90 protein-coding genes, 1 tRNA gene and 1 pseudogene (2 of these 92 cut by a window edge) are annotated in these 115,343 nt (G+C 52.6%); 36 read left to right on the top strand and 56 right to left on the bottom strand.

Features of this window, described 5'->3' with window-relative positions; genetic code table 11:
• Positions 1-5,186, top strand: partial view of a LamG-like jellyroll fold domain-containing protein gene (locus RIC19_RS24980; protein ID WP_350181120.1) — the 3' portion only. 2,047 nt of this gene lie to the left of the window's left edge; 5,186 of the gene's 7,233 nt are visible here — the last part of the coding sequence; its start codon lies off the left edge, out of view; its stop codon occupies positions 5,184-5,186.
• 71 nt (positions 5,187-5,257) lie between these two features.
• Positions 5,258-8,125 (top strand): T9SS type A sorting domain-containing protein, encoded by a 2,868-nt coding sequence (locus tag RIC19_RS24975; RefSeq protein WP_350181119.1) that lies wholly within the window; start codon positions 5,258-5,260, stop codon positions 8,123-8,125.
• 572 nt (positions 8,126-8,697) lie between these two features.
• On the opposite strand, the gene RIC19_RS24970 is transcribed toward RIC19_RS24975, so the two are convergent.
• Positions 8,698-9,387 carry an SDR family NAD(P)-dependent oxidoreductase gene (locus RIC19_RS24970; RefSeq protein ID WP_350181118.1) on the bottom strand — a complete coding sequence of 230 codons (690 nt, stop codon included), beginning with the start codon at positions 9,385-9,387 and terminating at the stop codon, positions 8,698-8,700.
• A gap of 12 nt (positions 9,388-9,399) precedes the next feature.
• Complete coding sequence (locus tag RIC19_RS24965; RefSeq protein WP_350181117.1) at positions 9,400-10,107, bottom strand: SDR family oxidoreductase; 708 nt, start codon at positions 10,105-10,107, stop codon at positions 9,400-9,402.
• Between the two features lie 148 nt (positions 10,108-10,255).
• Here RIC19_RS24965 and RIC19_RS24960 point away from each other — a divergent pair, with 148 nt between their 5' ends.
• The 3 genes from RIC19_RS24960 (at position 10,256) to RIC19_RS24950 (ending at position 14,076) form a co-directional block, all read left to right on the top strand.
• On the top strand, positions 10,256-11,005 hold the full coding sequence (locus RIC19_RS24960) for an MlaE family ABC transporter permease (protein WP_350181116.1): 750 nt from the start codon (positions 10,256-10,258) through the stop codon (positions 11,003-11,005).
• Positions 11,006-11,014: 9 nt separating this feature from the next.
• Positions 11,015-11,776 (top strand): ABC transporter ATP-binding protein, encoded by a 762-nt coding sequence (locus tag RIC19_RS24955; protein ID WP_350181115.1) that lies wholly within the window; start codon positions 11,015-11,017, stop codon positions 11,774-11,776.
• Between the two features lie 272 nt (positions 11,777-12,048).
• A complete protein-coding gene (locus RIC19_RS24950) occupies positions 12,049-14,076 on the top strand; it encodes a caspase family protein (RefSeq protein ID WP_350181114.1) in 2,028 nt (675 codons plus the stop codon).
• A gap of 134 nt (positions 14,077-14,210) precedes the next feature.
• Here RIC19_RS24950 and RIC19_RS24945 read toward each other — a convergent pair whose 3' ends face one another.
• From RIC19_RS24945 to RIC19_RS24910, 8 genes are all read right to left on the bottom strand, one after another.
• Positions 14,211-14,387, bottom strand: coding sequence for a hypothetical protein (locus RIC19_RS24945; protein WP_350181113.1), 177 nt, complete (start codon positions 14,385-14,387; stop codon positions 14,211-14,213).
• Complete coding sequence (locus RIC19_RS24940) at positions 14,384-15,790, bottom strand: purine-cytosine permease family protein (RefSeq protein ID WP_350181112.1); 1,407 nt, start codon at positions 15,788-15,790, stop codon at positions 14,384-14,386. Before RIC19_RS24940 ends, RIC19_RS24945 begins: the two co-directional genes overlap by 4 nt.
• Positions 15,791-15,795: 5 nt before the next feature.
• Positions 15,796-16,368: a LutC/YkgG family protein gene (locus RIC19_RS24935; RefSeq protein WP_350181111.1), complete on the bottom strand. Its 573-nt coding sequence runs from the start codon at positions 16,366-16,368 to the stop codon at positions 15,796-15,798.
• Positions 16,365-17,735, bottom strand: coding sequence for a lactate utilization protein B (locus RIC19_RS24930; protein ID WP_350181110.1), 1,371 nt, complete (start codon positions 17,733-17,735; stop codon positions 16,365-16,367). The genes RIC19_RS24935 and RIC19_RS24930 overlap by 4 nt, the downstream gene beginning before the upstream one ends.
• Positions 17,732-18,469, bottom strand: coding sequence for a (Fe-S)-binding protein (locus RIC19_RS24925; RefSeq protein WP_350181109.1), 738 nt, complete (start codon positions 18,467-18,469; stop codon positions 17,732-17,734). Before RIC19_RS24925 ends, RIC19_RS24930 begins: the two co-directional genes overlap by 4 nt.
• Positions 18,466-19,845 carry an FGGY-family carbohydrate kinase gene (locus RIC19_RS24920; protein WP_350181108.1) on the bottom strand — a complete coding sequence of 460 codons (1,380 nt, stop codon included), beginning with the start codon at positions 19,843-19,845 and terminating at the stop codon, positions 18,466-18,468. The genes RIC19_RS24925 and RIC19_RS24920 overlap by 4 nt, the downstream gene beginning before the upstream one ends.
• A 9-nt stretch (positions 19,846-19,854) precedes the next feature.
• Positions 19,855-21,138, bottom strand: a complete 1,284-nt coding sequence (locus RIC19_RS24915; RefSeq protein ID WP_350181107.1) for a sugar isomerase — start codon at positions 21,136-21,138, stop codon at positions 19,855-19,857.
• Positions 21,139-21,230: 92 nt separating this feature from the next.
• Entirely contained in the window at positions 21,231-23,333 is a 2,103-nt protein-coding gene (locus tag RIC19_RS24910) for a bifunctional aldolase/short-chain dehydrogenase (protein WP_350181106.1), read from the bottom strand.
• 123 nt (positions 23,334-23,456) lie between these two features.
• On the opposite strand from RIC19_RS24910, the gene RIC19_RS24905 reads away from it, so the two are divergent.
• The 3 genes from RIC19_RS24905 (at position 23,457) to RIC19_RS24895 (ending at position 26,417) form a co-directional block, all read left to right on the top strand.
• Positions 23,457-24,725, top strand: coding sequence for an MgtC/SapB family protein (locus tag RIC19_RS24905; RefSeq protein ID WP_350181105.1), 1,269 nt, complete (start codon positions 23,457-23,459; stop codon positions 24,723-24,725).
• Between the two features lie 256 nt (positions 24,726-24,981).
• On the top strand, positions 24,982-25,374 hold the full coding sequence (locus RIC19_RS24900) for a hypothetical protein (protein ID WP_350181104.1): 393 nt from the start codon (positions 24,982-24,984) through the stop codon (positions 25,372-25,374).
• A 140-nt stretch (positions 25,375-25,514) separates the two neighbouring features.
• Positions 25,515-26,417 (top strand): HAEPLYID family protein, encoded by a 903-nt coding sequence (locus RIC19_RS24895; RefSeq protein WP_350181103.1) that lies wholly within the window; start codon positions 25,515-25,517, stop codon positions 26,415-26,417.
• A gap of 90 nt (positions 26,418-26,507) precedes the next feature.
• Here the strand turns inward: RIC19_RS24895 and RIC19_RS24890 are convergent, their stop codons facing one another.
• The 6 genes from RIC19_RS24890 to RIC19_RS24865 all read right to left on the bottom strand — a co-directional run bounded on the left by RIC19_RS24890 (position 26,508) and on the right by RIC19_RS24865 (position 35,753).
• The gene (locus RIC19_RS24890) at positions 26,508-27,572 is read right to left on the bottom strand and encodes a mandelate racemase/muconate lactonizing enzyme family protein (RefSeq protein ID WP_350181102.1); all 1,065 of its coding nucleotides are present in this window, start codon (positions 27,570-27,572) and stop codon (positions 26,508-26,510) included.
• A gap of 139 nt (positions 27,573-27,711) precedes the next feature.
• Positions 27,712-28,509, bottom strand: coding sequence for a creatininase family protein (locus tag RIC19_RS24885; RefSeq protein WP_350181101.1), 798 nt, complete (start codon positions 28,507-28,509; stop codon positions 27,712-27,714).
• On the bottom strand, positions 28,502-30,010 hold the full coding sequence (locus RIC19_RS24880; protein WP_350181100.1) for a hypothetical protein: 1,509 nt from the start codon (positions 30,008-30,010) through the stop codon (positions 28,502-28,504). The genes RIC19_RS24885 and RIC19_RS24880 overlap by 8 nt, the downstream gene beginning before the upstream one ends.
• Positions 30,007-31,065, bottom strand: coding sequence for an N-acetyltransferase DgcN family protein (locus tag RIC19_RS24875; RefSeq protein ID WP_350181099.1), 1,059 nt, complete (start codon positions 31,063-31,065; stop codon positions 30,007-30,009). The genes RIC19_RS24880 and RIC19_RS24875 overlap by 4 nt, the downstream gene beginning before the upstream one ends.
• 10 nt (positions 31,066-31,075) lie before the next feature.
• Positions 31,076-32,149 (bottom strand): pyridoxal-phosphate dependent enzyme, encoded by a 1,074-nt coding sequence (locus RIC19_RS24870; protein WP_350181098.1) that lies wholly within the window; start codon positions 32,147-32,149, stop codon positions 31,076-31,078.
• A 205-nt stretch (positions 32,150-32,354) separates the two neighbouring features.
• Positions 32,355-35,753 (bottom strand): DEAD/DEAH box helicase family protein, encoded by a 3,399-nt coding sequence (locus RIC19_RS24865; RefSeq protein ID WP_350181097.1) that lies wholly within the window; start codon positions 35,751-35,753, stop codon positions 32,355-32,357.
• Positions 35,754-35,797: 44 nt separating this feature from the next.
• On the opposite strand from RIC19_RS24865, the gene RIC19_RS24860 reads away from it, so the two are divergent.
• Positions 35,798-35,938, top strand: coding sequence for a hypothetical protein (locus RIC19_RS24860; RefSeq protein ID WP_350181096.1), 141 nt, complete (start codon positions 35,798-35,800; stop codon positions 35,936-35,938).
• A gap of 51 nt (positions 35,939-35,989) precedes the next feature.
• Here RIC19_RS24860 and RIC19_RS24855 read toward each other — a convergent pair whose 3' ends face one another.
• The 7 genes from RIC19_RS24855 to RIC19_RS24825 form a co-directional block, all read right to left on the bottom strand.
• Positions 35,990-36,478, bottom strand: coding sequence for a hypothetical protein (locus tag RIC19_RS24855; protein ID WP_350181095.1), 489 nt, complete (start codon positions 36,476-36,478; stop codon positions 35,990-35,992).
• The gene (locus RIC19_RS24850; RefSeq protein WP_350181094.1) at positions 36,475-37,719 is read right to left on the bottom strand and encodes an AAA family ATPase; all 1,245 of its coding nucleotides are present in this window, start codon (positions 37,717-37,719) and stop codon (positions 36,475-36,477) included. Before RIC19_RS24850 ends, RIC19_RS24855 begins: the two co-directional genes overlap by 4 nt.
• Before the next feature lie 25 nt (positions 37,720-37,744).
• Complete coding sequence (locus tag RIC19_RS24845; protein ID WP_350181093.1) at positions 37,745-37,951, bottom strand: DUF433 domain-containing protein; 207 nt, start codon at positions 37,949-37,951, stop codon at positions 37,745-37,747.
• Between the two features lie 166 nt (positions 37,952-38,117).
• A complete protein-coding gene (locus tag RIC19_RS24840; protein ID WP_350181092.1) occupies positions 38,118-39,281 on the bottom strand; it encodes a restriction endonuclease subunit S in 1,164 nt (387 codons plus the stop codon).
• 202 nt (positions 39,282-39,483) lie between these two features.
• A complete protein-coding gene (locus RIC19_RS24835) occupies positions 39,484-41,073 on the bottom strand; it encodes a type I restriction-modification system subunit M (protein ID WP_350181091.1) in 1,590 nt (529 codons plus the stop codon).
• Positions 41,074-41,216: 143 nt separating this feature from the next.
• The gene (locus RIC19_RS24830; RefSeq protein WP_350181090.1) at positions 41,217-42,458 is read right to left on the bottom strand and encodes a hypothetical protein; all 1,242 of its coding nucleotides are present in this window, start codon (positions 42,456-42,458) and stop codon (positions 41,217-41,219) included.
• Between the two features lie 93 nt (positions 42,459-42,551).
• On the bottom strand, positions 42,552-42,764 hold the full coding sequence (locus RIC19_RS24825) for a hypothetical protein (RefSeq protein WP_350181089.1): 213 nt from the start codon (positions 42,762-42,764) through the stop codon (positions 42,552-42,554).
• A 311-nt stretch (positions 42,765-43,075) separates the two neighbouring features.
• Here RIC19_RS24825 and RIC19_RS24820 point away from each other — a divergent pair, with 311 nt between their 5' ends.
• Positions 43,076-44,104 (top strand): helix-turn-helix transcriptional regulator, encoded by a 1,029-nt coding sequence (locus RIC19_RS24820; RefSeq protein ID WP_350181088.1) that lies wholly within the window; start codon positions 43,076-43,078, stop codon positions 44,102-44,104.
• A gap of 51 nt (positions 44,105-44,155) precedes the next feature.
• Here the strand turns inward: RIC19_RS24820 and RIC19_RS24815 are convergent, their stop codons facing one another.
• The 4 genes and pseudogenes from RIC19_RS24815 to RIC19_RS24800 form a co-directional block, all read right to left on the bottom strand.
• Positions 44,156-44,515, bottom strand: coding sequence for a lipocalin-like domain-containing protein (locus RIC19_RS24815; protein ID WP_350181087.1), 360 nt, complete (start codon positions 44,513-44,515; stop codon positions 44,156-44,158).
• A 184-nt stretch (positions 44,516-44,699) separates the two neighbouring features.
• On the bottom strand, positions 44,700-44,831 hold the full coding sequence (locus RIC19_RS24810; RefSeq protein ID WP_350181086.1) for a hypothetical protein: 132 nt from the start codon (positions 44,829-44,831) through the stop codon (positions 44,700-44,702).
• Between the two features lie 31 nt (positions 44,832-44,862).
• Positions 44,863-48,261, bottom strand: coding sequence for a T9SS type A sorting domain-containing protein (locus tag RIC19_RS24805; RefSeq protein WP_350181085.1), 3,399 nt, complete (start codon positions 48,259-48,261; stop codon positions 44,863-44,865).
• A 517-nt stretch (positions 48,262-48,778) separates the two neighbouring features.
• A pseudogene (locus tag RIC19_RS24800) lies at positions 48,779-48,868 on the bottom strand (tail fiber protein); the annotation flags it as partial.
• A gap of 160 nt (positions 48,869-49,028) precedes the next feature.
• On the opposite strand from RIC19_RS24800, the gene RIC19_RS24795 reads away from it, so the two are divergent.
• From RIC19_RS24795 to RIC19_RS24780, 4 genes are all read left to right on the top strand, one after another.
• Positions 49,029-49,373: a hypothetical protein gene (locus tag RIC19_RS24795; protein WP_350181084.1), complete on the top strand. Its 345-nt coding sequence runs from the start codon at positions 49,029-49,031 to the stop codon at positions 49,371-49,373.
• A gap of 536 nt (positions 49,374-49,909) precedes the next feature.
• Positions 49,910-50,149, top strand: a complete 240-nt coding sequence (locus tag RIC19_RS24790; protein WP_350181083.1) for a FeoA family protein — start codon at positions 49,910-49,912, stop codon at positions 50,147-50,149.
• Between the two features lie 17 nt (positions 50,150-50,166).
• Complete coding sequence (gene feoB / locus RIC19_RS24785) at positions 50,167-52,287, top strand: ferrous iron transport protein B (RefSeq protein WP_350181082.1); 2,121 nt, start codon at positions 50,167-50,169, stop codon at positions 52,285-52,287.
• 84 nt (positions 52,288-52,371) lie between these two features.
• Positions 52,372-53,121, top strand: a complete 750-nt coding sequence (locus RIC19_RS24780) for a hypothetical protein (protein WP_350181081.1) — start codon at positions 52,372-52,374, stop codon at positions 53,119-53,121.
• Positions 53,122-53,144: 23 nt separating this feature from the next.
• Here the strand turns inward: RIC19_RS24780 and RIC19_RS24775 are convergent, their stop codons facing one another.
• Positions 53,145-53,528 carry a hypothetical protein gene (locus RIC19_RS24775; RefSeq protein ID WP_350181080.1) on the bottom strand — a complete coding sequence of 128 codons (384 nt, stop codon included), beginning with the start codon at positions 53,526-53,528 and terminating at the stop codon, positions 53,145-53,147.
• 119 nt (positions 53,529-53,647) lie between these two features.
• On the opposite strand from RIC19_RS24775, the gene RIC19_RS24770 reads away from it, so the two are divergent.
• Positions 53,648-54,862, top strand: coding sequence for a dipeptidase (locus RIC19_RS24770; protein ID WP_350181079.1), 1,215 nt, complete (start codon positions 53,648-53,650; stop codon positions 54,860-54,862).
• A 265-nt stretch (positions 54,863-55,127) separates the two neighbouring features.
• Here RIC19_RS24770 and RIC19_RS24765 read toward each other — a convergent pair whose 3' ends face one another.
• Both RIC19_RS24765 and RIC19_RS24760 read right to left on the bottom strand, forming a co-directional pair.
• Positions 55,128-55,712, bottom strand: a complete 585-nt coding sequence (locus RIC19_RS24765; RefSeq protein WP_350181078.1) for a DJ-1/PfpI family protein — start codon at positions 55,710-55,712, stop codon at positions 55,128-55,130.
• A 31-nt stretch (positions 55,713-55,743) separates the two neighbouring features.
• Positions 55,744-56,493, bottom strand: coding sequence for a DUF5995 family protein (locus RIC19_RS24760; RefSeq protein WP_350181077.1), 750 nt, complete (start codon positions 56,491-56,493; stop codon positions 55,744-55,746).
• 263 nt (positions 56,494-56,756) lie between these two features.
• Here RIC19_RS24760 and RIC19_RS24755 point away from each other — a divergent pair, with 263 nt between their 5' ends.
• The 3 genes from RIC19_RS24755 to RIC19_RS24745 are packed head-to-tail and all read left to right on the top strand — an operon-like array spanning position 56,757 to position 60,058.
• Positions 56,757-58,040 carry a S28 family serine protease gene (locus tag RIC19_RS24755; RefSeq protein WP_350181076.1) on the top strand — a complete coding sequence of 428 codons (1,284 nt, stop codon included), beginning with the start codon at positions 56,757-56,759 and terminating at the stop codon, positions 58,038-58,040.
• Positions 58,041-58,054: 14 nt separating this feature from the next.
• Positions 58,055-59,137: an energy transducer TonB gene (locus tag RIC19_RS24750; RefSeq protein WP_350181075.1), complete on the top strand. Its 1,083-nt coding sequence runs from the start codon at positions 58,055-58,057 to the stop codon at positions 59,135-59,137.
• Positions 59,138-59,146: 9 nt separating this feature from the next.
• The gene (locus RIC19_RS24745; protein ID WP_350181074.1) at positions 59,147-60,058 is read left to right on the top strand and encodes an alpha/beta fold hydrolase; all 912 of its coding nucleotides are present in this window, start codon (positions 59,147-59,149) and stop codon (positions 60,056-60,058) included.
• A gap of 10 nt (positions 60,059-60,068) precedes the next feature.
• Here the strand turns inward: RIC19_RS24745 and RIC19_RS24740 are convergent, their stop codons facing one another.
• Both RIC19_RS24740 and RIC19_RS24735 read right to left on the bottom strand, forming a co-directional pair.
• Positions 60,069-61,316 carry a hypothetical protein gene (locus RIC19_RS24740; protein ID WP_350181073.1) on the bottom strand — a complete coding sequence of 416 codons (1,248 nt, stop codon included), beginning with the start codon at positions 61,314-61,316 and terminating at the stop codon, positions 60,069-60,071.
• 60 nt (positions 61,317-61,376) lie between these two features.
• Positions 61,377-62,264 (bottom strand): DUF5694 domain-containing protein, encoded by an 888-nt coding sequence (locus RIC19_RS24735; RefSeq protein WP_350181072.1) that lies wholly within the window; start codon positions 62,262-62,264, stop codon positions 61,377-61,379.
• 248 nt (positions 62,265-62,512) lie between these two features.
• Here RIC19_RS24735 and RIC19_RS24730 point away from each other — a divergent pair, with 248 nt between their 5' ends.
• Both RIC19_RS24730 and RIC19_RS24725 read left to right on the top strand, forming a co-directional pair.
• Positions 62,513-63,556, top strand: coding sequence for a sensor histidine kinase (locus tag RIC19_RS24730; RefSeq protein ID WP_350181071.1), 1,044 nt, complete (start codon positions 62,513-62,515; stop codon positions 63,554-63,556).
• Positions 63,541-64,239, top strand: a complete 699-nt coding sequence (locus RIC19_RS24725; RefSeq protein WP_350181070.1) for a LytR/AlgR family response regulator transcription factor — start codon at positions 63,541-63,543, stop codon at positions 64,237-64,239. Before RIC19_RS24730 ends, RIC19_RS24725 begins: the two co-directional genes overlap by 16 nt.
• Before the next feature lie 35 nt (positions 64,240-64,274).
• Here RIC19_RS24725 and RIC19_RS24720 read toward each other — a convergent pair whose 3' ends face one another.
• A complete protein-coding gene (locus tag RIC19_RS24720) occupies positions 64,275-65,528 on the bottom strand; it encodes a tetratricopeptide repeat protein (RefSeq protein ID WP_350181069.1) in 1,254 nt (417 codons plus the stop codon).
• On the bottom strand, positions 65,525-66,862 hold the full coding sequence (locus tag RIC19_RS24715) for an AAA family ATPase (RefSeq protein ID WP_350181068.1): 1,338 nt from the start codon (positions 66,860-66,862) through the stop codon (positions 65,525-65,527). The genes RIC19_RS24720 and RIC19_RS24715 overlap by 4 nt, the downstream gene beginning before the upstream one ends.
• A gap of 390 nt (positions 66,863-67,252) precedes the next feature.
• On the opposite strand from RIC19_RS24715, the gene RIC19_RS24710 reads away from it, so the two are divergent.
• Positions 67,253-67,984 (top strand): hypothetical protein, encoded by a 732-nt coding sequence (locus RIC19_RS24710; RefSeq protein WP_350181067.1) that lies wholly within the window; start codon positions 67,253-67,255, stop codon positions 67,982-67,984.
• A gap of 200 nt (positions 67,985-68,184) precedes the next feature.
• The gene (locus tag RIC19_RS24705; protein ID WP_350181066.1) at positions 68,185-71,370 is read left to right on the top strand and encodes a WD40/YVTN/BNR-like repeat-containing protein; all 3,186 of its coding nucleotides are present in this window, start codon (positions 68,185-68,187) and stop codon (positions 71,368-71,370) included.
• A gap of 88 nt (positions 71,371-71,458) precedes the next feature.
• Here the strand turns inward: RIC19_RS24705 and RIC19_RS24700 are convergent, their stop codons facing one another.
• Complete coding sequence (locus RIC19_RS24700; RefSeq protein ID WP_350181065.1) at positions 71,459-72,571, bottom strand: PLP-dependent cysteine synthase family protein; 1,113 nt, start codon at positions 72,569-72,571, stop codon at positions 71,459-71,461.
• Between the two features lie 490 nt (positions 72,572-73,061).
• Here RIC19_RS24700 and RIC19_RS24695 point away from each other — a divergent pair, with 490 nt between their 5' ends.
• Positions 73,062-73,490 (top strand): NUDIX domain-containing protein, encoded by a 429-nt coding sequence (locus RIC19_RS24695; protein WP_350181064.1) that lies wholly within the window; start codon positions 73,062-73,064, stop codon positions 73,488-73,490.
• Between the two features lie 149 nt (positions 73,491-73,639).
• On the opposite strand, the gene RIC19_RS24690 is transcribed toward RIC19_RS24695, so the two are convergent.
• The 10 genes from RIC19_RS24690 to RIC19_RS24645 all read right to left on the bottom strand — a co-directional run bounded on the left by RIC19_RS24690 (position 73,640) and on the right by RIC19_RS24645 (position 87,487).
• Positions 73,640-74,431 carry an OmpA/MotB family protein gene (locus RIC19_RS24690; protein WP_350181063.1) on the bottom strand — a complete coding sequence of 264 codons (792 nt, stop codon included), beginning with the start codon at positions 74,429-74,431 and terminating at the stop codon, positions 73,640-73,642.
• 122 nt (positions 74,432-74,553) lie between these two features.
• On the bottom strand, positions 74,554-75,042 hold the full coding sequence (locus RIC19_RS24685; protein ID WP_350181062.1) for a hypothetical protein: 489 nt from the start codon (positions 75,040-75,042) through the stop codon (positions 74,554-74,556).
• A 42-nt stretch (positions 75,043-75,084) separates the two neighbouring features.
• Positions 75,085-76,053 (bottom strand): Gfo/Idh/MocA family protein, encoded by a 969-nt coding sequence (locus tag RIC19_RS24680; protein ID WP_350181061.1) that lies wholly within the window; start codon positions 76,051-76,053, stop codon positions 75,085-75,087.
• Between the two features lie 18 nt (positions 76,054-76,071).
• The gene (locus RIC19_RS24675) at positions 76,072-76,653 is read right to left on the bottom strand and encodes an acyltransferase (RefSeq protein WP_350181060.1); all 582 of its coding nucleotides are present in this window, start codon (positions 76,651-76,653) and stop codon (positions 76,072-76,074) included.
• A gap of 47 nt (positions 76,654-76,700) precedes the next feature.
• Complete coding sequence (locus RIC19_RS24670) at positions 76,701-77,750, bottom strand: PorP/SprF family type IX secretion system membrane protein (RefSeq protein WP_350181059.1); 1,050 nt, start codon at positions 77,748-77,750, stop codon at positions 76,701-76,703.
• Between the two features lie 43 nt (positions 77,751-77,793).
• A complete protein-coding gene (locus RIC19_RS24665) occupies positions 77,794-83,322 on the bottom strand; it encodes a proprotein convertase P-domain-containing protein (RefSeq protein WP_350181058.1) in 5,529 nt (1,842 codons plus the stop codon).
• A 723-nt stretch (positions 83,323-84,045) separates the two neighbouring features.
• Positions 84,046-84,549 (bottom strand): hypothetical protein, encoded by a 504-nt coding sequence (locus RIC19_RS24660; protein ID WP_350181057.1) that lies wholly within the window; start codon positions 84,547-84,549, stop codon positions 84,046-84,048.
• Positions 84,524-84,733, bottom strand: a complete 210-nt coding sequence (locus RIC19_RS24655) for a hypothetical protein (protein WP_350181056.1) — start codon at positions 84,731-84,733, stop codon at positions 84,524-84,526. Before RIC19_RS24655 ends, RIC19_RS24660 begins: the two co-directional genes overlap by 26 nt.
• Positions 84,715-85,452: an RluA family pseudouridine synthase gene (locus tag RIC19_RS24650; protein WP_350181055.1), complete on the bottom strand. Its 738-nt coding sequence runs from the start codon at positions 85,450-85,452 to the stop codon at positions 84,715-84,717. The genes RIC19_RS24655 and RIC19_RS24650 overlap by 19 nt, the downstream gene beginning before the upstream one ends.
• Before the next feature lie 40 nt (positions 85,453-85,492).
• Complete coding sequence (locus tag RIC19_RS24645) at positions 85,493-87,487, bottom strand: bifunctional riboflavin kinase/FAD synthetase (RefSeq protein ID WP_350181054.1); 1,995 nt, start codon at positions 87,485-87,487, stop codon at positions 85,493-85,495.
• A gap of 110 nt (positions 87,488-87,597) precedes the next feature.
• Here RIC19_RS24645 and RIC19_RS24640 point away from each other — a divergent pair, with 110 nt between their 5' ends.
• Together RIC19_RS24640 and RIC19_RS24635 are read left to right on the top strand one after the other, a co-directional pair.
• A complete protein-coding gene (locus RIC19_RS24640) occupies positions 87,598-88,695 on the top strand; it encodes an Mrp/NBP35 family ATP-binding protein (RefSeq protein WP_350181053.1) in 1,098 nt (365 codons plus the stop codon).
• A gap of 5 nt (positions 88,696-88,700) precedes the next feature.
• Positions 88,701-88,964: a NifU family protein gene (locus RIC19_RS24635; RefSeq protein WP_350181052.1), complete on the top strand. Its 264-nt coding sequence runs from the start codon at positions 88,701-88,703 to the stop codon at positions 88,962-88,964.
• A gap of 11 nt (positions 88,965-88,975) precedes the next feature.
• Here the strand turns inward: RIC19_RS24635 and glgX are convergent, their stop codons facing one another.
• The 4 genes from glgX to RIC19_RS24615 all read right to left on the bottom strand — a co-directional run bounded on the left by glgX (position 88,976) and on the right by RIC19_RS24615 (position 92,844).
• Positions 88,976-91,030 carry a glycogen debranching protein GlgX gene (glgX, locus tag RIC19_RS24630; protein ID WP_350181051.1) on the bottom strand — a complete coding sequence of 685 codons (2,055 nt, stop codon included), beginning with the start codon at positions 91,028-91,030 and terminating at the stop codon, positions 88,976-88,978.
• A 94-nt stretch (positions 91,031-91,124) separates the two neighbouring features.
• Positions 91,125-91,406, bottom strand: coding sequence for a hypothetical protein (locus tag RIC19_RS24625; protein WP_350181050.1), 282 nt, complete (start codon positions 91,404-91,406; stop codon positions 91,125-91,127).
• Positions 91,407-91,409: 3 nt separating this feature from the next.
• On the bottom strand, positions 91,410-92,177 hold the full coding sequence (locus RIC19_RS24620; RefSeq protein WP_350181049.1) for a Rossmann-like and DUF2520 domain-containing protein: 768 nt from the start codon (positions 92,175-92,177) through the stop codon (positions 91,410-91,412).
• 10 nt (positions 92,178-92,187) lie between these two features.
• Positions 92,188-92,844, bottom strand: a complete 657-nt coding sequence (locus RIC19_RS24615; protein WP_350181048.1) for a YggS family pyridoxal phosphate-dependent enzyme — start codon at positions 92,842-92,844, stop codon at positions 92,188-92,190.
• Positions 92,845-93,049: 205 nt separating this feature from the next.
• On the opposite strand from RIC19_RS24615, the gene RIC19_RS24610 reads away from it, so the two are divergent.
• The 6 genes from RIC19_RS24610 (at position 93,050) to RIC19_RS24585 (ending at position 101,440) form a co-directional block, all read left to right on the top strand.
• Entirely contained in the window at positions 93,050-93,928 is an 879-nt protein-coding gene (locus RIC19_RS24610) for a bifunctional 5,10-methylenetetrahydrofolate dehydrogenase/5,10-methenyltetrahydrofolate cyclohydrolase (RefSeq protein ID WP_350181047.1), read from the top strand.
• A gap of 93 nt (positions 93,929-94,021) precedes the next feature.
• On the top strand, positions 94,022-94,849 hold the full coding sequence (gene prmA, locus RIC19_RS24605) for a 50S ribosomal protein L11 methyltransferase (RefSeq protein WP_350181046.1): 828 nt from the start codon (positions 94,022-94,024) through the stop codon (positions 94,847-94,849).
• 9 nt (positions 94,850-94,858) lie between these two features.
• Positions 94,859-99,430, top strand: coding sequence for a hypothetical protein (locus RIC19_RS24600; RefSeq protein WP_350181045.1), 4,572 nt, complete (start codon positions 94,859-94,861; stop codon positions 99,428-99,430).
• 96 nt (positions 99,431-99,526) lie between these two features.
• Complete coding sequence (locus RIC19_RS24595) at positions 99,527-99,682, top strand: hypothetical protein (RefSeq protein ID WP_350181044.1); 156 nt, start codon at positions 99,527-99,529, stop codon at positions 99,680-99,682.
• Positions 99,683-99,801: 119 nt separating this feature from the next.
• On the top strand, positions 99,802-99,975 hold the full coding sequence (locus tag RIC19_RS24590; RefSeq protein ID WP_350181043.1) for a hypothetical protein: 174 nt from the start codon (positions 99,802-99,804) through the stop codon (positions 99,973-99,975).
• A gap of 346 nt (positions 99,976-100,321) precedes the next feature.
• Positions 100,322-101,440, top strand: coding sequence for a fatty acid desaturase family protein (locus tag RIC19_RS24585; protein WP_350181042.1), 1,119 nt, complete (start codon positions 100,322-100,324; stop codon positions 101,438-101,440).
• Between the two features lie 344 nt (positions 101,441-101,784).
• Here the strand turns inward: RIC19_RS24585 and RIC19_RS24580 are convergent, their stop codons facing one another.
• Entirely contained in the window at positions 101,785-102,276 is a 492-nt protein-coding gene (locus tag RIC19_RS24580; protein WP_350181041.1) for a CBS domain-containing protein, read from the bottom strand.
• Between the two features lie 61 nt (positions 102,277-102,337).
• On the opposite strand from RIC19_RS24580, the gene RIC19_RS24575 reads away from it, so the two are divergent.
• Positions 102,338-103,072, top strand: coding sequence for a DUF92 domain-containing protein (locus RIC19_RS24575; protein WP_350181040.1), 735 nt, complete (start codon positions 102,338-102,340; stop codon positions 103,070-103,072).
• Here the strand turns inward: RIC19_RS24575 and RIC19_RS24570 are convergent.
• Both RIC19_RS24570 and RIC19_RS24565 read right to left on the bottom strand, forming a co-directional pair.
• Positions 103,060-103,452: a DUF2177 family protein gene (locus RIC19_RS24570; protein WP_350181039.1), complete on the bottom strand. Its 393-nt coding sequence runs from the start codon at positions 103,450-103,452 to the stop codon at positions 103,060-103,062. The two genes, RIC19_RS24575 and RIC19_RS24570, sit on opposite strands and share 13 nt — an antisense overlap.
• Before the next feature lie 61 nt (positions 103,453-103,513).
• Positions 103,514-104,092, bottom strand: coding sequence for a DUF2911 domain-containing protein (locus tag RIC19_RS24565; RefSeq protein WP_350181038.1), 579 nt, complete (start codon positions 104,090-104,092; stop codon positions 103,514-103,516).
• 342 nt (positions 104,093-104,434) lie between these two features.
• On the opposite strand from RIC19_RS24565, the gene RIC19_RS24560 reads away from it, so the two are divergent.
• Positions 104,435-104,509, top strand: a tRNA-Pro gene (locus RIC19_RS24560).
• 503 nt (positions 104,510-105,012) lie between these two features.
• Here RIC19_RS24560 and RIC19_RS24555 read toward each other — a convergent pair.
• The 3 genes from RIC19_RS24555 to RIC19_RS24545 form a co-directional block, all read right to left on the bottom strand.
• Positions 105,013-105,723 (bottom strand): hypothetical protein, encoded by a 711-nt coding sequence (locus RIC19_RS24555; RefSeq protein ID WP_350181037.1) that lies wholly within the window; start codon positions 105,721-105,723, stop codon positions 105,013-105,015.
• Between the two features lie 620 nt (positions 105,724-106,343).
• Entirely contained in the window at positions 106,344-107,456 is a 1,113-nt protein-coding gene (gene ald / locus RIC19_RS24550) for an alanine dehydrogenase (RefSeq protein WP_350181036.1), read from the bottom strand.
• A gap of 239 nt (positions 107,457-107,695) precedes the next feature.
• Positions 107,696-108,523, bottom strand: coding sequence for a menaquinone biosynthesis family protein (locus RIC19_RS24545; protein ID WP_350181035.1), 828 nt, complete (start codon positions 108,521-108,523; stop codon positions 107,696-107,698).
• Positions 108,524-109,033: 510 nt separating this feature from the next.
• On the opposite strand from RIC19_RS24545, the gene clpB reads away from it, so the two are divergent.
• Positions 109,034-111,652 (top strand): ATP-dependent chaperone ClpB, encoded by a 2,619-nt coding sequence (gene clpB / locus RIC19_RS24540; protein WP_350181034.1) that lies wholly within the window; start codon positions 109,034-109,036, stop codon positions 111,650-111,652.
• Between the two features lie 62 nt (positions 111,653-111,714).
• Here clpB and RIC19_RS24535 read toward each other — a convergent pair whose 3' ends face one another.
• Positions 111,715-113,640, bottom strand: a complete 1,926-nt coding sequence (locus RIC19_RS24535; RefSeq protein WP_350181033.1) for an ABC-F family ATP-binding cassette domain-containing protein — start codon at positions 113,638-113,640, stop codon at positions 111,715-111,717.
• A gap of 161 nt (positions 113,641-113,801) precedes the next feature.
• Between RIC19_RS24535 and RIC19_RS24530 the strand changes: the two genes are divergently transcribed.
• The gene (locus RIC19_RS24530) at positions 113,802-113,948 is read left to right on the top strand and encodes a hypothetical protein (protein WP_350181032.1); all 147 of its coding nucleotides are present in this window, start codon (positions 113,802-113,804) and stop codon (positions 113,946-113,948) included.
• 54 nt (positions 113,949-114,002) lie between these two features.
• On the top strand, positions 114,003-115,343 hold the beginning of the coding sequence (locus tag RIC19_RS24525; protein WP_350181031.1) for a T9SS type A sorting domain-containing protein. Its footprint extends 4,629 nt past the window's final position; only the first 1,341 of its 5,970 coding nucleotides appear in the window; it begins with the start codon at positions 114,003-114,005; its stop codon lies beyond the right edge, outside the window.

Genomic DNA, 115,343 nt, shown 5'->3' with positions numbered 1-115,343 from the left:
ACTTCACAGATGAGTCTACGGTGCCCATTTCCGGGGTCGTCCGTTTTGAGAACACCTTCTGCTATCAGGACAGTGTGGAGATTCTGGTGAATGGGGCTTCTTATGTCCCGCCTATTTTCACCAATGAGGAAGGGCGTTTTGTGGCGGATTTTGAGCCGGGTGCTAATGTGAAGCTGACGCCCAAATTTGGAGCAGACTCTACTGCCCATGATTACTTCCCGGGTTTCTTCGAAGCCCGCAAGCTGAACTCGCCAGTCGCTAATGTACTCTTCCAAAACCTGACCAAGCGGGAAATTGAAGGGCAGGTCTACGGCGGGCTTTGCCGGCGCTCTGTCATCCCCCCGGATGACAATGGAGACCCGGCGGCCATCGTAAAGGTCAAGCTCTCTGCACTGAATGGCTGCTACGAGGAAGAATTACAGCTACAGACGCTCGACGGTAAATTCAAGTTCGACAATATCCCGCCTATTCCGGTGGCAGTATCCGTGACGGAGCACTCCAATAGCGTGATTTACGATTACTTTCAGGTGCAGGGTGGTACAGAAGTCGACCTGCGTAACATTCTGAAAGACACAGTTGACTTTATGTACATCAGTCCGCCCAATGTGGAGATTGCGGAAATCAGGAGTGGGCTTTTGGGCAACGAGTGTGACCTGCCTCTGATTAAAGACTCACAAGAGTTCTCCAATCCAAAATTATACTCCAATGATATTCGGGTCTTTCAAACCTACGATGGTGGGGTATGCTACCTCGACACCTTTGCACTGTCTATCAACAACGGTATTCAGGAAAGCGATCAGGAGCAAATCTTCAGTGATTCCAGCACCTACGTTTACGAATGGTTTGCCAATAACCCCAATATGCTACCGCCTCACACCAAAAACATGCAGGTAACTGCTGAGGTAGAAGGGCTACAGGCTACGGAGACTTATGGGGTCATCGTTCTGGGTGAGCGCCAATTACCCGGTACAATATCGACTTCCGGGCCTTCAGAGGTCTTTGGGATTGTGTACGATCCTCCGGGAGATGGCTCCTTTGCTACTCTGGCTCAAGGCACCGAGACTTGTGTGACCTGGGAAGATGTGAACGTCAATTCTGAAAATGCAAGTACGGATATTGCACTTAAGAAAGGGAAAAAGCTAGAGTTATTCAAAGGGCTAGGAGGAGGAATCATTACTACCTTCGAAGCCTCAAACACAACTACAATTTCTGGTTCCTTTGAGGCGAGTCAATCCAACTCCAATGAAGCAGAGTTTTGTTTCACAACCACTAAGGAAATCAGTACTTCAGACGGTGATGATATTTGGGGTACTTACGCTGATGTTTACTTTGGGGCGGCTACTAACTTTGAAATTGGTGCCAGAGATATTTTGGATTATGATTTCGATAATTGCAATTTCACCTTCGATCAGGTTTTGACGATTGCACCCATTGGGTTTGCAACGGACTTCGTGTTTTCCGAATGGCAAATCATAACGGAAGTCATCCCTCAGTTGGAGGAAATTATTGCCAACCCTACTGTTTCCGAGGTGCAACGAGAACAGGCACAAATTTCAAGGGACAAGTGGGTAACCGAAGTCGCTAATAAACGCGCTCGTCAGAGAGCTGCGGAATATTCGAGGAACATCACGTTTGATGCGGCTACCACATATACCGAGACGACCTCAAGTACGATGACGGGCACCAATACGTGGACTACCACAATTGGTGGCGGTGGGGGTATTCAGAATGAGCATGGATGGGAATATAGTGGCTTTGGTGTAGACTGGACAATACAGGCAAGCTATAACCACACCAACGAAACTACAGAAGGGATATCTAGTAGCAATACTGTTGAAACTTCCTTCACACTTGCAGACGATGACCTGAACGACTTCTATTCTATAGATATTGCCACTGGCCCACAACCCAATATAGGGTTTGATGACCTGGAAGACTTGGAAGATGAGGTCGATGCCCTGGAAGACCAGATTTCTTCCCTGTACGAGTTTGATAATTCCATTACCAATACCAATTACCAGGTATCAAGCCTTAGCAAAGCTCCTTTTGCTACCGCCCCCATGTTCAAACTGGTAGGCGGAGAATCTATGTGCCCCTGGATACCCGGTACCCGCAACCGGGAGGAGGTGTCCGTTCAAGTCGCTGAAAATGTAGCCATTAATGTACCGGACAATACCCCGGCCGTCTTTCAGGTCACGCTGGGCAGCATTGGTCCCAATGGTGTGGACGGGCTGATTTATGAGCTTGGAGTTGACGAAGGCGGTAACCCTGATGGGGCATTGATTAAGCTGGACGGTGAGCCTCTGATCAACCCTGTAGAGTTCCAGTTCATTGGCAATCAATCCTTCAACAAAACGGTTACGGTGGAGTACCCTAATACCGGGCAATTCACATTCGAAGACCTGGGGCTGTATTTTGCCTCTACCTGCCAAATTGAGCACTCAGAATCTGTAGGTTTCGACGCCGGAGATGGCGGCTTCCTGATTTACGATGAGTACCAGCCTGTCGCACTGCAGAATGGCGAAAAGGAGGTCTACAGTCGTTTCTATCAGCCCCTGGAGCTCGATGTGTTTTTCATAGAGCCTTGTACGCCGATCGACATTGCCTTCCCGCTGCAGAATCATGTGGTGACGCCGGGTAACGAAAACCTCTTTGTCACCCTCAGTGAGTATGACAACGAGGACGCGGATTTAGACATAGTCCGTTTGCAGTATCGCCCTATTCCGGGCGATGGCTCCTGGATCAACATCCTGGAGTTGCCCGCGGACAGCTTCGCCAACGATCCCGTTTTCAAGATCGTGCAGTGGGACATGATGGAGCTGAAAGATGGAGCGTACGAACTAAGGGCTATTGCCGATTGTGCAGGCACGATCGGTGGTGACCTCTCACCTGGTATTTCAGAAGTCATCAGGGTGGTCAAGGAGACGGAGGCACCCGAACTGTTCGGTGCACCGCAGCCCGCCGATGGTATCCTGGGCCGGGGCGATGAGATCTCCATCACCTTCAATGAGGCAATCAATTGCAATAAAGTCTTTGATGCCGACGGAATCGGGACCAACATCAACCTGAATAACATTGCTTTGATTGATACAGAAACAGGAGCACTCGTACCCTTCAGCAGCCAATGTGTGGGCGATAAGATCATCATTACGCCTGAAATACAGACGAAGTTTATCAATGGCAAAACGCTCCGGGCAATAGCCACAGATATTGAAGACCTTGCCGGTAATCCGATGGAAGTACCTATTGGCGCTCCCGGTAGCCCAACCGTCAACTTCAGAGCGTGGGAATTCCTGGTTGACCTGAACCCGCTACGCTGGACTGCCGGCTCAGACATCGACGAAGTCGTAAACGAAGGCAATAGCTTAGTCGTTACCCGGGATATCGTCAACCAAAGTGGTACCCCTATGAATTTCTCCATCACGGGGCCACGCATTAACAACCCGGACGGCTCGGTTGCCTATGGTAGCATCCCCTCTTGGGTGACGGTAGCCCCCACAGATGGCACCCTCGATCCGGGTGAGCAGGAAGAGGTTACTTTTGTCTTTGCGGACAACCTGCCGCAAAATGAATACACCACTCAAATCAATGTAGTGGGAACGGACGGTAACAAGACGATTGATGTTGACCTCCGGGTAGCCTGTGAAGGGCCCGGCTGGGAAGTCAATCCTGCCGGCTTCGCCTACTCTATGACGATGACCGCAGAGCTCGACATTGAGGGCACCATGTCTACCGACAACCTCGACCTCATCGGTGCCTTTGTTGGTAGTGAACTGCGCGGAGTAGCAGCCGTAGAGTACGTGCCGGAAATCCAGAAATACCTGGCGTTCCTGACCATCTACAGCAACAACCTGGTAGGCGAGACGGTCACCTTCCAGATTTGGGATGCCCGCGAGTGTACGCTCTACGGCAGCACGGACGAAAGCTTCGACTTCGTAGCCGATGACCTGATCGGGTCTCCTATTGCGCCTCAGGTTATCCATACCAATAACCTGCTGCTGCGTAAAATCCCGATCTTCCCGGGCTGGAACTGGATATCCTACAACCTGGAGCTGCCGGACCCGGGCATTAATGCTGCACTGGCAAGCCTGACCCGCCCGGAGGATGCGACCATCAAGGGTCAGACGAGCTTCAGCCAGTACTTCAACGGCGGCAGCGTCTGGGCCGGCTCCCTCACCGAGCTGTCCCACCTGACGATGTACCAGTACAACGGCACCGCTTTCGATAGCCTGGTGATCTTAGGCAATCCGATAGACCCTGCTACGCCCATGAGCTTGTCCGCGGGCTGGAACTGGATCGGCTACCTGCCACAGGCGGGCATGCCGGTCAATCAGGCCCTGGCATCGCTCAGCCCGCTCAACGGCGATATCATCAAAAGCCAGGCTGGTTTTGCGCAGTACGTTGCCGGCGTTGGCTGGGTGGGTAACCTCAATTTTATGAGCTCGCCCAATGGCTACCTCCTCAACCTGGGCGCGCCGGGCACATTGATGTACCCGGAGAGCTTCAACGGGCCTAATGTGGAAGCCTTCCGTAAGCAGAACGGTGTCGAAACCCGCAGTGCTTCACAGTGGGAGGTAGATCCGCATCAGTATGAGCACAGCATGAACCTGATCGCCGTAGTCACGGATGCTGAAATGGGCAACCTGCTGCACGAAGAGGACGAAGTGGGGGCCTTCATCAACGGTGAAGTGCGCGGCAGCGCGCAGCCCATCTACGTAGAAGCGATAGATGCCTACCTGCTCTTCCTGACGGTTTATGGCAATGCTGAAGGCGGTGACGTGGAGTTCAAATACTACGACGGTGCAGACGGGGAAGTCAAAACCATCGAAGAGTCCTTTGTTTTCATCGCCAACGACATCCTTGGTACGGTCAACCTGCCGGAGCCGCTGACGCTGCAAAGCGTGACGGGCACCGAAAGCCTTGCCAGCGCTGCGCCCCGCTTCGAGCTCTACCCCAATCCTGCAACGGACCGGGTGTACCTGAGCTTTGACGCACCGGCAGCTGCTGAGATCATGGTGGTGGTCATGGATGCCACTGGACGGGAAGTCGCCCGCATTGAGACAGAGGCGACTGCCGGCAGCAACCTGCTGGAATGGCGCCCCAATAGCCTCGCTGCCGGGTTGTACTTTGTCACTCTGCACGGTAACGGGCAGGTACAGTCAGCGAAATTGAACTTACAACCTTAATCAGCCTGTTGCACGGAGCAGGGCCCCGCAAGCCGGGGCCCTGCGCAGGCAACGACTCAAAAGCATAATCTATGCGATATATATTTATCATGCTGCTGACCGCCATGGCTTTCAGGGCATCGGCAGGCCCACCGGACTGGGCGGCGCCAGAGCCCGGAGGCTACGACTATTCAGCAAGCATCAACGCCGCCCTTGTGGTCAATGAGGCGCTGACGGCCAATGCGAATGACCTCATCGCTTTCTTTGCCGATGGCGAGCTGCGTGGCGTGAGCGCGCCGGTAACTATCAACAATCAGGTCTTCCACCTGACCACCGTCTTCTCCAATACCGCTATCGGGGAGGAACTGGAAGTCCGGATTTACCTCGCGGCCACCGATGCCATTTATACGGCGCAGGAGCCTTACGCTTTCGTCCATCAGGGTGTCAGCGGCAGCTTTGATGCGCCCTATGAAGTTGAAGTGTTCACGGACGGGGACGCGCCCATCGCCCTTCAGGCCTTACCGGCGCAGCAGACCCTTCAGGGCGTGCCCTTCGCGCCCCTAAACCTGCAGCCCTTCCTGGAGCGGCAGGACAACGACGGCATCGTCTGGTCGGCAGATTTCAACCCATACCTCCTGGCATTTTTTGACGGGGCGGAGCTTACGCTTATCCCTACAGACCCGAACTGGTTTGGGCCAACAACGATCACGGTGCGCGCTACCGAGCAGACTACCAATGCCTACTTTGCCACAGCGGAGCTTAGTGCCACCATTCAGGCAGCCTACGCCGGCCCGCAGTGGGAGGAGATCCCTGTGCAGAGCGCGGAGCCACAGTTTGGCTTTGGGCTGCTGGACCTGCCCGGTTTTGAAGATGCCTACGCCGGGCCCTGCCTGGATTACAGCCTGACACCTGTATTAGCCACGGCAGGCAGCCAAACGGAGCCGCCAGCCAGCTGGAGCATGCCGCTTTTGCAGCAGTCGTTCACGATGAACATCTCTGCCCGCGCACAGTATACGCACTGGCTGCCTTTGGGCAGTGAAGCGGACCGTCTGGCCTTCTTCATCGATGGGCAGTTGAGCGGTACGGCCGCTCCGGAGCTGATCAACGGGCAGACGTACTACTTTGCCACTGTCCACCACGCGATGCCGGCAGGCGAAGTGGAAGTGCGCTACTTCAGCGCGGTCCACAAAGCCTTGTTCACTTTGCCTGTAACGCTCGATTTTGGAGGCAGCGGGCAGTTGGGCAGCCCGGATGAGCCGCTGGTGCTTGATTTTTCGCCTTTTTTCTTTGAGCTGGACGAAGCCGGGCAACTGGGCATTCTGCCACAGGACACCTCCTTCCGGGGCGCCCACCCGTACACTTTCCTGGCAGAAGACTGTGATTACCCGGAAGCTTTGCAGGATACGGTATCTACGCAGTTGTGCTACGACATCGACAGCGATCAGGACGGGCTTTGCAATATCCTCGACCCGGCACCTTTCGACCCCTGTTTTCCGGACAGTACACCGCCGCCCCTAAAGGTGCTGGACAGTAATGGGGACACGCTCGTCCACAAAGGCTTGCTGGAAGTAGCCACTGACCCCGGCGATTGCCACTATTCTACCATCTGGCGGGCCTTCTCCATCGAAGACTGCTCGGGCGTGACGGTCACCGCCACACTGGAAAACATGAGCGGGCAGCCTGTGGGGCAATTGGAACTAGTGCTCCTCGACGCTGCCACCGGGCAGTACGCCCTTTACCTCACTGTGCCACAGGGCGAGTGCGAGCTGGAGGTTATTGCCACCGACGATTATGGCAATGCAGAAGATTTTACCTACACCTTTATCGTAGAAGATGAAGAAGCGCCACAGCTCTCCTGCCTGGACGTATTCGTACCCCTGAGCTACGACGGCACCGGTGAGCTGCTGGCCGATGAGGTGCTCGACTTTGCCAACAGCAGCGACAACTGTGGGCTGGATTACGGTACGCTGATGATCAGCCAAACGGCTTTTGATTGCAGTAACCTGGGCGTACAAAGTGTGGAACTGACCGCTTCGGACATCCACGGCAACAGCAGCAGCTGCACGGCTCAGGTGGAAGTTTTTATCGACGAGAGCATCCCGCCGCCCTGGGGCACAGCCGATATTAGTATGGTGCCGGGCAGCAGTACCTATGCTTACGACCCCTGCGCCACGGACAATCCGGATGAAGGGCACTTCAGGATTGAAACTACGGCTTACAACCCCGCTTCCGGCGGGGCTGACGAACTAGCTACCGTGGTGCAAGAGCTCTGCGGAGAATCAAGCATCCGTGCGGAAGTGCAGTCCGTTGGACAAGGCACCTACGCCGGCATCTTCATGCGCAACAGCAGTGCCCCCGGCTCGCCTATGGCCGGTCTCTTTACCAATTTGTCCCCGGTATTGCGCTGGGAGAACCGTTTGCAGGCCGGTGGCGACAAGTCATTTACGCCATTTCAGGCAGTGGGCACCCCCGTGATACTGGGCATGCGGCGAAAAAACGGGCTAATACAAGCCTACTACCGCCACATTAGTGGTAATAGCTGGCAGCTAATAACACAGATGGAGGACCACCTTGAGGAGTGCGTAGAGGTAGGCTTTGGCGCCTTTACGAATGTCCCGAATGGGGCCGCCACCGCCATTATTGGGCCGGTGAATACCAGTGGGGCCTCCAACACTACGGAGTTTGGCGGGCCGGTTTATGAGCTGGCCTGGGCTTCTGGCAACAGCATGGAGCTTTGGCCCAACCCGGCTTCACGCAGCATCAACTTATCGCTGGGCGCTCCATTGGAAGCCCAGGTGCAAGCCCGCCTGATCGACGGTATGGGGCGTCAGGCGCGGTTGTGGGCACTGCCAGCCGGCGCAGCGCAGCACCAACTGAGCATTGATGGGCTGCCTAATGGCTTGTACTGGTTGCAGGTTGGGCATGAGTCCGGCGGGCAGCGGCTGGTTGTACAACATTAGGGATAGAGGTAGTCTTACAACTTTAGGTTTTCACAAACCTAAAGTTGTAAGACTATAAACAGCGGGTATTCCCGGAGTTGAACAACTGATATCCCCGTAATGCTACAACATTCACTTGTGTTGTACCCGTTTTCGACCCATGATTCCATTACCTCTAGCAGCCTGGCTTACATTGTATTCAGCCACAGACCGATTATTTAAAGCTAATTTTTATGGGAACCTTTTCAGAGCTGCAGTAATTCACTGCAGCGCTTTTTCCTGTAAAATCATGAATTGTGTTGGGAGTTTTCTGAGGGCTGTCTTGCTGTCGCGAGGTTACAGCCCACTTTTTTTTTGATGCCCGACCATTTCACTACTCGCCTTAGCGCTGCGCATTCCTCACTGCGATACCCCATAAGATAAGTGCCCTAAAGCAATGGGAAGAGTTGTACGCGCGGGCACGGTGGGGAGCGTATTTGGAGACGGTAGGGGAGATGGTCGATGGCTTCCTTGTCATGCTCAGGGAAAGTACCCCGGGGGAAAGGACCGCCTCCGTCAGGACTATGGCGGACAGAGAGAGCCCCCGGCGTATATCACGGCGTAGACACCGACACCGGCAACACCTTCCCATTAAAAAAGTGGTGCCCCTGTAGGGCAAAGTAGCTCAGGAAGCCACCCATCTGCGAGCTGCTTACCGGCGCCTGCATGCCAGGGAAAGCAGCGGCCAACATTTCCGTCTGTACGGCGCCGAGCGCCAGGCAGTTGACGCATACGCCGGAGTCTTTCCACTCTTCGGCCAGGCACTCCGTGAGGGTGGCGATGGCGGCTTTGCTGACGCTGTAGGCCAGCAGGCCCGGGAATTTAGAGCTACCCTGATAGCCGCCCATGCTGCCGATATTCAGCACGTGGGCTTTTTCGGCGGCCTGCAGGAAGGGGCGCAGCATTTGCAGCAGGTGGACGGCCCCGTGGAAGTTGACGCCCATGACGTTTTCCCAGTCGGTGCCGGTGGTCTCGTGGAAGGGCTTGTTGAGCAGGTAGCCGGCGTTGTTGATCAGCGCGTCTACGGTGCCCCAGGGCTCTACGATTTCGAGCAGGGGGCGGGCATCCGGGGAGGTGATGTCGTAGGCGAGGTAGTGGAGGTTATCTCCGGCTTCCTGTTGGAGTGCCTTTAGGGCGGCTTCGTTGCGGGACAGGGCGAGGACGCGGTGGCCATCTTTGGCGAGTTGCAGGGCGGTGTCGCGCCCGATGCCCCGGCTGGCACCGGTGATGATGATGTTTTTCATATTGTCAGTATTTTACAAATCGCCCAGTTGGGGGCGGATGGTGATTTCTTCAATGACGGCATTCGGAGGCATTTGCCAGGCGTTCCACAGAGCCTCTGCTACTTCTGCAGCTTGCAGGAGGCGGCTTTCCGGCAAATCTGCACCCGCCCAGGAGTCAGACCAGGTCGGGCCGGGTAGTACAGCGGTCACCCGTATGCCTTTAGTGGTAAGCTCGTGCCTCAGACTGTGGTGCAAGGACAATAGGGCGGCTTTGGTAATCCCGTAAGAGCCCTTCCCGATGTAGCCTTCCCGGCTGGCCACGGAAGCGATATTGAACATATGGCTGCCCACCGGCATATTGGGCCAAAGCGCCCGGCTGAGGTGGTAGGGTGCGAACAGATTGACGGCCATCATGGTTTCCAGTGCACCGGCTGCTTCCTCCAATATTGTGCCGGGTAGGAAAGCGCCGGCGTTGTTGATCAGGATATCCACGCTTGGGTATTGGGCCTGCAGTGCCGCGCAAAGGCCCTGTACGGCTTCCGGGTCAGACAGGTTGCAGGGGAACACCTCAAAGGTACAGCCTGGAGCGATAGCCTTTAGTGCCTGCTGCGTTTCTTTAAGGTCAGTAGCGGTGCGCGCCACGAGCGCTATATGGGCACAAACCGGAGCGAATCGCCCGGCAATCGCCCGTCCGATGCCCTTGGTGGCGCCGGTCAGCACAAGCGTAGGTTGTTTATCCATAATTGGGTCAACGGTTGGGAGGATTGGATTGTTTGAGTGGGCAATCAAAAAGCGCCGTTTGCCCAATTAAAGCCAGGATGCTGCTAATTTTTGGGATAAAGCTTCTACATTTGCGCGGTGAAGTTGCGCACAACTTATAACAAGGCTCATGTTTTTAAAAAATATACTCTACCATTTTGGCCGCTATGTGATGATGCTGGGCACAGCAATCTCGCGGCCCGAGAAAGTCTCCATGTATTACAGGGAGACGATGCGGCAGATGAATGACATTGGCATCGGCTCCTTGTTTATCGTAGGGCTCATCGCTATCTTTATCGGGGCAGTGACGGCCGTGCAGTTTTCCTATCAGCTGGATGGCACCCTGGTACCGGTCTATTATATTGGTTATGTGGTGCGGGATATGACCATCATTGAACTGGCACCGACTTTCACCTGCCTGGTACTGGCGGGCAAGGTAGGATCGAATATCGCTTCGGAAATCGGGGGCATGCGGCAAAAAGAGCACATCGACGCTATGGAAATCATGGGCGTCAATACGGCAGCATACCTGATCCTGCCAAAGGTGATCGCCGCTTTAGTGGTGATCCCTATGCTGGTGGCGGTCGGCGCTTTCATCAGCATTATTGGTGGGTATCTGGCTTCGGTCCCTACGGGCGTAATGGCAGATGCAGATTACATCAAAGGGCTGCGGTCTTTCTTCGACCCGTTCAACGTGACCATGATGTTTATCAAAGCAGTAGTCTTTGCTTTCATCCTTACCACGGTGTCCTGTTATCAGGGGTATCACGTGCGCGGGGGTAGCATCGAGTTGGGGCAGGCCAGTACCAATGCCGTGGTGTTCAGTGATATATTAATTTTGGTGGCCGACTATCTCCTGGCTGTCATCCTGACGAGTTAAGCAAGGCTTATGATCCGAACGAAAGATATCTTCAAATCCTTTGACGAAAAGGAAGTGCTCAAAGGCATTTCCACGGAGTTTTACCAGGGCAAGACTAACCTGATCATCGGGCGTAGCGGTGCGGGTAAGACGGTACTGCTCAAACTGCTGGTTGGCCTGCTGAAGCCTACCTCCGGTGAGGTCTGGTACGGAGATACCAACTTCTTCAAACTGAATAAAAAAGAAATACGTACCATTCGGATGCAGGTGGGTATGTTGTTTCAGGCTTCTGCGCTCTTTGACTCGATGACGGTAGAGGAAAACATCCGTTTCCCCCTCGATATGTTCACCAACATGACGTACAAGGAAAAGCGCAAACAGGTGGATTCCTGCCTGGAGCGGGTCAACCTGCCGGGGGTCAACGACAGCTTCCCTTCTGAAGTCAGTGGTGGTATGCAAAAGCGGGTCGGTATTGCCCGGGCGATCGTGCTCAACCCCCGCTACCTGTTCTGTGATGAGCCCAACTCCGGGCTGGACCCCAAGACCTCTATCGTGATTGATGAACTGATCCTGGATATCACCAAAGAAAAGAACATCACCACGGTCATCAATACTCACGATATGAACTCTGTGATGGAGATCGGTGAGAATATTATCCTCTTGTACGATGGCGAAATTGCCTGGCGGGGCCACCGGGGCGAAGTCCTGGAAAGCGACAACGAGATCCTGCAGGACTTCATCTTTGCATCGCCCTTCCTGCAGCGGCTACGGGAGTCGGCACTACGGAAATAGCCGCTACAGCAAAAGTAAGGCGGTGGTATTTGGCTAACTTTCCCTCGAAAACCTTATCTTTCAGAGCTTAAGACCAAGAGCGTGTTGGGGCTTTCGTAATCGGTCTGCACCGGGACACTTTCTTGCTTATACTTCGTCCCGGCAATCCTTCCCGCTTCCTGAATTCAAAAGCGGGACTAAGGCACTCCGGTTTTCGTGCCCCGTCTAACCAAAAAATTGCTAGTTTTCGAATAGAAGACAAAAGCCCCAACACACTCTAAAACCCAAAGACCATGGCTAACAGAGGGCTAGACCTGGAATCCGCTATTCCCGCTTTTGACCCTACTCAGGGCAAAAATCATTTGCTAGTAGTTGGGATTGATCACTACGAGCACTGGCCGGTGCTGCATAATGCCGTGCGCGATGCCCAAACGTTTGCCCGTGTGCTTTGCCAGCAGTATCAGTTTGAAGCCGCAGATGTGGTGGAACTGTTTAACGAGGCGGCTTCGGAGGGCGGCATTTACCGGGCGCTCCGCGATTTGAAACGGGGAATGGGCCCTCACGACAGCCTGATCATCTATTATTCCGGCCATGGCTACTTCGATCAAGACTTCGATGAAGGGTACTGGGTGCCACAGGATGCCCGAAAGGGAGCGGAAGAGACCTACATTTCCAACGCCAATATCCTCAAACGGATCAATGCCCTCGACGGGCAGCACATCCTAATGATTGTGGATTCCTGTTTTTCCGGTGCGCTGCTCAGCAGTACGCGCAATGCTTCCGTTGATGAGCACTTCCCTTCGCGGCGGGTGATTTGCTCGGGCCGTCTGGAGGTGGTATCGGATGGTGCGCCGGGCAAGCACAGCCCCTTCGCAGACCTGCTCATCAGCCGGCTCCGGGACAACACCAACCCTTCCCTCAATACCACGACTTTGGTACAGTATGTTAAGGAACACATCCCGAAGCTTTCTCAACAGGCTCCGGTAGACGGGCGCTTGCAAAATTCGAGCGACCGGGGTGGAGAGTTTATTTTCCACCTCAAGGTCAGTGAAGAAGACCTGTGGTCGCGGGTGGAAAACGAGGGCACCGTGCAGGCTTTCGAAAGCTACCTCAATGATTACCCGGGCGGGAAGTTTGCCAACCGGGCTAGCCAGCAACTGCTGCTTTTACGCGAAGACGCCATTTGGGAAAATGCCCAGCAGAAAGACAATGAGCTGGCTTACCGCAATTACCTCAGGCAGTACGCCGGGCACGGCAAATATCTGGAAGCTGCTCAGCGGCAGTTGGATGCCCTGGAGGCCCGGCAGGAAGATCGGCGGAAAGTACTGGAGCAGCTGGCGAATAGAGACGCCGAGCGTGAGGGCATTCGGGAGCAGTACCAGGCCCTGGTCAACGAAGCAGAAAACCGCTTCCAAAAGGAAGAAATGGAAGCCGCCCGCGAAAAATACCGCGAAAGCCTGCAGTTCTTTATGGCTGGTTTTGCACCGGATTACCATTACATAGAGGAACAGATCAATCTTTGTACCAATGGGATGGCTTTCGTCCGCAGCCTCCATAACGGTAAAGCCGCGATGAACCGCAGCAACTACCGCCTGGCCCTGCAATACTTCAACGAGGCGGCACAGCATGGAGACGACCCCAAACTGGAGGACCTGATCCGGGTTTGCCGGCAACGGCTCAACCCTGCTGCTCCGAAAAAGCAGCCGGAAGCGGCCTACGCTGCTGCCCCCAACCGGGGCGGTACGGTGACTACTCCGCCCCGAAAGCAAAAGCAGAGCTACGGGGGCACACTGCTGAAATGGCTCGGGGGCTTCGCCTTGGTATTTATCATCCTGGCGATTATTGGCAATCTGCTGCCGGAGGAAGAGGCGTATACGGACCAATCCTATACGACCCCTGTGGAAACCCAGCCACAAAATACAGCCGATCCGGGTCCCGGTAGTACTGCTTCAGCCCCGAAAACCAATACCACTAAAGCTGCGCCTACTTTCCAGGACCTTATCCTTGGGGACTGGGCCGTGGAGGATATCGTCATGAATGGGCAGTCGCTGTCTGACCTTGCCGGGCAGTACAATACGGACTTCTCCCAGTATATCTACACTTTCTACAATAACGGGCAGGTATCGGTCTACAGCCCAACGGGCACAGAGCAGCAAACCTATGCCATCGACGGGCAAAACATCTACCTCTACTCCAGCGTATGGGGCGGGAGCCCGGGCGCCATCAACTACATCCGCTCTTCGGAGATGCAGCTTACGTTTTATGTAGCGGATGGCTTTGGCGGGTCTACGCCTATGGTGGTCACCTTTTTCCGTGATTAGAGCGGAGTAGGTCAAAAAAGAATAATGATATGGGAAAAGACCGCGGTAATGTCTGGGATTACCGTGCTATGCTCCGCGACTCCGGCGTGCTATCCTGGCGGCCACCCTTCTTCAGAGGCCGGGCTGTTGGAGGATTAACCCCGCCGCGTCCGCATCCACAACGGCCCTGCCACAAACCAAAGCACCATACCAAGTGCCATCAGTTGCTTCTGCAGGCTGGCTTCCATCTGATTGGAAAATACGAGCAGGGCGGGGACGAGGGTCAGCCCCAGCCCGGCAATAGCGACAATGGGGATCAAAATATGCTTCATGACAGCTTGGGTTTTAGTTGGGGTACAGGCTTGATAAGGTAGCTTAGGCCAATGTACAGCAGGACCGCGATAAACCAGCCCGGCAGCCCCAGGAAAAAGATTTCCACACCAAAATACTGATTGATGCCCAGGCAGGCCGTGAGGGTAATCCCCCAGGTGCCGGCAGCCGCCCAATTGATGGGCTTACCAGTGGCCAGAGCCCGCTCGCTCGTCAGCTTCAGGCGGGGGAAGAGGTGGTAGTCGATGAAAATAATAGCGCCCATAGGCATCAGGATCAGCCCATAGAGCGCGACAAAATCGAGCAGCTTCATCACCAAAGCCGGGAAACAAGCTGCGGTGGTGGTGACCAGCCCAACGATAATCGTCACTTTCCAGGTCTGTGATTTGGGGATGACGGCCTGCACCGCCAGTCCGGCCCGGTAAATCGTAGGGTTGGCTGTGGTCCAGCCAGCGATAATTACACAAATGGCTCCGGTGATGCCCACCGCGTAGTAGGCTACTGGCCCGGGCGCAAATTCCAGGCTGTTCTGATTTTGTTGCAGGAAAACGGCATAGAGGATACCGGAGGCAAGCCAGGCAATATAGTGCCCCACATACATACCCGCTGCCGAAGTGAAACCCGCTTTCCAGCTGCGCGCATACCGGAAGATGGACATATCCGCCATGCCAATATGCATAGCCATATTGCAAAACCAGGCAAAGAACAAAATATGCCAAAACGTAAACTTGGATTGTCCTTCCAGGGGCACGCCAGTCCAGATCTTGCTTTCCGCTACGGGCCAGAAATCAGCAGCGCTGTTGACGCCCAGCTCAGGAAGGACAGCCAGTGCTGCGGCCAGAAAAACCAGGATCATCCACGGGGCAGCGATGTTGGCGAAGCGGCTGACCTGTTCGTAGCCGAGGGTGGCGACCAGAGTGGTAACTATGCCTACGGCGACCACCGTGAGTACCCAGGAAACACTCCCTGGCATCCAATCGGTGAGCTGCGGCATGGGGATGTCAAAAGGAATGCCTACGGCAGTAGCAGCCACTGCAATCATAGAACCTGCCAGGAAGCAGAACATCAGCGCATTGACCAGGTTGTAGACAGTGGTCAGGCCTTTGCCACAGATTTTTTCCAGTTTGTAATAGAGGGTAATGCGTTCTTTGACCGCGATGGGGGCGCAGAGGAACGCCCAACTAAGGACGGCCAGCAAATTACCCAGCAAAAGCCCCCAGATCAGGTCGCCGGCACTCGCCCCGTGGGCCACAAATAGAGGGCCGATTACAAACTCCGTACCTGCCGTATGCTCACCGGCGTACATGCCAAGGAAACTCCGTGTGGACTTTAACCTAGAGGCGGGGATGGGCTCCCGTTCGTACTCCTGAACACTCTTTAGTCTGGCTGTAAATCGTTTTAGCATAAGTCTCAGGTTAGGATGATGGTCAGGCTGCGGGCACCCTGTGCACCGATCACCAGCGATTGTTCAATATCAGCAGTTTTGGAAGGGCCGGCGATGAAGACGCCAAAACCCGTATCGTCAATTTTTATTTGAGCATAGGCCTCGTGCATATTGCGGACGATGCGGTCTTCCGGCAGCACCAATACCAGGTGTTGGGCTATAAAAGGTAGTACCCGGTGCACACAGTCAGCTTCAGTGACCCATACTGCCCCGTTCTCGGCCACTCCGACCTGACCGCCAATGACCGCAATATCCACATCCACAAGGGCATCAGGCGCACTGTTTTGCAGATTTACTTCACTTGTCAGGTCAGGTAGGGTAGAGGCAATCTTACCCTTGTCTGGAAACAAGGTTCGCAAGGCACTTTCCAAATCAGCAAAATCAGCTGCATTGACGACGCGGGTCCCATTCTGAGCAGAGGTAGAACCGAAAGCTTGCACAATATCCATGCTCGAGGATTCAAATCCTGGGATATCCGGTAAAGGCCGGGGCTCAGGTTTATTGTGCTGTATCGCTTTGAGAATATGGGCTTTGCTCATGATGCAGATCGGTTTTTGCGGTACCACTCCTGAAAACTTTCTTTAGGCGCTTTGGGCAGCTCCCGGGCCTTGCCCCAGGTATTCAGTGAGTTGTAAATCAGGGGGCGGGGCAGCCACCGGGTCACCCAGCGGGCAGACTTCCCGGCGGCTTTGTACCAGCCGGGTCGGGAGAGGACTTTGCCTGCCATGATCATGCTCTGCTTTTTAGCTGCTGGCAGGTGGCCTTCTTCGGCTATGATTTGTCGCCATTTGTACAGCTGTTCGTGTATGTCAATCTTGACCGGGCAGACATCGGAGCAGGAGCCGCAGAGTGTAGAGGCAAACGGCAGCCCGCTGTATTTCTTCAGGTCTATACCGGGCGTGAGAATAGAACCAATCGGCCCGGGCACGGTGGAGTCGTAGCTGTGCCCGCCGCTGCGCCGGTAGATGGGGCAGGTATTCATGCAGGCCCCGCAGCGGATGCACTTCAGGGAATTGCGGAAGTCGGGGCGGCCCAACTGCGTGGTACGGCCATTGTCCACGATGACGATATGCATAGCGCCACCTTCTTTAGCCTTATGGTGGTGGGAGGTGAAAATCGTCGATGGCTGCCCCGTGGCACTGCGCGCCAGCAATCGCGTGAAGACCCCCAGGTGCTCCGCTTTAGGCAGGATTTTCTCAATGCCCATACAGTGAATTTGCAGGGGGGCAAGGTGAGTGCCCATGTCGGCGTTGCCTTCATTGGTACAAACTACTACGCCACCAGTTTCGGCAATCGCAAAGTTGACGCCTGTGATGGCGGCATCGGCTTGCAGAAAAGATTGCCGCAGGTGTTGCCGGGCCGCTTCGGTCAGGTATTGAGGGTCGGTGGCGCCCTTTTTAGTTTGTAATTTCTGATGGAAAAGCTCGCCTACTTCCTCCTTTTTCAGGTGAATGGCGGGCATCACAATATGGCTGGGAGGCTCTTCCTTCAGTTGGATGATCCGCTCGCCCAGGTCAGTATCGATGACCTCAATATCCTGTTCCTCCAGATATTCATTCAGCCCGCACTCTTCCGTCAGCATGGACTTACTTTTGACGATGCGGCGGGCGTTATGTTCCTGCAAAATGGAGTGCACGATTCGATTGTGCTCCGCAGCATCGGCTGCCCAATGCACCGTCACGCCATTTTCCTTTGCTTTGGCTTCAAACGCCTCCAGGTATTCATCCAGGTGGGACAGGGTGTGGTCTTTGATTTGAGAAGCCAGCTCCCGCAGTTGTTCCCATTCCGGTATGTCGTGGGCCGCTTTGTCCCGCTTGGAACGCACAAACCACAGCGATTCATCGTGCCAGTCGGTACGGGCTTCGTCTTTGATAAAGGCGGCGGCTTTGGTCGCGTGTTCTTTCATGCTTTGGTGTTCAAAATTTCTGCAATGTGCTTCACTTGTATGGGGCTGCCCTGTCGCCTCAGGATGCCTTCGAGGTGCATCAGGCAGGACATATCGCCGGCGGTGATCACCTCCACGCCTGCCCGGGCATGATCGGCAATGCGGTCTTTGCCCATCTTAGCGGAGATGTCGGGCTCATTGATGGCAAAGGTGCCGCCAAAGCCACAGCACTCGTCTGCACGTTCCAGTTCGGCGATTTCCACGCCTTCCACCATGCTTAGCAAAGTGTGCAGAGCGGAAGGGGCATTGAGGTTTCTTTCACTGCCCGGCCCCAGCCGTAGCCCCCGCAGCCCATGGCAACTTTGGTGCAGCCCTACTTTGGCCGGGAAGCGGGCATTGAGTTGCTCCACTTTCAGCACATCGAGCAGGAATTCCGACAGGTCCAGGGTACGCTTTCGCAAATGCTGAACCGCGTCAGTTTGCTCAATGATGTCGTAATGCTTGCGCACATGATAGGCGCAGCTGCCCGAGGGCGTTACCACGTAGTCGTACCCGCTGAAGGTCTCTACATAGTGTTCGTAAGTGGGAATGGCATCTTGTTCGCAACCGGTATTCGCCATCGGTTGCCCGCAGCAGGTCTGCCCTTCCGGGAAATGTACGGTACAGCCCAGGCTTTCCAGCAGCTCAAGGGTGGCTATGCCCACCTGAGGGTAGAACTGATCGATGTAGCAGGGTATGAATAAAGCGATCTTCACGTCGTTATCGGCTTTTGTAGCTGTGGCGAAAAATGGTCAAGGATAAATTCCGGATCTACTACCCGGTTGTGTATGGCCATGGCGGCGCCCAGGGCAGAGCCCAAAGGCGACTCGGTTGTTGTTATGGAATACCCCGGCAGCGCTTCTGCGAGATACCTCAGGAAAATAGCATTATCCACAAACCCTCCGTCAATATACAACTTTCGGATATCCGATTGGCCCTGTGCCCGCTTCAGGCTTTGGCATTGGGCTTGCGCCAGCTCCCGCATCAGCTGATGATAGGCGGCCTCGTAGGAGCCGAAGCGGGAGAGGCGTGTTTCCGCTGCACCTTGGGCTGTCTCTCCGGGCCGCCTGATGCTTTCCCATTGAAAAACCGGCTCAGTAATGCTTTGCAGCTGTTGGTGAATTCCTGTGTCAAATGCCACATTCCGGTGCGTTTCGTAGGGCTTGCCGTAATACTCCGCCAGCTTACGGGCCCAGATTTTGTACTCATTGCCCAGGAACAGGCGCGCTGCCCGTACCGGCATGCCATCCACCCGGAGAAAGTTCAGGCAGTCGTTGGCGAGGTCTGTTTTGGTAAGGGGCGCTGCACTAAAGGGGTTGAGCGCTATGCTCCATGTACCCGTCGACAGCAGCAGAAAGGGCTCCTTATTGGCTAAAATGTAAGGCAAAAGTGCTGCCGAACTATCGTGTATGCCTACACCGACCATCACCTCCTGCTCGCCAAAGTGTACGGGCGTAGCGGTAGTGGTTGGACAAAGAGCGGGCATTTTCCTGTCCAGGTCTTCGGCGTACACCCAGGGGTGGTAATCTCCCTCTTTGTAATGCCAAAGCCCGGTATGGCAACCGATGCTTGTGTACTCCGTTTGTACTTTACCTGTGAAGAGGTAGGCACAGAACTGCGGGAAATGTAGTGACCGGTGCACTTTGGCAAACTGCTCAGGCTTGTGGTGCTTCAGCCAGTAGAGCTGTAGCCCGGAGTTGAGCATCCCCATCAGGGGCGAAGCGGTTTGTGCCTGCCAGTTTTCGGAAGGGCCGTATTGTTCCATAAAACGCTCCATGAGGTCTTCCGGCAGTCGTTTGAGGTAATTGTACAAAGGGGTGACCGGCTGCCCGTTCCGGTCGATGTGTACCAAAGAAGCCCCGTAAGTGGAAAAATTGAGCCAACGGATATTGAAGCGTTGGTCGGCAAGCGCCTCCGCGAAAGTCGCTTTCATCCAGGCCGTGAGCTGCTGAAGGTCGTCGCAGGCGTCCCCATCGTCATCTTTGGTTTCCTCAAAGCGGGTATAGGCCCGGTGCACTTCCCGGAACTGCGCATCAAAAAGGAAGAATTTTTTATTGGTTTTGCCGATGTCGAAAATTGCAGTGACGTCCATAGCAGTGGGTTAAAGTCCGGTAGCTACGGTGTGCATGCCGCGCTGCTCAATCAGTTGCTCCCGTATGCCCAGCTTGCGGTAAGCCTGAATAGGGTAGAGGGCGCCTCCATCCTGCCAGCGGGCCTCGCGTACCAATGGGCGGACATCCGTACGGAAGGCATCCTGCAGGATTTCCTGGGCTTCCGTCACATCTTGCCGGGCCTGCGCATCTGCCAGCGCCTCCTGATCGACCAAAAGTGCTTGTGCGTAGGCGATCCGGATCGCCTCCAGGCTTTGCAGGAGGTCTTCCAGTGGGTCCTTTAGGTTGTGGCTGGCATCGATCATCCAGGCCAGGCGCGGATTATTGGCAGTATTGTTGGCCATGCCATAGACCAGTTCGTTGAAAATCAGGAACAGCTGATAAGGCTTGATGCTGCCCACTGTCAGGTCATCGTCCCCGTATTTGCTGTCGTTGAAGTGAAAGCCGCCGAGCTTGCCCTTCATCATCAAGGTGGCGACGATCTGCTCGATATTGGTATTGGGCAGGTGGTGCCCGAGGTCGACCAGGGAATAGGCGTTTGGGCCGCAGCCTTCGGCCAGCATCAGGGAAGTGCCCCAGTCGGCAATCACCGTGCTGTAAAAGTTGGGCTCGTAGGGTTTGTATTCGATAAACATGCGCCAGTCCTCCGGCATGCCCTGGTAAATGGCCTGCAGGCTGTCCTGCGTGCGTTGGAGGGCACTGCGCAGGTTGTGCTGCCCCGGGAAAGAAGCGCCATCAGCCAGCCATACGGTAATGCTTTTGGAGCCCAGGGCTTCGCCTATGCGAATGACCTCCCGGTTGTGCTCAATGGCTTGTGCCCGGACCTCCGCGCTGTGGTGGCAAAGGGAGCCAAATTTATAACTTTGCCCTTGCCCCGGCTGATCCTGAAAGGTATTGGAGTTTACTGCATCGAATGTCAATTCATGAATAGCAGCTTGTTCGCGTATGGCGGCGGGGTCTTCCGGGATATCCCAGGGGATGTGGAGGGAGATGGACCCGGCGGACCGGCTTAGCGCATGCAAAAGCCCCACGTCTGCTATTTTTTGCTCAAGGTTTGCCGGCTCCCCACCGTAGGAAAAACGGCCAAACCGAGTCCCACCGGCACCCAGCGCCCAGCTCGGTATGGCGATTTGCAGTGCACTCAGCTGCCTGAGCAGCAGGTCGGTATCCAGGCCTTTGCTTTCCAGATTTTGCCGCAAGGCACCCCAGGCTTGCTCATGTGCGCTGAGGTAAGGGGTATTCTGTGCGGTCAGTTGTGTCGCTTCCAATTTCATCTTCCCTGTTTTTACGTTTCGGAAAAGTGGGGAATGCACCCTGTTATGCGATGCATTCCCACAGCCCTAACCAAATAAAACCAAATTGTACGTTATCGGGTAAATGCTGCCGGCATACCGCCGTCCACATTTATGATATTCCCGGTGCTTTTGTCCAGAATGGCCACGAGTGCGAACACCCCGTTGGCGATATCTTCCGGACGGATAATCTGCTTGAGTAAGTTGCGGTTGGCATAGTGGGCGGGCAAGTCTTCCACCTTAATACCGTAGGCTTTGGCGCGGCCCTCTGCCCAGTCGCCTTCCCATATTTTACTACCGACGATGACGCCATCGGGGTTGACCGTATTGACGCGGATGCCATCGGCGGCGAGTTCGGCAGCCGCGAGGCGGCTCATGTGCTGCTGTGCGGCCTTGGCCGTGCCGTAGGCGATGTTCTTAGGCCCGGATACCAGCCCGTTCTTGCTGGCGATGTTGACGATATCGCCGCCAAAACCCTGCGTTTTCATGACCCGGGCTCCCGCTTTGGTGAGCATAAACTGCCCTTTGACCAAGACATTCTGAAGGAGGTCCCAGTCGGCGAGTTCGGTTTCTGCAATAGTTTTGGAGATGGCCAGCCCGGCGCTGTGCACTACGATATCCACCCCACCAAAGGCCCGGCAGGCTGCGTCAAACGCTGCTGCAACTGAATCGGCATCAGCTACATCACAGGTTGCAATAGCGGAAATGTCTCGCCCGAATACCTGATTGGCTTCTTCCAGGCGGTCTGCCTTGAGGTCGGTCAATACGACATTAGCACCCTCTGCAGCCAGCTTCTCTGCAATGGCACGCCCGATGCCACCACCGCCGCCGGTAATGAGGGCTACCCGGCGGGAAAGCGGTTTTTCAGGTGGCTGACGCTTTAGTTTAGCCTCTTCAAGCAGCCAGTATTCGATGTTGAAGGCTTCCTGACGAGGCAGGGCGGTGTAGGAAGAAATGGCCTCTGCCCCCCGCATCACATTGATGGCGTTGATATAGAATTCGCTGGCCACCCGTGCGGTCTGTTTGTTTTTGGCAAAAGTAAACATACCCACGCCCGGATAAAGGATGACGACCGGGTTGGGGTCGCGCATCGCAGGGCTGTCGGGGTGTTTGCAGCTTTCGTAGTATTCGGCGTAATCTTTTCGGTATTGTTCAAAGGCGGGCTCCAGTTGCTTTTTTATGGCTTCCGGGCTACTCAGGTCTGCATCTGCAGGCAGTTCCAGCACCAGCGGCTTGATTTTGGTGCGCAGGAAGTGGTCGGGGCAGGAGGTGCCCAATGGCGCCAGCTTGCTGAGGTCGTGGCTATTGATGAACTGCAACACCCGCTCATCGTCCGTGAAGTGCCCGATCATGTGCTTGTAGCTGGAGCACAGGCCCCGGAGAATCGGCGCCATTTTGGCGGCTTGCTGCTTGCGGTCGGTATCGGTCAGGCTTTCCATCCGTGGCCCACCAAATACCGGGCGGTCTTTACCTTCGCGCTCTGTAATGTAGCGGGACGCCTGCTCAATGACTTCCAGGCTATTCATATAGCACTCGTAGGAGGTGTCTCCCCAGGTGAACAAGCCGTGGCTGCCCAGTACAATACCCCGGATGCCCGGGTTGTCATTCAGGCATTTTTCTAACTGCAGCCCAAGGTCAAAGCCAGGGCGCTGCCAGGGGACCCAGCCCATCTTGTCGCCCCAGATCTCCTTCGTAACGGCTTCACTATCTTCAGCGGCCGCCACAGCGATCAGCGCATCGGGGTGCAGGTGGTCAATATGTTTGAACGGTAGTAATCCATGCAATGGCGTATCAATAGAAGGTGCCCGGCTGTCGAGGTCGTACAGGCAGTGGTAGAGCAGCCCGACCATCTCGTCTTCGTGCTCAAGGCCCCGGTAGACGTTCTTCAGGTCGCGCATGCGGCTCGTGTACAAACCGGCAATGCCCGAGCGGGTCAGGGTGCCAATATCACCACCGGATCCTTTTACCCACATCACCTCTACCTCTTCACCGGTCAGCGGGTCTTGTTCGATGGTTTTGCAGCTCGTATTGCCCCCTCCGAAGTTGGTGATCCGGAGATCGGCACCAAGAATATTAGAGCGGTAGAGGAATAGGCCTACTTCGTCTCCTTCCAGCGCTGCGGCTTTTTGTTCGTCCCATAGGTAATCCACATAAGAAAATTGATCCGTAGCTGTCATGTTCTGGTTTTTTGCTATGTTCGGAAAATGGATGATCTGAAAGTACAGATGTAACGCCATTGGAGTGTCCTGTGCTTTCCGGTAAGTGTGGCACGGGCAACCCGGCTAACCAAATATAAACAAATGGAAACACTGGAAATCGACATTAACCTGCTTCAGCAATTTCAATCGCTCCTCATTGTGTTGGGCATTGGCTTACTGCTGGGGCTTGAGCGCGAGCAGGCCTACCACCTCAAGGAAGGAAAGGTACTGTTTGCGGGTATTCGTACTTTTCCCATCGTAGCAATATTGGGTTACCTGGCGGTTTTTCTCGGGGAGGTATTTTCCGGCTGGGCTTTCTTTGGGGTATTACTTGGTGTTTTCAGTATCATTGGGATTGCTTTTTTGCGGGCGCAGTCTTCGATCGGGGGCACGACTACTGAGTTTTCACTGATGTTGGTGTTCCTGCTGGGTGGAATGGTAAAGTTGGGGTACAACCAATTGAGTGTTGCCATTGCCATTGGTGTGACGGTACTGTTGGCGTTCAAGTTTCGGCTGCACAAACTTGCGGGGGCTTTGTCCCAGGCAGAACTGATGTCCATCCTGCAATTTCTGCTCGTTACGGCTTTACTATTGCCTTTGCTGCCTGATCAGGATATTGGGCCCTACGGCTTTTTCAATGCGTATAAAACGGGCCTCATTCTATCCATATTCCTCGCGTTAAACTTTGTGGGTTACTTTTTGGCCCGCTTTTTTCAGGACCGCTCTACCATGCTTACCGGCATACTGGGAGGGCTGGCCTCGAGCACAGCCACGGCCTGGTACTTCTCCCGCAGAGTAGGCAAAGGGAAAGGCAATGGGAGTCAGGAGGCAGCAGCAGTCGTCCTGGCGTCTTCCATTATGTTTCCCCGCTTACTGGTATGGCCAGCTTTGTTAAATTGGGAACTATTCAAGGCGCTGGCGCTTCCGATTATGGTGCTGGGGTTGCTTGGTGCTCTGGTCAGCTGGTATTTGTTCCGTTCTGCGCCACACGATGAGCTCTCCGCCTCCCCCGAGCCTGGCAACCCGCTCAATTTTCGGGAAGCCCTTGTTTTTACGCTGATCTACACAGGCATCCAACTCGGTGTGGGCTACGCCTCCGAACAGCTGGGGGAAACAGGCGTCTATTGGGCTGCTGCGATCTCGGGTTTTGCGGATGTGGATGCCATCACGGTCTCTATGTCGGAGTATGGCTATGCATCGCGCCGCCTGGAGGTAGCTGCTGTGGCAACGGTCCTGGCAGCTTTTTCGAACACTATGGTCAAATACGGCTTTTGCCTGGCCTTCGGCAACCGCACAATGCGCAGGAAGTCGACCCTGGGTTTTGCGGTTATCCTGCTGGCTGCAATGGGGTATGCCGGGTGGATGATGTGATACATTGGGCGTCCCGGGGTACAGGTCGTTATACTCCCCTCGGGCACAATAAGTGATTTTTGACTTTTTCTTTTTGCGCCCTGCGGCGTTAAAAATGCTCGCCGTAGCTACGCTATGCCTGCGCTTTTTACCTTGCAGGCCACAAAAATAAAGTCGTCAAAATTTCACCTCTCGTGACCGAGGGGAGTATAATATCAACCGATTTTGACGTGGGCTGCATCCCATTGCTTACCTTTGGTGCAGCAAAGTAACATCTATGATCATTAGTCAATGGCGAAACCGACTGTTTTTCAGGCTACTGACCGCTTTTTTGGGGCTGGTCTTCCTGGACGGTATCGTGGACCCACCGGATATGTATTCGGATGTTGTAGCTGAAGACCTTTCCTATAATGAAATGGAAAGTGTACTCGAACTATTCGTTGAGTGTGTGCTTCAGTATGAAGACTTCTTTCAGGAGTACGATGACGATGATGCAGGCAAGACGTTACTGAAAAAACGCTCCAGCCTCGACGTATTCCTGTTTCCAGCGCTGATGCCAGTGTCGCCCGGGCCCCGCTCCGGACTGCATCGTTGCGCGCAAACGCAGTTGGAAGATCCCAAAGACATCTGGCTCACGCCCCAAACCCCTCCACCGGACTTTCCTGCCTGAACTCTGCTGTAATGTGCAGCGAAGTCTACTTATTCCCATCACCTCGGTTCTGCTTTGCAGCAACTGAAGACTTTTCAATTATTGCTCCATTTGGTATAGCATGAGCTGCACAGCCTGTGCTATGCCCCAACTATACAATCATGAAACATTTGATCACTCAGGCGCTGCTTAGGGCTTCCCGAAAAACAAAATCAGTTGTGCATTTTGTTTTTGCCCCACTACTTAGTGCATGCTGCCTGCCCGTATTACTTTTTGCACAAACCCCTGCTGAACAGGACAGCCTCTACGTTCTCGAAGTGGAAAGCGGCGGCTTGCGCCCCAAAGTCCTGCACGCTGAGCCCCTCTACATCGATCTGATCAGAGACCTGGGCGCGCGCAAGGGCGAAAAGGAATGGAATGTAGGCTTAGGCCTGACCGATAATCAGGTTTTTGATACCTACGAAGCATTGGTGGAGTACGAATGGGCCCCGGTTGACCGGCTTGGGCTGGAAGTAGAATTGCCCTTCACCTTTCATTTTCCGATAGAGGAGGGGATGTCTGCGCCCGGCAGCCGCCTGAATAGCCTGAAAATGGCTGCCCAGTACACCTTTTTGGTCAGTGAGGAGAAAAGTACCTCTATGGCCCTGGGCTACATCCATGAATTCGAATTGCCGGAATTTTCAATGTACGGAAGCACGTCCATGCTCAAAGGGCACATTTTCAACCCCTTTTTGGTGATGGCTAAGCGGTGGGGGACGCACTACCACACCCTGCTTTATACCGGCCCGGTCCTGGAGGCGATCCATGGTATGGATATGCGTCAATCCTGGCAAGCCAACTTCAACTTCCATTACATGATTACCGGCACCCGGAATTTCATTGGTGTGGAGTTCAATCAGGAATTTAAGCGGGGCGATTTCGATATGGTCATCCGCCCGCAGATGCGGGTCGGGCTGGCCGACAACTTGCTGGTTGGTATTGTGGCCGGCATCCCTGTGGAGCGGGAAAACCAGCGCCTGAGTACCTTTATCCGGCTGATTTATGAGCCGGGGCACAGGCATTAAAGGACATGCCGGGGGTAAGCCGATTCATAGCTTTTCACAGCCTGATAACACTATCCGGTCAGGCTTACCCCCGCGCATTTCTCAACGCTACTACAAGTTAACTTTTCCCAAACCCGTTTCTTCCGTTGGAGCAATCCAGCCGTTCTCTATCGTAAACAAGCCGGAAAAGGGGTCATTGGTGAAATCCAAATGCCCATCCAGGTCGGCATACTCTACATTAGGGCGCGAGAGTGCGAAATGAAGCCCTGCAGCGATGCCTAATGCGCATTCATCCAGACAACCGACCATGACTTCCATGCCTGCAGCCTTAGCTACTGAGTTGATATGCTGGGCTTCGGTGAGGCCGCCTACTTTCATGATCTTAATGTTGATCATATCAGAGCTATCGTGTTTAGAAAGCCTGTAAACGTCGTTGAGTGACCGGATACTCTCATCTGCCATGACCGGTACTTCCACACTGTTGACCACCTTGCGCATAGCCTCGTCCTGTCCGTAAGGGGTGGGCTGCTCCAGTATTTCTATTTTCGCTGCTTTGGTTTGTTCAACAAACTGTATCGATTGCGCGATACTGTAACCCTGATTGGCATCAAAGCGGAGGGTCAGTTCCTGCCCCAGTTTCTCTCTGAGCCTGAATACTTTTTCGATGTCTTCCTCCACATTCAGCCCTCCTTTCAGCTTGAGGATACGGAAGCCTTGCTGCCAATACTCCCTTGCCAGCCTGAGCGTTTCGTCCAATGGTTCGATGCCAATAGTGATGCTGGTTTGAATCTTTTTGCGATAGCCGCCCAGCAATTGGTACAGAGGCAGCCGGGCCTTGCGCGCCATTAAGTCATACAAGGCTATATTCACCATAGCCAAGCTGGAACGCATGAGGGGGTTTTGCGCCTTGAGCTCCTCGTGGAATCGCACAATCTGGAAAGGGTCTTGTCCTTTTAGTTTCGGTATGATTAATTGCTCAATATTGGCGATTACATCATCGGCCGATTCATGGGTGATCTTTTCGTCAGGTGCTGCACAGCCCCAGCCCGTCAGGCCATCCGAGGTGGTGATTTTAAGGATCACATTGTCGGCCTGGTCGATAGACTCGTAAGCGATGGTGTAGCCCGACTTCATTTTCAGGTCAAGGCGGATGAATTCTATCTTGTCGATGGTCATGATTTAGTAGTTTGACGGAAATAAGCTGCTCCATTTTTTCTTGAAGCTTTTGTGATATTTCAACGCAACTTTCCGGTTGTCAGTTGCTTATGGAATATCACAAAACCAAAAATGGATCAACTTATTTTGTTTCCGTTTCTTAGTACCGGTTTTGATAGAGCTTCTCTAAAGGGGTGTTTTTGATGCTTTCCACGAATTCGACCATTTTTTCTATAGAGATGTCCCACATCTTTTTGCCCTTTTCTGCTGTAGCTTTTTTGGCGTTGCCCATGACACCGGATTCCGAAATACGCTGGGTGTGTACGTACCAGTTTACGCCACGTTCGGATGTAAAATCAAGGTATTCATTGTTTAAGTCCAGCGTTTCATCCACCGCTAAGTCCATGTTGACCAATTCAGGTCTTACCGCAAGCGTGGTGCTGGTTTCTATCTCACCCGCGTGGATGTCGTTAGGCGTGTCAATGAGGCCATACAGGTCAACATCGCTACTCTCTCCGGTATCTACGCACACAAAGATTTTCGCGTCGCGGTTGATCATCTGAGCTGCGAATGATAAGGTGGGCTTATTGTCGCCGTGACCGTTCAGGATAACAATTTTCTTGATGCCGTTATGCGCCAGGCTCATACCAATGTCATAGACAAAGGCGGCGAGTGCATTATTGCTAACGCTCAGCGTACCTTTGAACGCGCTGTGATGGTAAGAAACGCCAAAGGGGATAGGCGGCAACACAAACGGTTTGGGTTCGGCACAGCGTTCTGCCACTTTCTCAGCCATATAGACCGCATCGAAGTAATCTACATCTACGGGCAAGTGAGGCCCGTGTTGTTCGATGGCACCGCAGGGCAGGATAGCCGTATCCACCAATTTAAGCCGTTCTTCAATTTCTTTCCAGGTAAGCGTTTCCCAAAGGAAGTCTCTCTTGTATTTATTAGACATTGTATTTGTATGGTTTAGAGCTTAAGAAGGAGTGATTGAGCTCCAGTTCCTGCCATCCGTTTTCTTTTTTTTGGATGGCGCCATTGCTGTAGGGGCTCAAAATGGAGAATAGGGGGGCACGGATATGATCAGGCAGGTCTGCCAGGTCGCTTCTTTCGTTGTCAAATCGCAATTGCATGACCCTGGGATGTTCCCGGGCCAGTTTTTTGGTGAACGCATTTGCCTGAATATGGCCTTTGGATAGCAGCAAGTGATAAAGGTGGGCAGCATCAGAGCCAACCTGCTTTACGCTGGCGTTGGAAAGTTGCGCCAGGGCTACTTTGATTTGATCAGGGGTATACCCACAGTTTCCGGGGTGCTCCCCGAGTGCCGTAATCATGCCGGTAATACGCCGGCACTTTTCGCATTTGCCGCAAGGATACATGCGCTTATCTCTTTCATGGGCGGCATGACAGCTGATTTGTTGCTTTTGCAAATCGGGATAGCGCTTTAAAAGCACCTTCATGATCAGGAGCTCCGACATACTCCGCAGCATGGAATACTGGAGCAGGTTCCAGCCTTTTTTTTGGTAATACCGGGTAAGCGCATTGTCGAAATACTTGCTTTGGTCGTAAAGGGCCGAATAATGCGAAATGCCATTGGTGGTTTTCCGCTCGGTGGTGTCATACTCATCGCCTACAATAACGTTGCCCAAGCCTTTTTTCAAAGCTGCTGGCAGCACACCAAACAGAAAAACGGCAACGGTCCATAGCCGGACCGGATAGATGTCTGCACGGATAGAGGCGTAGTTGGGCTTGATGAATGAGAGGTTCTTCACCATCCAATTGAAGATACGGTCACTATTGCACCAAACCTTACCGGTGTTAGGCTCCGTTTCCCGAAAATAGCGATAGGAATTCACCGCCGTAAACCAGTGCCTGCCGGCCTCATTCACAAAGATGGGATAAGGTTCTCCAAATTCTTTGATCAGACCGTAGGAAACCAAACTGTCTTTCCCGCCGCTGCTCAGTATGGCATATTTGTCTAAATCGGGCTTCACCTCATTGAAATAGCCCGGGCTGGAAGGTAATGTATCCTGGGCAAAAACAATTCTGGCTTGCGTGTACCGGTCTTGCCTTGTGGCTTGTAATCCCCGATAATCTTCTATTAAAAACGGGTTGTCGATCAGTAGTTTATTGGTCAGGATTTCGCGGCTGGTATTCTCAACCATGCTTTTGATAAAGTCCTGATCTGTTTTGTCATAGAACCCGTCAAAAATCAACTCCTGACAAAACAGGCCATAGTTCAGCGCTACCTGAGCGACCATCATGCTGGCCAGGTTCAGGTCTTTTTTCCGCTTTTTGTCAAAGGTGGACCTATTGTAGGTGTAAAACAGCACGTTAGTAGCCGTGCTACCATCCCGGTGAAGGATTTCATAAGTAGCAGACACCCGTCCGGGCTTCACCTCCAGCTTATGCACCCGCAGGGACTTCAGGACCACGAAATCTTTCAGTTGTTTCACTTCAACATGGTTTTGAGTACATCCACCAAGCCTTCGGGGCCATGCGCCAAAACGTCAAATGCCGGTAGCCCGGTTTCTTTCGTGATTTTTTCGCAGGCGGGGATAATCTCATCGTCCTCCATGCCTTCGTGGTTGACCGTGATGGCAATGACCTTTTTCCCGGAAATCACTTCAATCGCCCTGATCTGTTCAGGCAGTGGGTGCAGCGTATAACCGGGGAAACCATCGTACTCCAGTCGTTTTGGTGCATGCTGCAGGACCACATAGTCGGGCCTTCCTGCCGCCAGGATTTCAAATCCTCCGGGATAAGCCGGGTTCATCAAACTGCCTTGCCCCTCAATTACAATAAGGTCGGGCTGTTCATTTTTCCAGGCTTCATGAGTAGCATGCTCAATTTCGCCCGATACAAAATCGTTGATGCAGCTGTCCATGATCATGGAATACTTAGCGCCTTGCATCCAGGCCGTTTGCCCGGTGCCTACCATGGCCGCTTTCAGGCCAGCCTTTCGGAAGCCATGCACGATGATCCATGCGCTCGTACGTTTTCCAATCGCTGAATCGGTGCCCAGTACGGCAATTTTCAGGCAATCCACTTCCTCTATTTTTCCGGTGAAGAAGTGCAGCTCATCCCGGTCGGGCGTCTTGCGGACGTCTTTTATCGTGCAGTCATGCTTTTTGGCCAATCTGACCAGCTTTTCATCTCTTGTCAGTATGTCGTGCAAACCGGAAGTGATATTCATGCCTTTCCGGATGGCCTTTCTGACGACTTCTTTATCCTCAGCGGGCAGGCGGCCGCCATCCGGCGCAAGCCCGACCACGAAGTTCTTGGCGCTTACCTTTTTGATCGCTGCCTCAAAGGATTTGAAAATGGGGATACCATTGGGTTTGTTATCCAGCACTTCACCTGCATCTTTACCGGCGTGGATTTCATCGATAATGCCTAAGACATCAAAGCGCTCGGTAAAACGTACCAGGCCATGGGCGGTTTTGCCTTCCAGCGTGTTGAACATCTTGTTGCAATAAACCAAGGCGGTTCCATCAATTGTGTCTTTCATTGGCTGTATGTTAATATTTTGCTGTAATTACGGCTACGAAACGGTCGTTGATCAGACGCTGTTGCTTATGGACATCTAGTAGTGCGATCAAGCCGGCGCAGGAGGAAGGCAGTATGCGCATGCCTTCTTTTTTATAGAGGTAATTGCTCATTTCCTTCAACTGCCTGTCGGTAACATGTGAAGCAAAACCTTTGGTCTCGCGCAGTGCGTGCAGGGCTTCATCCCCGTCAAAACTATGCCAATTTATCAACGCTTCGTTGATGACCGTCTCTTTTATTTTTTTAGGGTCGATATCTTCACAAACCTCCAAGCCCTTTAGGTGTGAAGAAATGATTGGATTCTTGTTTGCCGAGGAGCCCGCAACGAAAATAGGGATACGGGAAGTTTTTCCCCGTTTGTACAGCGAGGCAAAACCTCTGTATATGCCTGCCAAAACGGTACCGTTGGATACAGGGCAGGACAAGTACTTAGGGGCATCGCGCAACTGATCATAAATTTCCCGGGCAATTTCCGCATAAGCCGATATCTGCATCGGCGTATTCGCGCCACCGGGGTTGGCATCATACCACTCATACGTCTTGGCCATTTCACTCGAAAATACCACCACGTCCTCATAGCTCCCTTTGGTACGAATCAGTTCTGCGCCAAAGCTTTCAATCTCTGCGGTACGCACAGAATGATAGCTTTCCGGCATAAATACCTTGCACTTTATCCCTGCCAGGTGCGCCGCATAGGCACAAGCCACACCGTAGTTGCCGCAGGTGGCAAGCGCCACGGTATCGAAACCCCTTCTCAGGGCATCGAGTACCTGGGCAAAGGCAATGCGGTCTTTCTGGGTGCCGGAGGGATTGTTGCCTTCAAATTTGATGAAAAGCTGCCTCAGGTCGTAGTCCCGCTCAAGCGTCCGTGCCCGGGTCAGGTTGGTGTCGCCTACTTCGAGGTCTATGATGTCTTCAAAGGCCTCGGTGCGCTCCAAAATGCCAAGAGTTTGGTCTTTGACTATAGCACTGAGCGTTTTGACCTCAGTCGTATCTTTGATAACCGGAGAAGTGACGCCATCGAGCAGGTTGTTTTTTGATTTCATGGACCATTGGTAAAAGCCAGGAAGCTCAACTAGCTTCAAAAATAAGGGTAGAGGTAGAGATTCGGATCATATTTTAGTGCTGCTTTCGGTGCTCATGTGCAACGAGCAATTTCCCTTTTCTCTAGTCAATATACAAGATAGCAGGCAATAAAAAAATTCTAGAACGCTGGAATAGGTTTTATTCGCAGAGCGCTTGATTTAATTTCTAGCCTACCTCCGCATTCCGGTTGATTGTATCGATGATTCTGATGATTTTTGCTCTCTGTCGCTCATCGTCAAAAATACCGAAGATCCCCATGTCGTGCAGGTCGGTAAAGGGGGGGTGCGCCAGCGTGCGCTTTTGGATAGTGCCGTTGACCGCCAGGTAGTCGATCAGGCGGTTGAGGAAGGTCATTTGATCGGCGCGCAGGCTGCTTTGGTTGAGCAAATCCGCGAAAGCTTCCTTGGCAGCCTTGGTGTCGAGCCCCACGAGGCTGCGGATGAAAGTACCGAGTGGTTGGTCGCCCAGCTCCTTTTCGAGGGCTTCCCGGGCTACGGCGTCTTCTTCAAACAAAAGGCGTTCCAGCTCTTGCAGCTCAGCGGCTGTGATCGGCTGATTGGTGCGGAGTTTTTGGATGGCGATGTGCTCCCGGTTTTCCCGCACGTAGCGTTCCACACGCTGCCGGTAGTTGTCCATCGGCTCGATACCCCGCAGCACTTCTGCCGCCTCCGTCCCGTCGATTCTGTCTTTAAAATTAGTTTCGTACACTTTTCTTTCCCGCCGGGGGATGATGTGCAGCAGCCCGCGCAGGGCTTTGCGTATGCTTTCCAGCTCCGGCAGCGTGGCTTCCTGCAAAAAAGCAGCATCCTGCGCCCGCTGAATGTGGGGCATAGCCTTTTGTATGGCAGGGATATTGTGCATGCCGGCCAACTGACCGGCCAGGCGCTGTATTTTGCGCAGGTAGGGTTCCTGTGCCTCATCGCCACTAATGCGCAGGGCATAAAGCTCATGCATCAGCAGGTCAAAGCGCTTGGCGGCTTCGTCCGGATCGTCCAGCTCGATCAACGGGCCAAGAGAGTCGGTAATCTGCTCAATCTCGCTGTTGCCCAGTTCATTCCATTGGGCGCGGTCACGCAGTGGGTCGATTTCGCCCAGCTTCATCTGTATGCGGAAGTGGTCCCGTTGCGCAAAGAGGGCACTGACGGCACTATGGCAAAAGTCAAGTTGTTCCTGCCGGAAAGTGTCGGCAGGGTCCTGCTGTTTGATCAGCTGTGCCAGTTGCAAGCGGGCCTGGAAAATGCGGTGGGAGAGGCGCAGCGGCACTTTGGTTTGCAGCCCGTCCGGATTGTGCTCAAAGAACTCCAGGTTGCCACAAAAGTCGAAAATGTAGAAAAACGCCTTGTCCTCGCCGGGCGCAAACAGGTCGGGGCAAAGACGGGTACCGCGGCCCACCATCTGCCAGTACTTGGCGCGGGAGTAGACTGGCTTGAAAAAGACCAGGTTGAGCAGCTCGGGGATGTCGATGCCGGTATCGAGCATATCCACCGAAACGGCAATTTGCGGGTACTTGTTGATGTCCGAGAGGTCTTCGATAAGCTGCTGCGCAAAGCGGTCGTAATTGTCGATCACCCGGCAAAATTTGCTGCCGTACTGTGGGTACAGTTTGTCAAACCGCTGCTCGATGAGCTTGGCGTGTTTGTGGTTCTTGGCGAAAATGATACTCTTGCCCATCTTGTCCCCACCGGCTACCCGCTGCCCCTTCTGCATGAGGTGGTCAATGACTTTATCAATGGTATCATGGTTGTACAGCCAGCTGTTGATGGCGGAAGCGTCGATGTGCTCCGGGACTTCCCCTGCCTCATCCCGGAAAGTGGATTCGTATTCGGCCTGCTCTTCTTCGGAAAGATCATTGTAGTGGATGCCCCGGCGGACAAATCCGAGGTTGACCTTTTCGCCCCGGGGCGGCACCAGATAGCCATCGCGGACGGCTTCCTCTATATCGTAGGAGAAGGTGGGGTTGCGCAGCTCGCAGTCGAACAGCTCATAGGTGTCTTTATCTGACTGATCTTTGGGCGTGGCGGTCAGGCCCAGCAGCAGAGCGTCGAAGTATTCAAAGATGGCATTGTATTTCTGGTAGACCGAGCGGTGTGCCTCGTCCACGATAATCAGGTCGAAGTGGCCGGGCGTAAACAGGCGGGTATCTCCACTGCGGGTACCATCTATACGGTTCATCATCGTAGGGTAGGTGGAGAAAACAAGACGGGTGTCCGTTTCTTCCTTTTCCTGCGTAAGGTCGATGGCGCTGAGATGAGGCGTGTGCTGTTTGAAGGCTTTCTTCGCCTGTTTGACCAGCGCACTGCGGTCAGCCAGGAAGAGTACCCGTTTGACCCAGTTGGCTTTGGAAAGTAGCTCCACAATAGCGGCGGCCGTCCGGGTTTTGCCCGCTCCGGTCGCCATTACGATCAGGGCAGAGCGTTTGCCGCCACGTAATTGTCCATCGGCTTCCTTCGCATAGGTTTCCATGACGCGCTGAATGCCTTCCATCTGATAGTGGCGCCCGGCAATTTCAGTATTGGGCCTGAGCTTGCGGATATCCTGCCGGCTTTGCCGCCGGTCAATGAGCAGTTGCAATTCGTCCCGGCTCAGAAAACCGGAAACTTCACGGGCACTGTAGAAGGTGTCATCCCAAATCCAGTTTTCGTAGCCATTGGTGAAAAAGATGATGGGGCGCTGCCCGTGCATGCGCTCCAGGCAGTCTGCATAAAGCTCCGCCTGATGCTGCCCCTGATAGGCCTCCTTGCTCGTGCGCTTGGCTTCGATAACTGCCAGGGGTTTGCCATTTTGCCCCCAGAGGACATAGTCGGCATTGCCCCGCCCGGTTTTGTTGGCCGCCACGGGCAGGCCCTCTACCGGGTACTCCCGCACATTCGGTGCATCAATATCCCAGCCGGCTTCCCGGAGCAACACATCGATGAAGATTTCCCGGGTTTCCTTTTCGCTCATTGGCGGTGGAGGTAGTACGTTGCCCGCAGCTTTATTCTGGGATTTGATGGCCTGCAGGGCTTCCAGCTGCGCTTTCAGGCGGGCGGCTTCCTCTTCGGCCTGCAGGCGGCGGCGGCGTTCCTTTTGCAGCTCTTCCACCCGTTCCTCCACCTGCTGTTGCATGCGCTCCAACTGTGCCTTACTTTTCTCTGCCGTACCTTTGGCGGGGATAAAGTGGTCTTCGAATGTCGGTACCTCCGGCCGCTCTTCACTGTACAGGCGTGCGCACCAGCCCAGGAAGCGGTGCAGGTACTTAAGCATCGCCAGCGCTTTGTACTGAGAGGTTTTGCCGGTATGCACGGCATTATTACCCTCTTTGCGAATGATGTGCAGCTCTTTGTACATGCTCGGTGGCAAAATCTCCCGGAAGGTCCGCTCGTACATACGGGAAGACAGGGCCGTATCATAAGGCGCTTCCAGCTCCCCGTCATTTTCGTACAGCCAGTTGACCATCAGCTCCAGGGTCAGGCGGCTGTAGAAGACAGAGGTGACGGGCGCGGTGATGCCGTGGGCTTCGGCCTGCTGTGCGTTTTGGAATACTTCGGGCCAGCCCTCACGGAGGAATTGGAAGTTGGAGTCCATAGATGTCCTGCTGTTGAACTGGGAATATAAGTAAATTTAATGGGTTGCAGAATAAAAGCCGGGAAAATGAAAGCTACGAGCGCAATTACATCAAGGGGAAGTATGGCGCTATACCATTCCTGGGCAATTTTGAGGACCTTTTTCCTAAACCTTTAGCGTTGTCTGGTTATGAAGATGAAGGATAAAAAGGCAGCGCAGAAAAAGAAAAAAGAAGCGCATAAAAAACAGATATGAGGCTATACATTAATTTTATTGACAATGCTCAAGCGAAAACCTGTTTCGTTGAAAAATGACTGCATCTCTTGTTTGTGAGAATACTTAAATTGAGGGTATTTACTATTGGTCAGAAAGGCTCTTTTACGAGAAAAATCAGCCCCATCATCATTATTCGCTTTGAAGTGGGCGATGGTTGTCTTCAATTGTTCAATACCATCCTTTACCCAGTTTTTTCGGATGCGCTTCAGTTCGACAAAAACAAGGTTTTGTTCGTATACCAGTAAGCCATCACAGCGTTTTGCCATATCACCGTTTTCTTCAAGTACTTCGATACAGTTATCTACCGCGACGAATTCAACCGTTTTCTTCTCTTTATTGATAACTTCAGCTATCCAGGTGTCTTGATTTTTAGTGTCAATATAAGCTGGTCTGCCACTTTCTTCATCACACAAACCAAAAAGGGAGGCTGCGGTCTCTTCGGTACAATCTTCATCAAAAAAGTTGATCATACCAGTGCTTCTTCTATCTCCAGCAGCTCATCAAAAAGCTGGTTCGTATCAAACAGGAACTGGTTGAGGTAATTCTCATCTGAGGGCAGCCCCTCAAAATCAGGCAATCGGCGGATGCTCCCATCTTCAAGAAATTCATACACAATTGCTTCTCCGGGCTTTATGCAGGATTCTACCGGAACGATTACAGCTATTTTTTCTTTAATTGACGGGGCATCTCCCATTTCATAAGATTTATGCAAAAGCTGGCCGCCCTTAATAGCAATGGTAAGATAATTTAAAATGTAGGGGCTATGCGTAGTAAGCAAAAGCTGATTGCAAGAAGTCAGATTATTGAACTGAAGCAGCTCATTCAGCAAACTGCGCTGTGAGGTTGGAAACAGGTTCTGTTCAATTTCTTCAACAATGTTTACAAAGCAGGTATTGCGATAGCTCATAGATAATCGCTCCAATGCTGCTGAGCGTACCTCTTCCGTCAAATTGGGGTTGTTGAGGATTTTGTCGATTTCCTCTTTGAGTTGATGTGTTTGTTCCAGACTCATTCCGTGTGCTCCGCTATTAGAGTCCACCCGTTCTATGGCTACTGAGTAAGCCAGGTTTCGAGATACCAGATAAAGGGGGAGTAAAGATTGGATTCCACTCGATGCCTCATGTAGTTTTAGCCTGAACCCCTCTCCTTTGATAAAAGACTCCCGACCCTGTGTACGAAATTCAAAAGTGACATCATTTACTGGCAATTCCAGGGTTCCACCTAGTGCGGTTTTAGCCCGCTCAAATTCATCCAGAAAGGTATAGATTGGCGAAGGAAGATCCTGTATTCTCTCCGGGCGCTCCACCACACTCAGGAAGTTGCGCTCAGCGGGTACGTACATAATTTTGGGAGGCTGATAATCCGCCCCATCCGATACCGCTTCTGCTTTAAGTTGCCCGTTCGCATAATGGAACCGAAAGTAGGCTCCAATGAACTCTACTTCTGTCTCCGCCCGGAAATAGTTTTTTATCCCCTGGTAGGCGCAGTGCTTATTGACGAAATGCCCGGGCTTTTCCAGTTCATTGACCTTTAACTGCCCCCGGAACAGGCTCTTTTCAACCCAAGTACAGGTAGAAATTAGCTTGGCTACGCTGCTCTTGCCAGTAGCCTGATTGCCCAAAAATAAGCTTATCTTGCCAATGTCAAGGTACTCCTCCTCCGTTAAGCCTTCTTTTATCGGGCCAAAAGCCCTGATCTTTATCTTGCTCATTTTTTTGGTTGGTGCCTCTACAAATTTATAAAAAAGCAAGCAACTCCACCACCTGTTCTTTTTTCACGGAAGGGGAATCATGTAAAAACTCCTCCAGCGTATCGCCTGCCTTCAGATAGTCAAACAGATTTTTGACCGGCACCCGGGTGTGCGTAAATACCGGCTCCCCACTTTGGATGTCCGGTGCAATCGTAATGATCTGTGAGATATTCATGCTTTTCTGATTGACCATTTCAATATATAGCTTTATCGGTAATAATGCCAGCAGTAGCCTCTTTTTCAACCTGCTGCCCATACGCTTGGTTCCCCGCCCCACTTTTACCTTGAAAGCTTTACCCTTTAACCTTGCCCACTTTACCCTTTAACCTTGCCCACTTTAACCTTTCCCACTTTAACCTTTACCCTTCAAAAGTCCCCTGCAACACCCCACCAAACACCGCCTCCGCCGCCTCCAACTGCCGCTCCGCCAACCGCCGCTGTGCCTCGATGTTCGCCACCATGGCCGCAAAACGGGTTTGGAGGGGGAGGGGCGGGAGAATAGTTGGGAAATTTCGCAGCTGCGTCAAGTTGATCGTAGCTATACCAGTGGTTTGTTTTGCCGCGCGTAGAAAATACTTTTTCCCATATTTACTGCCTACGTAAGCGCTAAAAAATATGGGCAAGAGTTTGGTCTGGTTTAGCCTAACTCTGTAAATATGGTTTTGGTGAATGCATGGAGATACTTCTTGGTTCCAGACGTGCCCTCTTCCAAGTTTGTCCGGGTCGCCACCCTCTGTAAGCAGGACATCGCCCTTTTCAAGTAAATACCTATCGATTTCCTTTTGTGGAACTTTCAAATTTTTTATTTCTTCCAGATCAAGGTATCCATCTTGAACATTAGCAACTCGCATATAGGGTATTTCAATCAGGTCAGTTTCTTTGTATTTTTTTCCTTTGGCTACTCCAGAAACCACATCAGCAACTTCGCTAAGTTTAGTCTTTTTGAATTGTACTAACTTGTCATCCCCAAACACCTCCAAAAACACCGACCGCCCCAGCTCCGCATACGTCTCCACCACCGCCCGGCTCTTTTGCCGCAGCGCATCGGCCTTGTCGAGGCGGGCGGCCAGGCGGCGCTGCTCGGGGAGGGGGGGTAGGGGGATTTGAGCTTGACTAATATCGCCTTTGTTGAATCCAGCTTGAGCAGCTCTTGTACCTACTCCATTTATAAAAGATTGGAAAAATGGACTTACAAGATAGTAGTATAGAAAATCTTTGTTTAGCTCTTTCTCATTTGGTATCGTTTTGATCATGGCAACATTATATGCACCGCTCAGTCCTTTAAGTATTTTCCCTATTGACGCACCATACCTGCCAATCAAGATATCGTCATTATTACATTTTTTTAGCCGATCAGAGTCTCGAACAAAGGCAATATGATCCTCTTTTCCTTGAGTAAAGTCTCGTATTTGGAGCATTCTGATATAACCGTTCTGAGGAGTAGCTACCCATTCCTTTTTTGGTGGTTGGCTTCCTCCTTGGAAATCACAAACCTCTCCCAATTCCACCCTTTCCCATTTCATGTTGCTGTTGTTTTGGTCCACAGATGTTCACGAATTTTTGGCACAAATGGGCGCGGATGAGGGGGGATGCGGTTTTAGTCGAGCGTAGCCTTCTGTTATCTTACCAGCCTCTCTCGGTTCCACGCTTTCCCATTTCATATCGTTGTTGTTTTGGTCCACAGATGTTCACAAATTTTTGGCACTAATGGGCGCGGATGCTGGCCTAATCCAGCATGTCCTCCAGTTCCTGCATCAGTTGTGCGCGCTCGACCTCCATTGTACGGATGCGGGCCAGCAGTTCCTGCGGCGGGTCGTATTCCACGGCTTCGTACTCGATCTCCTTGTAGCGGTTGATGCTGAGGTCGTAGGCGTTGTCGCGGATCTCCTGCACGGGCACGTAGAAGGATTGGGCGGTGCGGGGGCGCTCCGTTTCACCTTCGGGCTGATGCCAGCGGTGCAGGATGTCGGGGATGTTGTTCTCACTGTGCTTTTGCACCCGGTACTCCAATACCTGCCCGTGGGGGTCGGTGAGGGTACTGAGGTGCTCGTCACCGGCCAGTTTTTCGGGCTGCTCGGGCAGGCGGCGGCCCAGTTCGCTGCGCTTGTCGTCCAGGCTGTAGCCGTCGGCCTGCATATCGTAAAACCAGACCTGGTCCGTGCCCCCGGAGTTGGTCTTGGTGAAGAATAGAATAGCGGTGCTGACCCCGGCGTAGGGCTTGAAGACGCCGGAGGGCATGCTGATCACGCCCTGTAGTTGGTGCTCCTCCACAATGGCTTCCCGTATGGCTTTGTGGGCGCGGCTCGAGCCAAAGAGCACCCCGTCGGGCACAATCACGGCGGCGCGCCCGCCCGGCCGGAGCATCCGCAGCATGAGGGCCAGGAAGAGCAGCTCGGTCTTTTTGGTCTTGGCCACCTTCAGCAGGCTGGGCTCCACAAAGTCGTAGTCGAGGCTGCCCTTGAAGGGCGGATTGGCGAGCATCAGGCTGTAGCGGTCGGTAATGCCGGCATTCTCCTCGCTCAGGGCGTCCACGTGCAGCAGATTGGGGCGCTCTATGCCGTGCAGCATCAGGTTCATCGCGCCTATGCGCATCATGCTGCTGTCGAATTCCAGCCCGTTGAACATGGCGCTGTTGTAGTGGGCGCGGAATTCCTTTTTGTAAAATTCGTCTTTGTGCGCCCGCCGCAGGTACTCATCGGATGCCACGAGGAAGCCGCAGGTGCCCGCCGAGGGGTCACAGATGGTATCGGTAGGCGTGGGCAGGGTCATGTCCACCATCAGCTGTATGATGTGGCGGGGCGTGCGGAACTGACCGTTTTGCCCGGCTGAAGCGATCTTAGACAGCAGGTACTCGTACAGGTCGCCCTTGGTATCGCGGTCGTCCATATCGAGCTTGTCGATGAGCTGCACCGCCCGGTCGAGCAGGCGGGGCGTGGAGATCATAAAGGTGGCGCCCTTCATGTGGTTGGCGAAAGCCGTATCCTCCGGGGCCAGGCGCTTCATGTAGTCAAAGACATTGGTCTGCTCCCCGTTGAGCGTAATGCCTCGGGTAAAGCGGTCGATCATAGCCTCCGGGTCCAGGTTTTTGAAGCTACTCCAGCGCAGGGGCGTGGCGGCTTCCGGGTAGATGGGGTCGGTGACGGGCATATCGAGTTCGCTCGCCTGTTTTTCCTTGAGCAGCTGCTGTTGGTCGAGCCGGCGCAGGAAGAGCAGGTAGGTGATCTGCTCGATGACGGTGAGCGGGTTGGTGATGCCTCCGGTCCAGAAGGTTTCCCAGAGTTTGTCGACTTCGTTGCGGAGTTGTCCGGTGAGCATGCGCGGTGTTTTGGTTTGGGAGGGAAGATAGGGAATTTTGGGAAATGGGGGGAGATTGAGGTTGAGGTTGAGGTTCAGGTCAAGGTTTAGGCTGCCCGAGTTACTTTCCAGGGAGCAACAGCAAGCTGTCGGCGCTGGGTATGCTAGTGCAATAGAATAATCTTTGGTGGCTGACGGTAAGCACCGGCGCGGCTCAGATTTTTTACGTGGTAATCCAATTGCCTCCTGGCTTCCGATTTGTCATGGACAGGCGAACCGATCTGAACCGTCCATATTGATGCTTCCGCACCAGTACAAGGTAGCCATAGTGGTCGGCATTCAGCCAGTCGGAGGCTTTCAAGGTCAGTAGCGCGTTGGCTGGCTTCAGCACCGGATTGAAACTGACCTTCAATGATCAGGTATCCTTGTGTGGGCAGGTTGCAGGTGGTATCGGCTGTTATTGTGGGTGGCGTAGGAGCGGGCTCCCCTGAATTACCTTTGGGTGTGGGTGCGTTTTGTAGGGTTTCAGTAGATGCAATTTCGGGGATGACTGCACTGGAATGATTATATCGGCTTCCTTTCTGGGCACCGAGTACAAATAAGAAAAGCAGGAAAACCAGGGTGACGGATAGCATTATTCTGGAATAGTATTTTTTCTGAGCAGGTGTTTTACGGAACCACCATATTGGCCGGTGCTTTTTGGATTGGATATGCTGAGCAATGCTGCTCTCTTCCAGGTATTTTTTTAGGATTTGTTTTCCGGGGCTGTTGTTGTACCGGGGTTCGACCTCCTTTTCGATCCGCCAGTTTTTATCAGGGCGCATCACGATTAAGCCTGCACCTTCCTGCCTACAGGCAAGGATAACCTGCTTTAGTTTATCCCTCGAGTGAATCCGGCTATCATAGGCAAACGCAAGCCAGCGCTCATTGGCAGGATAATTAGCCAGCTGTTGCAGGGCTCTGATTCGTTGAGTGAAGAAGAGTTTCTTTTGCTTTAGTATTTGGTAGAAAATGTAAGCAAGAGTGGCAGTTGTTAGCACGTGGGCTATATACCACAGTGGTTCCAGGAGCAGAGGCCTCCACAATTTGAAGAGCAATATGGAGGCGAATAATCCGATCAGGCAAGAAACTATATAAGCAGTGGTACGGGCCTGGCCATAGTCAATGGACTTATTGAGGTCCCCTTTGCCCAGGTCGCGTTTGACTTCCAGAGAGGCCGTAACTATTTTGGAGGGTCGCTGATGGAAAACGATCAGACCATCGGCCCGGAAGGCTTTATTTTGAGTAAAGGCTTCTGATCCGGCATAAACTATTCCATTACTGCTTCGGCTTTCGTAATACTGTTTTAGGTAATTGATGACCTGTTCCTGCACGAAAGCCTCTGAGAAACTCAATTGTGGGGTCATAGGTTTGGATCGTGTTTGAACCGTTAAGATAATAAAGTAGCTGCCAGCACAATGCCGGCAGCCGTAGGAAATTGCGTGTTACATACGCAAAGATTACTGTTGAAATTCGGGGTAGTTTTCCAGAAGGGTATGGAGCCGTTCCGTCTCTTCTGCTCCGAACTCCAGGGTTGAATAGAGGGCTTCCCCGTCTGGCCCATCTATTCGGAGGACTTCCGGTTTTTCCTCGCTGGAGCCATCAATAGAAGGGGCACAGGAAGCCATCAGCAGCAGAGAAAGCAGCATAAAAGCAGAGTAAATGATACGCATATCTCTTTGTTTTCGGCAAACCTACCACCGGCCTGCGTACTCTACCTACGCGGGGTGCAATGGTCTGTAGAAAAAGTGTTATGTTAGAGCGTGTTGGGACTTTTGTCTTCTAGTCGAGAACTAACAATTTTTTGGTTATACTAGGTGCGAAAACTGGAGTTTAGCCTGAGTTAGATAGCGTGTCCCGCAGTTTCCGGGAAGGATTTTCGGGACGAAGTATAAGCAAAAAAGTGTCCCGGTGCACCGGGACAGGCCGATTACTAAAGCCCCAACACGCTCTTAATGACCGAAACGAGAACCAAAGCATCAACATGGCAACGAATCGGCACGCTATGATCCGCTACCGGACAATTGACCGGTGCCTGACCCGGCGCAACAAACGCTACTGGACCTGGAAGGAGCTGGCAGCAGCTTGCGGGGAGGAGCTGCGTGAATACGAAGGTGGGGACCGGGCTGCTCCTGCCCGGGATACCATCAAGATGGATATTCAGAATATGAGGAGTGGCGTACTGGGGTACCGGGCGCCTATCCAATGGTATCCCAGAATAGGAGGCTACGCTTACAGCGACCTGGGCTTTTCCATTACCAAAATGCCATTGGGCACAGCGGATGTGGAAGCCCTGCGTGAAGCCATGAGTTTACTCCGGCAGTTTCGGGGTTTCCCTCAGGTACAGGGCGTAGAGCGGGTGGTCGCCAAAGTATCAGAGGCATTGAGGGTACGGCCATCCTCGGAGCCCGAAGTGCTGCAACTGGAAGACAATATGATCAGCAAGGGGCGGGAGTGGCTCGATTTGCTATACCGGGCCTGTCGCGATCAGCGTTGTTTGTTGCTGGAGTACCACCCTTTTAAAGTGCCGGAGGGTTACCGTTCCCGTCGTATCGTAAGCCCACATTTGGTTAAGGAGTACAACAACCGGTGGTTTTTATTTGCCTATGACCATCAGGAGTACCGCATCAGGACGTATGCCTTTGACCGCATCCAACAGGCTGAGGTTTATTTATTGGACGAGTTCAGAGGAGACCCGGCTTTCCATCCTGAACAGTTTTTTGCCGCTGTAATCGGTGTGTCAGTACCGGAAGGAGCGCACCCTATTCAGGTGCTGCTGAGCGCCACTCCGCAGCAGGCACGTTATATCGAAACCAAGCCTTTGCACCATTCTCAGCGCATTCATGCCCGGGCAGACGATGGCAGCCTGACTTTTGCCTACCAGCTCGTTCACAATATCGAGTTAGAAAACCAGCTATTGTCCTTTGGGGAATCAGTGGAAGTACTGGCACCAACAAGCCTGCGTGAGGCTATTGCCAAACGGGTAAGCCTGCTGTACAAGCGTTATCTTTAAATTATGCCCAACGCATCAAGTCCATTCAAGCTTCAAAACTCACTGGCGCCACTAACGTTTCACCAACACCAATACCTCCGGCGTACCCGCCCGGTTCATGTCCATGCGCAACGTGTCGGTGCCCGATAAGGCAACCTCCACCATCTTTTCGGCCTGCCCTTCAGCATGCGTGTAGAGTTTATCGGCCTCTACCCGGTAGCTGCCGGCTTCGGCCTGCGTACCGAAGGAAGCGCTGTAGGTCCCATCGGGCTGAAACTCAAAAGTTACCTGACTGGCATCCCGGTTGGAGGGCTGCTCGTTGACCATCCAGCTTACGCCCTGCCATTCGCCGGTGAGCTGGGTGTCGCCGCTGGTGTCTGTACTGCAAGAGGTCAGGAGCAGGATTGGGAAGAGCAAGAGAAGGTATTTCATAAGTGGTGCAAATGTGGAGGTGAATAATGGCTGTTAATAGTGGCAAGTTAAGGAAGAAATCCCAACAAGTTCTTAAAAACGGGCAGGCACTTAGCATCACTAGTGGATGGATGCGTAAGTGCCTGATCGTAAAAGCTCGGGAAAGCCATGGGCCTTAAGCGTAAAACACGCCGTGTTTTTCGGACTAGCGTTTGTCAAGTATCAAATGACGGGTAAGCTGGTAAGCCCGGTAAAGGTTGAGGTCAAGGTTGAGCGCCTGCGCGATGGCTTCCTGGTGGGAATAGCAAGCTATTGCTCCCGCCAGCAGGCCCCGCATGGGCTCAACCTTAACCTTGTCCCCGACCACCCTACTGCCGCACGATCTTAAGCACCTCCCGGTAGCCCTGCGCACCGCGAAATTCCAGGAAATACAAGCCTCTGGGCAGATTACTGCTGTCCCAGTTGTGGTTGATCGTGCCGGCGGGCAGCTGTAGCTGTTGTATCGCCTGCCCGAGCTCGTTGCGCAGTACCGCAGTGGCTTCTACCTGCAGGGGGCGTTCAAAATCGAGAGTGAAAGCACCACTTGTAGGGTTAGGAGATACTTTGGCACGCTGTAATGCCGACAGGGCGGCAGGTGTGGTATCTCCCCCGGTCGTCGGTATCACTAAGTTCGACGTCGAATTGACGTTGCCAAAAGTAGCTGTAGCCTGGCCGTTGGGGTCAATCGTGAAGACCGCGAGGCCCATTTCCACGCACTGCTCCATAGGCAGGTACACCTGATGGAAGAGAATCCACTGACTGCTATTTTTGTAGAACCCCCGGATCCAGTTGCCCTGCCGCACCAGGCGGAGCATAGTCGGGAAAGCCGCAAAGCTGTTGCCAGAGCTGCGGGCACCGTTCGTCGTGTAGCGGGTCTCGCGCCGCAGTAAGTTGGTCAGGTTGGTATAGATTGCGGTCATCTTGGCACCGGGGGCGCTGCTCTCCCGGATCATCAGCCCGGCATAGCCACCACTTACGCTTTCGATCCGGGCTTGTATGCCGCCGTTGCCGCAGAGGGGCAGGGCAGCGAAAGCCATTTCGTCAGCAGTATTCGGGAGGAGGTTGTAGCCCCCGGAAGTGATCGTAAACCCGCCCCCGTTGGCTGCGCAGGGGTCGAAACTATAGTCGCTGCCGCTGCCCGGATTGCCGATATCGTTAGCCGACCACTCCGCGGGCAGGGTATTGCCGACTGACACGGTTACGTCAGCGATGCAGTTACCGGTTCTTCCACTCTGATCGCTTACCGTTACCTCCACAGGGAAAACCATCCCAACATCCTGGCAATCGTAGATTGTAGCGGGGAAGTCTACGGAAATAATACCGCAGTTGTCGCTGCTGTTGGCCGCATCGTAGACATCGCCCTCCTGCAGGGTGTAAGTGCCGTCAGCCTGTATTTGGACTGTAGGGCTGAGGCATAGAGCGGTAGGGTCGATATCATCCTCCACGGTGACGGTAGCCGTACAAGTGGCCGAATTGCCGTTGTTGTCGGTCACGGTGAGCGTTACGGGATTGGGGCCTGTCTCAGTGCAGTCAAAGCTGGTTTGGGATAAGGAAGTGGAGGCGATCCCGCAGGCATCGTTAGACCCATTGTCTACCGCCGCGGCGGTGGTCGAGCCGTTACCGTCTGCATCGAGTTGTACGGTCACATTTTGGCACAGGGCCGTGGGTACGACGTTGTCTTCAATCGTAACGGAGGACGTACAAGTGGCCGGATTATCGTTATTATCGGTCACGGTGAGGGTCACGGCAATGGGGCCTACGTCCGCGCAGCCAAAGCTGGATTGGGACAAAGAAGTACTCGCGATCCCACAGGCGTCGCTGGATCCAGAGTCGACGTCCGCCACGGTGATGGTGCTGTTCCCGGCCGCATTCAGTTGTACGGTCAAATTCGTGCACAGGGCCATGGGTGCTACGTTGTCCTCCACGGTGATCTTAGCATTACATGGGCTACTCGCTTGACCATCACTGACGGTGAGCACGACATCCGTTGTCCCTAACTCATAAGGCCCCGAAGGAGCCACGCTAAAGGTAAGCATATCCAGATCCGGATCACTGGAACCATTATTGAAATCGGCAGCTACCGCAATGCCCTGGCAATCGGTATTGGTGTTCACGGTGACATTTTTGCAAACGGCTGTGGGCGGTTGGTTGGGAACGCAGCTATCCGCTGGATCGACCACCGTCACGTCCACCGTACACTCCGCGGTCAGGGTCGCCTGGTCCGTTACCGTCAGCGTGACCGGTACAGGGGCACCGATATCGCTACAGCTAAAGGCGGTAGTGCTGAGTTCGAGCGTCACCCCGCCGCAGGCATCGGAGCTGCCCCCGTCCAGGTCGGCGGTGGTCAGGCTGGCGTTGCCGCCGACGTCCAGGGCCAGGTGCCGGCTCGTGGCACCGGGGCTCAGGATGTAGGTGGTGAAATTAAGATCGTTGATCGGCGTCTCCCAATTGTTAACAGCCCCGAACTTATAGTAGAGCGTGCCACCGGCATAGGGGCCGCCGACGCCAAGGGCCGCCGTTTGGATGCGATGGTTTCCCGTGGAGGACAGGAATAGGGCATAGGAGGTTCCGGCATCGATCGCGACCGGGGCGTCGAATATAAAGGGAACGGCCGCTCCATTCACATCTACATTGGCAAAAGTGGCCGTTGCCTGCAATGTTTCCGGGGCGCTGGGATCGAAGGTGCCGGTCGGCTTGTAGAGATTAAGGGTAATCGTTCCGGGTGTAGTCGTGCTGAAGATCTCCACATCGATCCGGGAAAGGAGCCCCGTCGCGGTCGCCTGAAAGGTTTGCGCCGCGAAAATACTACCGCCTAGATCGAATGGTGAATCAGTAGATCCCGGGAACAGGGCTGTCTCGACCTGTACGTCCACGGCTTCGCCCAGGCAGATGGCGGTTGGGGCTTCGCTATCGCCGTCGCAAGGATCGGCCGGAGAAATGGTGATCATCGACTGGAAATCGGAAAACGTAAGCTCACTGAAGGTATAATCAACCGTTAGTGCATCATTAGGTGCCATGATGTTGAACACGGACATCCCTAAACCCATTTGGGCCCCGGAGGCGCTAGTGGCGAAGTTGGTAGTGGAGCTTACGGGGGTGAGACTGGAACTGGCGATGGTAATTTCACCGGCTGCGTTTTCAAATGCGGCCCAAACGGGATTGACTACCACCGAACCATCAGCGACGTTATCGATAGCGGACGTAAATGGAAATGAATCAAATATATTAAAGAAGTCAAAGGCAGGTGTAAAAACAGGCGGAGTAATCAGTGGGCTGGACTGATCAACTCCCGAAAAAATCAATATTCGGACCACCTCCCGCGGAGCGATTAAATTCCGGGAGTAATCGATATTGATCGGGAAAGTTTGGGCAGCACCGACATCACCAAGTGGAAAGCCGACGTAAGCGGACCCCCAAGAACCTTGCGATTCTCCATACGAAGTCATCGCAGCAGTATTAGCTCCATAAGATGCTGTACCAGTAAGCGATGGAGGGGGGGCGCTATTTACATCATAAGCCAGGAAAACGAATACATAGGCATCATCCGTGTTCGCAGGAACGGTGACGGAGGGGAGGACCAGCGTGCCATCCTCATCAACGAATTCCGCCCCGATTGAATTGACGAGTTGAACTTGTCCGTAGGCGGGTACCGTCACAGCGGCCAGCAATAAAGCGACATAAAAAAGCAGCGCTGAGCAGCGAGCGTGAAAGGGAGTAGCGTGAGGCATAGTCGTTTGTTTTTAGGAATACGGATTAAGGCTACCGCGGGTACGTATTGCGGTAGCGAAAAAATGAGTTTAACAAATCGGTTTCGCCAACAGCGGCGATGGTAAAAAGAGGAAGTAAACCAAGTGGGGGAAGTTTAAATCAATAGTAAGTGCTTGGACACATTTAACTTACACTTTTTATGACGGCATCTTTTTTGTCCATACTTCGTTAAAAAGCCTCGCCGACACTACGGTGTCGTCTACTTTTTTCGCCTCGTCTGGAGCAAAAAATCTGCTCGGTCAAAAAAGGAACTTAATTATGTCCAAGCACTTAGCGCTAAACCAAATAAATTACTCCGTTAGACGGCACGATGCGGTTAACAGGGTCATTAGTTAGGATAAATAGCACGCTTCAAAAAATAAAAGTATTAATATCCGGAAGAAAAAGGCAGAAACTAGCCCAGAATGTTCTGAACGGCAGCAAATTTGTTCTGAATGGTAATCTCCGGAGTGGTTTCCAGCGATTTTTCAGACTGCAGCCCCCGTAGGTGGTCCCCAGGATGGAAAATAAGGCTTGGTGCTCCGCGATAGACAGTAACTGCCCGTTGCACAAAGCCCAACCCGGGGGGCGAAGACGCCGGCATCAAGTCTATTAGGTATTTTTTGGTTAAAATCTATTATCTGGACGTAGTCTAAATAAAACTTTTGCCATTTTCGCGTTGTCAGTAAGGAAAGCATGATTGCGATAGCAGGCGAATACTTGCTGCCAATAAAACTTATGAAAGGCTATGGACAAAGAAAAAGGAATAGGGTACAGTGCACTGATCAATGACTTCATTGAGGCGCAATACGAGGAGGAACGGCTCGCAGCGCTACCGGACCGCCCGGAAGACCTGATGCCTGAATTCACCACCGTTCATACCGAAGTGGTGGAACGGGATGGGTTGTTTATCGTGAATCTGGTCTATGTGAGCATTGAGGACCCCGCTGTGCTCCTGCGTGTGCCGGCGCGGGTGTGCCGAAATCAGAAGATTGCCGAGATCATTGCTTCTTACAAATGCCGGTTGTGCGCTTGCGATCAGTGCATCCCGTTGAAGATTGGGGTGGAAGACTTCCGGTTTTCGGATAACTAGTGGCTCAAGTCCTAGATCCAAGCCTTGCCCTTTTGCCCGCTGATGTAACCTGAAAGCCTCGCCGTAGCTTCGGCTACGCCTACGTTTCCAGGCTTCTTCAGCGAACAAAATTCCGGCGGCTTAATTATCAGAGACTTAGAACTTGAGCCACTAGTGCTTTGTCAAGTTTGAAAAGCTGGGTGTTTATAGATGAGCAGAAAGGGCATATCCTGTGGCTGGGGATAACATGCGACTTCTCCGAAGTCGACCTCCTGTGGTGTTGCTAAGGTTTAAAAGGTATAACTTCTCCGAAGTCTTACAATGCTTACTGGCTTGGCTCCACGCTTTATTTCATATTTCACAAAGCGCTACACCGGGCCAAAGCTCCTGAAAACTACAAGGCTGAGGCTGTTTGTACCTAGCGTTAGGTATAAAGCCCACCGCTATTAGGTATTTTTGGTGCTGAAGTGATAATTATCACTACACTCGCTGATCTGACCTTTTAATTTGGTGTTACTTTTGTGTTCTATTATTTGGATTAAATAAAAAGAAAGGGCGTGGTAGCAACAGTAGGGCAGCAAAACGAACTCAACCAAGCCAAACCGGGCTTGAAAGGCGAAGTCTCCCATTTTTCCAATGAGCGCATTGGCAGTAAGCTAATGGCGATGGGGGTATTGCCAGGTAGCAAAATTGAGTATATCCGGAAGGCCCCATTCGGTGGCGGTTGCTATGTGAAGGTGGACAACTTTTTGCTGGGGCTACGCAAAGCAGAGGCAGCGAGTATTGTGTTGAAGTAATCAGGCATCCTTTCCCAATGACAAAGACTTTTACAGTAGCCCTGTTGGGGAATCCCAACTGCGGCAAATCATCGCTTTTCAATCAGCTGACAGGTTTACGGCAGAAGGTGGGCAACTTCCCGGGCATTACTGTTGATAAGAAAATAGGCAAGTTCGCGCTGCAGAGCGGGCAGGAGGTCAGTATCATTGACTTTCCAGGGACGTACAGCTTTTACCCTACTTCTATCGACGAGCGCATCGTCGTGCAGTCGCTTTCCAATCCCAATGATGAGAATTACCCGGATGCGGTAGTCTATGTGGCTGACGTGACCAAACTGGAAAAGCACCTGTTGCTGCTAACGCAGTTGCGGGATCTCGGGCTGCCGCTCATCCTGGCCCTTAACATGGCGGATGTTGCGGAGCAGCAGGGGCTGGAGGTTTCATTGGGGCTTTTGAGTAAGCGCCTCGGCGTACCGGTGGTCATGCTGAGTGGCCGCACGGGGGCAGGTATTAATGACCTGAAAGTGCTCCTTGAAGCCGTGATTGCCCAGCCGGGGGCGTACGCCACAACGCAACCATTTTTTACGATGAGCGAGCAGGAAATGGCTGTGGCTCATGCTGCCAGAGCGATTGTGCCGGGGGCCAATACCTATCAGGGGCTGCTGGTTGCTCATCATTATGAGTGGCTGCCTTTTTTGTCAGATGCACAGCGTGGCCTCGTGAAAGATATTGCCGAGCAGCACGAATTCGTATCGCTACGTTCGCAGGTCGACGAGACGATGCAGCGCTTTGACCGGTTTACGCCCGTCGTGAAAAAGGCGCTTAAAGCCCCGGAGAGTCAGGGTAGAGGGATGACCGAGCGGCTCGATGCTGTGCTCACGCACCGTGTTTTTGGGCCACTGATCTTTTTTGGGCTGATGCTGCTGGTTTTTCAGGCCATTTTTGCCTGGGCGGGTACGCCTATGGACTGGATTGAGGCCTTCTTTACCTTTGTGGGCGATCAAGTCCGCAGTACGCTTCCTGCCGGTTGGTTTACCGACTTGCTCACCGATGGCATTATTGCCGGGCTGGGAGGTGTGCTGGTGTTTATCCCACAAATCGCCATACTTTTTTTGCTGATTGCCATTCTGGAAGAGGTGGGTTATATGGCCCGCGCAGCGTTCATGTTTGATCAGGTGATGCAGTCCTTCGGGCTGAACGGGCGCAGTATTGTCGCCCTGGTTTCCGGTGGTGCCTGTGCCATTCCGGCCATTATGAGCACCCGTACAATTGGCAACTGGAAAGAGCGGCTGATCACCATTTTGGTTACGCCATTTATCAGTTGCTCGGCCCGTATTCCGGTGTATACCGTGCTGGTGGGCTTTGTCGTGCCGCCGAAGGTGGTGCTGGGCATTTTCAATCTGCAGGGACTGGCTTTCATGGGCTTGTATTTGTTAGGTATTGTGAGTGCGCTCGGCGCGGCTTATGTGTTTAAGCTCATCCTCAAAACCCGCGAACGCAGCTTCCTGATGCTCGAAATGCCGGAATACAGAGTGCCGGTTGCCCGCAACGTGGTGCTTACCGTTTGGGAAAAAGTGCAGTCGTTTGTGGTAGAAGCCGGTAAGGTTATTTTGGGCGTTTCTATCGTGCTCTGGTTTCTGGCCAGCTACGGCCCGCCGGGCGAGATGGCTGCAGCAGAAGCCAGCGCCCGGTCATCGGCCGAACAGCTCCAAATGGAGGCGGCCGAGCGGGATGATCTTATTGCCTCCCGAAAAATCGAAGCTTCCTTTGCCGGGCATATCGGTAAAGCCGTGGAGCCGGTCATCCGTCCGCTCGGCTATGACTGGAAAATTGGCATTGCGCTGATTACTTCCTTTGCGGCCCGCGAAGTGTTTGTGGGCACGATGGCAACGATCTATAGCATCGGCTCGGCGAGTGATGAATTCACGGTGCGGGAGCGCATGGCACAGGAGCGCAACCCACTGACCGGAGCACCGGTCTACAATACCGCGACAGCTTTGTCCTTATTGCTGTTTTACGTGTTTGCCATGCAGTGCATGAGTACCGTCGCGGTGGTCAAACGGGAAACCAAAAGCTGGAAGTGGCCGGCTATTCAGTTTGCTTTCATGACGGGGCTGGCTTACCTGAGCGGCTTGCTGGCCTATCAGTTGTTGAGTTAGAGCCAAAATCTGGCATACCTGGAAGGCCGGCAGTTGTCCCGTCCGTTCCTAATGCTTAACTTGGTGGTCTAAAATTCACTACGCATGAAATACTTGTTTGCTCTTGCCCTTTTGCTCATCACACTTAAGGGTTTTTCCCAGGATTCTACTGCACAATCTGTAGAGATTTACTCCACCAACGGAGGCGAATTTATTTTTTCTTTCGCTAATGTTGATGTAGATGGTGCAGATGCCTCTGGCATTCTTCGCTTCTCGGGCTTTTTCCATGTAGGCCAGAAATGGCATTTTGATTTCGGCAATAACTTTGGGCTGTATACCGGCTATGGTATCCGGAATATTGGGTTTATCACAGAAGACGATGGAATATCTATTGAAGAGTTTGCCGATCAGATCGAGGCAGGGGACGATGTGAAGATCAAGCGCCGGGCTTACACACTGGGGATACCTGCAGCTTTTAAGATCGGCAACTTTGACCGCAACGCTTTTGTGTACGCCGGAGCAGAACTGGAACTGTTGTTCAACTACAAAGAGAAACTCTTCATTGATGACGACAAAGAAGACAAATACAATGAATGGTTTAGTGACCGTACCAACCTGCTGATGCCTTCGGTATTTGGAGGGCTGCAGTTTCCGGGCGGTATCAACCTTCAGTTTAAGTATTACTTGCTCGACTTCCTGAATCAGGACTACACGGAGCGGGTAAACGGTGTGAATGTGATGCCCTACGAAAACGTCGACAGCCGCCTGTTTTACCTGTCGGTTTCTTTTAATATCGGCGGGGGAGACAACTTGTTTTCCAGTGAGCCACCGGTACAACGGCGTACCTCATTTTAGAAGGCTGTAATCTCAACACCCTCTTAGTCATAAGCGAGCACCTCCACAAGATAGGCCCCGCTATAGCCCAGGTCTTTGAGCTCGCTGCGCATATCTTCGGCTTCCTGCCGGGTACGGAAGCATTCCTTGGTTTCCACTACCCAAACCTGCTCGCAAGGCCGGTATCGGGCCACGAGATACTTGTGGAAAGGATAATCTCTGGGGTGGGTGAATTTTAGGATCGCCACCTGCACTTTGTACTGGGTCACGGGGGTGGTTTCGAACCTGGGCAAAGCTGGTTTGGAAGACGCCCCTTTATCGTACATCACCGGGATTTCATCGCAGTAGGAAGGGCGATTTTGTGCCTGGCTCAGGGCAGGGAACAGAAAAAAGCTTATCAGAATTGTAATAAGTTTGGCTACATTCATGAGGACCTGATTGTGGTGTCACGGCTTCTTGTCTATGCATTGACGAAGGCAAAATAACGATTTTATTATAAATAATAGTGCAGGCCTTTTATCTTCCTGCTACAATTAATCCATCATTTATGAACCGATTTCTGTTGCTACTGTCTTTTTGGGGGTTTAGCCTGACGCTGATTCCTGCCCAAACGGGCGATGCGCTGCGCAAAAAAGCGGATAAACTGGCCCACCAATTTATCATCACAGATGGGCACGTCGATTTGCCTTATCGTTTGCGGGTACAAAACTTCCGCCTGGAGCGTGAATATCTTGGAATCCCGGTAGAAACGGACAAAGGGGATTTCGACTACGTACGTGCCAAGGCCGGCGGTCTTGATGCCCCGTTTATGTCGATTTTTATCCCGGCTTCCCGGGAGGATAATGGGGCCAAAGCCCTGGCTGACTCCCTCATTGATATGGTCACAGGCATCACAGAAGCCCATCCTGACAAGTTTGCGCTGGCCCATTCTCCCGCCGCCGCTGAAGCGAACTTTAAAAAAGGCCTCATTTCCCTGCCTATGGGCATGGAAAATGGCTCGCCGATTGAGCGTAAGCTGGAGAATGTGCAGTACTGGCACGACCGCGGTATCCGCTATATTACCCTTACCCATAGCAAAGACAACCACATCTGCGACTCCTCCTACGATACCACCGGTACCTGGAATGGGCTGAGCCCCTTTGGGGAACAGGTAGTCCGGGAAATGAACCGGGTGGGTATCATGGTCGATATCTCCCACGTCTCCGACAGCACCTTCTGGCAGGTGATGGCCCTTACTGAGGTGCCCTGTATTGCCTCTCACTCCTCCTGCCGGAAGTTCACCCCGGGCTTTGAGCGCAATATGAACGACGATATGATCCGCCGCCTGGCAGAAAACAGAGGGGTGATACAAATCAACTTCGGCTCCACTTTCCTCGATGGGGAGGTGCAAAAACGAATGGATGAAAAGCGGGCGGAACTGACGAAGCTGCTGGAGGAGAAAGGCCTGAGCTACGAAGATGAAGCTGCTAAGCCCGTGATTGACCAATTCCAGGAAGATAATGAAGTCCTCATGGCGGATGTGAAAACAGTGGCCGACCATATCGATCATGTGGTGAGCCTTGCAGGCGTAGACTATGTGGGCTTTGGGTCCGATTACGATGGAGTAGGGGATACCCTGCCCACCGGCCTTAAAGACGTATCCCAGTACCCTAATCTGATTTACGAACTTCTGAAGCGCGGTTATTCCGAATCTGACATCGAAAAGATTTGCTACAAGAACGTATGGCGGGTTTGGAATGCGGTAGAAGCGGCGGCGGAGTAGGCAGGGGCTGAATCAGGCTTCGCCTTCCAGCTGGTAACTTTTGGGTACTAGACTTGATACCTTTTTTCAGCCACTTGGCTCGGGCTAAGCTCCTAAAATACCGGTAATTACCGGGACGCGTGGTTGAAAATAGCTCATTTTCCTCACTACACTGACCCGACGCATCAAGTCTACTTAGCGCGTGTCGTGATTTTGGTCTTCGAGTCGAAAACCAGCAATTTTTTGATTAGACGTCGCTCAGCTTTTTTAGATCAAAAGAGCGCTTTTACCCTGCTCTATTTGAGGAATGCCACTGGCCATATTCAATATACCGGGCAATCTTGTCGGCTGCCGCCTTGCCCTGTAGCCGTCCTACCAGGTAAAGCGCTCCATCAATGCCGGAAGACACGCCTGCAGCACTGACGATTTTGCCGGAGTCCACGTACTTGACGCCGGTCAGGACCTCCGTCTGAGGGGCTTCGCGACGCAGCCGGTCTGTTTCACCGTGGAAGGTGGTCGCTTTATGCCCCGCCAAAAGCCCGGCAGCAGCGTAGTAAAAAACGCCGGTGCATACGCTGAATAACACCTGGCACTCCTGCGCCCTGCGTTGTATCCAATGAAGGACATCGGTTTGTTGTACAGCTGCTTCAGAGTTGCCACCAAAAGTGGCGAGTATGTCCACCGTCGGGCAGTCGGTAATATCGTACTGCGGCAAGATTTGTACGACCCCCTGACTGACTACCGGGCTTTTATCTCGAGCTACGATGAATACCTCCCACCCGGCATTTGTGAATACCTCAATGGGCCCTGCAAAGTCGAGGATTTCCATACCCTGATGGATGAGCGCAGCAATACGTAATGGCTTTGACATAAACATTCGGATTGTTAAAAGCAATTCGAGCCTACCGGCGCAGGGCTTCGATGATATCACCAACATTCGGAGACTCAAAGGTCTGTACGAGCCGCAGCCCATTGCGCAGTACCCACCCGGGCGGCTGTGCAACCCAGGCACCCAGCTGATGAACAACCTGGTCTGCTTGCTGAAGGCGGGCATCGTAGGCTGCACCCTCAAGCCGCCAAAGCTCACAAGACAGCTCCCAGGAAAAGGCACGGGCTTTGGACATGCTAAAGTTGATGACTGACTCATCCTGGTCTTTGCCCAGCCAGTCGAGGAGGAAAAACAAAGGAGAGACCCGGCTTAGCCGGTCCTGTAATTCGTTTACAAGGCTGGCCAGGATATCGTTGACCTTTGTGAAATCACTTTTTAATGGGAGCAGCGGCTGGCCTTTCATCAAACTGCTGGCTGCGATCGCCAGGTCATAGTTGATGTGGGCATTCATACCCAGCAAAATATGTTGAATGATAGCCAGGGGTGCATGGGTGCCTTCAAAAGCGGTAGCCCAGCACTGGGCTGTTGGCGCACCTTGCCGCCAGTTTTCGTAGGCATCGAGGTAGAGATTGGCAAAGGCTACATCAAACCGCTCCATGCGCAGCCCATCTTCAAAGGATTTGTGGGCAATGGCGCGTTGCACCTGATCGGTGGTCCGCCGGTAAATAAAAGCGAAAAGCCCTGCGGGGTCGTTATTGGCAATAGAGGTATTGATAATGCGGTCCAGCGCATTAAGGACCTCTGTAATGGTTGTTGGGCGCATGCTGCTGGGGTTATTTACCGAAAAAATACAAAAAAGCTTTGATATATGTGTGAGGATTGCCTTGAGCATGAACAATCATTTGCCGACGGGTACAAAACCAGCCCACCTGTCACGCTCACTCCGTGCATTATGCCGGGTTACAGATACCTGCAGCCGGATTTCATCCGGAGCCAGGGCGGTTTCCCAAATGTAGGCCCGCGCCTGTCGCACCGATGTCCGCCAAAAATTCTATTTTTGCCCGACAAGTCCAAAACCAAATCACCATGCGGAATACGATTTTTTTTGTTTTCCTACTTTTCCTGCCTTTTATTGGCCACACCCAATTCAGCACCTTGGAGCAACGGTTGTACGAGCTGCCCGATGTGCTGTTCAAGTCCATAGAGGCGCCCGACGGCTTCGAATCGGCCTACGAGCTGCACATCAGGCAACCCATCGACCACGAAAACCCGGGGAAAGGGCATTTCTACCAGCGGGCCTATTTGTCGCACCGCGGCTTTGATGCCCCAATGGTAATGGCTACTGAGGGCTACATGCGCCCCTCCAATCGCATGTACGAGCTCACGGGCTACCTAAACGCGAATCAGGTGGATGTAGAGCACCGCTATTTCGGGACTTCTTCTCCAGACTCTCTGGATTATACCCATCTCAACCTGAAACAAGTCACTGCCGATTTGCATCATATCCGTACCCTGCTTGGGAAGCTCTACACACAGCCCTGGGTGAGCACCGGCATCAGCAAAGGCGGGCAGACGACGATTTTCTACCGCTATTTTTATCCTGATGATGTGGCCGCAGCTGTCCCATACGTTGCTCCCCTCAACCTGGAGCTGACCGATGACCGGATTTATGAATTCCTGGCCAATGTAGGCACGGAGGAGTGCCGAAAAGACATTCGTGAAGTCCAGATGCGCGTACTCAAAAACCGCGATGCACTGCTACCGCTACTGCGCTGGCACGCCAAAGGTGCTGGGATGGAATTTAACTACCTGAGCCTGGAACAAGCCTTTGAATACGCAGTACTGGAGTACCCCTTCTCTTTCTGGCAACTGGGGCACGACTGTGCTGGCATCCCCGATGGAGGGGCAGATTTAGAGGTATTGCTGGACCATTTCGTAAGCGTAGTCGGGCTGGATTTTTACTCAGATGCTTCCATGAACGGCTATGCTTCCCACTACTGGCAGGCCGGTGATGAAATGGGCTACTATGGGTTTCAGACGAAGCCATTCAAAGGCTTGCTCAAAGTGATAACCGAGGAAGAGCCTACTGCTATTTTTATGCCCGGTAAAGCTCCGATGAGCTTTGACCCGGCTTTTGTGAAATCGGTCTACAACTGGACGCAGCGCGAGGCTGAGGAGATGATCTACATCTATGGTACCATTGACACCTGGACTGCTACCGGCGTGCCTGTTTCCGATAAAGTAGATGCGAGGTGGTTCGTCATGGAAGGCAAGGACCACGGCAGCGCCCGTATTCGCAATATGAGCGAGGCAGAGCGGGCGGCGCTCCTGGAAACCCTGGAGCAGTGGATGAATGCAAGTGAAAATTAAAAGAGAAAAAAGCTATGAGGATTTGTCTGATTTTTCTGGCGCTGAGTTTCAACGCCATCCTACTGACCGCACAGGACGCACCGGTAGAGGATACCACTATTTACCGGGCGTTGGAACGACCGCCTCGTTTTCCGGCCTGTGAAGAGCTGGATACGACGCTGGCGGTCATACAGCAATGCGCAGAGCAGTCGTTGCTGGAGTTCATGTACGGGAATATCCGTTATCCGCAAGAGGCACGGGAGCAAAACCTGGAAGGCAACGTGGTCGCTACCTTTGTGGTGGAAAAAGACGGCAGCCTTTCCAACCTGTCTGTACTGAAAGATATTGGCGGGGGCGCCGGCCCGGAAGTGCTGCGGGTGGTGGAAGCCATGAATAACGCAGAAATCCGCTGGGTCCCTGCGCAAAAAGAAGGAACTCCCGTCCGCTTCCAGTATACCCTGCCTATTAAATTCAAGCTGGAAGAAGCGCTGCCTTATACGATGGTTGGCAGGGATTCGGTTTATACCGTTTATGATACCCCACTTGACTTTACGGGCGGGGCAGAGGAGCTACGTGCTTATCTGGAGGACAACCTCAAATATCCCGCTGTGCCGGAAGATACCTGCATCGTTGGGCGGGTAGAGTTGCAACTACTCGTGCGCCCCTCCGGCGAGGTCCGCATTCTCGATCTGGTCGACTACAACGATCTGGGCTTTGACTTTTGGTACGAAGCAGTGGATGCGGCAACTTCTACTTATGGTAAATGGGATGTAGCCACCTACGAAGGCAGAGCAGTCAGTGCCGCATTTGACCTTAGCCTGCCCTTTATCCCGGAGGCGGCCTCCTGTGCTACGTTGGTGGAAGAATACGAAGCCGCTAATAAGCTCGCACAGGAAGGCGCACAGTTGTTTGCCGAAGAAAAACAGGAGCTGGGCCTTGCCAAACTGACGCAGGCCATCGGCATGTTCCCCCAAAACGCGGAGTTCCTGCTCATGCGCGGGCAGGCCTATATGGATATGCAGCGCTACAATGAAGCCTGCTCAGACCTGCGCCTGGCGCGGTCTATTGCACTGGTCACCTGGTACGATGCGATACTGCCCATCATTTGTCAACAGTAAAAAGAGGGTATGAAAAAATGGTGGTGGATTGCGGTATTGGCTTTGCTGTCGGCACCCTTGATTTGGAACTATCACCCCGAGCAGCCGGTAGAAGACCTGCGGGCTGCTTACACTTACCCCGAGTCTGACTTTACAGAAATAATGGGCATACCGGTGCATTACCGGCGGTTAGGGGAGGGGTCGGTCTTGCTCCTCCTGCACGGTACAGGGGCCACCCTGCATACCTGGGAGGGCTGGACGGCTGAGTTGCAGGATTCCTTTGAAGTCATTAGCGTCACCCTTCCTGCCTTTGGGTTGACAGGCCCTCGTCCGGACGGGGATTACTCCATCCCTGCTTACGTGGATTTTGTAGAGGCTTTCGCCAAAAAGCTCGGGCTGAAGCAGTTTCACCTTGCCGGCAATTCTCTGGGCGGCTTGATTGCCTGGGAGTACGCTCTGAGATACCCGGAGCGGGTACAAAAACTGGTCCTGCTGAACGCCTCGGGCTGGCCCCGGGATCAGGAAATGCCACTGGCTATGCGCCTGGCCCGTAAGCCGGTCTTCAGGCAGTTGTTGCAGCGCATTACGCCTAAAGCCCTCTTCCGGAAGTCTCTCCAGGAAGTGTACGCCAATCCTGACCGAATTTCGGATACGCTGGTGGACCGGTACTTTGATCTCTTTCTGCGGGAGGGCAACCGCCGGGCCTATGTGCAGCGCTTAAATCAGTCTTATCAGCCCGATCCCCATCAGCTTTCCGAACTTAACATTCCCACCTTCATACTCTGGGGTGAGCAGGATGCCTGGATTCCCGTGGCGGATGCGTACCGGTTTGACGAGGTACTGCCCAACAGTCAACTCCTGATTTATCCGGATGCCGGGCATGTGCCTATGGAGGAATGGCCGGCGCGCACGGCGGAGGATATCCGGAGCTTCCTGCGATAGTGGGTTGCTTTTAGGGCTTCACGAGTGGGGTGCCTGCATAATCAGCCGGTAGCAGGAGTTCATAATCGAACCCGTTTATCAAGGCTTGCAGGCGCTCCGATTCAGGTGGAGCAACCTGGCCATTAGCGACCGCTTCCCGGATCGGGCGGAGGTCAATCAGCGCAAAATCATCCTTCCGGGCTTGCAGGATCAGGGGCAGATTTTGGCTATAGTATCGGTTCCGTGTTTCGAGCAAATCGACCACTTCCCCTTTTTCATCATGGTAGTACCGGTTCCATACCGCGATGTTTGTGCTCTTTTGTCCTGCTTCGCTTGCAAGCCTGTGGGTGAGTTCCCCCAGATCCAGTTCCCCACCTGATTTCACCTTGCTGGCGTGCAACCGGCCGATTTTTACAAAAACTTTGGGTGCTCCATGCCGGTCGTACTGTTTTTGAAAATTGTTCCTGATGTACTGCACCCGGTCCCCGTGTGAGGCACCGCCCCGGTAGCGGTCGTAAATATCCCAGCTGATTTTCAGGTCGTTCAGCAGAGCTTCGGCTTCCGGGGAATGGGCTTCCAGGGCACTGAAATAGGCTTGTACCGCTGGCTCTTGCAAAATGCGCCCAAATACAGGGAAGCCTTCATCGTCCTGATCTTCCTGTATCATCCACTCCCGGATAGTGGCAACGGCGGCTTGATGGAGTGCTGTGGGCACGTCCTCGGGTTCCAACTGGCTTTGCAGCCAATCTAGCAAAAAGAATACCGATGAAAAATACTCCTGATCCAGCCCCCAAATGGAAAAGCCTTCCCGGCGAAGTGCCTTGAGAAAGGCGACATCTTCCTGCAGTTCAAAAAAGGGCATGGGTACGTCAGCGATAGCTTTAAACTGGTACTGCTCATAGAATGCGGCGAGGTTGGCCGGTATATTTTCGGGTACTTCGGTCAGTTGTTCCAGGTACTGTGCAGAATGAGGCCCGATTTCGCACGCAAAGTGCCGGAAACCGTTTGTGCGGAGCATGGGGGCCAATTGTTCCACAAAGCGGGACAGGGTAGGGGAGCCGTGGGTTTCTCCCAATACCAGGATTTGGGCAGCTTGTACCGCCTGTTCGAGCGTTTGAGCCCCTTCACCGGTAAACCCTTCCGGCGTAAGTTGGAAATAGTGCGTATGGGATGCGACAAAGGCACTGTCCAGTACGGGCAATGCTGAGGTTGGGATGCTGGTTTTGGGAGTCTGACAGGCCCAAACCACGAATAAGGAAAAGAACAACAGGTATTTCATCAGTGTAGAATTAGTGCCCGGCAGCCTTTATGGTCGCCGGGACATGGTCAGTCGGGTGATTTATCGAACGGTAAAGTCGTTCAGGCTGTCAAATTCTACTAATTCATAACGGGGGGAGCACTCGTATAGCCAGCGCAGGATGCCCATATGCCCGGCCCCAAAGAGAATAAGTACCCGGTCATTGTCCTGAATATCCAATTGCTGGATTTTATGGAAAATACGCAGGTTGCGGTTCATCCAGAACATGGACAGCGCATCTGGTCCTTCAAAGGCTTCTGAGTCAAACTGCCCTCCGGAAATGTACGCCCCGAAGTAACGATCGATGACTTTGTCCTGATTGAGGTACAGGAAGTTTTCCAGCAGGGTGTTGTGCGGCATTTGTTTGTCGCTGTAAACGTACCATTCATTATACCGCTTCATCCACTCATCTTTACCCCCAAAGTAATGTCGGTCGCCAACCCTTTTAATGTATTGATCGGCCTCCGAGTCTCCAATTTTGTCATGCAGATCGCCTAGTAACTCCCATGCATCGCAGCCGTAGATCGTATCCAGCCCCAGTTGGTCCATCAGGCGAATGCCGACCTGATCGCGTTCATTGGCATAAAGTTCCTCTTCGCCTTTTTTCCAGCGGCGGTAGCGGTTCATGAGGTAGCCGGTGTTGGCACCCGATTCCACGATGATTTTGGTGGGCTGAAACTGGGCTATATAATCCAGGAGTTCCTGCAATTCAGCCTGTCGTTTGGGTGTGAAAATATTGATCTTATCCTCTTCTTTGGTTTTGTATTCGTCCAAACCGGGATAAGCAAAATGCCAGGTACCCATAAGCAGCACCTGAGGTACCTGCCGGTCGCCAATGAGAAACTCGTCCGGCCCCTTGTAGGGCATCTCCTGGGCGGTGCAAATTTGCAACAGAAAACAAGCGATTAAAAGTGGGAACAGATATTTCATTGGTTGAGCATGTTTTGGATTAAAAATGTTGTTGCTTGCGGCTGACAGCTACAAAAGTGCGAGTGCGCCTTCCACCTTCCAATTGCAATCGGTAACCCGGAGGATTTCCCCGGTCAATCCCAAATTTCAAAACAGTGGGCATTCACCGGGCAATCCGGCGCATTCACCGATAGAATCTCCCTGCCAGCCTATCCTTCGGGGGCATACTGCCCATGAATTGCTTAGTTTTAGCCTAAAATTGATCCGGGATGAAACCTAAATACGGCGTTTTGCTCATCTGGAGTGTGGCCTTTTTTCTGGTGTACGTGGAGCTCAGCGATGTTGCCAACAATGGCATTCAAAGCTTTGTGGATACCTGGACCAGCCATAAGGGGGTCTTACTGTCGTTGTCCTCCCTGATTGCGGATATTCTGTATGCCTTTGGTTGCTATTCTGTGCTTTTTTGGCTTAAGGGTAAGCCAAACCTACTGCTTGGTGTACTGCTCGTTGGGGTTTATCCACTTACCGCTGCTATTCGGTTTCTGATTGAGGAGGTGCTGTACCTGCGCTGGTTTGGCTTTGACAACTACTACGATCAAATGAGCACCGGTGCTTACCTGCTGGACAATTTGTACTACGCCATCCCATTTTCAGCCGTAGGTATTGTGTTTTACTTCTCGCAGTATTCCCGCTTCCGGGAGCGGCAAAGCCAGGAGTTGCTGATTCAAAACCAGAAGACGGAGCTGGCTTTTTTGAGGTCGCAGATCAATCCACATTTCCTTTTCAATACTCTGAACAATGTCTATACCCTGGTCTACCAAAAATCAGACAAGGCACTCGAAGCCATGGAAAAGCTGACGGGCCTGCTCCGGTACGCTTTGTATGAGAATGCTGAGCAGGTGCCTTTGGAACGGGAAGTGAGTTACATTGAGGACTTCATCAGCCTTCAGCGTCTGCGGTACGGGTACGAAGTGCAGCTGAAACTGGAGATATCCGACAACCTTGACGGGCTGGTCATCCCTCCATTTGCGCTCATCCCCTTTGTGGAGAATGCCTTCAAGCACGGCGAGCTGCGGAATCCGGAGCACCCGGTGGCCATCCGGCTGGAGCGTACAGCAGAGGCTTTGGTCTTTCACACCCAAAATGCCCGGCGGGTGCAGCAAAAGGATCAGGTGGGTGGCATCGGCCTGGCTAATATCCGCAAACGCTTATCTTTGATTTATGAAGATCAGCATGAGTGGGCCGTCGAAGCAACCCCAAACCGATTCGAAGTCACCCTGAAAATCCCCATTGCCCTATGCTCCGATGTGTAATAGTGGATGATGAGCCCCTGGCCATACAGTTGCTGTCCGAATATGTCCGGAAAACTCCGGATATGGAATTGGCAGAGGCTTTTTCGAACCCCATTGAGGCTTTGCAGTACCTGCAGGGGCAGACGGATTTGCTGCTTTTTCTGGATGTGCAAATGCCTGAGCTCACCGGCATTCAGGTGATGAAAATCCTGAATCAGCGCCTTCCGGTCATCCTCACCACCGCTTATGAGCAATATGCGCTGCAAGGATACGAACACAACGTGGTGGATTACCTGATGAAACCGATCTCTTATGACCGTTTTTACCAGGCCGTGCAGAAGGTGGAGACCGGTGAAAGGAGTCTGTCCTCAGAAGCTCAGGAGGCAGAAGTGAGCACCTCCTACCTATTTGTGAAAACGGAATACCGCCTGCAGCGCGTCGACTACGCTGATATTGCCTATCTGGAAGGGCAGGGCGACTATGTGGCCATCCACACGCCGGCCGGCCGTATCATGACATTGGAAAACATGAAGCATTTTGAAGAGGTGCTGCCGCCAGCTTTATTTGTTCGCACCCACCGGTCCTATATCGTATCCATTCCCAAAATCGACTACATAGAGCGCAACCGGGTGGTGATTGGGAAGGAGCGCCTGCCGATTAGTGAGGGGTACCGGAAGAGCGTGATGGGTAGATTGAAAGGGTAAGTGGATCGGCCACTCTTGGCCTCTGCCAAATCCACTCAAAAAGCTTTCGCATCCTGCCCAATCAGATAATTCGCCACCCAGCCGTAAGCGAATATGCCCAGTGCGAAAACAATGATCAGCCAACTGCCGAGGGAGGGGACGAGCGCTCCAATAATGCCAATAGCTGCCAGTGCCAGGCTGTAAATGGTCAGGGAGCGCCGGGCTTTGGTGCCTTCACTGACGGAGAAAGTGCCACCGGCAGGGACTAGAAGCAATCCAAAAACAAGGCCCAGAAAGAGCAGTTGCCCGGCATCGCTAATGAAATAGCCCGCCAGGGAGAGTACTGATAACCCAACCAGGCCACCAGCGATATTGGAGCCCATTTTTTCATCTTCTGTCAGGGCGTGCTTACCAATAGGATGAAGGCGTAGGAATAGGTTAGCTATCGGGATTGCAATCCAGGAAGACAGCGCAAACAATACGTACAAGGCGATAATCGGATAGAGCAAAGGTGCCAGGGAGGGGTTATTCCGTGCCACACCCAGTACCACCCGGTAGATGATATACGCACCAATGACCACCGCCCAGCGGTTTTGTTCATTCAATTTAGCCATCCAAAGGAAATACTTCAGGATGCCGCGGTAGAAGATGTTCTCCCCTTTGATGGCTTCCTTAAGGCCCGAGCGGGCATACTCGTTATTGGGGTTCAGCCGAAGGGCTTCCCGAAAGTTCTGCTGTGCCTCCTTGAAACGGTTTTGCTCAATAGCCACCCACCCCCGGTTGGCGTGGGAGTAGCTGTCCTCGGGGGCTTTATGCAGGGCATAGTCAATGGTCTGAGCGGCTTCGGCTTTGCGGTTGAGCTTGACCAAGGCCTGCGCGCGGATATTGACCAGGCTGACATTTTCGGCGTCTTGTTCCAAGCCTTGCTCAGCGGCATTCAAAGCTTCCTGCCACTTCTCTTCGTAGAAAGCCACATGAGCCAGTAGCAGGAAAAAATCCGAGTCAGCTGGGTTGAGTTGTAGCCCCTGCCGGATCATTTCCCGGGCTTTTCGGGTATCCTGATTATAAAAATAGGCCCTCGCCATCGTGTAGAGCAGGAAGGGGTCATTAGGCGCATGCCCCATGGCCCGCTCGCCCAGGTTCAAAGCTTCTTTATAGCGCTTGCTGCTCAGGTAACATTCGGCCAGCCAGGCCATCGCGTAGGCATCATTTGGCGATTGGCTCAGGGCTTGTTTGAACTCCTGTTCAGCATCAGCCAGCCGTTTTTGAGCCAGGAGCAGCTTGCCCCGTTCGAGGTGGATATTGGTCATTTCTTGATCTTGAGGTAATCGAGGATTTCATCATAAATACTGGCTTCGTTGGCAAAGAGGGCGTAGTTCTTGGCGGTGCTAAACCACTCTTTGGTCGTTGCGCGGTGTTGCTTGATGGCCTGCTCAAAGTCTTTCGTTTGTAGCGGCTCCGGTACGCCTTTGCGGATAGCTTCCTCCAGTTTGCCCTCAATAGCACGGTCGATAATTGCTTCCAGGTCAGCCCCGGAGAATTCGCCCGTTTTTTTGACCAGCTTTTGGTAATTCAGCTCACTAACGGGCTTGCCTTTAAGTTTGAGCTTCAGGATGGCTTCCCGGGCTTCGGCATCTGGTGGCGGTACAAAAATAATACGGTCGAAACGGCCTGGCCGGCGGAAAGCTGCGTCGAGGTGCCAGGGGGCATTGGTTGCGGCGAGTATCAGTACACCTTCGTTGTCGTATTCCACGCCGTCTAGTTCGGAAAGGAACTGATTGATGACATTCCGGCCGGCACTGTGGCGCATATCCGACCGGCTGGCGCCCAGGGCATCCACTTCGTCAAAAAAGAGAACGCAGGGCTTGAGGCTGCGGGCTTTTTGGAATATGGCGTGCAGGTTGCGCTCGCTTTGCCCGATGTACATATCAAGGATGTCACTAATGCCTACGGCCAGAAAGTTAGAGCCGACCTCGCCCGCTGTAGCGCGTGCCAGATGTGTCTTGCCGCAGCCGGGAGGGCCATACAGTAGAATGCCACCGCCAATTTTCTTGCCGTACGCCTGATAGATCTCCGGGTGCTTCAGCGGGTGGAGAATCTTCATGCGTACTTCCTCCTTGACCTGTTCCATACCGCCTACATCCTCAAAGGTGGTATCGGGCCGCTCGATGTCTATGCTTTTGTCCTGATCTTCTTCTTCGGCACTACCTGTTTTCAGCTTGATGCGTTCGGGTTCAGGTTGATCCTTAATCTGCATATTGATTTCTGACTCGAGGTAGGCATCGCTGAGTTTTTCATTGATGGCGATGGCATTTTCGTAGGCTTCCTTGGCCGCTTCTGCCTGTTGGCTTTGTAGGAGGAGCTTCGCGTAAATCAGCCACGCTTTAGCCGGTGGGGTAGGGGCTTCTACCATTTCCTCAATAAGGACCAGTCCTGAGCCGGTCTTCTGTTGTGCACGGAAGGCGTCTGCCAGGCCAATTTTCAGATCGGTGTCGTCCGGAGCAATACGGAGGGCGGCTTTATATTCAGCTTCGGCTTCTTCGTGCCGGTCGTGCTTCATGAGGGCGTTGCCCAGTAGCTTTCTTAAAGGTAGATTGTCAGGAGCGCTCTTGAGGGCTTCGCGTAGTTGTTGTAATTCGTCCATGCGGTCTTTTCTTCTTTTTGGGATTGCCAAGGTACGGATTTTGGAGAAATTGGGGCGCTACTTCCGCTTCCCTTCCCACCATTCAAAATTGAAAGGCCTCCTGTATCGATATTTTACTTGAGTTCATCTATTCCCGTGGCCCCGTTCTAATTATCGGTCTATATTTGCAATAGACTTGATGCGTCGGGTCAGTGTAGTGGGAAAAATGAGCTATTTTCAACCACGCGAAGGCTTTTTTTCGGAGCTTAGCCCGAGCTAAGTGACTGAAAAAAAGCATAGTGTGGGAAGGAAAGAGCCATTTTAACCCTGCAATGATCCCCGACGCATCAAGTCTAATTAATTAATCATCTTTTCGTGGCAGCAGTGCCTGCGGAACATACCAATTGAGACATGAAGAATATTTTCACCCTTTTAGCCTTTTGTTTTGTATTTATTGGCCAGGCTGTCGCTCAGGATGTGCCTTCTCCCCGCGAAATCGGGGATGCCTTCGTGGAAGCCACGGGCGGTGTTGATGCCTGGAAGGCCATCGAAGCTACCCAATACAAGGGTAAAGCCAGTATGCAGGGCATGGAGTTCCCTATGATAATGACGACCGCAAAAGGGGACAAATCCTATTTGGAAGTAGACGTTCAGGGCCAGAAGATGGTTCAGGCATTTGACGGGGAAACCGCTTGGCAGGTAATGCCTTTCCAGGGGATCACGAAGCCCACCGAAATGTCGCCCGAAGAATCTAAGCAGGCCAAAGACCAGAAGTTCCTGTCCGAGTTTATTGACTCCGAGGAGCGCGGCTTTAAGCTCGAAGCTGTGGAAGGCAAAGAAATCGAGGGGACACCAACCTACGGGGTCCGGGTATCGAATGAGGAAGGTTTAAACCACATCTACTACTTTGACCAGGAATACATGATTCCCATCATGATGGCCTCGCCAATCAAAGACGGTCCTCAGAAAGGTGCCATGATGGAAACTTATATGAGTGATTACCAAGAGGTGGAAGACGTAATGATGCCTATGTTCCTGGACGTGAAATTCAACGGGCAGAGCATCCAGAAAGTCACCATCACAGAGGTGATTATCAACCCTGAAGTTGACCAGGCAATGTTCTCTATGCCCGAGGAGAAATAGTTTTTCAGAGCATCTGCTCTTGGGGGAAGGACGGACGGAGTGTTGGCTTCAGCCCTATTGCTGGTCTGTTCTCCCCTTCTTTTTTTGGACACTTTTCTAAGCAATTTTGCCGCAGAACGTAAGTGCCATGCACACTGGTCTGACCAGGCCACAAGCCGGTAGGTCTCGTCTCCTGGTAAGCCCTTTATCTTTCAAAAGTTATGAAGTATACCCTGACTGCGCTGCTCCTAGGCTGCCTGAGTTTACTGTCCGCCCAGGAAGAATTTAGCACTACAACCGCCTTGTTCGGAGACTTGCGGGCACGCCAAATTGGCCCTGCGGTGATGAGTGGCCGTGTAAGCTGCCTGGCGGTAAATCCTCAGGACCCCACTAATATTTTCGTTGGCGCCGCCGGTGGCGGTGTGTGGCGGACCACCTCTGGCAGTGGCGTTTTTACTCCCGTTTTCGATGATCACACCCAGAGTATTGGAGATATCGCCATCGCGCCTTCTGATCCACAAGTGGTCTACATTGGAACCGGAGAGCCCTGGCCCCGGAACAGCGTCAGTGTGGGCACCGGCGTCTATAAAAGTACTAACGGAGGCATCAAATGGACATCCGTGGGGCTCGAAAATACCGAGCGCATTGCCGATGTCCTGGTACACCCCAAAGACGCCAGGGTCGTCTACGTAGCCGCACTCGGCCACCTCTGGGACAGCAACGAAGAACGTGGCGTCTATAAATCAACCGACGGTGGAGAAAGCTGGGAACGCATTCTTTACATCGACGAAGATACCGGCGCGGCCAGTCTAAGTATGGACCCCAACAACCCGGACGTACTTTTTGCCGCTATGTGGAGCCACCGGCGTCAGCCATGGACCTTCGATTCCGGGCTGCATGGGGCGTCCGGATTGTTCAAAACCACCGACGGCGGCGTCAACTGGGAAAAGCTGACCAACGGGCTGCCCAACGAAAAACTTGGCCGGATCGGCGTGACGGTTGCTCCCGGCAACGGACAGGTCGTCTATGCCAGTGTAGAAACCGGTACCGAGGAAACCAAAGGCATGTACCGCAGTGCCGATGGTGGTGCAAGCTGGGAGATGACAGGACTGAACTGGAACACTTCTATTCGGCCCTTCTATTTTAGTAAGATCTCCATTGCCCCCTCCAACGACAGCATCGTGGCCAAGTGCGGCTTGAATGGTATCATCAGCGAAAATGCTGGTAAAACCTGGCGAAGTTTTGACAACGCTGTCCACTCCGACTTTCATGACATCTGGTTCAACCCGGATAACAGCAAGCATATCATTGTCGCTACGGACGGGGGCGTCTACGAAAGCCTGGACCGCGGCTACACCTTTAAGATGTGGATGAACCTGCCGCTCTCCCAGTTCTACCATGTCAGTGTGGACCATGCGAAGCCTTACCGGGTGTACGGCGGTTTGCAGGATAATGGCTCCTGGTTTGGCCCCAGTCGTTCCGGTGGGGGCATCACAAACTCTGATTGGAAGAAAACCTTTGGTGGAGACGGCTTTTACAGCTTCCGTCACCCGGAAAAGGAACATATTGTATTCAGTGAATACCAGGGTGGAAAGCTGGTCCGGTTTGACGAACGCACCGGCCGGGCGAAGGCCATTCCTCCCTACGCTACCGCCGGGGAAGATCCGCTCCGTTTCAACTGGAATGCTCCGCTGCTCATCAGTAAAGATGGCAAACGCTTGTACTTCGCCGCTCAGTACCTTTACCGCAGTACCGACGACGGTGACAGCTGGGAACGCATCAGCCCCGACCTGACTACCAACGATCCGGAAAAGCAAAAACAATACCTGAGCGGTGGGCTCAGTATCGACAATTCAACCGCGGAGAACCACACGACTATTTACACCGTTGCGGAGAGCCCCCTGAATAAGGAGGTTGTCTGGGTCGGTACCGACGACGGCAACCTTCAGCTTACCAAAGACGGGGGGCAATCATGGACCCTGCTTAACGCCAACCTTCCCAACCTGCCAGCGAATACCTGGGTCACTTTCGTGGAACCCAGCCCCCATGACCCGAATACCGCTTTCGTTACCTTCGACGGCCACCGAACCGGAGACATGACGCCCTATCTTTATGTCACCCGGGATGGAGGTAAGACCTGGAGTGCTCTGTGCGACGACAACGTCAGTGGTTACGCCCTGAGTGTCCGCCAGGATCTGGTCAATGAGAACCTGCTCTTTCTGGGGACTGAGTTTGGGCTCTACATCAGCCTGGACGCCGGTACCAGCTGGGCACCCTTCCGTAATAATCTACCTAGAGTTGGCATTCGGGACATGGTCATTCAGGAACGGGAAGCGGATCTGGTAATGGCTACCCACGGACGGGGGATTATCATCCTCGACGACTTGGAGGCATTGCGTCAACTTACTCCGGAAATAACGGCCAATAAGTTCGTTTTCCTGGAAACAAAGCCCGCCTACCTCGGCAATGGCACCGCATTGGGCACCGGAGACTTCGGTGGAAGTGGCACTTTTGTGGGCCCTAACCCCAGCACAGCAGCCAGAGTGATGTACTATAATCAGCGCCGCCACATGTTCGGCAAAATGTACGTCGAAATCTGGAAAGATGGCGAACTGCTCCGCACGCTACCAGCTGGTAAAGGAGCGGGCCTCAATGTGGTGAGCCTGCCCACGACCATCGAAAAACCCAAGGCTGCCCCGAGCGACAACCGCATGGCGCTATTTGGCACCCTTTCCGGCCCCAGTCTTCCGGCGGGTACCTATCAGGTTAAGCTGATCAAGGGTAAGACGACTTACGAAACGGAGTTTGAACTCACTACGGAAGAAGAGGATATCTACACCGTGGAGAAACGGGCGGCACAGCGGGAGTTGCTCATGCAGGTCTATAATGACACCGAGGAACTTGCTTATATCTATCATGTGTTGGCTAAATTAAAAGAGGCCACCAAAAACATGGAGCTCCGCAAGAAAAAGTTGCAGGAACTCGCCAAGACAATCAATACGGCAGTTGGAGCAGAAATGAACCGTCTTGTATTTCTGGGGGGCGATGGCTACGTCAATGAGGGCAGCCGTCTGAGAGAAGAAATGGGCACCCTTTATTTCGACATCAGTTCCTATCCCGGCGAACCTTCCGAAAGCCAACGTAAGGAAGCCAATCGAATCCACGAAGCAATGGTCAGAACGCGGGCGTCATTCGACGCGATGCTCTCTGGCCCGGTGGCGGAACTGAACGCCAAACTGGATGAAGATCAGAAAATCAGTTGGGAAACTCAGGCCGAATTCCTCGCCGCTGAAAGTGGAGGGTCAGATGCCGGGCAGCAGCGGCAGCGCTGGACGGAAAGTACCCTTTGGAAGGATGCGCTCAATAACCCTATTGGATTGTACTGGATCAAGAGCCTGATGCCGTAAGCCGGGCCATTCTACCAACGGAAAGCGCGGAGCAGCCATTGGCTGCTCCGCGCTTTGTTATTCCAGAGGGGGAGAAAGCTGGAAGATGCTAGCTCATGGCCTTCAGCGTTTGCCGGAGGTAACGCTTGTACTTGATGCGGTAGACCCGGTAAATTTTGCGGTAGCGGGTGTAAGAGTCCTCATGCTCCATAGCCGGATGCGGCTGCTCACCGTTGACCATCGGCTGTTGCAGGAAGCCTTGCTGCTTCATCCATTCATCGTTGTAGATCTTGCCAAGGTAGCGGGTGCCGTGGTCAGGGAAGAGGGCAACAACCACATCCGTTGGCTTGAGCTGCCCTTTGAGGCGAAAGACCGCCTGCATTGCTGAGCCACTGGAATAGCCTACCAACAGACCCTCCTGACGCGCCAGCTGACGGGCCCGGTGAGCGCTGCTGCGGTCAGTAACCTTAATGAAGTCGTCGATCAGATCGAAGGCAACGTTGCCGGGAATGATGGTCTTGCCCAGGCCCTCCACTTTGTATGGGTAAATCTCACTTTGGTCGAATTCGCCGGTTTCCCAGTATTTTTTGAGTACGGAGCCGTATGCATCAACCGCGATGATCCTGATGTCCGGATTTTTTTCCTTCAGAAATCGGGCGGTACCTGATAACGTACCACCGGTGCCGGCACAGCATACGTAGTGGGTGATTTTGCCTTCGGTCTGCTCCCATATCTCCGGCCCGGTGGAAGCGTAGTGGGCCTGGGAATTATTGAGGTTGAAGTTTTGGGCCAGGTAGTAAGCACCAGGGATGTCCTCAGATAGCTGCTTGGCACGGGAATAATAGGAGCGGGGATCTTCCGGGGCGGCATCCGCCGGGCAGACGATGACCTCGGCACCCATAGCTTTCAGTAGGGATAGTTTTTCCTGAGAAGCCTTGCTTGAGACAGTCAGGACGCAGCGGTAGCCTTTCAGGCTGCAAATCATAGCCAGGCTGTAGCCGGTATTGCCGGAAGTCGCTTCGACTATGGTATCCCCGGGCTGTATTAGCCCATTGAGTTCGGCTTGTTCCACCATAAATAAAGCTGTACGGTCTTTTGCCGATTGGCCGGGATTGTAAGCTTCAACTTTTCCGTAAACGGTTGCCGGGAGGCTTTTCGCAATCCGGCTGAGGTGGATAAGTGGCGTATTGCCGATAGTTGCCAGTACGTTCTCGTATCGCATATAAGCTTGCTTTTTGCTCACGATAGGCTGCACTTTCGTACAGCGTATTTGATGTTTTATAGGCGTGGCTAACCAGGTTTTACGCCCGGAGAACCAATAACAGATTTGCAGTCCCGATACGATTGTATCACAAAGGTAATAAATTTTTCGCCGCTGAAAAGAGGCTGTTTCTAATTATTCCCCTGCCGGATGACTATTTTAGAGCAGGTTGGGATTTGGGTCTTCTAGTTGAAAACTAGCAGTTTTTGGGTTAGAAGAGGCATGGAAACCCGAGTTTTAGCCTTAACTACGAAGAGCAGAACGAAGTTTGGCAAGGGCAGCTCAAAGTGTAAAACCCCAACAAGCTCTAACTTGCTCGGGCTGGAAAAAAGTCAACAAACTCAAAGAGAAGCCGTTTTTGGCGTATCTTACTGTCTGATTATGATCGAATGGGACCTTTTTGCAGTGGATATCCTGTTACCTGGACGCAATCGAAATACCTATTATCTCTATGGCAGACGCACAGATTTCCTTTAAAGCCAGATTGATTCTTTACCACCGGGGGCGGATTTTGCTCCTCAAACAGACCAAACCAAACGGCGGCAACTACACCCTGGTAGGTGGTACGGTAGAGTCACGTGAGTTCGCCCGTCAGGCTTTGATCAGGGAAAGCTTTGAGGAAGCCGGTATTATCCTCAGGGAGGAAGACCTGGAGCTGGCCCACCTACTGCACAAGGTGAACGGAAATGAGCACCGTATTGTCCTCTATTTCAAAGCTTATCGCTGGGAAGGAGAGCTCAAGGCCAAGGAGACCCACAAATTCAAGGAGGCGGAGTGGTTCTATCTGGAGGACCTGCCTAAAAACCTGACCTCGACGGTACGCCATGTCATGGAAGCGTACCGTCATGGCCAGTTGTATTCGGAGTATTTGAAAAAATAGGCATTAAGAGCGTGTTGGGACTTTAGTAATCGGTCTGTCCCAGTGCACCGGGACACTTTCCTGCCTACCTGGCAAACCCGTTTGGCAGGCAGGTCGTCTAATCAAAAAATGGTTGGGTTTCGACTAGAAGATAAAAGTCCCAACACGCTCTAATTGGCGACAACCGGCGGCTCTAAAAGCTGGAAGAACTGGTCGAGGCGCGGCATGATGACAATTTCGGTACGGCGGTTGAGGCTGCGCCCCGCTTCGGTATCGTTATCCGCTTTGGGCAGTTTGTCTGCCCGCCCGGCTGCAATCATGCGCGTGGGGTCTACGTAGTGTTCTTCTTCCAATGCCCGTACCACAGCAGTAGCTCTTTTCACGCTCAGGTCCCAGTTGTCTTTGACGCAGCTGTTGGCAATCGGCACATTATCGGTATGCCCTTCCACCATAAGGTTGAGGTCTCTGTGGTCACTAACCACCATCGCTACTTTAGCGAGCACCTCGTTGGCTTGCTTCGTAATCTTTGAGCTGCCTGAGCCGAACAGGAGCTGGTCGGAAATGGAGATATGCACCACACCGCCCCGGACTTCTACCTTCACATCCTCATCGTTGAGGTCAGAAAGGGACCGCTTCAGGTTGAGTACGAGCGCCAGATTGAGAGAATCTTTTTGCTGCATTTTCGTCGTCAGGTCCTCAATAAACTGGTACTGCTGGTTGATGTTCTCCAGGGATTCCCGGATGCTGGTAGCGCCCTCCTTGCTCACAATGGACAAGTCAGACATACGGTCGAGCAGGCTGGAGTTGGTGAACTGCAGGTTGTCTACCTGGTCTTCAAGCTGTTGGATTTGCTTGTCTTTTTCCTTGACCTGCTGCTCCAGGCTTTCCACTTTACTTTTATTACAAGCCGAAAAGGTAAAACTGGTGAGGAGGAGTAAGGCGAAGAGGGTTGTTTGTTTCATCCTGTTTTAGCATTAATTGAAGTTGGGGAAAGAACTGTTTTTACCTTCCGTTTAGTATGTCAATGCCGAATAGTTCGCTGGCCAATGTCCTGATGATCGGTTTTCTCAAAGCATCAGCCGGGTTATTCTGTAGCGGAACTGACCTTACGGTGCACGCCCAGATAGTCATCGTCTGCTTCTCCGTCTCCGTCCCAGTCCAGCTGTGCTTTCAGGGTGATCAAGCCGTTCTCAATGACGGCTTCGTAGTGGTAAGTGGCATTGGGCTCTACCATCATCAGGGTGTCGCCAAAAATATTCCACATGCCCCGGGTAGTGCTCAAAATGGTATCGGTCATACTGGTGAAGACCTGATCGTATTTATTATCGGTCTTATAATAGGTTCTGACCGGCTTGACGCCCAGGCGTTGGACCCACTCTTCTTCCCGTACCTCAAATACATAGGAGGTATCGGTACCGTCTACCGTATTAATATCTACACGCAGCGATACAGACTCCCAGGTGCCGGGCAGGGCTGTTTCCAAATCTTCCGTCTCTGTTTCTGAACCGGACTTGGGCTCTCCCGCACAGCCAATGAGGAAAGCCAGCGCAACAAAAAAAGGTAGTTTGTTCATGATGCTTCAGTTGGTGATGGCGCAAAAATAGCAAACCTCAGCTTACCGTTGGAATGGATGAGGGGCGAGTGTCAGTTTTGCTAAAGGGTGGTAATCGCCTGTCAGGCCTGCGGGCTGCTGATGCCGGATATCGTGCACGATTTCAATGGCCGGGCGGGCCGATTGCAGGGGGAATCCCTTCCCATCGAGTACCGCCTGATAGCTTTGGGTGTGCAAGTCAGTAAATCCTCCGCTGAACTCAAAGTCCTCCCCTTCGATGGTCAGGGCGCGGAAGGTACGCCCGCCGGTAGCTTTCACTTCTTCGGGCAGGGTATCGGCATTAATGCTGAGAAACCAGCGCACCCTGGCGCTTTCGAACTCCAGAAAGCCCGCCGCCCGGTCATGGGTATGAATGTGGACCGTATTTTGCTGTACCGCCCCGAAAATCCACTGGAGCATATCGTAAAAGTGGACACCAATGTTCGTCGCGATCCCGCCTGATTTATCTTCCGCGCCTTTCCAGCTGGCGTAATACCAATGGCCCCGTGCCGTAATGTAGGTCAGGTCTACATCGTATTTGGTGTCTGCTGGGGCTGCTCTTACGCGTTGGCGTAGTGCCTGCACATTGGGATGGAGCCGTAGCTGAAGGATGTTGAAGACCGACTGCCCGGTTTCAGCGGCAATTTCTTCCAGCGCATCGAGATTCCAGGGGTTGAGGACGAGCGGCTTTTCGCAAATTACGTCCATTCCGTGCCGCAGTCCGAAGCGGATATGGGCATCGTGCAGGTAATTGGGCGAGCAGACACTGAGGTAGTGCAGAGGAGTACCTTCCCGCTTGGTCTTTTCCAGATGCCGGTCAAAACGCTCGTACTCCACAAAAAAAGCTGCTTCCGGGAAATACGAGTCGATAATACCAACGGAATCATTATTGTCGAGGGCAGCAATGAGATGGTTGCCGGTATCCTGTATGGCCTTCATATGGCGGGGCGCAACATAGCCTGCCGCTCCGATGAGCGCAAAATTGTACGTCATAATGGTGTGGAGATTGAGTTAGGGAAGGGGGCGGACGCCGGTTTCAGATTTTACGTATCGGATTCCGGTGGCGGGGCAGATGGCCTCTTTTTGTGCTCCGAAATGAAGGCGTTCGCCCTGTGCACTCATCCATCCAATCTGCCGGGCAGGCACACCTGCTACCAATGCGTAGGCAGGCACATCCCGGGTTACGACTGCCCCGGCTGCAACGAAGGCGTATTCACCGATGGTATGCCCGCACAGCAAGGTGGCATTCGCACCAATCGAAGCGCCTCTGCGGATGAGGGTCTGCCGGTATTCTGACTTGCGTTCTACCGCAGACCTCGGGTTGATAACGTTCGTGAATACCATAGACGGGCCAAGAAAGACCTCGTCCTCACAGATGACCCCTTCGTACAGGGAAACGTTATTCTGGATTTTGACGCGGTTGCCGACTTGCACCCCTGAAGCCACGAACACATTTTGCCCAAGGCTGCAACCTTCACCGATGATGGCACCGGGCATAAGGTGGCAAAAATGCCAGACCTTGGTCCCTTTGCCGATTTGTGCACCATCGTCTATCCAGGCAGACGAATGAACATAGTAATCCTTGTTTTCCATAGATCCACTTCGTTACAAGGATCAAAAGTAAGAGAATGCCCCGTTAATTAAAACTTCGGGCAGGTGACATTCGTGCGCCAGCGTGCCGGCTGGGTATAAATAAAGCTGACCTCAAAGGCCCCTCTGGAGTTGTTGGCGGTAGCCAGTACCGACGTAGTGATGTCATAGCTCAGCCCAATGTTCCAACGCTCCATTTCGAGTACCGTTGTCGCGACGATGGCATCCATGCCCATACCGTCGTCGAGTTGATTGGAAAAGTGCGCCCAGCCACCGGCCCGGATCGCCACTTCCCGCCAGTCGCGGTTGGTATAGCGGAAGTTAGCGCCCGTCATGATGCTGAGGTGTGGGCCCTGACTCATCACTGCTGCTGCCGGGAGCAGGCTCAGCCCGGTGGCCAGTGGGAATTCTCCGCCCAAGTGGCCTACAAAACGCATATCCAGCGCAGATTCACTGGCTTCCAGGAAGGAAATGTCTGGCTCATTGAGGTGCATGATGGAGCCGCCCACATAGAAGCTTTTGTTGTCCTCAAACGTGATGAACCACAGCAGGCCCGCGTTGAAGTCGAGGAATAAATCAGTGCTCATTTCATCACCAAAGCCCTCCCCGTTGTCTGCGCCCATATCAATAGACCCGTTGGAAGCATTGAACTGCTCCGAAAACCACAGTCGCTGCCAATTGAGGCCGTGCTGCCCAAACCCGACCTGTGCACCAGCCACAAGGTATTGAGTGTAGGACCGATAGCCGGAACCACCGAGCTGTTTCAGAAAAGAGCCGCCAATATTGGCTTTCGTACGGTTGAAATTGGCAAGCCCTACCTCATCGCGCATAGCGCTGATGCCCAGACCGAAGAAGTCGCCGTTTTGTACCCGGAAGCGCATGTCAAAACTAGCCGCAAGGGTGCGGTAAGGGTTGTTGTCGAGAATCGCAGGGTAGAGGTCCCGGTAATTGGCCACAAAGCGGCTACGCCCTTCAAAGACGCCGATCATGGCCGGGTTCATTTCCAGCGGTGCTGCATAAAACTGGGACAATCTGGGGTCTTGTGCCTGAAGTGCAGCCACAGTGCCCAGAAACAATAGCATGGTGTAGATATAACGCATAGTCTGCTTTTTTCGGTTTGATCGTATTTTAAAGCCGGGGATGTTATCGGATTAAGGTAGTTTGCCCATCCAGGGCTTCTTCCCGTCCATCCGGATAAAGGACAATGACCTGCCAGATGTAGACACCTGGCATAAGCGGTTTGCCCCGGTAGTTGCCGTCCCAGCCGTTCGCTTCGGAATTGATCTCAAATTCACTGGTTTCGTGAACCAGCTCTCCCCATCGATCGTAAACCCGGAAGGTCTCTACTAAAGTGCCTTCCTGGCCATGCACAATGAGCCGGTCATTGGTGCCATCTCCATTAGGGGTAAAGCCCGTGGGCACTTCCACCACTCTGGGTTTATTGACATAAATGAGCACCTGATCGCTATCGCTGCAGCCCACAGAGTCCACACCAACGAGTTCGTACAGGATAGAAAACTCGGGGGTCGCAACCGGGTTGTAACAGCCCGTACAGCTGAGGGTGCCTTCGTAAGGGGGGATCCAGGTGAAACTGACATTGCCCTGGGCATTTTCGCTGGAGCCATAAAGCCGGATACTGTCTCCCAGAGTTATCGTGTAGCTTTCGCTGCCTGCATTGACTTTCAGTGCTGGTGGGTTGCTGATGGAAATGTTCTCGCTAGTTAGGCACCCGTTGCCATCACGGATATAAACCACATAATCCTCTGCTTCCAGCCCGATCAGCATACTCGATCCGGAAAAGAAGCTGTTATCAAGGCTGTAGCGATATGGCGGTGTACCTCCTGTGGCATTCACCTGAATGCTGCCGTTGGCTTCCCCAAAGCAATTCGGGTTTTCGGCAGCCAGGGCAGCCTGCAAGGGGGTGGGGGACCTGATACTGTCACTGGCCACCGTTTCGCAGCCATTAGCATCAGTTAAGGTGAGGGTGTAGTTGCCTGCACCCAGCCCGTTTACAATACTCGTGCTTTGCCCGTTCGACCAGTTGAAGGTGTAGCCCGGCGTGCCCCCCGTTGGTATAGCGGTAAGCGTGCCGTTCAGGTTGCCAAAGCAGTCCACATCTTCTCCTTCCAGATCGGCTTCCAGTTCCGTAGGCTCGGTGATCCGGAATTCTGCAATGCCTGCACATCCGTTCTGGTCGTTGACCGTAAGGGTGTAGGTGCCGGCAGGCAAGCCGGTTGCGGTTTCAGTAGTCTGGCCGTTGCTCCAGTTGTAAGTGAAAGGCGGTGCATCACCGGTCACGTTTACCGCTACGGCACTGCCATCTGCGCCTCCGGCGCAACTTACGCTGTCTGTGGAGACCTCTACTGTTATCGCCGGGGGCTCTGGCAGGAAGCGTTCGCGTATCCGCTCGCAGCCCTGTGCGTCAGTCACTGTCACCATATAAGTCTGCCCGCCCACCAGTCCGTCCGTAATCGGCCCGGTATCGCCCGTGCTCCAGGCAATGGTGTAGTCGTTGAAAACCTGTCCGCTGCCTCCGGAGATTTGGTTAATGCCCAGCCGCCCATCAACTTGCCCGTTGCAGGAAGGCGGATTGGTAATGATTAGGAAAGTGATTTCTTCGAGATCAACCGGGAGGATCGTGTCTACTGCCGTACAGCCACTGTTGTCGGTTACAGTTACAGTGTAGGAGACGGTGTCGAGCCCGGTAGCAGTAGCGGTAGCCTGCCCGTTGCTCCAGCTGTAGGTAAAGCCGCCTGTGCCGCCACTCCCTGTGGCCATTGCCTGGTTGCCTTGCTGCCCGAAGCAGCCTTGCTGGGTTTGGAGGACTTCCAGCATGACCGCATCTTCCGGTTCGTCCAGCTGAGTGGCTGATTCGAGTACACAGCCATTGGCATCGGTAATGGTGACTTGTACCTCACCGGCAGGCAGGCCGTCGGCGGTTGGGGTATCCTGTTGGTTGCTCCAGTTATAATTGTAAGGTGCTGTACCGCCTGCAGGCATAGCAGTGGCCGAGCCATCGGCACTGCCATTACAACTGGCATCCTGTACGTCAAAGCTGACACTGAGGGCGTCTGGCTCTGTGATCATGACTGATTGCTCTACCATACAGCTGTTCTCATCGGTCACCGTCACGGTATAGGATTGAGCACTGAGCAGGTCGGCGGTTGCGGTGATCTGCGACAAGGCATCGCTCCATTGATAGGTGTACGCTCCGGTGCCGCCACTTGCAGAGACGGTAGCCGTGCCATTCTCCGCCCCATTGCAAAGCGCCGGGGTAAAGGTAATGGAGTCAATCAGGAGGGCCGGAGGTGCCTCAATATCTGCACAGGCAATTTGTTCACAGCCATTACCATCGGTGATCGTTAGGCAGTAGTTGCCCGCTGCCACAGCGCTAATGTCAGTTGTTGTTGCGTTGTTGCTCCATTGGTAATCATAGGGTTGTACCCCGCCACTGACTACACTTTGCAGGGCACCGTCCGGGAGCCCGGCACAGCTCGCGGCCTGAGGGATCAGGTCTATGATGATGGAGTCCGGCTGGGTCAGGGTTATGGTGTCCAAAGCGGTACAGCCCAGGCTGTCGGTAACTGCCAGCGTATAGGTGCCTGCCATTAGGCTATTGGGGGTTGGGGTGTCGCCAATGCCTGCATCTCCCCAGTTATAACTGTAGCCACCATTGCCACCGTTCGCTGTAGCTGCAAGCGCACCTTGCTGCCCGCTGTGGCAGTCGATGGTTTCTGTGATTTGCAGGCTAACGGTAAGGGTGTCTGGCTCGTTGAGGCCAAACTGCAGGGTGTCGGCACAGCCATTGGTGTCCATAATAATTACTTCGTAATTGCCGGCGCTAAGCCCGGTAAAGGTAGGATCAGACTGTGGTGTGCCGCCATCAAGCTGGTAAGTGATGGGGGCTATTCCACCCTGATCAATGATCGTAGCGCTGCCATCGGAGGCTCCGAAGCAAGTGGGGTCTGTGAGGGCATCGGCAGTACCGCTGAGGGTACAAAGCGCGATGGAACAGACCGTTGTGCCTACTGCAACCTCGCAATCTAGCTGCGCTCCACCGGTAAATACCCGGACTTCAAAGGTGACATTATCGCTATTGCTGAGCCCGGTTAATTCATAAGTAGTGCCATTGATCGGGCCTTCCCAGTCGCCGGTGACCCCATTGATGGTAGCGCGGATTTCATACTGTGTGAAATCACCAACTGCGGTCCAGTCAAATTGCAGCACGCCCGGGCCACTAACGATGCAGCTGACCTGAGGGGCGGCAATATCAGAAACCACCCCAACCAGAACTGTATCCATAGCCATACAGCCGTAGCTGTCGTTCGTTTCAACGATATAGCTGCTGGTAGTGGCAGGCGTAGCCACCGGGGCGGGGCAATCGGTACAGGACAAGCCGGGACCTTCCCAGTCATAAGTCACCTCGTTGTTGTTGTTGAAAGTGATGGACCAGGAAGTGAATTCCCCTACATCAACAGGCGCGAAAGCATCGGAAGCCCGGAGTATCCAGTTACCGTTGATGGTACTGCCGGTCAGGTCTGCCCAGTTGCCTTCCGGGAGGTAATTGCCGGTGAATGGCCCGGTGCCGGTAGTAATAGAGGCCACTGCCGTTGGTGTGAAGCAGGTGTTGGTGTAGTTGTCAGAACCTCCTCCGTTACCGGTGCTGAGTTCCAGGGTTTGCCCGGACGGGGATTCAAGGAACAGGTTGATATCGCCGTTCCAGTTGGTTTCAATATTGACACAGACGGATTCGATTTGAGTGTTAGGATCGCTCAGTACCAATGGGTTGATACTGTTTACATTGACGACAGACTCGTAGGGGTTGTTATTGGGATAGTTGGCCGCTCCGAATGGGATTTGCGGGATTTGCTCAAAAGTGATCGGGACCATGCCCGCAAGGGAGGAGCTTGCATCAAGGGCCACGCTTTCACCTTCGCAAATGACGGTATCGGCCAGCTGATTACTAGCTACTCCGCAAGTGTAGCAGTCCGGGTGTGTGATGGGCAGGACATCAATAGTTACGGTGGTATCGAATGTACAGCCGAAGTCATTTTCTATACTGAAGGTGTAGCTGGCACTGCCGGCATTCTCGGACACCGCCGAGATAGAGTCCTGGCTGTAGAACGTCATATTGTCATTCTCAATCCAGCCCCAGTTGGTAATCACGGGCTGGAAGACCTCTAGGTTGGCAAACAAGCTGGGGTCAAAGTTCAGGCCCCACTGGAAGAGCCATCCGTTATCCTGGGTGAGGTTGTCCTGCACGCGGATGGTCCACTCTCCATTGAGCGGGCAGCCTTCGAGGCTGGCAAAGTCTTGTTGAGGTAGATAGCTTCCTTCCGGAAAGTAGGAATCCATATAAGAATAGGTCTGCCCGGTGTTTTGGCTTGGAACAGTAGTGTAAGAATACTGGTAATCTCCTGCTTCAGCGTTGAGAGAGCCATAATCTGTCCCGGTCATGCTGAAGCAGTATTGATAAGGCACGCCTGGCGTCAGGTCACTGGATTGGCTGTCTACCCCACCGGTAGCGAAAGGTTCGCCGAAGTTGGTGGAGCCAACGGATGATGTTCCATAGTCCAGGATGAAGACCGACTGCCCGTTTGGGCAAATCAACTCAATGTCGAGGTCACCTCCGTAAGAGTGCTCCATAATCAGGCAAACGCTGGACAGGAGATCAGAATTGGTCAGTGTGGAGCCTGGAGGGAATTGGTTCAGGCCCACCGAAGAGAAGTAGCTGGTGCCGTTACCGTCTGGAAGCAGTAGCGTGTCTGAGCGGCTACCCCCCTGCTGAAAGCTGCCTTCCACAGTGGAGGCGGACACATCCACACCACTAATCATGGTATCTATCAGGCCGGTCAGGCTGATGGTATCTCCCACACAGCCCGGTTCGAGGGCATCGCCAAAGTTGTATTCCGGGTAAGTGGATACGCGGACCCGCTGCGAAATGAAGTTGGTGCTGGTACAGCCTTCCGTATCCGTGATGGTGAGTTGTACCGTATAGCCGCCCGGCTCCGTATATTCGTGCGAAACATTAGGGCCTACAGCTTCGGACCCGTCCCCAAAATTCCAAACGAAGGTGGAGGAAAGGTCTGACTGCGGATAATCCAGGTTATTCTGGGGATAATTGCCCTGTCCCTGAAACTCCACGCGGTCGCCGGGGCAGATGTCGATGTAGCCGGTATCAGCCGGCACGATGGCAGGGTCCGAAAAGGCAATCGTGGACAGAATCGTCTGGCAGTCTTGTATACATTCAATATTGGCGCTCCAGCCGGCATCTTCTCCGGTCGCATCGGAGGTAAAGGTGATGGTCACGCACCCTGATGGGTTGGCAGCTGTGGCCTGAATGATGATACCGTTGCCGTAGGTGAGTTCGTTGGAGCAGGCCAGCAGGGGCGCAGCGGTGTCTTCCCCATCGTAGAAGCAGAGGAGGTCACCGGGCTGAATGTTTATGCCCGGAAAGTTAAGCTGAATATTTTCTCCTGCACCAGTGGGGCAAAATGTCATTTCAAGGTCCTCATTAGGGCCATATCCGTTCATATTACCTCCGGTATCCAGGAATAGCCCGTCACAGGAGTTGATTAGCGGGGACTCGCCCATGAGGTAATTCTGGGCTTGCCCGGCAACAGCAAAGACAAAAAATGCAATAAGTACGAGTAGGCGTTGATGCATGCTCATGAAGTGAGGATTTCAAATTGTTTTGAATTTAGGATTTCGGGCATGTTCTGTATGGCCCGGTGCTGACTTCCGTAAATTGGTGGGATAAGATAGATAGATTTTGCGGCTTGATGAAAAAGAGGTTTCGTTTTAAAGCTTGGTTTGCCGCTTGAAAATTGAGGTGGGTGCCCAACAAAAATAGCAATTTTAAATGGTCTGCAAAGCAGCTTTGGGTATTTTCTGGCGGGAATGCATCCGTCGGGGGGCGATTCTGCATGTTTTGGTGTTTTACGGATCGGTATGTAGAGGGCCGTTGCCCCAAATGAATAGTTCAGTGACAGCTCGGATGCAAAAATATTCTATTCTTCGGGCATATCCCCATCTAAAAGCGGTTAATTCTTTTTTTTGGCGACAAAAGTTGGGTAAAAGTGGCAGAATGCAAAGCGCTTTGCAATAATTAGGGTTTAGAGCTGTTTGGATTTTGCTTTTGGGAGCGTTCGCGCCAAAAGCCCAATAACCTCTTAGAGCATGTTTGGAGCGGTTTCGTCATGAAAATCAAGGATTTATGGTTCTGGCAAAGTCACTAAATTTGAGTTTAGGGGGCTAAATGAAAAATTTAGTGAGGAAGTCGGGTTCATAAAGCGTTGATTTGCAATAGCAACGAGCTCCAAACATGCTCTTAGGCTAGTGGCGTAGAGCAAGTATTCGCGCAGCGTTCTGAACGGCAGGTCAGTCAGGGGCTACTTAGAAAGACCAGCGGTTGTTGCGAGTCCATTCCTGTAGCAAGCGGGTTCTTTTGGTGGAAAGGGGGATACTCTTGCCATTCACTTTAATACGGAGGATGTCGTAAGGTAGGTATTTCTTGTTGTCCTGATTCCAGCGGTATTGCATCCAAATGCTGGCACGGTCATCAAATCCATCTCCATTATAGTCCTGACTGCCACCGTCTACGTGCAGGTAAACCAGATCGGCGGGTTGATTGCCGGACCGGGGCACACTGCGCTCGTAGTAACCAAACAGGCCCAGTACCTGCTCATAATCCGGACCGCGGCGCATGTAGATATGGCCACTGCAACCTCCGGACCCACAGTGGGAAGCGGATTCTATTTCGATGAATAAAAGATCAGGGTTTTGGCTGTTGCCAATCAGCGGGATGTACTCAATATTGCAATTGGAGCAGGGGGCACTTTCGTAGACCTCTCCGCTCCGGGAAGTCAGGGCATCACAAAGCCCCAGCTTGTTCGCCATTTCCAGGGCTGCCTTTTCTGGCTGAGCCCATCCCCAAAGAGGCAGTAGTAGCCCCATCCATATTTTCAAAACTGTTCTTAGAGGCATATTCGTCGTAGTAGAGCCTGTCGGCAGGTTGTGCTTCTGTAGAGCAAGCTACAAAAAAATGGCGTTTATCATACTGATCTATGGTGTTTTTCCCCATTTTCTGAGCTGATTTAACACAGCCCGCAGATCCTTGGGCAGTGGGGCTTCCAAAGTGAGCAGTTCCTGCGTGGTCGGATGCGTGAAGGAAAGCTGGCTTGAATGCAGCGCAATGCGGCTCAGCAGGGGGCGTTCTTCCTGGGTTTTGCCCAGCTGAAAGCCGCGGCGTTTGATCTCTGAAAGGTAGAGGTTTTCCCGCCGCCCATAAAAGGCATCAACAGCGAGTGGGTGCCCGATTGATGCAGCGTGTACCCGGATTTGGTGGGTACGCCCGGTTTCAATCTGAAACGACACCAGTGCAAATTGCCGGAACGCTTCAATGACTTTGAAATGGGTTACAGAGGGTTTGCCCTTTCTGACAACCATCATCTGCCCGGGTTTAGCCGGGTTTGGGCCAAGCGGCCGGTCGATGGTACCCTGGTCTTCTGAAGGGCAGCCATCCAAAATGGCTAGATAGGTTTTCTCTACGGTTCTTTCCTGGAATTGACTGGATAAGCTGCGGTGACTTTCCTCGTTGAGGGCAAAAACGAGGAGCCCGGAGGTTTCACGGTCGAGCCGGTGTACCGTCCAGACTTTGCCGAATGCCTGGTCTAGCTGTGTCTTCAGGTTGGGCTTCTCATCGGGTTTGAACCGGTCGGGAAGGGTGAGCAGCCCGGTAGGTTTGTTGACGACCAGCAGTTCGTCGTCCTGATAGATAATTTCCGGTTTATACTTTGGCATCGGACTTGGTTTTGGTTCTTCTTAGCACAACGCGTTGGGATTAAAGGTCTTTAAAGTAATGGCGGTTTTTAGCATAGAACGCCCACACGATGCTCTTTTTGTACCGCCCGGCAAGGTTGGGCTCCGGAGCAATGCTGACTTTGGCGACCCGGTCCTGATTGGCGCGGCGCTTTTGCCAGGTTTTTTTCCATTGCCCGAAGAAGGACCAGTGGGCGCGTACAATTGCCCCGATATGCTGGAACTTGCCCTGCGACAGGAACAAAAGCGCCGCTACGCCATCCAATACCAACCGGGCGGGCAGTATCCAGGCCAGGCGGCTCGTGGTCTCATTTTTTACCAGGGTGAACAGGCTGTTGCGAAAGTTAAGGAAAGCCTTACGTGGCGTATTGTAGGAGAGGGTGCCTCCGCCAACATGATAGACCACGGATCTCGGCCGGGCCATGATTTTGTAGCCGGCTCGTTTGATGCGCCAGCAAAGATCAATCTCTTCGGAGTGGGCAAAGTAGTCTCCGTCAAAGCCGCCAAGCTGCTTGAATAAGGAAGACCGAACCAGGAAGGCGGCTCCGGTTGCCCAGAAGACTTCCTGCAGCTCGTCGTACTGCCCTCTATCGGTTTCGGTAACTGAGAAAATACGCCCCCGGCAGAAAGGGTAGCCCAGGTTGTCGAGCCAGCCCCCGGCGGCACCTGCATACTCAAATTTTTCCCGTTCGTGGTACGCCAGGATCTTGGGCTGTACTGCTCCGACACTAGGGTCACGCTCCATGAGTTCCACCAGGGCGTCCAGCCATCCGGGCGTAACTTCCACATCGGAGTTGAGCAGAAGGAAGTAGGGGGCATCGACTTGCTCCAGGGCCTGATTGTAGCCTTCTGCAAAGCCGTAGTTGATTTTCAGGTCAATATGGCGCAGGTGAGGATAAGCCGCAGCCAGAAAAGCCAGGGAGTCGTCGGTAGAGCCATTATCAGCAATGACAACCTCAAAGCGCCCGTCAGTATGTTCCAGGACCTTGGGCAGGAAACGCTCCAGGTACCCTCTTCCATTGTAATTGAGGATGACGATAGCGACGCGGGGCGGCTCCGCTGCTTTTGCTTCCACGCTGCCCTCCAGCGATTTGATGATGGCCTGGGTCTCCTTTCTGTCCTGTGCCAACTGCATGCTCAACTGCTCCAGGTCTTCAAACGCCTGGTCGTCCCGGGTGCGGGCTACGAGCTCCAGGCGCAGCTTATCGCCATAGATATCTTTGTCAAAGTCAAAAAGGTTGACCTCAATGGTTTTGTTCTGGTATTCCTTAAGGGTAGGACGGTCGCCTATGTACAGCATGCCGCCGTACCGTTGCTCTTTATGGTAAGCGTAGACGGCATAGATGCCAGCCGGGGGCAGGAGTTTGTGGCGGTTGCCAAGGTCGAGATTGGCAGTGGGGAACCCCAGTTTTTTCCCGATTTTGTTGCCATGTACCACGGTGCCCGTGAGGAAAAAATAGTGCCCGAGCAACCGGTACGCCTGATCAACCGCCCCGGTTTCCAGGGCGCGCCGGATTTTAGTGGAGCTCACCGCAATATCCTCTACCTCATGCTTGCCAATCTCCTCTACTTCGTAACCGGACTGCTCCCCGTGCCACTTCAGGTAGTTAATATCTCCCTGCCGGTTGAGCCCGAAGCGGTGGTCATACCCAATGACGATGTAGCGGGGATGGAACTTTTCTACCAGAAATTTTTGGATGTATTCATCAGCGCTCTGTTGGGAAAACGCCACGGTAAAGGGCACTACCACGACGTTGTCAATACCGTAGCGGCGCATCAGGTCTACCTTCTCATCAATAGAGGTGATGAGCTGCAGGCTCTGGTCTTTGGGGTAGATTACCAGGCGGGGGTGGGGATGGAAAGTGATGACAATACTTTCTCCATCAGATTGCCGGGCGAGCCTTTTGACCCGGTCCAGGATTTGCTGATGCCCAAGGTGGACGCCGTCAAAGGAGCCGATGGTGACGACGGCATTTTGAAAATCCGGCAAAGCGTTCAGGTCATTTAAAACTCTCATTCGCAGTGGGCTGATGTATAAAACAGCTTGAAAACTGTTCTGGGCTTTTAATTGTTTGTAATTTCGCTTTTCCTTTTAATCCTATTCAATCTAAATAGAAATTAGCTCGCGTGAGTTTAGATAAGACAAAAATAGTAAAGGCGTTGGCCAAGGTCATTGATCCAAATTCGGGTCAGGACATCATCACCGTGAATATGGTGCGCGACCTTGAAATCGACGGCAATAATATCAATTTTTCCCTGGAATTGCCATCCCTGGATTCCAAGAATAAATCAGATTTGAATTTCGCTTGCATGCAGGCCGTGCAGGAGTTATACCCCGATGCAAATGTGAATGTGCATATGATTAGCGCTGCGCCGGGGGTGAAGCAACCCTCTGGCGGCCCGGTCAGCCACATCAAAAACATCATCGCAGTAGGCTCTGGTAAAGGGGGCGTGGGCAAATCTACGATCTCCGTTAACCTGGCTCTGGGGCTCCGGCAACTGGGGGCTAAGGTGGGCCTGATTGATGCCGACCTTTACGGGCCTTCCATCCCTACCATGCTGGGCTTGCAGGGACAGCGCCCGCAGGTGAAGCAAATTTACGATCAGCCAAAAATTATGCCGCTCGAAGCCTACGGTATCCCGGTGATGTCCATCGGTTTTATTATAGAGCCCGAGCAGGCGGTAGTCCTCCGTGGGCCAAGGTTGTCAGGTATTATCAAGCAGTTCTTCAACGATACGGTCTGGCCGCCTCTGGACTACCTGATTGTCGACCTGCCGCCGGGTACCGGCGATATTCAGCTGAGCCTGGTGCAAACCGTGCCCGTGACCGGGGCGATCCTGGTTACGACCCCTCAGGAAGTCGCTATCGCTGATGCCATCAAAGCCATGAACATGTTCCTGCTGCCTTCGGTCAATGTGCCTATCCTGGGCGTAGTGGAAAATATGTCTTGGTTTACGCCGGCAGAACTACCGGATCATAAGTACTTCCTCTTTGGGGAAGGCGGTGGCAAACGACTGGCCAAAGAAAGCAACTCGGTCCTGCTGGGGCAGGTGCCTATCGTACAAAGCATCCGGGAGTCCGGTGATGAAGGCAAACCTGCCATACTGAGAGACCTGCCTCAGGCTACTGCAGCCCTGAAAGAGGTGGCTGAAAATGCCGCCCGACAGATTGCGGTACGCAACGAAACCATGGATCCGACCCGTATTGTAAAAATGAATAATTAAGCGCCATGTCGAATACTAAGAAGCAAGAATTGATTCAACGCGTCGACAAGGCGCTCGATGATGTCCGCCCTCACCTCGCAGTTGACGGAGGGAACGTGGAAGTGGTTGATATTACCGAAGACCATATTGTGAAAATCAAATGGCTGGGCACCTGCGAAAACTGTAGTATGTCCATGATGACCATGAAAGCAGGGGTCGAACAGGCGCTAATTGGGAAAATCCCCGAAGTCAGCGCCGTCGAAGCGATCAACGGTATAGGGGTCGGGTAGCCCTCCTCCGGCTATTGGCCGTCTACCAATACCACCACAGAACGGGCATTGACATATACGCTGCCGCCACGGATAACCGGTGCCTCTTCAAACGTGTGTATGTCCTGCGGGCTCTCTGCAGCTGTATTGATGATCCGCCTCCAGAGCTTCCCGCCCTTGGGCTTCGGGATTTGAAAATTCAGGTGCTCCCAGAATGTATTCACCATCACGTGCATACGGTATTGGTAGTTGTTGTTTTTCAAGGTATAGGACAGCGTATGAGAGTCGTGGCCCCAATCGGGTTGATTGTTCCGCACGCCACCCATCCGGCAACGGGATCCCCCCAGCGCTTTGGGGCTGTTCCAGTAAAAATGTTCCTGAAAATAAGGAGTGTTCAAATTAAGCTGTATCAGCGCTTTGACAAAACGCAACAGATCTTGTTGTTGCGCTACGGCATCCCAGTCAAACCAACTCAGTTCATTATCCTGGCAATAAGCGTTGTTGTTGCCCTGTTGGCTACGGCGGACCTCATCTCCCATCAGTAGCATAGGCGTGCCCTGACTGAGCAATAAGAGCGTCAGGTGGTTTTTAACCTGCCGTTGCCGCAATTGCAGAACTTCGGGGTCTTGGGTCGGTCCTTCCGCACCACAGTTCCAGCTGTGGTTATCGTTGTGCCCGTCGCGGTTGCCTTCTCCATTGGCCCAGTTGTGCTTTTGGTCGTAAGACACCAGGTCGTTGAGGGTAAAGCCATCGTGGCAAGTGATGAAATTGATGCTGCGGTTGGGGTCACGGAGCAATTTTCGAAACAGGTCCGGACTGGCATTTACCCGGTTGGCCGCGATGGGCACCATACCCTGATCGCTCTTGAGGAAGCGGCGCATATCATCGCGGTACGCCCCGTTCCACTCCGCCCATTTGTCGCCTACAAAATTACCCAGTTGATACTGCTGTACATCCCAGGCTTCAGCAATGATTTTGGTGGGGGCCAGCACCGGGTCTGACTCGATTTCCCATAGAATAGGCGGGTTTTGAACAGGCCGCCCGTTTTCATCTCTGGAAAGGATAGAAGCCAGGTCGAAACGGAAGCCATCAACGTGCATCTCGTCCACCCAGTACCGCAAACAGTCGCGGATGAGGCGCCGCACTACAGAGTGGTTGGTATTCAGGGTATTGCCTGTACCAGAGTAGTTGCGGTACTGATACTGCTCATCCAGCATATAGTAGGCCCGGTTCTCAATGCTTTTAAAAGACAGGATAGGGCCATCTGCGCCGCCTTCTCCGGTATGGTTGAAAACCACGTCCAGGATCACTTCTATGCCGGCCCGGTGGAGGGCTTTGACCATATCCCGGAATTCATGGACTGCGCCGATCGGGTCCTGGGTACTGGCGAAACCGGTATGTGGTGCAAATAGCGCAATAGGTGCGTAGCCCCAGTAGTTAGTCCGGCTGGGGTCGGGCACATCAGCGGGGTCAAATTGCTGTACGGGCATCAGCTCTACGGAGTTAATGCCCAATTCCTTCAGATAGGGGATTTTTTCGATCAGCCCCCGGTAAGTCCCCCGGAGGTCGTCGGGCACTCCTGAGTTGGGGTGCTTGGTGAACCCCCCAACGTGCAGCTCATAAATGATAGAGTGGGAGTAGGGGTGGTTGAGCGGACGGTCTCCTTCCCAGTCGTAGGTGCTTCCTCCCACCACTACGCTTTTAATAGCGGCGGCTGTGTTGTCCCCGGGCCGCTTCGCCGCTTCCCGGTCGTAAGTGTCCATGACCACTGCTTTAGCATAGGGGTCCGTAAGGAGCTTGTTGCCGTCAAAGTAGTAGCCGATCTCAGGCGCGTAGGGCCCGTAGATTTTCCATCCGTAAAGCTGCCCCTCCTGAACGTCTTCCAGAAAGATATGCCAGTAATAAAAGGTTTTATTGGTCTCTGGGTTCAGGCGAAAAACCTGTAAAGGCTTGCTGTGGTCATCGGCTTTAAAGAGTAAAAGTTCAACGGCTGAGGCATACTTGGAAAAAATGCTAAAGTTGGTACCGTCTGGGTAAACCGTGGCACCAAGTGGAGCACTCTGGCCAGTTCGGGAAGCATGAGGCATAAAGTGGAAGGATTTGTTCCGGGCATAAATTAACTAAACCTTGTCCAATAAAGTGCAGGATAGTGAGGCCTGAATTTGACGGTGAAGCAGGAAATTAGATAATCTCATCAAATTCGTCTTCCGTTTCTTCGGGCTGAAGCCTTTGGAGCGCACTTTGGTGCACACGGTGCATACGCCCCATCTCCACCATCACCTCCTGAATAAAAGCGGCATCTACCAACCGCCGGATATCCTGAACGGAGTTGATAAACTGGCCGGTTCGGAATTTGTAAGCTTGTTCGTTTTTCCCGTCTTCAAATTTTACGGTGAAGCGGTTGTCCATCTGGAAGATGGTGATTTTCAGGGCAGAATGCTCAATGTAGCCAGCGATGCGCATGAATTAGAATGTTTTGATGTAAGCAGTAATGGCTTTATAGACAGCTGAGAGTTCGGGATGGTTCGCCAGTTGCCCGAGGTGGCGCTCTATGGTTTGCTGGTCTGACCGGATGGCAGGACCGGTTTGTACCGTCCGGGGTTCGTACCGGCTCCCTTTTTCGATTGTTGCGTGAAGCAGCGGCTTCAGGATGCCCTGCGGCAGTTGGGCCTCCTGCGTGAGGGTATGTCCAGCCTGTAGCATAGCGTTGGTGAAGTTATTGATGAATACAGCAGCAAGGTGCAAAATGGCGCGCTGTTCATCGTCTACAAGGTAGACCTGGCTACTGATGCTCCGGGCCAGTTGCAGCAGGACCTGTTGGATGCCCGGTGAAGCCCCGTCGATGCAGAGGGGGATGTGGTCAAAGTCGGCCGGCTGATTTTTGGAAAGGGTTTGGAGGGGGTAAAACACCCCAAAGTGCGGCCAGTGTGCAGACAGTGCTGTGGCAGGCGTTGCCCCGGAGGTGTGGGCTATAATGGCGCCCTCCGGTAAGTACTGCGAAACGGTAGCGGCTACGCTGCCGATAGCGTCGTCCTTTACAGAAAGGAGGCACAGCTGGGTGTTGGGGCTCACCGCACTGAGGCGATCAATCGGCTGGGCATTCACCGGCTTGGCGGCCCCCCTGGCATTAGAAAGCTGGCGGCTGTAAATTTGCGCTACCGTATGCCCGCTGCCGTGCAGTGCCCGGGCAAGATGGCTGCCCACGTTGCCCGCTCCGATGATGGTTATTTGCATGGTTGCAGGATTAAGTTCTTGGGCCAAATAACAAGCTGCCGATGCGGACCATCGTGCTGCCTTCTTCCTGCGCAATGGGATAGTCGCCGGACATGCCCATAGAGATTTCCCTGAAGTGGGGCTGATCAGCAAAGTAGTTGGTGTGTAGGGTATCAAAAATCTTATGCAGGGCCTGGAATTCCCGCCTGACTTTTTGCTCGTCCTCGGTGAAGGTCGCCATGCCCATGACCCCGCAAATACGGATGTTGTTGAAGTTTTTGAAGGCTTCGGCTTCCAGCATGCCTTTCGCTTCAGCCAGGTCAAAGCCGAACTTGCTCTCCTCCTCAGCAATATGGAACTGAAGCAGGCAGTCGATGACCCGGTCGTGCTGTTTAGCACGTTTATTGATTTCCTTGAGTATTTTCTGGCGATCTACGGAGTGTACCAAATGTACAAACTCCGCCATATATTTGACTTTGTTGGTCTGCAAATGCCCGATAAAATGCCAGCGGATGTCTTGAGGCAGAGCCGCGTACTTGTCGGCCATTTCCTGTACCCGGTTCTCTCCGAAATCCCGCTGCCCTTGTTCGTACAAGCTCAGGATTTTCTCGTTGGGCTTGGTTTTGGAGACCGCCACGAGTGTGGTTTTGGTTTGTGCCAGTTGTTCTTGCAGTTCCTTGAAGTTCATATTGGATTGAATAGTCGTTGTGGTTTAGGTTGGTCTGAGCCGGTATCGGGGCTGTTCCCCGTGCCGGTCTGTGCTGTTGGGGCCGGGGAAGCTTTTGGATATGCTTTCTTAACACCTCAAAGAAGCCAAGGTTGTGTCTGCTGCGCTTACTTCAAAGGCGCTGTTCTCTTGATTAATTCCTACCTTTGTGGCAAAAACCAACCCTATGCAGATACTTGATGGAAGAACCCTTGCCAAAACGATTCGGGCAGAATTGGCAGAAGAAGTGAAGCAGCTGACAGCAAGCGGGCAGCGTGCTCCCCACCTGGCTGCTGTTCTGGTTGGAGAAGACCCTGCCAGCCAGGTTTATGTGCGCAATAAGGTCCGGTCCTGCGAAAAGGTGGGCTTTGAATCTACCTTGATCCGGTTAGGTGCTGATGCTTCGGAAGCTGCTGTGCTCAAAGCTGTACATGACTTAAATGCTGATGACCGTATTGACGGTTTTATTGTGCAGTTGCCCCTGCCGGCTCATATTAATGAAGAGCGCGTGACCCTGGCTATTGACCCGCGAAAGGACGTGGACGGTTTCCATCCGGTGAATTTTGGCCGTATGGCGCAAAGCCTGCCCTGCTACCTGCCCGCCACACCCGCGGGTATTCTGGAAATGATCCGCCGCTATGAGCTGCCCACAGAGGGCAAGGAAGTTGTTGTGCTGGGCCGTAGCAATATCGTTGGTACGCCCATAAGCATCCTGCTTTCCCGGAAGGGCTACCCTGGTAACGCGACCGTCACCCTTTGCCATTCCCGCACCAAAGACTTGGCTGAGCACACCCGCCGGGCAGATATCCTGGTGGCCGCCATCGGTATCCCGGAATTTGTGAAACCCGAAATGGTGAAGGAGGGAGCCGTGATCATTGATGTGGGTATCAATCGCGTGGATGCCCCCGAGCTTGAAAAAGGCTATCGCCTGTGCGGGGATGTAGACTATGCGGCTGTTGCCGAAAAGGCTTCCTGGATAACGCCGGTGCCCGGTGGCGTAGGACAGCTGACGGTCGTGTCTCTGCTCATAAACACCCTGCGGGCGGCTAAAGGCGAGGTTTACTAAACGAGCGGTCTGAACCCCTCTTTTTCACCAGCTCTGCATCATGCCTGCCGGCCTGTATGGGCGTCCTTATGATCCATTTTCAAATCAAAAATCATGGACTACTACCGTTACATTATCATTGCCGACGCTCCATCCCGGGAGATTATTCTGGCTTTTCTGGGAGAACTCCCCTTTGACACCTTCGAAGAGACCGATGAGGGGTTGAATGCTTACCTGCGGGCAGATGCAGACGCCTTTTCCGTAGAGCAGCAATTGAGTGACATCTCTGGTCAGCTCTCCTTTTCTTATGAGCGGGAACTGGTCAAGCATCAAAACTGGAATGCCGTTTGGGAGTCTAACTTCCAGCCGATACAGGTAGAGGAATTCTGTGGGGTGCGCGCGCCTTTTCACGAGCCGATGAAGGGTGTGCGCTACGAAATTATCATCAATCCGGAAATGGCTTTCGGTACGGGCCACCACGAAACCACTCATATGATGATAGCTGGGATGCAGCACCCGGAGTGGACCGGGAAAGCGGTTTTTGACTACGGCTGTGGCACGGGCATACTGGCCATTCTGGCGGGCATGCTGGGCGCCACTGAGATTGACGCGGTAGATATCGAAAAACCGGCCTACGAAAGCACGGTGGAAAATGCAAAGCGTAATGGCGTGCCCCACCTTAAGGCCTACTTCGGCGACCTGTCGAAAGTGCCGGAGCGGACCTATGATATTATTTTGGCAAACATTAACAGAAACGTAATATTAAATTCCCTTGAGGCGTTATATAACCGCCTGAACGCCGGCGGGCAATTGCTGGCTTCAGGGATTTTGCAGGTAGACAAAGCTATGGTCACAGAACGGGCAGCACTCGTAGGGTTTGAATGCCTGGAAACTATGCACCGTGGCGATTGGTGCTGCCTGCAGTTTGAGAAAAAACAGTAGCAAAACAGCATGGCCAGAAGTATTACCATTTTCCTTTCCGTCCTTTTCTTTTTTACCTATTCCCTTTCCGCTCAGCGCCTTGAGCGTTTTTCTGAAGACCACGCCGAGTTTATCCGGCAACTGGAAGAGTACATGACTTCCGGCAAGCGCGAGGTCCTGGAAGAAGCCTACAAGGAATTTGCTGACGTTTTCAGCAGCGGGCAGTTCACAGAGGAAGAGGTGCAGCAGATCCTGAAAACAGGCAATGCCATGCTGGAACAGCGCATGACAGCCGGGCCTTATTTTCAAAATTACCTGCGTGCTCTTACCAAGGTGAAGCAGACCAACGACCCCGCCCGGGTTTTTCAGGAATGGCATGCGGTACTGGATCAAACCCTTGCGAATATCGAAAACCGCAGACTACGGCCTTTCGATGACTTTATGGAGTTCTCCACTCAGTTTTTTGAGCGCCGCGCTTTGCGCTATTCAGACTCCGGAGGTACGTCCTGGTATGCCTATACTGATGATTTTGCGTTCAGGTTTGAAAATGGGCAGCCCGTCGTGGCTTTTGAAGCTTTAGATCTTATGGCGCAACGGCGTACCGATTCCATTTTTATTTACCAGACCAAAGGCGTATTCGAGCCCGTAGAGCGAATTTGGAGGGGTAGCGGTGGCCGCGTAACCTGGGAGCGGCACGGTTTGCCCCAGGGCGTATTTGCAGAGCTTGGGGATTATGAGTTTGAGGCCATCAAAAGTCTGTACAGCGTTGAGAATGCCAAGATGCACTATCCGGTTTACTTTGGCAACCGGGTTGTGAATGGGACCTTTAGCGATAAGCTGGTTTCGAGCAGTGATGCAGTGGAAGGCTCCTTCCCACGCTTTGAATCCTCTGAGCGTCTCGAAGTCAGCAATATTGGAGAAGGGGTTGCCTTTGAAGGCTATTTCCGGCTGCAGGGAACTACCGTTTATGGTTTCGGGAACAAAAAACAACCGGCTAAAATCAATATCCGGGATGCCAATAGTACAGCCTCATTCCGGGGCGCTTCCGAACTATTTACCATCCGCAGAGAAGACCGCATTGCCGGCAGTGGGGTAGAAGGGGTGTTGTATTTTGGCAATGACTCCATCTATCACCCTTCTGTTGACGTACGGTTTGAAATCAAGGAACGCGAGATGACCCTCTCCCGGGGCGAAAGTGCTGCCGACCAAAACCCTTTTTACAGTTCCCTGCACGGCATCAATCTGTACGCGAACACGATGACCGCCTATCTGAACGGCGACTCCATTGCCATTGGGCGCAGTAAGCTGCCCTATCAGCGTAAGGAAGATGTGATTTTTGAGTCCCTCAATTACTTTACAGAACAAGACTACCGGCAATTGCAAAGCATTGCCACCGTGAACCCCATCGCTATACTCAAGGTGATGTACGACAATAACGGGGGCGTGAAGAGGATGCCCGCAGCCGATGTGGCACAACGTCTTAACCCGAAGTTCGGTATTGAAAACATCAAAAGCCTGCTGTATGATATGGTATCCCGGGGCTTCATCAACTACGACTCGGAAGAGGAGATGGTCGAGGTGAAGGACAAGGTATTCCTCTATGCAGATGCCTACCGGGGGTTGGTCGACTACGACGTACTGCGCATCCGTTCAGTTACGGACAGCACAAATGCCGTCATGAACCTGACGAACAACAGCATAGACGTGCGCGGTGTGGACCTGGTGGAGTTGAGCGCTAAGCAACGGGTTGCTATGAAGCCGGAAGGCGAACACCTATTAATGCAGGGCAACCGGAATATTGATTTCGATGGTTTGCTGTTTGCCGGACTTACAAAACTAGAAGGGAAAGACTTCCACTTTAAGTATGAGCCTTTTCAGATTGACCTGGATTCGGTACGGTTCTTCGATCTGTTTGTGCCTACGGGCAAACTCATGAAGGACGGAGAGCCTGAGGCACTGTCTATCGGCTCCCGACTGGAGCACCTGACCGGAGTCTTGCTGATCGATGCGCCTTCCAATAAATCCGGAAAGGAGAGTATTCCCATGTTCCCCTCTCTGCAGAGTAAAGACTACTCCTACGTTTTCTACGATTACCCCTCTGCTCAGAAGGGCGCCTACACGCGGGACTCTTTTTACTTTGAGGTCAACCCGTTCAGCTTCAATCACCTCGACTACTATACCCGGGAAGATGTGCAGTTTGAAGGGACGCTGCACCCGTCTGGTATTTTCCCACCCTTTGCAGAAACGGTCAGCTTGCAGGAAGACGAGTCCCTGGGCTTCATCCACGAAACGGAGGGGGAAGGATACACTGCCTACAAGGAGCGCGGCTTGTACAAAGGTGAGCTTGCACTGAGCAACGCCGGGCTGCTGGGCAAAGGTAACCTAACCTATCTGGGGGCCTCCATTGATTCGGAGGATATGATCTGGATGCCCAAACAGATGCTGGCCAGTGCCGAGGTCTTCAACCTGGAAGAATCGAGAGAGGAAGGGCTGGAGGTGCCACAGGTACGTGGTATTGATGTGAAAATCGACTGGCGGCCTTATCAGGACAGCATGTATATCCGTTCCGAAGAAGAAGCGTTTAAGCTGTTCCCGGAAGAGGTGCACACCCTGGACGGAACGCTCATTCTCACTCCTGGTGGACTGAAAGGCGATGGCATCTTCGACTGGGAGACCGCAACAATGGTTTCTGATTTGTTTTCCTTTGGGGCATTTAGCGCTACGGCGGACACCACGGAGGTCAGGATCAAAACGCAGGACCTGGAGGATATTGCGCTGGAAACGGATAACGTACAAAGCGATGTAGACTTCGACGAGCAGCTGGCGACTTTCAAAGCCAATAAAGAATTTCTGGAGACGAAGATGCCCGCCATTCAGTACAAGACCTCTATCAATGAGTTTACCTGGGATATGGCCGACGAGAGCATCACCTTCAAAGCTGCTGAGAACGCCTCCGGGATATTTACTTCCACGCACCCCGACAAAGACTCCCTGAATTTTGAAGGGGAAGAAGCCTTCTACGACCTGAAAACCGATGAGCTCAGTGTTAGTGGTGTACCTTTCCTGATTGCTGCTGATGCCTTTGTCTACCCGGACAGTAACTTTGTGAAAATCGGTCAAAACGGCGAAATGGGCACCCTCGAAAATGCTAAAATAGTAGCCGATACCCTCAACCAAAACCACGTCATCAACCGGGCTACGGTGGATGTGAAGGGGCGGCGGTATTATCAGGCCTCTGGTTTTTACGAGTATAATGTGGGCGACCGGGAGCAGGAGATTGAGTTTGAGAATATCGTCGGGCAGCCGCTTGGTAAAGGGGCTTACAATGAACGCCCGGTCGTGACGGTAGGTAAAGGGGAGGTCACGGAAGAAGACCAGTTCTATATCGATCAGCGTACGGAGTTTCAGGGAGAAATCGGGCTGCGGGCGCAGTCCAAAAACCTGAGTTTTGATGGTTTTGCCCGTCTTGATGCAGAACGCCTGCCTTATCGTTACTGGTTTACGGTGCAGAGCGAGGCGGACAAGAACGACCTTGCCATTAGTTTTGATGAGCCCAAAAACCTGGACGGGGAACCACTGGCTACGGGCTTCTTCCTGAGCAAAGAAACAGCAGAGATGTACCCAAGGGTAATGATGCCGCTTTTCTCCAGGAAAGACCGTCAGATCCTACCGGTGAAGGGGATTTTCAAGTACAATCGCGAAAAGGACTACTTCATCTTTGGTGACTCGGTACGCATACAGACTAACGGCATCCGCGGCAATCAAATGACCTTCTGGAATGGCTCCGGAAAGCTGGAAGGCAAAGGGCAGTTTAATCTGGGCACCGGGCTCAACTACGTAAGCATTGATGCCTCCGGGGTAATGGAGTCCCGCTACGAGGAAGTGGTCAATCCGGACGAAATGATCATCTCTGATACGATGTCTCTGATACCGTCATTGGGGCAGCAGGAGGTAGGAGTGCAGCGCTACGAAATCAACGCGGAATTCATGTCGGGCGTCAAGCTCATTGTGCCCGACAAGCTCCTGAGGATCATGCGGAATGACATTGAGTCGATGAGCTTCGATGCAAAGCCTATTGTGTACCTCACCGAGCTTGATTTTTACCGGGAAGCACTAATGAACCTGCTCCCTCCGGGCACGGAGGCTAAAGAGGCGCTGGCTACCCTGGGCAATGGGATTTTGGATATTCCGAAAAAAATTAACCCCTACACCTTCCTGTTTTCGAAAATCCCAATGAAGTGGGATGCCGAGTATCAGTCTTTTGTATCTAAAGAGGATAAACTTGGGGTGGTGTCTATAGAAGGAGAACCGCTCAATAAGGTACTGGAGGCTTATGTGGAGTACAAAATGCCGACCAACGAGGATGACCGTCTGTACCTCTACATCAAGTCACCGAGTGAGTTGTTTTACTTTTTTGGTTTTAAACAGGGCATCATGAGCATCACTTCCAATAATCCGGAGTTCATGGACGCTTTGTCTGGTATGAAGAGTAAGGAACTGATCACGAAAATGGAGGATGGCAATACCTATGAAATTCAGGCTGTTGATGTTGGCTCAGCGCGGTTGTTCCTCAACCGGGTGAAAGCGGCTCAACAAAAGTGATGACAAATCGCACCGAAAACAGTGAGTTTTGTCAGAGATAGGGATGCTATTAGCTTGCATATTGAAGGTATCATTCATTCAGGTAATTTTACGCCAATGATCCTTTTAGAAATCCTCCGGGCACAGGCAATCTTTATGCTGTTATTACTTTTGACGGTAATCCTGCCGGCATGGGCCGTTATCAGGTATTACCGGCGCAAGGCGGATGGTTCGGCTTCAGAGCCGGATGATCAGGGGCAGCAGCCGTTGTAAGCCTAATTTTTTTCATGGCTAATCGGTGACAAAGGTCATCATTCGGATTTTGCAACTGCCGTATTATTGGTGTGAAAACAGAGGCAGGGCGCCTCATCTGTTCACCAAAATGTAAACCAATGTTCCTATTAGATCTCTTTGCGGCTAAAGCGGCTTTTATCGCTATGATTGTAGCCCTCATTATTATTCCGGCCTGGATTTTGCTGGTTGCTTTCACCAAGAAGAAAGGCAAGGCTGACAACATCAACGCCCCATCAGAAGAAGAAGAAAAAGAACCTGCGGAAACGGTTTGAGCCTTTCCGAAAGATGCTTCAAGATACCCTCTTAATCAATAGCTGGAAAACCCTCTGCGGTTTGTTCAGCTATTCGCTTTTAGGTAATTGGGGTGTCATTTTTGGTTCCAGACACGAATAGGACACAAGGATTAATTACCTTTATGGAGTGTAAAAGCAAATTGACAGCGCAACAGAAGTATAGTTGCCTTGGCGGGCTTTTACCCACATGACAGGCCCGGCACCGGGCAGGCAAAAGGGAAAGACCTCAACTTGCCGTTCCTTATAGTGTTGTATTAAAGGACTAGTTGGTCTAGTCTGCCAATCATCAAACGAACACTTTCTCCTACGTTTAATTTCCTCCAAAATGAACATTCAAGACATTAAATTCAGCCGCGACAAGGGGCAACGGGAATTTGCTATGGACCTCCGCAAGCGGGTCAATGAATATTTCCAACAGAACAATATTTCCAAGTACGCGAATGCAGCGATGGTCACGAAGACGGTCGTGCTAGTTGGCACCTATACGCTTCTGTACGGGGCTATCGTGGGCGGTTTTCTGACCAATCCCTGGTTGGCGCTCCTGGCCTGGACGCTTCTTGGAGTTGTCACGGCAGGTATTGGCTTTTCTGTAATGCACGATGCCAACCATGGTGCCTACAGCCGCAATAAATACGTTAACGGAGTACTTGGCTGGGTGATCAACCTTATCGGTGGGTTCTCCGCCAACTGGAAAATTCAGCACAATACGCTTCACCATTCTTTTACAAATGTACATGGTATGGACGAAGATATTGACGCCGGTAAGCTGCTCCGTTTTTCTCCGGATCAGGAGCGTTTGTGGTTCCACAAATTCCAGCATGTCTACGCCTGGTTTTTGTATAGCCTGATGACTCATATGTGGATTACGACCAAGGACTTCACCCAGCTGCTGCGTTACCACCGCAACGGGCTGTTGAAGCAGCACGACCTGTCTTTCCCCAAGGTGTTCGCAGAGCTGATTTTCGTGAAGGTATTGTACTACATTTATCTGCTGGTTATTCCATTGGTGTTTTCACCGGTAAGCTGGTGGGTGACCATTATTGGTTTCGCCATGATGCACTTTGCGCTGGGCTTCTTGCTGGGCTGCGTTTTTCAGACCGCGCACGTTATGGAAGCCGCCATGTTCCCTTCTACTGATCAGGACGGCAATCTGGAGAATAACTGGGCGGTGCATCAGCTGATGACTACAACGAATTATGCTCCAAATAACCGCTTACTGTCTTGGTTTGTTGGGGGGTTAAATTATCAGGTGGAGCACCACTTGTTCCCCAATGTTTGCCATATTCACTATCGGCGCATTTCCAAGATTGTTCGGGAAACAGCAGAGGAGTACAACCTGCCTTACCATTCCCTGCCTTCCTTCCGGTCTGCATTAAAGATCCACTGGAATATGCTCCACAGCTTAGGGACGGGTGAGCAGTTGCCACGTATCGCAGCGGGCTAACTCTTAGCGCGTGTTGGGACTTTTGTCTTCTAGTCGAAAACTGTAGTTTGCAGACCGGTTACTTAAGTCCCAACACGCTCTTAGCGCCCAGGAAAACCAAGGCTCCCAAGCGTGAAACATGCCGTGTTGTTTCGGGCTAGCCGCACTGGTAGTCTGTCAAGTATGAAATAAAGAGTGTGGGACCAAGCTCTAAGCACTGGATGGCTTTTGGAGAAGTCACCTATTTATAACCTTGGCCACACCACGGGAGGTCGACTTCGGAGAAGTCGCATGCTATCCCCAGCCAGAGGAGATGCCCCTTCTGCTCCTCTCTGGCCGTCCAGCTTTTCATATTTGACAGCGCACTAGGAGTTTTTACCATAGAAGGTTTTTTTGTAACCCGGCATGGTCGGTTCACGACCTTTCCAGCTGTCAGGAATGTGCTTGACAGCTGGTTTCATTTTCTGGATAGCCCTGAGGATATCTACCCGGCTAACTTGGCCTACGAGCTGCCCTTCTTCCAATACCGGTAGCCGCTTATAGCCACTGTGCACGAATTCATAGGCGGCATCAAGGATTGTTTTTTTCGCATCAATGTGTTTAACCCGGGTGGACATGTAGTCGCCTACATTGATTTTTGCGTAGGACGGCTCATGATTGTACGGTCCCTCGATCAGAATGCGCAGGCAATCTGCCTCGGATAGCATGCCGACTAGCTGCTGCTGATCATCGAGGACCGGAGCACCGGAGATTTTCTTCTTTAGTAAGATATCAATGGCTTCCCGGATATCCATATCGGGGTGAAAAGTAACGAGTTTGGTTGCCATATAGTCGGTAATCGGCGGGTATAAATCCATATTTATTTTGTTTGTTTGTCTAATTTTACAATAAAATACTGGTATTAGCAAATTTTTTAAAATGGGTTTCCTTTGGAGCTTACAGTTTGAATACTCGGCCTTCGTATTTTTAGTCACTCTGGCAGTAGCCATACTGTTCAGCCTTTGGGCAAAAGCAATCAGTGCAAGTGGAGCGGTGGCAGGAGGGGGCATCGCAATAGGCCTTTATCTGGGAAGTGGCTGGCTGGGTGTGGTGTTGCTGGGGCTTTTTTTTGTCGCTGGATCAGGGGCGACCAAATGGGAGCGCGCGCGAAAAGCATCCCTGGGGGTGGCTCAGGAAGCCGGTGGGCAACGGACCTGGGTGAACGCAGTCTCAAACGGAGGGGTAGCAGCAGCCCTCAGCCTTTTAGGGTGGGGGAGTGGCTGGGAAGTGCCTCTGGTCTATCCGATGATGACCGCTGCGATCGCGAGTGCAACCTCTGACACGCTTTCTTCCGAGCTGGGCAACCTCTACGGGCGTAGGTATTGGAATATAATGACTTGGCAATCAGGTGTCCGGGGTGCAGATGGAGTCATCAGTTGGGAGGGTACCTTATTTGGAGTGGCAGGCACTGTATTGATTGCGCTACCGGTAGGCTGGTGGACCGAATCCTGGAAGATGGCGATAGTCGTTGCCTTGGCTGGAATGATCGGCAACTGGTCTGATAGCCTGCTGGGCGCGACGCTGCAAAACCGGGGCTGGCTTAACAACCATTCCGTGAATTTTTGGAGCACCCTGATCGCGGCAATCGCAGCAAGCCTGCTCTACGGCCGTTGAGAAAAGTGCCAGCTTATCCATCCGACAAGGGCACAAAGCACGGTGCCCCAGGCTATATCAATCAAGACGATAGGCCAAGGCCAGTTTTCGAGCACCGCCCGGTTGGTCAGTTCGTAAGTGCTGTAAGTAACGAAGCCGAAGAAAGCGCCGCGCAAAAGTACACCTGTGCTGTTGTTGTGGGTACCGGGCTGAACGACAAAATAGACGACGCCTGCCAGAAAAATTAGATAAAAGAGAAGGGCCGCCGTCCAGTCCGTTGACGGCCGCATGTGCTGACCAATGTATTTTTCGTAAACCCCACGGGCAATTATCCCTAACCACAGGAGATCCAGGACTGTGAATGCAGCCGCCGCAACGAGAAAAGGTTTAAGATAAGCCATGAGTTGAGCTTAGGGGTGAAATGTACTGGGGCTCTCCGGAGAAAGCACCCAGTCTGTTTGCTTATTCTACCGTACTGATTTTAAAGGATGCAGCAACGTCGCTCCAGCGGAAGGTTACACCTTCGCTCCCGACTTCGAATTCCAGTATTTCAGCCGGCTCTTCCAGCGCTACAGGCGTCACTTCTACCCGAAGAGCATCCATGCTTTCGTCGTAGTCGTAAGCGCCCCACTGCTCGGCTTCTTTATTGAAGATAATCGTCCAGGACTCCTCACCGGGAATGGTAAATAATGCATAAGTGCCGGCAGGCAGTGCTTCGCCTTCCACGATGACATCTTCACTAAGGGTGATTGTGGTTGCTTCGTTTGCTCCGGTCCGCCAAACGCTGCCATAAGGCACCAGGTCGCCGTAAACGTTGCGGCCACGCACAGAGGGGCTGCCATAATTGACCGTAACGGTTGCAGAGCCAATTTCCCCTTCTGCGGTGCGGGGGGGGCTTTTCCGGGTGGAAGTATCCTCTTTGGGGGCCTCTTCGGTGGCGGTGGTATCAGTAGTGGTATCGGCGTCACTGTTTTCTGAAGTGCCGCTTCCGCAGCTTGTGAATACGAATCCAAGGGCCAGTGCAAATAGTAATTGCTTCATGCTCATAATGTGGATGGATTGAATGGTTTAAAACTTAAAATTACGTTTTCTAATTCGCATGTCAGAGTAATGCACAAACCTAAGCTCGTGTTCAAACCGGTGCCGGGTACTTTGCAATTTTCTTTTGGGGATTTTTTTGCACCAGATGTACAGGTTGTGTATATTTGCGTTCCCGGAAAAGCGGCGTACTGGAACAGAACTGTTAATATGCCCTCAATCAGCCGCCGCTAACGCCGGGCACAATGCACAACGAGAGGTGCGCTACGCGAAATAAGCGTGCATCTCTCGGGGCATGAATTTGGAGCTCTAATGCTCCGCTTCACCCAAAGCATAGTGATTTTACGGGATGTAGCTCAGCCCGGTTAGAGTGCTGGTCTGGGGGACCAGAGGCCGGAGGTTCGAATCCTCTCATCCCGACTAATGTTTTTGAAAGCCATTCTGCCAAAGCAGAATGGCTTTTTCATTGCAGCGAACGCCGAATCACCTGGCATTTTTAAGGGCGTGGCAATGAAAAAGGCAAAAGCCGCTAGGCTGTGGCTTCAAAACTTTAAGTTCCCTCCCACCTGAGGAAGGGCGCTGCCCATCCTCTTATCAAAACGCAATCCACTGTTTGGTGATATTTTGAAATAGGTCTCCTCAGATGTCGGATAAGTTTTCGTTTTTTCACTTTGGCAAAAGCCGTCAGGCTTGTGGGAAAGGATCGAATTTCAATTTCAGAGGATACTTCTAAAAACCATTGGGTAGAGTAAAATACCTTCTCAAGGTATCAAACTAACAAAAGACAATGAAGAACAGAGGTTAATTAGAATACTTAGAGCTTATTATCAAGGAAGATATTTAATTCAGGCTGAGATAAAGCATCTTAAATTCACAATGTAGACATTGTCGTCGAGTTTGTAAAAAAGCAATAATTACTAGTTCTACCAATCATCATCAGTTTGACCGTAGGACTTCAAAGCTTCAATTTTTACCTGAGATAACAACCGCTTGATAGTAGGGACAAAAGCTAATTCGCCTTTTTGTTTACTGTAGTATTTCCGCACATCATTTGCTGCCAAAGGTTTAACTTGATTTGCAGTAGTACCAGCTACCATAGTAATTGACATTGCTAGAGGAATAGCCTCCATAAATGTTATCCGGTAACGACCTGGCTTTACATCTACTTTTACATGTATCCGCATGAGGTATTGCTCCATAAAACTACGCGTTACCCTTCCATGAATAAAACCCTTTATTGTCTTTTCATTTTTTTCGATTACATTTTCAGGCATTTCTAAATCTTCACCAGCAGCAGTATTAAATAAGGTGCGCTTATCCAATAGCCACCGCTCAATATTTTCGATAATATCAGAAGACTTAACAATTGAAGAGTCATATTCTACAACTTCCTGATACATCCAGTTTCCTTCAGAATCTTCCTGGATAAAATCTTCCCGCAAAACTTCCTTAATAATTGATTTTGGGTACTTAATTTCTTTCCCCGGTTTTTCTATAAGGTTCACATAGTACATCTTTGCATCTTGCCTAACTATGGAGCCATTAATCGTATCACCGTAAATAGTAACTAGCATGTCCTGCCCAAATACAGGTAGAGCGAGAGCTAGAATAAAGCTTGTAAATAAGGTTTTCATTGTCATTCTTTATTTTAAACACTGTTCCAAATGTACAGTAGATAAAGTAGTTGCCAAAGTATTGAGGAAGGTTTATTGAACAAGATCATTCTTTAAGCGGTAGTTCCATGAAGTATACAGTCCGTAATAAGGAACACCCTAGGTTTTAAGGCTGTTCTTTTCGCCGCATAGGCACTCTTCAAACAGGGTTTCCTTATCATTGGAAGACAGTGCTGGTTTGATGTCGATCTAGCTATGGTGCAGACTACCTTTCATGGTTGTTTCCCCCTTTGTAGAGCCACCGAGGGTGATGATATCCTGGGTGATGGCTTCGATGAAGGCCTATCGTTGTGCCACCTTGTCGGTCAGGGAGGATTCGAGGACGGATTGCTCAACATCAGAGCACGCTTTTTCGTAGCCCTGACGCGCATCTACATTTTACTTCAGCAAATCATTCAGTGCATTAATGACTTCTTGTGGGTTGGTCATATCATTTGATTTTGGATGAAATAGTGTGCCTCTTACATGCAGCAGCCTGCCCGGATATTTGTTGTCCTCCCAATTAATGAATGGCCATAAAAAAAGTGAGGCTGCTTACCAAGTCGGTAAGCAGCCCCGCTCAGGCTCTAGTTGGAACAAGTCTACAGGAACCGCTCTACCGGCGTAAAGTCTAAGCCGAAAGTATCCGCAACACCTTTGTAGACTACCTTGCCGTCGATGACATTCAGCCCTTTTTTCAGGGGTTCGTTTTCTTTGCAAGCCTGCTTCCAGCCCTTATTGGCAAGTTGGATAGCGTAGGGCAGGGTAGCGTTGGTCAGCGCAATGGTAGAAGTGTAAGGCACTGCGCCCGGCATATTAGCCACACAGTAGTGCACCACATCATCAATAACGAAGGTAGGATCTTGGTGCGTGGTCGGCTTACAGGTTTCGATACAGCCGCCCTGATCTACTGCCACGTCTACGAGTACGGTGCCGGGGATCATGTCCTTCAGCATGTCGCGGGTAATGAGGTGTGGTGCTTTTGCACCGTGGATGAGCACCCCGCCGATGATGAGGTTCGCCCGCTTGATATGCCTGCGGATATTCATCTCGTTGCTGTAGACGGTATTGACATTAGCAGGCATCACATCTGCAAGGTAACGCAGACGGTTCAGGTTGATATCCATGATCGTTACCTGAGCGCCCAGGCCGGCAGCCATTTTAGCGGCCTGTGTGCCAACAACGCCGCCACCCAGGATGAGCACGCGGCCAGGTTCCACACCAGGCACGCCGCCCAGTAGTACACCAGAGCCGCCCATTGGTTTTTCCAGGAACTTCGCACCTTCCTGAATGGCCATACGGCCTGCTACTTCAGACATCGGTACCAACAAGGGCAGGCTGCCGTTGGGGTTTTCCACTGTCTCATAAGCCAGGCAAATCGCTTTGCTTTTAATCATGGCTTTGGTCAATGGCTCGTGAGAGGCAAAGTGGAAGTAAGTGAACAGCAGTTGATCCGGCTTGATCAGGCTGTACTCTGATTCGATGGGCTCTTTGACCTTAATGATCATTTCAGCCTTTTCGTAGGTGGCCTCAATGCTCGGTAAAATTTGCGCACCGGCAGCAGTGTATTCTTCGTCGGCAAAGCCACTGCCTAATCCGGCAGTCGCCTGTACGTACACTTCATGGCCGCGCTTGGTCAGCTCCATGGCACCTGCGGGCGTAAGGGCCACGCGGTTCTCATTGTTCTTGATTTCCTTAGGGACACCAATTATCATAATCGCTAAGTTTTTTGCTTTTCGGTCAGGGAATTGGAATGCAGCGCAAAAATAGTCAAAGTGCCGATATTCTTACACCCTGGAAGAGAATTCCGGCAGGTAAAATGATCTTTATTGATTTCGTGCCTGCTCCTGCTTGTCCTCAATCGGCGGCAGTGCCTGTACGGGGCCAGGTTGAGTCCGGCAGATTGCTGCTGCGGTGCCGTTTGCAGGCTGTTGCGCGCCGCTTCGACCGGCTGTCAGACAAAGATGGGGACGTCAGTGGCGGGCATGACCCCTTTGTCCATTGCAACGTTAAACAGATGATGTATCGCCGCCCGGCCCCGTTCGCCCAGGTCCCGTGTATAATCGTTGACATAGAGATGAATGTGTTTGTACATCACCGCTTCTTCCATTTCCTGCGCATACTGCCGCACGAACGCTTTTGGGGAATCAGGGTGGTCGAGGGCATGCGCGACACTCCGTGCCAGTACCCGGTCTACCTTCTGTTGCACTGCCGAAGGGAGGTCCCGGCGCACCACGATACCGCCCAGCGGGATCGGCAGCCCAGAGGTGGACTCCCAGTAATCGCCCAGGTCCATAAGTTTGATTAGCCCTTTATCCTGGTAAGTAAAGCGGTTTTCGTGGATAATGAGCCCGGCGTCGGCACGCCCCTCAAGCACCGCTTGCTCAATATCCGAGAAGAGCATTTCGCTCCGGGTTTGGGCTTGCGGGAAGGCCAGGCTCAGTAAAAAGTTGGCAGTGGTGTATTGCCCGGGGATTGCGATATGGGCTTTGTTGATTTCACCTTCCTCCATTGGCGTTTTGGCGATGAGCAGGGGGCCGACTTTTTCACCCAGGGCGCTGCCTGCGTTCAGCAGGGCATAGTGGGGCAGGAGGTGGGCAAAAGCATGATAGCTTAGTTTGGTAATGTGCAGTTCTTGTTGGAAAGCCATCTGATTGAGGGCTTCCACATCTTCAATAACGGGCTTAAAGCTTAGCCCTTCAGTATCGATTTTACCGTGGAGGAGTGCATCGAAGATGAAGGTATCGTTAGGGCAGGGAGAGAATCCGATTGAAAGTTGCATAAAATAGGGCAGCTTTTAGTTTTGATTTACAAAACGACAAAGCAGCCCTGTTGGTTTCAAGCGGTTAGCGAAGGGCTCGCGACTTTTTTCCAACAGCAATAACAGCAAGGGCGAGCACTAGCATCGTCGTAACCGGCATGAGCATCATTTTGAGATCGTTAAAATAGTTGTGTTCCAAATTCACTAAGCCTAGACAGGCGGCTGCTCGGAAAGGGTTGGGCAAAAATGATAAAAAGATGTCATTTTTTTCGCCATACTATACGCCTAAAGGGCTTCTTGGTTTGTTATAAATTGTAAATCAATGGGTTGTAGCCAGCCTTTTGAACGATTTTTTTTAGCTGCCCCTAATGCTTTTCCTTGTTGTGTGTCAGGATGGCAGCGATTGTGGCAAACAGGTGTCAAAATGGCGGCTTTTTTGGACTGGTACACCTTTTGAAGATTACAGTAGGTACAACAGCGTTGATCAACTCCCGGAAACCAAATTTTCAAAAAGCTTTAATTCAACGATATATGAACCTCAATAATTTCACAATAAAGGCGCAGGAAGCGGTGCAGCATGCACAGCAGATTGCGATGCAGGAGCAGCATCAGGCCATTGAGCCGGCTCACCTGCTGAAGGGGATTTTGCAGGTAGATGAGAACGTGATGCCATTCGTGCTGAAAAAACTGGGTGTCAACTTTGACAACATTAAGAAAGCCACCGATAGTATCATTCAGTCTTATCCGAGCGTGAGCGGCGGTAGTCAGTACCTTTCGCGCACCGCTAATGAAGTCCTGCAAAAAGCCAACACTTATCTCAAAGCGTTTGGTGATGAGTTTGTTGCCCTTGAGCACATTCTGCTTGCCCTGCTCAGTGTTAAGGACAGCACTACCCAAATGCTTAAGGATGCAGGGATCACGGAAAAAGCACTGAAGGCTGCTATTAAAGAACTCCGTAAAGGCAAGCGGGTCACGACCCACAGCGCCGAGAACAGCTACAATGCGCTGGGCAAGTACGCCGTCAACCTGAATGAGATGGCCCGCAACGGCAAGCTCGATCCGGTCATCGGGCGGGAAGACGAAATTCGGCGTGTCCTCCACATTTTAGCCCGCCGGACCAAAAATAACCCCATCCTGATTGGTGAGCCTGGCGTTGGTAAAACCGCAATCATTGAAGGGCTGGCCCACCGTATTGTAGATGGTGATGTGCCCGAAGACCTGCTTGATAAGGATATCTTCTCCCTGGATATGGGCGCCCTGATTGCCGGAGCCAAGTATCAGGGCGAGTTTGAAGAGCGCCTCAAGTCAGTCATCACCGAAGTGAAGTCCGCTGAAGGGCAGATTTTCCTGTTCATTGATGAAATCCATACCCTGGTGGGCGCCGGTAAGGGGCAGGGTGCTATGGATGCCGCCAATATCCTCAAACCGGCACTGGCCCGGGGGGAGTTGCGGGCTATCGGTGCGACTACCCTCAAAGAGTATCAGCAGTATTTTGAGAACGATAAAGCGCTGGAGCGCCGTTTCCAAAAAGTGGTGGTTGATGAGCCAAGTGTGGAAGATGCAATTTCCATCCTCCGCGGCTTGAAGGAACGTTACGAAACCCACCATAAAATCACCATCAAGGATGAAGCGGTGGTAGCTGCCGTACAGCTTTCTCACCGCTATATCACCGACCGTCAGCTGCCGGACAAAGCCATTGACCTGGTGGATGAGGCGGCTGCCAAGCTCCGTCTGGAAATGAACTCCATGCCGGAAGAACTCGACGAAGTCGAACGCCGCATCCGGCAGCTCGAGATCGAACGAGAAGCCATGCGCCGGGAAAACGATGAGGCAAAAATAAGCATCATCAACGAAGATCTGGCGAATCTGGAAGAGGACCGCAATGCCCTGAAAGCACAGTGGGAGAGCGAACGCGAGGTCGTCCTCGGTGTACAGAAAGCCAAAGAGGAAATTGAACGCCTCAGGCAGGAAGGCGCCCGCGCAGAACGGGAGGGCAATTATACCGATGCTGCCGAAATCCGCTACGGCCGTATTCCGGAAGTAGAACAACAACTGGAAGAGTATACGCAGCGGCTGCAGGAGATGCAGCATAGGAATAAATTGCTGGTCAAAGAGGAAGTAGACGCAGAGGATATTGCGGAAATTGTCAGCCGCTGGACTGGTGTGCCGGTCACACGGATGCTGCAGAGCGAGCGCGAAAAACTCCTTCACCTCGAAGCAGACCTCCACAAGCGGGTGGTCGGGCAGGATGAAGGCGTGGAAGCCGTCGCAGATGCCATCCGCCGCAGCCGTACCGGGCTGAGCAATGAGCGCCGGCCAATCGGTTCCTTTCTCTTCCTGGGTACCACCGGCGTCGGTAAAACCGAGCTGGCCAAAGCCCTGGCCGAGTACCTCTTTGATGACGAAGACCTCATGACACGTATCGACATGAGCGAGTATCAGGAAAGGCACGCGGTGTCCCGCCTGGTAGGCGCGCCTCCGGGCTACGTAGGTTACGATGAAGGCGGGCAACTGACAGAAGCCGTTCGGCGCAAGCCTTACAGCGTTGTCCTGCTGGATGAGATCGAAAAAGCTCACCCAGATACCTTCAATATTTTGCTGCAGGTTCTGGAAGACGGCCGACTGACCGATAATAAGGGCCGGGTGGCGGATTTCAAGAACACCATTATCATTATGACTTCCAATATGGGTTCCAGTATCATCCGGGAAAATTTCTCGAAAATGGTGCCCGGGGAAGAAGAAATGATCATCGAGCAAACCCGCGAAGAGGTTTTTGAACTGCTGAAACAATCCGTACGCCCGGAATTCCTCAATCGGATTGATGAGACGATTATGTTCCGCCCACTGTCGCGTAAGGACATCGGCAAAATTGTAGACCTTCAGTTGGAGGAACTGCGTGCCAATCTGGCTAAACAGCAAATTCAGCTGACCATAGCGGAGGAAGCCAAGCAATGGCTGGCTGATAAAGGCTACCACCCTGAGTTTGGTGCCCGGCCGTTGAAGCGGGTCATTCAGAAGAAAGTCCTCAACGAACTGTCCAAACAGATGCTGATGCAAAAAGTCAAGCCGGACAGCAACATCGTACTGGATGTTTTCGATGATAAAATCGTGTTCCGCCAGCCTATTAAGGAAGAAGAATTGATGGCGTAAGTAAGAAGTTTGAAAAAGAAGCCCCGGTAGTGTAATGCTTACCGGGGCTTTTTTTGTGGTGCCTATTCGTATTCCATCATCTCGAGTTGGGCGAGTTCCCAGACCTCTATGGCATCTTCCAGGGCGGCTTTCAGGTCAGCGTGCTTTTTGGTGATCTCTGCGGCATCATCCTGCATGTAAAACTCAGGATTAGACATGGTTTTTTCCAGTGCTTTGATCTCCGATTCTATCTTTTCCACTTTCTTTTCGGCATTGGAAATGGCGCGCTGCAGGCGTTTGCGTTCTTCATAGCTCAGTTCTTTTCTGGGCGCCTCTTGGGCAGGCTGTGCCGCCTTCGGTTTTCCGGTCGACTGACTGATTTCGACATCCCGCATATTATCGAGCTGTCGCCTTTCCAGGAAGTAATTGACATCGCCCAGGTGTTCATGCAGTTTCCGGTCGCGGAATTCAAGGGTCCGGTCTGTGAGGTTAGCCAGGAATTCCCGGTCGTGAGAGACAATGATCAGGCTGCCATCATAGTCCTGAATGGCGCGTTTGAGCACGTCTTTGGAAGTAATATCGAGGTGGTTGGTCGGTTCGTCCAGTACCAGCAGGTTGAATGGGCGCAGCAGAAGGCAGGCGAGTGCCAGGCGGGCGCGTTCTCCTCCAGAGAGGACAGAAACCTTCTTATCAGCATCCTCCCCGCTAAACATAAAAGCACCGAGGATGCTCCGCAGCTGTGTACGCATTTCGGCGGGGGCATAGCTCTCCATCGTTTCCAGCACGGTCAGTTTAGCATGCAGGCTGTCGGACTGATTCTGGGCGTAGTAACCGATCTCCACATTATGGCCTAATCCCAAATCTCCACCGGTAAGGGTGAGTTCGTTAACGATGATTTTGGCTAGAGTGGTCTTTCCCTGACCGTTTTGCCCTACGAAAGCCACACGGTCGCCCCGGTCCAGCTTTAAATTGACATTATCCAGTACGTTGAGTGTACCGTAGCTTTTGGAGAGGTTTTTTGCCTCCAAAACGACCTGCCCGGAACGGGGAGCAGGTGGAAAGCGGAGGTTCATAGCAGCCGTATCAAATTGTTCGACCTCTATGCGCTCAATTTTATCGAGCTGTTTTTGCATAGACTGCGCCATCTTGGTTTTAGTGGCTTTGGCCATGAAGCGGTTGATGGTCCGCTCTTTATCAGCGATGACGCGCTGTTGATTTTCGTAAGCCGCCCTTTGTTTTTCCCGTCGCTCTTTGCGCAGCTCCACATATTCGCTGTAGGCCGCCTTGTAATCGTAAACCTTACCCAGCTCCACTTCTACCGTCCGGCGGGTCACGTTGTCCAGGAACTGCTTGTCGTGAGAAATTACAATGACGGCTCCGGCGTAGTCTTTCAAAAATTTCTCCAGCCAGATGATCGACTCAATGTCCAGGTGGTTGGTCGGTTCGTCAAGAAGGAGGTAGTCGGGGCGCTGCAACAGCATTTTTGCCAGTTCTATCCTCATTTGCCAGCCCCCACTAAACTCATCAGTCAGGCGGTCCATATCCGAGGGTTTGAACCCCAGGCCGGTAAGGACCCGTTCCGCATCGGCTTCCATCGTTTGCCCGCCGAGAAGCAGGAAGCGGTCATTGACTTCCGAAAAATCCTCCAGTAATTTCATGTAGGAATCGCTCTCGTAGTCGGTACGTTCTGCCATTTCTTTGTTGAAGGCCGCGATTTGTTTCTCCATTCGGCGGACTTCATCGAAAGCGGTGAGGGTTTCGGCCATGACCGTTTTGCCCTTGGGCAGGCTCATCTCCTGATGCAGGAAGCCCAGGGTGCTGCCGGAGGGGCGGTCTACATTACCATCGTGCGCAGACATGTACCCGGCAATGATCTTGAGCAGGGTCGACTTCCCTGCACCATTGCGCCCCACCAGGCCAATCTTATCCCGGGCTGTAATGATCAGGTTGACCCGGTCGAGCAGGGTGCGGTCCCCGTATTTGATGAAAATATTATTGATATTGATCATGACGTTGCGCTTTAGGTGCGGCTATTGCCCGGAGGACTTGGCATAAAAGCGCTGAATTCCAGGGGCATTTACGCTATTTGCCGCAAAGGTAAGAAATACGTGTGACCTTTATCACTCCAAGAGCGCTCCGGTAACTTTACCTTTATGAAAAATAGTCTGTTATGTCTGCTAGCTGGGGTACTTATATCATTATTTTTCTGATTGCCGCCCACTTCGTGGTTGGTTTCGGCTTTCTGATTGCAAAGTTGAGCGGTCCGGTCAAGGAAAATCAGCCTGTCGAAGAAGAGGAAGCCTCCGAAGTCGGTTAATACATCGAATTCTTACTATTTTTGGGGTAAATTGCCAGCGAAAACTGTATGCTGATGAACTCCCCAATGCCGAACTATCTACTTTGCCTGCTTTGCTTCCTTTACCTGCTTAGTGCGCAGCTCTCTGCACAGAGCGTGGTCATTAACAACAACACTTGTGATATAGGCCTCAACCTCAAAGACGGAAGTTGCGACCCGAGCCTCAACGTTATTCCGGAACCCGACGAAATCGTGATTAATGTGAACGGGGCTCCGGGCACCACTTTGGGTGTGGATGTGGCCTTGCAGGAAGTACAGCTGATTATCCGGCATACCTGGGCTAATGACCTCGACTTATCTTTGCGTTCCCCTGCTGGTATTGAAGTGTCGCTTTCTTTCGACAACGGTGCGGGAGAAGACAACTACGGCAATCCGGACTTCCCGGACTGTGGGCAGCCTGTCCGGTTTACGATGGGCAGTTGCCTGCCGGTAGCCGCTTCTGCTCCGCCCTTTACCGCGGAGCCCCTTCGCCCTCAGGGCAGCTTTTTTGATTTTAACGATGGCAGCACCGCTCCCAACGGCCCCTGGGAGTTGGTCATTTGCGATGATGCCGAAGGCGATATCGGCCGGCTGGAATTTGTCAACCTGGTTTTTGCTCCATTGAACTGCCAACCTGTGGAGACCCTAGAGATTGTGGGGTCGGACACCACGGCAGTCACCCTCAACTGGGCACCGGAAAGCAGCTGTGGAACCACCCTCCTGGAATATGGCCCGATAGGGTTTGCACCTGGCACCGGGCTGACTGCCGGAGCGGGCACCCTGTTGTCCTATAACGGTTGCCCACCCTATACGCTTACCGGGCTGCCGGCAGAAACCGATTACGAAATTTACATCCGGAAAGTCTGTGGCAGTGATGTCTCAGAGAATTCGTGCCCGGCTGTATTTTCCACCGGCTGCAACCCGCCGGATATTACCCTGTCTACGGGTTTTGAGGCGGAAGGGCTTTGCGGTACGCTCTGTGATACCGATTGCCCGATAGGCGGCCCCTGGCAAAACAGCAGCCAAAACGATTACGACTGGCTGGTTGCAACCGGCCCGACCCCTACATTCGGCACCGGGCCTGAAAGTGGGGCAGCTGCTTCCGCACAGTATGTCTACCTGGAAGCTTCCGGTAACAACTGCGGTACCAATAAAACGGCCTACCTCGAGTCCAACTGCATGGTGCTGGACAAGCAGGGGACGGACACCTGCCATTTTTCTTTCCAGTACCATATGTTTGGAGAAGGGGCCGGAAGCCTGACTTTGGAAGCCTCAGATGATGGTGGGTTCAATTGGGCGCCACTTTGGTCGCGTTCCGGGCCACAGGGCAGCGACTGGCGAAAAGTCTACATCGCCCTTAGCGATTTTGAAGATGGG

Origin of the sequence: Phaeodactylibacter sp., from assembly GCF_040219495.1 — a bacterium.
In the GTDB taxonomy this organism is placed as follows: domain Bacteria; phylum Bacteroidota; class Bacteroidia; order Chitinophagales; family Saprospiraceae; genus Phaeodactylibacter.
The sequence above is the reverse complement of the archived record's forward strand: the minus strand, read 5'-3'. Positions and strand labels throughout refer to the sequence as shown.

Coding starts and splice junctions, on each gene's coding strand:
- RIC19_RS24975 (WP_350181119.1), top strand. CDS start 5,258: ATGCGATATATATTTATCATGCTGCTGACCGCCATGGCTTTCAGGGCA.
- RIC19_RS24970 (WP_350181118.1), bottom strand. CDS start 9,387: ATGAAAAACATCATCATCACCGGTGCCAGCCGGGGCATCGGGCGCGAC.
- RIC19_RS24965 (WP_350181117.1), bottom strand. CDS start 10,107: ATGGATAAACAACCTACGCTTGTGCTGACCGGCGCCACCAAGGGCATC.
- RIC19_RS24960 (WP_350181116.1), top strand. CDS start 10,256: ATGTTTTTAAAAAATATACTCTACCATTTTGGCCGCTATGTGATGATG.
- RIC19_RS24955 (WP_350181115.1), top strand. CDS start 11,015: ATGATCCGAACGAAAGATATCTTCAAATCCTTTGACGAAAAGGAAGTG.
- RIC19_RS24950 (WP_350181114.1), top strand. CDS start 12,049: ATGGCTAACAGAGGGCTAGACCTGGAATCCGCTATTCCCGCTTTTGAC.
- RIC19_RS24945 (WP_350181113.1), bottom strand. CDS start 14,387: ATGAAGCATATTTTGATCCCCATTGTCGCTATTGCCGGGCTGGGGCTG.
- RIC19_RS24940 (WP_350181112.1), bottom strand. CDS start 15,790: ATGCTAAAACGATTTACAGCCAGACTAAAGAGTGTTCAGGAGTACGAA.
- RIC19_RS24935 (WP_350181111.1), bottom strand. CDS start 16,368: ATGAGCAAAGCCCATATTCTCAAAGCGATACAGCACAATAAACCTGAG.
- RIC19_RS24930 (WP_350181110.1), bottom strand. CDS start 17,735: ATGAAAGAACACGCGACCAAAGCCGCCGCCTTTATCAAAGACGAAGCC.
- RIC19_RS24920 (WP_350181108.1), bottom strand. CDS start 19,845: ATGGACGTCACTGCAATTTTCGACATCGGCAAAACCAATAAAAAATTC.
- RIC19_RS24915 (WP_350181107.1), bottom strand. CDS start 21,138: ATGAAATTGGAAGCGACACAACTGACCGCACAGAATACCCCTTACCTC.
- RIC19_RS24910 (WP_350181106.1), bottom strand. CDS start 23,333: ATGACAGCTACGGATCAATTTTCTTATGTGGATTACCTATGGGACGAA.
- RIC19_RS24905 (WP_350181105.1), top strand. CDS start 23,457: ATGGAAACACTGGAAATCGACATTAACCTGCTTCAGCAATTTCAATCG.
- RIC19_RS24900 (WP_350181104.1), top strand. CDS start 24,982: ATGATCATTAGTCAATGGCGAAACCGACTGTTTTTCAGGCTACTGACC.
- RIC19_RS24895 (WP_350181103.1), top strand. CDS start 25,515: ATGAAACATTTGATCACTCAGGCGCTGCTTAGGGCTTCCCGAAAAACA.
- RIC19_RS24890 (WP_350181102.1), bottom strand. CDS start 27,572: ATGACCATCGACAAGATAGAATTCATCCGCCTTGACCTGAAAATGAAG.
- RIC19_RS24885 (WP_350181101.1), bottom strand. CDS start 28,509: ATGTCTAATAAATACAAGAGAGACTTCCTTTGGGAAACGCTTACCTGG.
- RIC19_RS24875 (WP_350181099.1), bottom strand. CDS start 31,065: ATGAAAGACACAATTGATGGAACCGCCTTGGTTTATTGCAACAAGATG.
- RIC19_RS24870 (WP_350181098.1), bottom strand. CDS start 32,149: ATGAAATCAAAAAACAACCTGCTCGATGGCGTCACTTCTCCGGTTATC.
- RIC19_RS24865 (WP_350181097.1), bottom strand. CDS start 35,753: ATGGACTCCAACTTCCAATTCCTCCGTGAGGGCTGGCCCGAAGTATTC.
- RIC19_RS24855 (WP_350181095.1), bottom strand. CDS start 36,478: ATGATCAACTTTTTTGATGAAGATTGTACCGAAGAGACCGCAGCCTCC.
- RIC19_RS24850 (WP_350181094.1), bottom strand. CDS start 37,719: ATGAGCAAGATAAAGATCAGGGCTTTTGGCCCGATAAAAGAAGGCTTA.
- RIC19_RS24845 (WP_350181093.1), bottom strand. CDS start 37,951: ATGGTCAATCAGAAAAGCATGAATATCTCACAGATCATTACGATTGCA.
- RIC19_RS24840 (WP_350181092.1), bottom strand. CDS start 39,281: ATGAAATGGGAAAGGGTGGAATTGGGAGAGGTTTGTGATTTCCAAGGA.
- RIC19_RS24835 (WP_350181091.1), bottom strand. CDS start 41,073: ATGCTCACCGGACAACTCCGCAACGAAGTCGACAAACTCTGGGAAACC.
- RIC19_RS24830 (WP_350181090.1), bottom strand. CDS start 42,458: ATGACCCCACAATTGAGTTTCTCAGAGGCTTTCGTGCAGGAACAGGTC.
- RIC19_RS24825 (WP_350181089.1), bottom strand. CDS start 42,764: ATGCGTATCATTTACTCTGCTTTTATGCTGCTTTCTCTGCTGCTGATG.
- RIC19_RS24820 (WP_350181088.1), top strand. CDS start 43,076: ATGGCAACGAATCGGCACGCTATGATCCGCTACCGGACAATTGACCGG.
- RIC19_RS24815 (WP_350181087.1), bottom strand. CDS start 44,515: ATGAAATACCTTCTCTTGCTCTTCCCAATCCTGCTCCTGACCTCTTGC.
- RIC19_RS24810 (WP_350181086.1), bottom strand. CDS start 44,831: ATGCGGGGCCTGCTGGCGGGAGCAATAGCTTGCTATTCCCACCAGGAA.
- RIC19_RS24805 (WP_350181085.1), bottom strand. CDS start 48,261: ATGCCTCACGCTACTCCCTTTCACGCTCGCTGCTCAGCGCTGCTTTTT.
- RIC19_RS24795 (WP_350181084.1), top strand. CDS start 49,029: ATGGACAAAGAAAAAGGAATAGGGTACAGTGCACTGATCAATGACTTC.
- feoB (WP_350181082.1), top strand. CDS start 50,167: ATGACAAAGACTTTTACAGTAGCCCTGTTGGGGAATCCCAACTGCGGC.
- RIC19_RS24780 (WP_350181081.1), top strand. CDS start 52,372: ATGAAATACTTGTTTGCTCTTGCCCTTTTGCTCATCACACTTAAGGGT.
- RIC19_RS24775 (WP_350181080.1), bottom strand. CDS start 53,528: ATGAATGTAGCCAAACTTATTACAATTCTGATAAGCTTTTTTCTGTTC.
- RIC19_RS24770 (WP_350181079.1), top strand. CDS start 53,648: ATGAACCGATTTCTGTTGCTACTGTCTTTTTGGGGGTTTAGCCTGACG.
- RIC19_RS24765 (WP_350181078.1), bottom strand. CDS start 55,712: ATGTCAAAGCCATTACGTATTGCTGCGCTCATCCATCAGGGTATGGAA.
- RIC19_RS24760 (WP_350181077.1), bottom strand. CDS start 56,493: ATGCGCCCAACAACCATTACAGAGGTCCTTAATGCGCTGGACCGCATT.
- RIC19_RS24755 (WP_350181076.1), top strand. CDS start 56,757: ATGCGGAATACGATTTTTTTTGTTTTCCTACTTTTCCTGCCTTTTATT.
- RIC19_RS24750 (WP_350181075.1), top strand. CDS start 58,055: ATGAGGATTTGTCTGATTTTTCTGGCGCTGAGTTTCAACGCCATCCTA.
- RIC19_RS24745 (WP_350181074.1), top strand. CDS start 59,147: ATGAAAAAATGGTGGTGGATTGCGGTATTGGCTTTGCTGTCGGCACCC.
- RIC19_RS24740 (WP_350181073.1), bottom strand. CDS start 61,316: ATGAAATACCTGTTGTTCTTTTCCTTATTCGTGGTTTGGGCCTGTCAG.
- RIC19_RS24735 (WP_350181072.1), bottom strand. CDS start 62,264: ATGAAATATCTGTTCCCACTTTTAATCGCTTGTTTTCTGTTGCAAATT.
- RIC19_RS24730 (WP_350181071.1), top strand. CDS start 62,513: ATGAAACCTAAATACGGCGTTTTGCTCATCTGGAGTGTGGCCTTTTTT.
- RIC19_RS24725 (WP_350181070.1), top strand. CDS start 63,541: ATGCTCCGATGTGTAATAGTGGATGATGAGCCCCTGGCCATACAGTTG.
- RIC19_RS24720 (WP_350181069.1), bottom strand. CDS start 65,528: ATGACCAATATCCACCTCGAACGGGGCAAGCTGCTCCTGGCTCAAAAA.
- RIC19_RS24715 (WP_350181068.1), bottom strand. CDS start 66,862: ATGGACGAATTACAACAACTACGCGAAGCCCTCAAGAGCGCTCCTGAC.
- RIC19_RS24710 (WP_350181067.1), top strand. CDS start 67,253: ATGAAGAATATTTTCACCCTTTTAGCCTTTTGTTTTGTATTTATTGGC.
- RIC19_RS24705 (WP_350181066.1), top strand. CDS start 68,185: ATGAAGTATACCCTGACTGCGCTGCTCCTAGGCTGCCTGAGTTTACTG.
- RIC19_RS24700 (WP_350181065.1), bottom strand. CDS start 72,571: ATGCGATACGAGAACGTACTGGCAACTATCGGCAATACGCCACTTATC.
- RIC19_RS24695 (WP_350181064.1), top strand. CDS start 73,062: ATGGCAGACGCACAGATTTCCTTTAAAGCCAGATTGATTCTTTACCAC.
- RIC19_RS24690 (WP_350181063.1), bottom strand. CDS start 74,431: ATGAAACAAACAACCCTCTTCGCCTTACTCCTCCTCACCAGTTTTACC.
- RIC19_RS24685 (WP_350181062.1), bottom strand. CDS start 75,042: ATGAACAAACTACCTTTTTTTGTTGCGCTGGCTTTCCTCATTGGCTGT.
- RIC19_RS24680 (WP_350181061.1), bottom strand. CDS start 76,053: ATGACGTACAATTTTGCGCTCATCGGAGCGGCAGGCTATGTTGCGCCC.
- RIC19_RS24675 (WP_350181060.1), bottom strand. CDS start 76,653: ATGGAAAACAAGGATTACTATGTTCATTCGTCTGCCTGGATAGACGAT.
- RIC19_RS24670 (WP_350181059.1), bottom strand. CDS start 77,750: ATGCGTTATATCTACACCATGCTATTGTTTCTGGGCACTGTGGCTGCA.
- RIC19_RS24665 (WP_350181058.1), bottom strand. CDS start 83,322: ATGAGCATGCATCAACGCCTACTCGTACTTATTGCATTTTTTGTCTTT.
- RIC19_RS24660 (WP_350181057.1), bottom strand. CDS start 84,549: ATGGCGAACAAGCTGGGGCTTTGTGATGCCCTGACTTCCCGGAGCGGA.
- RIC19_RS24655 (WP_350181056.1), bottom strand. CDS start 84,733: ATGGGGAAAAACACCATAGATCAGTATGATAAACGCCATTTTTTTGTA.
- RIC19_RS24650 (WP_350181055.1), bottom strand. CDS start 85,452: ATGCCAAAGTATAAACCGGAAATTATCTATCAGGACGACGAACTGCTG.
- RIC19_RS24645 (WP_350181054.1), bottom strand. CDS start 87,487: ATGAGAGTTTTAAATGACCTGAACGCTTTGCCGGATTTTCAAAATGCC.
- RIC19_RS24635 (WP_350181052.1), top strand. CDS start 88,701: ATGTCGAATACTAAGAAGCAAGAATTGATTCAACGCGTCGACAAGGCG.
- glgX (WP_350181051.1), bottom strand. CDS start 91,030: ATGCCTCATGCTTCCCGAACTGGCCAGAGTGCTCCACTTGGTGCCACG.
- RIC19_RS24625 (WP_350181050.1), bottom strand. CDS start 91,406: ATGCGCATCGCTGGCTACATTGAGCATTCTGCCCTGAAAATCACCATC.
- RIC19_RS24620 (WP_350181049.1), bottom strand. CDS start 92,177: ATGCAAATAACCATCATCGGAGCGGGCAACGTGGGCAGCCATCTTGCC.
- RIC19_RS24615 (WP_350181048.1), bottom strand. CDS start 92,844: ATGAACTTCAAGGAACTGCAAGAACAACTGGCACAAACCAAAACCACA.
- RIC19_RS24610 (WP_350181047.1), top strand. CDS start 93,050: ATGCAGATACTTGATGGAAGAACCCTTGCCAAAACGATTCGGGCAGAA.
- prmA (WP_350181046.1), top strand. CDS start 94,022: ATGGACTACTACCGTTACATTATCATTGCCGACGCTCCATCCCGGGAG.
- RIC19_RS24600 (WP_350181045.1), top strand. CDS start 94,859: ATGGCCAGAAGTATTACCATTTTCCTTTCCGTCCTTTTCTTTTTTACC.
- RIC19_RS24595 (WP_350181044.1), top strand. CDS start 99,527: ATGATCCTTTTAGAAATCCTCCGGGCACAGGCAATCTTTATGCTGTTA.
- RIC19_RS24590 (WP_350181043.1), top strand. CDS start 99,802: ATGTTCCTATTAGATCTCTTTGCGGCTAAAGCGGCTTTTATCGCTATG.
- RIC19_RS24585 (WP_350181042.1), top strand. CDS start 100,322: ATGAACATTCAAGACATTAAATTCAGCCGCGACAAGGGGCAACGGGAA.
- RIC19_RS24580 (WP_350181041.1), bottom strand. CDS start 102,276: ATGGATTTATACCCGCCGATTACCGACTATATGGCAACCAAACTCGTT.
- RIC19_RS24575 (WP_350181040.1), top strand. CDS start 102,338: ATGGGTTTCCTTTGGAGCTTACAGTTTGAATACTCGGCCTTCGTATTT.
- RIC19_RS24570 (WP_350181039.1), bottom strand. CDS start 103,452: ATGGCTTATCTTAAACCTTTTCTCGTTGCGGCGGCTGCATTCACAGTC.
- RIC19_RS24565 (WP_350181038.1), bottom strand. CDS start 104,092: ATGAAGCAATTACTATTTGCACTGGCCCTTGGATTCGTATTCACAAGC.
- RIC19_RS24555 (WP_350181037.1), bottom strand. CDS start 105,723: ATGAAAACCTTATTTACAAGCTTTATTCTAGCTCTCGCTCTACCTGTA.
- ald (WP_350181036.1), bottom strand. CDS start 107,456: ATGATAATTGGTGTCCCTAAGGAAATCAAGAACAATGAGAACCGCGTG.
- RIC19_RS24545 (WP_350181035.1), bottom strand. CDS start 108,523: ATGCAACTTTCAATCGGATTCTCTCCCTGCCCTAACGATACCTTCATC.
- clpB (WP_350181034.1), top strand. CDS start 109,034: ATGAACCTCAATAATTTCACAATAAAGGCGCAGGAAGCGGTGCAGCAT.
- RIC19_RS24535 (WP_350181033.1), bottom strand. CDS start 113,640: ATGATCAATATCAATAATATTTTCATCAAATACGGGGACCGCACCCTG.
- RIC19_RS24530 (WP_350181032.1), top strand. CDS start 113,802: ATGTCTGCTAGCTGGGGTACTTATATCATTATTTTTCTGATTGCCGCC.